This is a genomic window from Rhizobium sp. 11_C7_N12_5, from assembly GCF_051811145.1.
Taxonomy (GTDB): domain Bacteria; phylum Pseudomonadota; class Alphaproteobacteria; order Rhizobiales; family Rhizobiaceae; genus Rhizobium; species Rhizobium lusitanum.
In genome coordinates this window covers 920,911-1,036,253 of record NZ_JBPWPY010000002.1, presented here as the reverse complement: position 1 = coordinate 1,036,253, position 115,343 = coordinate 920,911, and the positions used below count along the sequence as shown (strand labels likewise).

The 115,343-nt window shown below is 60.4% G+C and carries 104 protein-coding genes and 2 pseudogenes (2 of these 106 only partly in view); 46 read left to right on the top strand and 60 right to left on the bottom strand.

Annotated elements, in window-relative coordinates; genetic code table 11:
• The 4 genes from AB8B29_RS23830 to AB8B29_RS23815 all read left to right on the top strand — a co-directional run.
• Positions 1–562, top strand: the 3' portion of a protein-coding gene (locus tag AB8B29_RS23830) for an SDR family oxidoreductase (protein ID WP_173412292.1). Its footprint begins 185 nt before the window's first position; 562 of the gene's 747 nt are visible here — the last part of the coding sequence; its start codon lies off the left edge, out of view; the stop codon is at positions 560–562.
• A 102-nt stretch (positions 563–664) separates the two neighbouring features.
• The gene (locus AB8B29_RS23825; RefSeq protein ID WP_439006729.1) at positions 665–6,154 is read left to right on the top strand and encodes an AAA family ATPase; all 5,490 of its coding nucleotides are present in this window, start codon (positions 665–667) and stop codon (positions 6,152–6,154) included.
• 141 nt (positions 6,155–6,295) lie between these two features.
• On the top strand, positions 6,296–7,174 hold the full coding sequence (locus AB8B29_RS23820) for an MBL fold metallo-hydrolase (protein WP_047561935.1): 879 nt from the start codon (positions 6,296–6,298) through the stop codon (positions 7,172–7,174).
• A 624-nt stretch (positions 7,175–7,798) separates the two neighbouring features.
• A complete protein-coding gene (locus AB8B29_RS23815) occupies positions 7,799–8,941 on the top strand; it encodes a GSU2403 family nucleotidyltransferase fold protein (RefSeq protein WP_047561932.1) in 1,143 nt (380 codons plus the stop codon).
• Positions 8,942–9,303: 362 nt separating this feature from the next.
• Here AB8B29_RS23815 and AB8B29_RS23810 read toward each other — a convergent pair whose 3' ends face one another.
• Positions 9,304–9,942 (bottom strand): alpha/beta family hydrolase, encoded by a 639-nt coding sequence (locus tag AB8B29_RS23810; protein WP_173412295.1) that lies wholly within the window; start codon positions 9,940–9,942, stop codon positions 9,304–9,306.
• Between the two features lie 253 nt (positions 9,943–10,195).
• Here AB8B29_RS23810 and AB8B29_RS23805 point away from each other — a divergent pair, with 253 nt between their 5' ends.
• The gene (locus tag AB8B29_RS23805) at positions 10,196–10,510 is read left to right on the top strand and encodes a hypothetical protein (protein ID WP_156143711.1); all 315 of its coding nucleotides are present in this window, start codon (positions 10,196–10,198) and stop codon (positions 10,508–10,510) included.
• Positions 10,511–10,530: 20 nt separating this feature from the next.
• On the opposite strand, the pseudogene AB8B29_RS23800 reads toward AB8B29_RS23805, so the two are convergent.
• Positions 10,531–11,543, bottom strand: a pseudogene (locus tag AB8B29_RS23800) (IS30 family transposase).
• A 323-nt stretch (positions 11,544–11,866) separates the two neighbouring features.
• Between AB8B29_RS23800 and AB8B29_RS23795 the strand changes: the two are divergent.
• Positions 11,867–12,019, top strand: coding sequence for a DUF1127 domain-containing protein (locus AB8B29_RS23795; RefSeq protein WP_376774287.1), 153 nt, complete (start codon positions 11,867–11,869; stop codon positions 12,017–12,019).
• Positions 12,020–12,144: 125 nt separating this feature from the next.
• Here the strand turns inward: AB8B29_RS23795 and AB8B29_RS23790 are convergent, their stop codons facing one another.
• Positions 12,145–13,146, bottom strand: a complete 1,002-nt coding sequence (locus AB8B29_RS23790; RefSeq protein WP_113102418.1) for a sensor domain-containing diguanylate cyclase — start codon at positions 13,144–13,146, stop codon at positions 12,145–12,147.
• Positions 13,147–13,667: 521 nt separating this feature from the next.
• Positions 13,668–14,501, bottom strand: a complete 834-nt coding sequence (locus AB8B29_RS23785; RefSeq protein ID WP_047640492.1) for a TIM barrel protein — start codon at positions 14,499–14,501, stop codon at positions 13,668–13,670.
• Between the two features lie 290 nt (positions 14,502–14,791).
• Here AB8B29_RS23785 and AB8B29_RS23780 point away from each other — a divergent pair, with 290 nt between their 5' ends.
• The 3 genes from AB8B29_RS23780 to AB8B29_RS23770 all read left to right on the top strand — a co-directional run bounded on the left by AB8B29_RS23780 (position 14,792) and on the right by AB8B29_RS23770 (position 17,886).
• On the top strand, positions 14,792–15,826 hold the full coding sequence (locus AB8B29_RS23780) for a sterol desaturase family protein (RefSeq protein ID WP_047640493.1): 1,035 nt from the start codon (positions 14,792–14,794) through the stop codon (positions 15,824–15,826).
• 504 nt (positions 15,827–16,330) lie between these two features.
• Complete coding sequence (locus tag AB8B29_RS23775) at positions 16,331–16,648, top strand: MocE family 2Fe-2S type ferredoxin (RefSeq protein ID WP_037200259.1); 318 nt, start codon at positions 16,331–16,333, stop codon at positions 16,646–16,648.
• Positions 16,645–17,886, top strand: coding sequence for an FAD-dependent oxidoreductase (locus tag AB8B29_RS23770; RefSeq protein ID WP_047640494.1), 1,242 nt, complete (start codon positions 16,645–16,647; stop codon positions 17,884–17,886). The genes AB8B29_RS23775 and AB8B29_RS23770 overlap by 4 nt, the downstream gene beginning before the upstream one ends.
• 23 nt (positions 17,887–17,909) lie before the next feature.
• On the opposite strand, the gene AB8B29_RS23765 is transcribed toward AB8B29_RS23770, so the two are convergent.
• The 21 genes from AB8B29_RS23765 to AB8B29_RS23665 all read right to left on the bottom strand — a co-directional run bounded on the left by AB8B29_RS23765 (position 17,910) and on the right by AB8B29_RS23665 (position 37,926).
• Entirely contained in the window at positions 17,910–18,989 is a 1,080-nt protein-coding gene (locus tag AB8B29_RS23765; protein ID WP_047640495.1) for an ABC transporter ATP-binding protein, read from the bottom strand.
• Entirely contained in the window at positions 18,986–19,786 is an 801-nt protein-coding gene (locus tag AB8B29_RS23760; RefSeq protein WP_037200255.1) for an ABC transporter permease, read from the bottom strand. Before AB8B29_RS23760 ends, AB8B29_RS23765 begins: the two co-directional genes overlap by 4 nt.
• A 1-nt stretch (position 19,787) precedes the next feature.
• Positions 19,788–20,660, bottom strand: coding sequence for an ABC transporter permease (locus tag AB8B29_RS23755; RefSeq protein WP_113102419.1), 873 nt, complete (start codon positions 20,658–20,660; stop codon positions 19,788–19,790).
• 117 nt (positions 20,661–20,777) lie between these two features.
• A complete protein-coding gene (locus AB8B29_RS23750) occupies positions 20,778–21,788 on the bottom strand; it encodes a polyamine ABC transporter substrate-binding protein (protein WP_113102420.1) in 1,011 nt (336 codons plus the stop codon).
• 56 nt (positions 21,789–21,844) lie between these two features.
• Positions 21,845–22,159, bottom strand: coding sequence for an NIPSNAP family protein (locus AB8B29_RS23745; RefSeq protein ID WP_037200251.1), 315 nt, complete (start codon positions 22,157–22,159; stop codon positions 21,845–21,847).
• Between the two features lie 5 nt (positions 22,160–22,164).
• A complete protein-coding gene (locus AB8B29_RS23740; protein ID WP_047640496.1) occupies positions 22,165–23,628 on the bottom strand; it encodes an aldehyde dehydrogenase in 1,464 nt (487 codons plus the stop codon).
• A gap of 5 nt (positions 23,629–23,633) precedes the next feature.
• Positions 23,634–24,674, bottom strand: coding sequence for an LLM class flavin-dependent oxidoreductase (locus AB8B29_RS23735; RefSeq protein ID WP_037200249.1), 1,041 nt, complete (start codon positions 24,672–24,674; stop codon positions 23,634–23,636).
• Positions 24,671–25,606, bottom strand: coding sequence for a flavin reductase family protein (locus tag AB8B29_RS23730; protein WP_037200248.1), 936 nt, complete (start codon positions 25,604–25,606; stop codon positions 24,671–24,673). The genes AB8B29_RS23735 and AB8B29_RS23730 overlap by 4 nt, the downstream gene beginning before the upstream one ends.
• A complete protein-coding gene (locus AB8B29_RS23725; protein ID WP_439006728.1) occupies positions 25,603–26,439 on the bottom strand; it encodes an alpha/beta fold hydrolase in 837 nt (278 codons plus the stop codon). Before AB8B29_RS23725 ends, AB8B29_RS23730 begins: the two co-directional genes overlap by 4 nt.
• 25 nt (positions 26,440–26,464) lie before the next feature.
• Entirely contained in the window at positions 26,465–27,067 is a 603-nt protein-coding gene (locus AB8B29_RS23720) for an amino acid synthesis family protein (RefSeq protein WP_439006727.1), read from the bottom strand.
• 384 nt (positions 27,068–27,451) lie between these two features.
• On the bottom strand, positions 27,452–28,147 hold the full coding sequence (locus AB8B29_RS23715; RefSeq protein ID WP_168597709.1) for a GntR family transcriptional regulator: 696 nt from the start codon (positions 28,145–28,147) through the stop codon (positions 27,452–27,454).
• Between the two features lie 331 nt (positions 28,148–28,478).
• Positions 28,479–29,558: a sn-glycerol-3-phosphate ABC transporter ATP-binding protein UgpC gene (locus tag AB8B29_RS23710; protein ID WP_113102421.1), complete on the bottom strand. Its 1,080-nt coding sequence runs from the start codon at positions 29,556–29,558 to the stop codon at positions 28,479–28,481.
• On the bottom strand, positions 29,551–30,549 hold the full coding sequence (locus AB8B29_RS23705; RefSeq protein WP_113102422.1) for an ROK family protein: 999 nt from the start codon (positions 30,547–30,549) through the stop codon (positions 29,551–29,553). The genes AB8B29_RS23710 and AB8B29_RS23705 overlap by 8 nt, the downstream gene beginning before the upstream one ends.
• A complete protein-coding gene (locus AB8B29_RS23700) occupies positions 30,546–31,271 on the bottom strand; it encodes a ribulose-phosphate 3-epimerase (RefSeq protein WP_047640497.1) in 726 nt (241 codons plus the stop codon). The genes AB8B29_RS23705 and AB8B29_RS23700 overlap by 4 nt, the downstream gene beginning before the upstream one ends.
• Positions 31,268–32,095 (bottom strand): alpha/beta fold hydrolase, encoded by an 828-nt coding sequence (locus AB8B29_RS23695; protein WP_113102423.1) that lies wholly within the window; start codon positions 32,093–32,095, stop codon positions 31,268–31,270. Before AB8B29_RS23695 ends, AB8B29_RS23700 begins: the two co-directional genes overlap by 4 nt.
• A complete protein-coding gene (locus tag AB8B29_RS23690) occupies positions 32,095–32,913 on the bottom strand; it encodes a sugar phosphate isomerase/epimerase family protein (RefSeq protein ID WP_113102424.1) in 819 nt (272 codons plus the stop codon). The genes AB8B29_RS23695 and AB8B29_RS23690 overlap by 1 nt, the downstream gene beginning before the upstream one ends.
• The gene (locus AB8B29_RS23685) at positions 32,913–33,989 is read right to left on the bottom strand and encodes a Gfo/Idh/MocA family protein (RefSeq protein WP_113102425.1); all 1,077 of its coding nucleotides are present in this window, start codon (positions 33,987–33,989) and stop codon (positions 32,913–32,915) included. Before AB8B29_RS23685 ends, AB8B29_RS23690 begins: the two co-directional genes overlap by 1 nt.
• Positions 33,990–34,000: 11 nt before the next feature.
• Positions 34,001–34,819 carry a sugar phosphate isomerase/epimerase family protein gene (locus tag AB8B29_RS23680; protein WP_047561599.1) on the bottom strand — a complete coding sequence of 273 codons (819 nt, stop codon included), beginning with the start codon at positions 34,817–34,819 and terminating at the stop codon, positions 34,001–34,003.
• A gap of 5 nt (positions 34,820–34,824) precedes the next feature.
• Complete coding sequence (locus AB8B29_RS23675) at positions 34,825–35,661, bottom strand: carbohydrate ABC transporter permease (RefSeq protein ID WP_047561597.1); 837 nt, start codon at positions 35,659–35,661, stop codon at positions 34,825–34,827.
• On the bottom strand, positions 35,658–36,578 hold the full coding sequence (locus AB8B29_RS23670; protein ID WP_234903949.1) for a carbohydrate ABC transporter permease: 921 nt from the start codon (positions 36,576–36,578) through the stop codon (positions 35,658–35,660). Before AB8B29_RS23670 ends, AB8B29_RS23675 begins: the two co-directional genes overlap by 4 nt.
• Positions 36,579–36,591: 13 nt before the next feature.
• A complete protein-coding gene (locus tag AB8B29_RS23665) occupies positions 36,592–37,926 on the bottom strand; it encodes an ABC transporter substrate-binding protein (RefSeq protein ID WP_037200229.1) in 1,335 nt (444 codons plus the stop codon).
• 175 nt (positions 37,927–38,101) lie between these two features.
• Between AB8B29_RS23665 and AB8B29_RS23660 the strand changes: the two genes are divergently transcribed.
• Positions 38,102–39,250, top strand: coding sequence for a Gfo/Idh/MocA family protein (locus AB8B29_RS23660; RefSeq protein WP_037200228.1), 1,149 nt, complete (start codon positions 38,102–38,104; stop codon positions 39,248–39,250).
• Between the two features lie 21 nt (positions 39,251–39,271).
• A complete protein-coding gene (locus AB8B29_RS23655) occupies positions 39,272–40,237 on the top strand; it encodes an alpha/beta hydrolase (RefSeq protein ID WP_113102426.1) in 966 nt (321 codons plus the stop codon).
• 7 nt (positions 40,238–40,244) lie between these two features.
• Here the strand turns inward: AB8B29_RS23655 and AB8B29_RS23650 are convergent, their stop codons facing one another.
• Complete coding sequence (locus tag AB8B29_RS23650) at positions 40,245–41,279, bottom strand: LacI family DNA-binding transcriptional regulator (protein ID WP_113119530.1); 1,035 nt, start codon at positions 41,277–41,279, stop codon at positions 40,245–40,247.
• Between the two features lie 240 nt (positions 41,280–41,519).
• Between AB8B29_RS23650 and AB8B29_RS23645 the strand changes: the two genes are divergently transcribed.
• Both AB8B29_RS23645 and AB8B29_RS23640 read left to right on the top strand, forming a co-directional pair.
• Positions 41,520–42,473: a sugar kinase gene (locus AB8B29_RS23645; protein WP_113102428.1), complete on the top strand. Its 954-nt coding sequence runs from the start codon at positions 41,520–41,522 to the stop codon at positions 42,471–42,473.
• A complete protein-coding gene (locus tag AB8B29_RS23640; protein ID WP_113119529.1) occupies positions 42,470–43,765 on the top strand; it encodes a D-tagatose-bisphosphate aldolase, class II, non-catalytic subunit in 1,296 nt (431 codons plus the stop codon). The genes AB8B29_RS23645 and AB8B29_RS23640 overlap by 4 nt, the downstream gene beginning before the upstream one ends.
• 16 nt (positions 43,766–43,781) lie before the next feature.
• On the opposite strand, the gene AB8B29_RS23635 is transcribed toward AB8B29_RS23640, so the two are convergent.
• Positions 43,782–44,447, bottom strand: coding sequence for an HAD-IA family hydrolase (locus AB8B29_RS23635; protein WP_047640508.1), 666 nt, complete (start codon positions 44,445–44,447; stop codon positions 43,782–43,784).
• Positions 44,444–45,370 (bottom strand): sugar-binding domain-containing protein, encoded by a 927-nt coding sequence (locus tag AB8B29_RS23630; RefSeq protein WP_047640509.1) that lies wholly within the window; start codon positions 45,368–45,370, stop codon positions 44,444–44,446. The genes AB8B29_RS23635 and AB8B29_RS23630 overlap by 4 nt, the downstream gene beginning before the upstream one ends.
• A gap of 229 nt (positions 45,371–45,599) precedes the next feature.
• Here AB8B29_RS23630 and AB8B29_RS23625 point away from each other — a divergent pair, with 229 nt between their 5' ends.
• The 17 genes from AB8B29_RS23625 to AB8B29_RS23545 all read left to right on the top strand — a co-directional run bounded on the left by AB8B29_RS23625 (position 45,600) and on the right by AB8B29_RS23545 (position 62,514).
• A complete protein-coding gene (locus AB8B29_RS23625) occupies positions 45,600–46,541 on the top strand; it encodes a tagatose-bisphosphate aldolase (RefSeq protein WP_047640510.1) in 942 nt (313 codons plus the stop codon).
• Positions 46,534–47,946 (top strand): ROK family protein, encoded by a 1,413-nt coding sequence (locus AB8B29_RS23620; protein ID WP_047640511.1) that lies wholly within the window; start codon positions 46,534–46,536, stop codon positions 47,944–47,946. Before AB8B29_RS23625 ends, AB8B29_RS23620 begins: the two co-directional genes overlap by 8 nt.
• Before the next feature lie 225 nt (positions 47,947–48,171).
• The gene (locus AB8B29_RS23615; RefSeq protein WP_037200218.1) at positions 48,172–49,161 is read left to right on the top strand and encodes a substrate-binding domain-containing protein; all 990 of its coding nucleotides are present in this window, start codon (positions 48,172–48,174) and stop codon (positions 49,159–49,161) included.
• Positions 49,162–49,268: 107 nt separating this feature from the next.
• Positions 49,269–50,333 carry an ABC transporter permease subunit gene (locus AB8B29_RS23610; protein WP_037200216.1) on the top strand — a complete coding sequence of 355 codons (1,065 nt, stop codon included), beginning with the start codon at positions 49,269–49,271 and terminating at the stop codon, positions 50,331–50,333.
• A complete protein-coding gene (locus AB8B29_RS23605; protein ID WP_037200215.1) occupies positions 50,326–51,072 on the top strand; it encodes an ATP-binding cassette domain-containing protein in 747 nt (248 codons plus the stop codon). The genes AB8B29_RS23610 and AB8B29_RS23605 overlap by 8 nt, the downstream gene beginning before the upstream one ends.
• Positions 51,073–51,364: 292 nt before the next feature.
• Positions 51,365–52,921: a CoA-transferase gene (locus AB8B29_RS23600; protein ID WP_113102430.1), complete on the top strand. Its 1,557-nt coding sequence runs from the start codon at positions 51,365–51,367 to the stop codon at positions 52,919–52,921.
• On the top strand, positions 52,911–53,711 hold the full coding sequence (locus AB8B29_RS23595; RefSeq protein WP_113102431.1) for an SDR family oxidoreductase: 801 nt from the start codon (positions 52,911–52,913) through the stop codon (positions 53,709–53,711). Before AB8B29_RS23600 ends, AB8B29_RS23595 begins: the two co-directional genes overlap by 11 nt.
• Positions 53,712–53,713: 2 nt before the next feature.
• Positions 53,714–54,565: a MaoC/PaaZ C-terminal domain-containing protein gene (locus AB8B29_RS23590; RefSeq protein WP_113102432.1), complete on the top strand. Its 852-nt coding sequence runs from the start codon at positions 53,714–53,716 to the stop codon at positions 54,563–54,565.
• The gene (gene hutC, locus AB8B29_RS23585) at positions 54,562–55,332 is read left to right on the top strand and encodes a histidine utilization repressor (RefSeq protein WP_037200205.1); all 771 of its coding nucleotides are present in this window, start codon (positions 54,562–54,564) and stop codon (positions 55,330–55,332) included. Before AB8B29_RS23590 ends, hutC begins: the two co-directional genes overlap by 4 nt.
• The gene (locus AB8B29_RS23580; protein WP_037200203.1) at positions 55,329–56,855 is read left to right on the top strand and encodes an HAL/PAL/TAL family ammonia-lyase; all 1,527 of its coding nucleotides are present in this window, start codon (positions 55,329–55,331) and stop codon (positions 56,853–56,855) included. Before hutC ends, AB8B29_RS23580 begins: the two co-directional genes overlap by 4 nt.
• Before the next feature lie 97 nt (positions 56,856–56,952).
• A complete protein-coding gene (locus AB8B29_RS23575) occupies positions 56,953–57,798 on the top strand; it encodes a glycine betaine ABC transporter substrate-binding protein (protein WP_376774289.1) in 846 nt (281 codons plus the stop codon).
• Between the two features lie 113 nt (positions 57,799–57,911).
• Positions 57,912–58,916, top strand: a complete 1,005-nt coding sequence (locus AB8B29_RS23570; RefSeq protein WP_037200266.1) for an ornithine cyclodeaminase family protein — start codon at positions 57,912–57,914, stop codon at positions 58,914–58,916.
• Positions 58,917–58,957: 41 nt separating this feature from the next.
• Positions 58,958–59,737, top strand: coding sequence for a phosphate/phosphite/phosphonate ABC transporter substrate-binding protein (locus AB8B29_RS23565; protein WP_037200199.1), 780 nt, complete (start codon positions 58,958–58,960; stop codon positions 59,735–59,737).
• A 40-nt stretch (positions 59,738–59,777) separates the two neighbouring features.
• Positions 59,778–60,410, top strand: coding sequence for an ABC transporter permease (locus AB8B29_RS23560; protein WP_439006726.1), 633 nt, complete (start codon positions 59,778–59,780; stop codon positions 60,408–60,410).
• Entirely contained in the window at positions 60,407–61,042 is a 636-nt protein-coding gene (locus AB8B29_RS23555; RefSeq protein WP_037200195.1) for an ABC transporter permease, read from the top strand. Before AB8B29_RS23560 ends, AB8B29_RS23555 begins: the two co-directional genes overlap by 4 nt.
• A gap of 18 nt (positions 61,043–61,060) precedes the next feature.
• Positions 61,061–61,999, top strand: coding sequence for an ABC transporter ATP-binding protein (locus AB8B29_RS23550; protein ID WP_037200193.1), 939 nt, complete (start codon positions 61,061–61,063; stop codon positions 61,997–61,999).
• A gap of 104 nt (positions 62,000–62,103) precedes the next feature.
• The gene (locus AB8B29_RS23545) at positions 62,104–62,514 is read left to right on the top strand and encodes a type II toxin-antitoxin system VapB family antitoxin (protein ID WP_439006725.1); all 411 of its coding nucleotides are present in this window, start codon (positions 62,104–62,106) and stop codon (positions 62,512–62,514) included.
• A gap of 77 nt (positions 62,515–62,591) precedes the next feature.
• Here AB8B29_RS23545 and AB8B29_RS23540 read toward each other — a convergent pair whose 3' ends face one another.
• Positions 62,592–64,376, bottom strand: a complete 1,785-nt coding sequence (locus tag AB8B29_RS23540; RefSeq protein ID WP_037200191.1) for an APC family permease — start codon at positions 64,374–64,376, stop codon at positions 62,592–62,594.
• Between the two features lie 244 nt (positions 64,377–64,620).
• Between AB8B29_RS23540 and AB8B29_RS23535 the strand changes: the two genes are divergently transcribed.
• Entirely contained in the window at positions 64,621–66,990 is a 2,370-nt protein-coding gene (locus tag AB8B29_RS23535; protein WP_113102434.1) for a DUF1989 domain-containing protein, read from the top strand.
• 7 nt (positions 66,991–66,997) lie between these two features.
• Here the strand turns inward: AB8B29_RS23535 and AB8B29_RS23530 are convergent, their stop codons facing one another.
• The 14 genes from AB8B29_RS23530 to AB8B29_RS23465 all read right to left on the bottom strand — a co-directional run bounded on the left by AB8B29_RS23530 (position 66,998) and on the right by AB8B29_RS23465 (position 81,072).
• Entirely contained in the window at positions 66,998–67,597 is a 600-nt protein-coding gene (locus AB8B29_RS23530; protein WP_037200188.1) for a methyl-accepting chemotaxis protein, read from the bottom strand.
• A gap of 116 nt (positions 67,598–67,713) precedes the next feature.
• Positions 67,714–69,051 carry an NAD(P)-binding domain-containing protein gene (locus tag AB8B29_RS23525; RefSeq protein ID WP_037200186.1) on the bottom strand — a complete coding sequence of 446 codons (1,338 nt, stop codon included), beginning with the start codon at positions 69,049–69,051 and terminating at the stop codon, positions 67,714–67,716.
• A 67-nt stretch (positions 69,052–69,118) separates the two neighbouring features.
• Entirely contained in the window at positions 69,119–70,159 is a 1,041-nt protein-coding gene (locus tag AB8B29_RS23520; protein ID WP_037200185.1) for a heme-dependent oxidative N-demethylase family protein, read from the bottom strand.
• A 29-nt stretch (positions 70,160–70,188) separates the two neighbouring features.
• Entirely contained in the window at positions 70,189–71,154 is a 966-nt protein-coding gene (locus AB8B29_RS23515) for a PDR/VanB family oxidoreductase (RefSeq protein WP_047561553.1), read from the bottom strand.
• Complete coding sequence (locus AB8B29_RS23510; RefSeq protein WP_439006724.1) at positions 71,151–71,756, bottom strand: dimethylamine monooxygenase subunit DmmA family protein; 606 nt, start codon at positions 71,754–71,756, stop codon at positions 71,151–71,153. Before AB8B29_RS23510 ends, AB8B29_RS23515 begins: the two co-directional genes overlap by 4 nt.
• 9 nt (positions 71,757–71,765) lie before the next feature.
• Positions 71,766–72,899: an aminomethyltransferase family protein gene (locus AB8B29_RS23505; RefSeq protein WP_113102436.1), complete on the bottom strand. Its 1,134-nt coding sequence runs from the start codon at positions 72,897–72,899 to the stop codon at positions 71,766–71,768.
• A gap of 112 nt (positions 72,900–73,011) precedes the next feature.
• Entirely contained in the window at positions 73,012–73,911 is a 900-nt protein-coding gene (folD, locus tag AB8B29_RS23500; RefSeq protein ID WP_113119532.1) for a bifunctional methylenetetrahydrofolate dehydrogenase/methenyltetrahydrofolate cyclohydrolase FolD, read from the bottom strand.
• A gap of 9 nt (positions 73,912–73,920) precedes the next feature.
• Entirely contained in the window at positions 73,921–74,805 is an 885-nt protein-coding gene (gene purU, locus AB8B29_RS23495) for a formyltetrahydrofolate deformylase (RefSeq protein WP_092575736.1), read from the bottom strand.
• A gap of 98 nt (positions 74,806–74,903) precedes the next feature.
• On the bottom strand, positions 74,904–76,211 hold the full coding sequence (glnT, locus tag AB8B29_RS23490; protein WP_113102291.1) for a type III glutamate--ammonia ligase: 1,308 nt from the start codon (positions 76,209–76,211) through the stop codon (positions 74,904–74,906).
• Between the two features lie 78 nt (positions 76,212–76,289).
• Positions 76,290–77,618, bottom strand: a complete 1,329-nt coding sequence (locus AB8B29_RS23485) for an FMN-binding glutamate synthase family protein (RefSeq protein WP_037197545.1) — start codon at positions 77,616–77,618, stop codon at positions 76,290–76,292.
• Between the two features lie 15 nt (positions 77,619–77,633).
• Positions 77,634–78,320 carry a GXGXG domain-containing protein gene (locus tag AB8B29_RS23480; protein ID WP_037197544.1) on the bottom strand — a complete coding sequence of 229 codons (687 nt, stop codon included), beginning with the start codon at positions 78,318–78,320 and terminating at the stop codon, positions 77,634–77,636.
• Between the two features lie 32 nt (positions 78,321–78,352).
• On the bottom strand, positions 78,353–79,261 hold the full coding sequence (locus AB8B29_RS23475; protein WP_047560266.1) for a class II glutamine amidotransferase: 909 nt from the start codon (positions 79,259–79,261) through the stop codon (positions 78,353–78,355).
• Positions 79,262–79,352: 91 nt separating this feature from the next.
• On the bottom strand, positions 79,353–80,036 hold the full coding sequence (locus tag AB8B29_RS23470; protein WP_037197542.1) for a helix-turn-helix domain-containing protein: 684 nt from the start codon (positions 80,034–80,036) through the stop codon (positions 79,353–79,355).
• Positions 80,037–80,112: 76 nt separating this feature from the next.
• Entirely contained in the window at positions 80,113–81,072 is a 960-nt protein-coding gene (locus AB8B29_RS23465) for a GlxA family transcriptional regulator (RefSeq protein WP_047640664.1), read from the bottom strand.
• A gap of 88 nt (positions 81,073–81,160) precedes the next feature.
• Between AB8B29_RS23465 and AB8B29_RS23460 the strand changes: the two genes are divergently transcribed.
• From AB8B29_RS23460 to AB8B29_RS23445, 4 genes are read left to right on the top strand one after another with little or no spacing between them, the layout of a single operon-like run.
• Positions 81,161–82,411: a sarcosine oxidase subunit beta family protein gene (locus AB8B29_RS23460; protein WP_047640665.1), complete on the top strand. Its 1,251-nt coding sequence runs from the start codon at positions 81,161–81,163 to the stop codon at positions 82,409–82,411.
• Positions 82,412–82,423: 12 nt separating this feature from the next.
• Positions 82,424–82,702 carry a sarcosine oxidase subunit delta gene (locus tag AB8B29_RS23455; protein ID WP_047640666.1) on the top strand — a complete coding sequence of 93 codons (279 nt, stop codon included), beginning with the start codon at positions 82,424–82,426 and terminating at the stop codon, positions 82,700–82,702.
• The gene (locus AB8B29_RS23450) at positions 82,699–85,632 is read left to right on the top strand and encodes a sarcosine oxidase subunit alpha family protein (RefSeq protein WP_047640667.1); all 2,934 of its coding nucleotides are present in this window, start codon (positions 82,699–82,701) and stop codon (positions 85,630–85,632) included. Before AB8B29_RS23455 ends, AB8B29_RS23450 begins: the two co-directional genes overlap by 4 nt.
• Complete coding sequence (locus AB8B29_RS23445) at positions 85,625–86,170, top strand: sarcosine oxidase subunit gamma family protein (protein WP_037197532.1); 546 nt, start codon at positions 85,625–85,627, stop codon at positions 86,168–86,170. The genes AB8B29_RS23450 and AB8B29_RS23445 overlap by 8 nt, the downstream gene beginning before the upstream one ends.
• Positions 86,171–86,213: 43 nt before the next feature.
• Here AB8B29_RS23445 and AB8B29_RS23440 read toward each other — a convergent pair whose 3' ends face one another.
• A complete protein-coding gene (locus AB8B29_RS23440; protein WP_113102289.1) occupies positions 86,214–86,795 on the bottom strand; it encodes a nucleoside 2-deoxyribosyltransferase in 582 nt (193 codons plus the stop codon).
• Between the two features lie 224 nt (positions 86,796–87,019).
• On the opposite strand from AB8B29_RS23440, the gene AB8B29_RS23435 reads away from it, so the two are divergent.
• The 3 genes from AB8B29_RS23435 to pepT all read left to right on the top strand — a co-directional run bounded on the left by AB8B29_RS23435 (position 87,020) and on the right by pepT (position 90,559).
• Positions 87,020–88,267, top strand: coding sequence for an adenylate/guanylate cyclase domain-containing protein (locus AB8B29_RS23435; RefSeq protein WP_037197529.1), 1,248 nt, complete (start codon positions 87,020–87,022; stop codon positions 88,265–88,267).
• Positions 88,268–88,519: 252 nt separating this feature from the next.
• A complete protein-coding gene (locus tag AB8B29_RS23430) occupies positions 88,520–89,044 on the top strand; it encodes a DUF992 domain-containing protein (RefSeq protein ID WP_037197528.1) in 525 nt (174 codons plus the stop codon).
• 282 nt (positions 89,045–89,326) lie between these two features.
• Entirely contained in the window at positions 89,327–90,559 is a 1,233-nt protein-coding gene (gene pepT / locus AB8B29_RS23425; protein WP_113102288.1) for a peptidase T, read from the top strand.
• Between the two features lie 95 nt (positions 90,560–90,654).
• Here pepT and AB8B29_RS23420 read toward each other — a convergent pair whose 3' ends face one another.
• On the bottom strand, positions 90,655–91,272 hold the full coding sequence (locus AB8B29_RS23420) for a hypothetical protein (RefSeq protein ID WP_113102287.1): 618 nt from the start codon (positions 91,270–91,272) through the stop codon (positions 90,655–90,657).
• Positions 91,273–91,585: 313 nt separating this feature from the next.
• Here AB8B29_RS23420 and AB8B29_RS23415 point away from each other — a divergent pair, with 313 nt between their 5' ends.
• Together AB8B29_RS23415 and AB8B29_RS23410 are read left to right on the top strand one after the other, a co-directional pair.
• On the top strand, positions 91,586–92,485 hold the full coding sequence (locus tag AB8B29_RS23415) for a hypothetical protein (RefSeq protein ID WP_113102286.1): 900 nt from the start codon (positions 91,586–91,588) through the stop codon (positions 92,483–92,485).
• A gap of 93 nt (positions 92,486–92,578) precedes the next feature.
• Positions 92,579–92,677, top strand: a pseudogene (locus AB8B29_RS23410) (spore coat protein U domain-containing protein); the annotation flags it as partial.
• Positions 92,678–92,715: 38 nt separating this feature from the next.
• Here the strand turns inward: AB8B29_RS23410 and AB8B29_RS23405 are convergent.
• The 3 genes from AB8B29_RS23405 to AB8B29_RS23395 all read right to left on the bottom strand — a co-directional run bounded on the left by AB8B29_RS23405 (position 92,716) and on the right by AB8B29_RS23395 (position 95,625).
• Complete coding sequence (locus tag AB8B29_RS23405; RefSeq protein WP_162740658.1) at positions 92,716–94,515, bottom strand: GGDEF domain-containing protein; 1,800 nt, start codon at positions 94,513–94,515, stop codon at positions 92,716–92,718.
• Between the two features lie 361 nt (positions 94,516–94,876).
• Positions 94,877–95,176 (bottom strand): putative quinol monooxygenase, encoded by a 300-nt coding sequence (locus AB8B29_RS23400; protein WP_037197522.1) that lies wholly within the window; start codon positions 95,174–95,176, stop codon positions 94,877–94,879.
• A gap of 143 nt (positions 95,177–95,319) precedes the next feature.
• Entirely contained in the window at positions 95,320–95,625 is a 306-nt protein-coding gene (locus tag AB8B29_RS23395) for a hypothetical protein (RefSeq protein WP_113102284.1), read from the bottom strand.
• A 230-nt stretch (positions 95,626–95,855) separates the two neighbouring features.
• On the opposite strand from AB8B29_RS23395, the gene AB8B29_RS23390 reads away from it, so the two are divergent.
• Positions 95,856–95,981, top strand: a complete 126-nt coding sequence (locus AB8B29_RS23390; RefSeq protein ID WP_280518154.1) for a hypothetical protein — start codon at positions 95,856–95,858, stop codon at positions 95,979–95,981.
• A 40-nt stretch (positions 95,982–96,021) separates the two neighbouring features.
• Here AB8B29_RS23390 and AB8B29_RS23385 read toward each other — a convergent pair whose 3' ends face one another.
• From AB8B29_RS23385 to AB8B29_RS23365, 5 genes are all read right to left on the bottom strand, one after another.
• Positions 96,022–98,163, bottom strand: coding sequence for a beta-galactosidase (locus AB8B29_RS23385; protein ID WP_037197520.1), 2,142 nt, complete (start codon positions 98,161–98,163; stop codon positions 96,022–96,024).
• Positions 98,164–98,183: 20 nt separating this feature from the next.
• The gene (locus AB8B29_RS23380) at positions 98,184–99,329 is read right to left on the bottom strand and encodes an ABC transporter ATP-binding protein (RefSeq protein ID WP_047640669.1); all 1,146 of its coding nucleotides are present in this window, start codon (positions 99,327–99,329) and stop codon (positions 98,184–98,186) included.
• 64 nt (positions 99,330–99,393) lie between these two features.
• Positions 99,394–100,245, bottom strand: coding sequence for a carbohydrate ABC transporter permease (locus tag AB8B29_RS23375; protein ID WP_037197517.1), 852 nt, complete (start codon positions 100,243–100,245; stop codon positions 99,394–99,396).
• Entirely contained in the window at positions 100,245–101,129 is an 885-nt protein-coding gene (locus AB8B29_RS23370) for a carbohydrate ABC transporter permease (RefSeq protein ID WP_037197516.1), read from the bottom strand. Before AB8B29_RS23370 ends, AB8B29_RS23375 begins: the two co-directional genes overlap by 1 nt.
• A 64-nt stretch (positions 101,130–101,193) precedes the next feature.
• Positions 101,194–102,465, bottom strand: a complete 1,272-nt coding sequence (locus tag AB8B29_RS23365; protein ID WP_113102283.1) for an ABC transporter substrate-binding protein — start codon at positions 102,463–102,465, stop codon at positions 101,194–101,196.
• 275 nt (positions 102,466–102,740) lie between these two features.
• On the opposite strand from AB8B29_RS23365, the gene AB8B29_RS23360 reads away from it, so the two are divergent.
• The 3 genes from AB8B29_RS23360 to AB8B29_RS23350 all read left to right on the top strand — a co-directional run bounded on the left by AB8B29_RS23360 (position 102,741) and on the right by AB8B29_RS23350 (position 105,732).
• The gene (locus AB8B29_RS23360; protein WP_037197513.1) at positions 102,741–103,946 is read left to right on the top strand and encodes an ROK family transcriptional regulator; all 1,206 of its coding nucleotides are present in this window, start codon (positions 102,741–102,743) and stop codon (positions 103,944–103,946) included.
• Positions 103,947–104,047: 101 nt separating this feature from the next.
• The gene (locus tag AB8B29_RS23355; RefSeq protein WP_037197512.1) at positions 104,048–105,007 is read left to right on the top strand and encodes an acetylxylan esterase; all 960 of its coding nucleotides are present in this window, start codon (positions 104,048–104,050) and stop codon (positions 105,005–105,007) included.
• Positions 105,004–105,732: an esterase family protein gene (locus AB8B29_RS23350; protein ID WP_037197511.1), complete on the top strand. Its 729-nt coding sequence runs from the start codon at positions 105,004–105,006 to the stop codon at positions 105,730–105,732. The genes AB8B29_RS23355 and AB8B29_RS23350 overlap by 4 nt, the downstream gene beginning before the upstream one ends.
• A gap of 43 nt (positions 105,733–105,775) precedes the next feature.
• Here AB8B29_RS23350 and AB8B29_RS23345 read toward each other — a convergent pair whose 3' ends face one another.
• Positions 105,776–105,964 carry a hypothetical protein gene (locus AB8B29_RS23345; protein ID WP_037197510.1) on the bottom strand — a complete coding sequence of 63 codons (189 nt, stop codon included), beginning with the start codon at positions 105,962–105,964 and terminating at the stop codon, positions 105,776–105,778.
• 357 nt (positions 105,965–106,321) lie between these two features.
• Here AB8B29_RS23345 and AB8B29_RS23340 point away from each other — a divergent pair, with 357 nt between their 5' ends.
• Positions 106,322–108,658: a glucose/quinate/shikimate family membrane-bound PQQ-dependent dehydrogenase gene (locus AB8B29_RS23340; protein WP_037197509.1), complete on the top strand. Its 2,337-nt coding sequence runs from the start codon at positions 106,322–106,324 to the stop codon at positions 108,656–108,658.
• 53 nt (positions 108,659–108,711) lie between these two features.
• On the opposite strand, the gene AB8B29_RS23335 is transcribed toward AB8B29_RS23340, so the two are convergent.
• Both AB8B29_RS23335 and AB8B29_RS23330 read right to left on the bottom strand, forming a co-directional pair.
• Positions 108,712–110,007 (bottom strand): DUF763 domain-containing protein, encoded by a 1,296-nt coding sequence (locus tag AB8B29_RS23335; protein ID WP_376774280.1) that lies wholly within the window; start codon positions 110,005–110,007, stop codon positions 108,712–108,714.
• Positions 110,008–110,164: 157 nt separating this feature from the next.
• Positions 110,165–111,301 carry an aminotransferase class I/II-fold pyridoxal phosphate-dependent enzyme gene (locus AB8B29_RS23330; RefSeq protein ID WP_113102281.1) on the bottom strand — a complete coding sequence of 379 codons (1,137 nt, stop codon included), beginning with the start codon at positions 111,299–111,301 and terminating at the stop codon, positions 110,165–110,167.
• A gap of 131 nt (positions 111,302–111,432) precedes the next feature.
• On the opposite strand from AB8B29_RS23330, the gene AB8B29_RS23325 reads away from it, so the two are divergent.
• Complete coding sequence (locus AB8B29_RS23325; protein WP_081938739.1) at positions 111,433–112,107, top strand: helix-turn-helix transcriptional regulator; 675 nt, start codon at positions 111,433–111,435, stop codon at positions 112,105–112,107.
• 40 nt (positions 112,108–112,147) lie between these two features.
• Here AB8B29_RS23325 and AB8B29_RS23320 read toward each other — a convergent pair whose 3' ends face one another.
• From AB8B29_RS23320 to AB8B29_RS23305, 4 genes are all read right to left on the bottom strand, one after another.
• Complete coding sequence (locus AB8B29_RS23320; RefSeq protein WP_037197506.1) at positions 112,148–112,891, bottom strand: aspartate/glutamate racemase family protein; 744 nt, start codon at positions 112,889–112,891, stop codon at positions 112,148–112,150.
• A gap of 4 nt (positions 112,892–112,895) precedes the next feature.
• Complete coding sequence (locus AB8B29_RS23315) at positions 112,896–113,717, bottom strand: ABC transporter permease (RefSeq protein ID WP_113102280.1); 822 nt, start codon at positions 113,715–113,717, stop codon at positions 112,896–112,898.
• A gap of 1 nt (position 113,718) precedes the next feature.
• Complete coding sequence (locus AB8B29_RS23310) at positions 113,719–114,630, bottom strand: ABC transporter permease (RefSeq protein ID WP_037197502.1); 912 nt, start codon at positions 114,628–114,630, stop codon at positions 113,719–113,721.
• Positions 114,631–114,707: 77 nt separating this feature from the next.
• On the bottom strand, positions 114,708–115,343 hold the 3' end of the coding sequence (locus tag AB8B29_RS23305; protein WP_037197500.1) for an ABC transporter substrate-binding protein. 663 nt of this gene lie beyond the right edge of the window; the window shows 636 of its 1,299 coding nt (coding positions 664–1,299); its start codon lies beyond the right edge, outside the window — the gene reads right to left on this strand; the stop codon is at positions 114,708–114,710.

The window sequence follows — 115,343 nt, the reverse complement described above, 5'->3', positions numbered from 1 at the left end:
CCTCGGCGATCTCGATCGTCTCTATGAAATCGTGAAGGCTGAGGCCGGCCATCTGGACATCTTGTTCGCAAACGCCGGAGGAGGAGAGTTCGCACCGCTCGGCGCAATAACCGAGGAGCACTACGACCGGACCTTCGACATCAACGTCAAAGGCACGCTCTTCACCGTTCAGAAGGCCCTGCCGCTGCTGAAAGATGGCGGGTCCATCATCCTGACCGGTTCGACGGCTGCGTCGACGGGCATTCCGGCGTTCAGCGTCTACGGCGCGACGAAGGCCGCCATCCGCAGCTTCGCCCGGAACTGGATACTCGATCTCGCGCCGCGCGGCATCCGGGTGAACGTGCTTGCGCCCGGCGCGACGTCGACGCCCGGCTGGCACGATTTGGTGACGTCGGAGGAAATGAAGAAGGAGATGATGCGGCTGACCTTGGCCGGCATTCCGCTTGGACGAATGGGCGACCCTCGGGAAATCGCCAATGCCGCGCTGTTCCTCGCTTCGGACGAAAGCAGCTTCGTCAACGGATGCGAGCTTTTTGCAGACGGTGGATCGGCGCAAATATAGGCGCGTCCTCTTCGTCGTCGACGCCGGATTTTTTTGCATCGGCACCGTCGAATGTTCTAGTATCGCGCGCCGGCTCGAAGCAAGGCCGATCGGAGCATCGTGATGGACATGTCTCGATACCAGCGCCAGCTTCTCCTGGAGGACGACAGCTTCGTTCTTTACCGCGGCATCTCCGAGGATGGAAACACCTCCGTCCTTATGAAGGCTTCGGTTTCGGCCGATTCCTCACATGGGGGACTACAGCGCTTCGAAGCCGAAATGTCTCTTGCAGATCGGCTCGATCTCGGCTGGGCGGCGAAACCGCTCGCACTCGAAAGTCACGACGGACAGGCGTTCCTCCTGCTAACGGATGGCGGCGGCATGCCGTTGAGCAACTCCAAGGGAGAGGCCTTCGACACCGGTTTTTTCCTTTCCTTCGCGATCAATGTCACCACCGCCCTGAGGAAAGTCCACGCTCGAGGGCTCGTCCACGGGGATCTCAGACCTGCCAACGTGCTCACCGACGCCTCTGGTAAGGTATGGCTCACCGGCTTCGGCAAGGCGGTACCAGTTGGGACCGTGAGCGAAGCATCGGGAGGTTTCCAAAGCGGCCATCTGAATTCGCTGCCCTACATCGCCCCTGAGCAGACAGGCCGGATAAAGCGGTCGGTGGACCCCCGTAGCGATCTGTACGCCCTTGGCGCGGTGTTCTACGAGACGCTCACGGGGGAGCTGCCGTTCGTAGCCGTCGATGCAATGGAATGGGTTCATTCGCACGTCGCGCGGCGGCCGATCCCTCTGCGCCAGCGAAACGAGGTCATCCCACCCGTCCTCGAGCGCATCGTCCTGAAGCTCCTCGCCAAAAGGCCGGAGGACCGATATCAGAGCGCGGCGGGTCTCGAAGCCGATCTCCAGCGATGCCTCGGCAGCTGGAACTCGACCGGTCGCATCGAAGAGTTTGAAGTGGCCTCCGGTGACGCTGCAGACCGTCTTCGAGTCCCTGAAGGACTATATGGTCGGGCACGTCAGACGGGCGCCATCCGGGCGGCTTTCGATCGTGTAAGATCGCAAGGCGCGACCGTGGTCGTGCTGGTTTCCGGTCCGGCAGGGGTCGGAAAATCGTCCGTCGTGCATGAGCTGCGAAATTCGCTGGCGCAGACGGGCAGCCTGTTCGCATCCGGCCAATTCGACCAGTACACGCGCGACATTCCATATGCGACGGTCGCGCAGGCGTTCCGAGGTCTTGTCCGTCAGATCCTCAGTTTCGGCGACGCCGACCTGGAGCGCTGGCGGAAGGAGCTCTCCGAAGCCTTGGGGCCGAATGGTCGGCTGATGATCAACCTTGTTCCGGAACTCGTCCTGATCATCGGCGAGCAGTCGCCGGCCCCCGATCTTCAGCCTCACGAGGCCAAAGCCAGGTTCCACCTCGTCTTCCGGCGGTTCCTTGCGGTCTTCGCACGTCCGGAACGACCGTTGGCGTTGTTCATCGACGATGTCCAGTGGCTCGACTCTGCCACTATCGAGCTCGTCGAAACGATCACTCTCGATCCAGAGGTGAGAAATCTGCTTCTCATCTGCGCCTATCGCGACGACGAGGTTCCGCTGCAACATCCGTTCAGTGCGACGCGGAACGCAATGCGGGAGAGCCTGGGCAAACTTGAAGAATTGAGGCTCGGTCCGTTGACGCCCCTGGACCTCCAGCATCTACTGTCCGACATGCTGCGATCGGACGCCCGCTCCGTCGGGCCTTTGGCAAGACTTGTGGTCGACAAGACGGAAGGCAATCCTTTCTTCGTGCTGCAGTTCTTGTCCTCCATGGAGGAGGAAGGGCTGGTCGTGTTCAATGCCGGCGAGGGCAGGTGGCGATGGGACGTCGACCGTATTCAAAACACGCGCATCACCGGCAACGTGGCCGAGCTTGTGGCGTCTAAACTAATCCGCCTCCCTCATCTGACGCTGGAGGCCGTCAAGCTCCTCGCCTGTCTCGGAAGCGGGGCTTCGCTGGCGACTTTGAACATCGTATCCGGCAAGGCCAAAAGACAGATCGTCGCGATCCTCTGGGAGGCAGTTCAAGCCAGGTTCCTGCTGCGTGTCGACGACGGTTTCGTCTTCGCTCACGACAGGGTGCAGGAAGCAGCCTACCTGTTGGTGACGGCAACCGACAGGCCGGTCGCCCATGTCCAGATCGGGCGGGCGTTGATGTCGAACCTGACCCCAGCGGGTGTCCGAGAGCACATATTTGAGGTGATCGATCAATTCGGCCGAGGACTTGGACAGGTCACCTCGGACGGCGAACGCGAGCAGGTGGCCGAACTCTTCCTGGAAGCCGGGATCTGCGCAAAAACGTCCGTCGCCTACCCGTCGGCGCTGAGGTATTTCCGGACAGGTCTGGGACTTCTGAAACCGTCGCACTGGGAAACGCGCTATGACCTCATATTCGCACTCGAACTCCAACGAGCGGAATGCGAGTACCTAACCGGCGATCACGCAGTCGCCGAAGACCATCTTCTCGAATTGTCTCTGCGTGCCAGAAACCTCGTTGACGGCGCGGCGGTGGTGCGCCTCCGGTCGTCGCTTTATGTTACGCTCGGAGATCAGGCGAAGGCGGTCGACGTCGCTCTCGTCTATCTTCGCGACTTTGGCATTGAGTGGTCTCCCCATCCGACCGAACAAGAGCTGCAGGCGGCGATCGAGGCGTTGCGCGGGCTGCTTGCGGACCGTCCGATCGAAGATCTCGCAGACCTCCCAAGAATGACCGACCCCGACTGGCTCGCCGCGATGGATGTCCTCGCATACACGATCCTTCCGGCCATCTTGACCGACGGCAATCTCGAAGACCTCATATATACACAGATGGTCTCGCTAAGCCTGCAGCACGGCAATTGCGACGCCTCCTGTTATGCCTACGTGTCTATCATGGTGGCGCTGGGGCTTCGTTTCGGCGATTACGATTCCGGCGGCCGCTTCGGCGATGTGGGCCTAGCTCTGGTCGACAAGCACGGGATGGACCGCTTCAAGACGCGGACCTACACCTGCTACGCCTGCTTCGTCGTTCCCTGGACAAAATCTCTTCGCATATCGGAAAAATTCAGCAGGAAAGCCATCCAGGTGGGTGTCGCGGCGGGCGATCTAGTCTTTGTCGTTACGACCGCCCAAATGCTGGTTTCGCATCTATTGGTCGCAGGCGCCGACTTGGCACTGGTGGAGGAGGAGGCCGAACGGTTCCTGGCGTCAGCACAAAGGACGGGGTTCAGCCTTGCCGCGGACTCAGCGATCGGCCAGCTACTTCTTATTCGCGAGCTGCGCGGTCGAGGCGGTCCGGAGACGCCGGGTGGCTCGGTGCTTCCTGAGAAGGCGTGCTACCAGCAACATCTGCAGGACGCTGGCGCGCAACTCGTCCTTCCGCTCGCATGGTTTTGGATCCAACAGATGCAGGCGCGATATGTTGCGGGCGACTACCCTTCGTCGATCGAGGCGGAGAGCGAAGCTCGTGCCGTCGCTCTGGCCACCAGGTCTTTCATCGACATTGCCGAATACCATTTCTACGCCGCGCTTATCCATGCGGCCGTCTGCGAGGCCGCAGCAGGCGAGGATCAGCGAGAGCACTTCGAGGCGATAAGGCGGCACCAGAAACAGATCGAGACATGGGCCGATAGCGGGCCGGAGAACCATGGCAACCGCCGCGCGCTTGTCGCTGCAGAAGTCGCACGTCTCGAAAACCGCGAGATCGAAGCCCTCGGGCTTTATGAAGAAGCCGTTCGCTCGGCGAGGCAGTACGGCTTCATTCAAAACGAAGCCATGGCGAACGAACTGGCGTCGCGGTTCTGCGAGGAACGTGGCCTGAAGACGAGCGCGATCGCATTCCTGCGGAACGCGCGGTCCTGCTATCTGGCATGGGGCGCTCATGGAAAGGTCCAGCAGCTCGATCAGGCAAATCCAGGTCTCAACCCGGACGTCAACGGGAAAAGGATGACGCCTGGCTTCGAGGTGCAGCACCTTGATATGGCCGCCGTACTGACGATGTCTCAGGCCGTATCCGGCGAGATCGTTCTCGACCGCCTCGTCGAACGTCTGATGATCAATGTCGTTGAACACTCCGGTGCGGTCCGCGGACTGCTGTTCCTTCCGAAAGGAGCCGAGATGAGTATCGTCGCCGAAGCGCTCACCGATGACGAGGGCGTTTCGGTCAGGTTCGAGGGGTTCGAGAGGAAGCTACCGGAAACGATCCTCAGCTACGTGACCAGAACACAGGAAGTCGTACTTCTCGACGACGCCCGGAGCGCCGAGCTGTTTTCAGCGGATCCCTACGTCGAAGAGACAGGTTCAAGTTCGATCCTCTGCCTTCCGCTGGTGAAGCAGAAGCAACTGGTCGGAGTGCTCTATCTCGAAAACGACCTGTCGTCCCATCTGTTCACCCAGGGCCAGGTGGCCGTCCTTCAGCTCCTTGCCTCCCAGGCGGCAATTTCGCTCGAAAACGCCGCGTTGTATCGCGAGGCGCAACAAACCCAGGAGCAGGCCCGACTCGTGGCCGAGGAACTTCGCCTTTCGTACGATATGATCCCGGCATTGGCATGGCACATCAGTCCCGAAGGCCTCAATCCAGTGTTCAATAAGCAATGGCACGACTATACCGGAATGACTCCGGCGTGGGCCCGAGAAGCGTGGATAGAGTCATTCCATCCAGAAGACCGAGAAAAGGCGTTCCAGAAATGGACCGAGTGTCTCGAGACAGGAAATGCTGGCGAGGCAGAGCTACGACTTATTCGACACGACGGTGTTTCTCGCTCTTTTCTCGTGCGGGTAAGGCCTGTGCGGGACGAAGGTGGGACAATCCTAAAGTGGGTCGGCACGAGCACGGATATCGACGATCTCAAGAGGATCGAGGAGGCTCAGGAACTGTTGGCCCGTGCGGGACGACTGACGGCGTTGGGCGAGCTCACCGCGTCGATCGCGCATGAGGTCAACCAGCCTTTGATGGCGATCGTGATGAACGCAGCGACCTGTCTGCGCTGGCTAACCGACGACCAGATCGATGTCGAGGAGGCCCGGCTGGCAGTCGAGCGTATCATCCGGGACGGGCATCGCGCCGGAGACGTGATTACGAGCATCCGCGCGCTGGCGAGGAAGTCGCCGTTGACCATGGAGGAGGTCGATATCAACTCGTTGATCGAAGATGTCCTCCTTCTAACCCGCGGCGAACTACAGCGGCACGGGATCACCCTCGACAAGGAGCTGGATGCAGGTTCCGGATCGGCGGTTGGAGACCGAATCCAATTGCAACAGGTCGTCCTGAATTTGATCCTCAATGCGGTCGAAGCGGTCGCTTCGACAAAAGGGAAGCCTCGTCGACTTCGGGTGCGTTCGGAAAATTCGGGCGGCGGGAAGATCATGGTGACGATCGCCGACAGCGGACCCGGCGTCGACGCTTCAAAAGTGGATCAAGTTTTCGACGCGTTCTTCACCACGAAGCCGGAAGGTCTCGGTATGGGACTTTCCATCTGCCGCTCGATCATCGAGGCACATGGAGGTCGGCTGTGGACTACTCCCAACGAGCCCGATGGGAGCGCGTTTTCGTTTACGCTGGTGGCAGCGGGCCTCTTGCATCCCCGTTGAGAATGACTGCGGCCCGATTGGCAGCGACGTTTCCTAACCAGAACTCACAGGAAAACACTCGCGCCTCGATGAGAGAGAGGCGGCAAACCCCCAAAACCATTTGCCGCATCCTGCATCCGATACTCGACCAAGGAGACCGAGATGACCAGAGATAACGAGAAACTTCCACCCGGTGTCCTCGCTGGTGGCTTCCACAAACTAAAGCACGGTCTCTTCGACGTCACTATTCTCAGCGACGGATTCATCACCCTGCCATCTAGTATCCTGGCGCCTGACGGCACTCCAGAAGAGACGAGCAGCATTCTCGGCCGGCTTGGTGGAGACACAGACAGCGCCCCCCTTCAAACGAACATTCCACTCATCCGCCGGGGAAGCGATTTGATCCTAATTGACACCGGAGCAGGCGCAAACTTCCAATCCAGCGACGGCCGGCTCGCGGATAATCTGTCGTTGATCGGAGTCGATCCAGCATCGATCACAAAGGTCGTCTTCACTCACGTTCATCCCGACCACTCCGGCGGGACCACGAAGGACGACGGGTTTCTCCTATTTCCAAACGCGCAGTATTACGTCAACGACGCCGAGTGGTCGTTCTGGACGGATCCCGACTACGAAAGGAAGATGCCGGATGTGCTCCATGACTTCGCGCGCGGCGCCCAGCGCGACTTATTTGCGGTCAAGGATAAACTGACGATGGTAAGACCGGGGGATGAGATCGTTTCGGGAATGAAGGTGGTCAGTACGCGAGGGCATACGCCGGGGCACATATCGTTGGAGTTGTCTGGGGACGGGAACCTGTTGATCGCGGGTGACGTCATTCCGAACAACATCATTTCCTTTGAGAACCCCCGGTGGCACTTTGGATTCGATACCGAGCCAGAAGTCGCGCTGACCAATAGAGCCGCGTTGTTGGACAAGGCCGCAACAGAGAAGCTGCGGATACTCGGATACCATTGGACATATCCGGGCGTCGGTTATGTCGAGCGGAACGGTTCGGCCTATCGGTTCGTCAGGGGTTAGAACATCAAAGGATGGCTAAGGGCTCGCTGGGTCGCGCGCGATGACACTCATGTCGTCCTTGTCAAAAACGCGCTCGCAATGCGTAAGGAGGTCCAGATCGCCTCGCGCCGAGCCTATTGACTCCCTACGACTTGTTCTCTATTTGTTCCAATGTGAGACAGCACCTGCGAATATCCACGATACGGTAACCACCTCGCGCCTCTCCGCCAGCGGCAACGGTTTTCTCGTATCGTGAATTTCTCAGATGTTCGACAAGACTCTCGCCAATAAGGCATACCTCGACGCAGTCTTTCGGCAAGCCTCGAAAAAGAAGTTCCTCCCAAAAGCGACTGTTCGGTGCCCGGCCGATCCTGTGTTCCGAACACAGCTTGCACGCGATCTCGCTTGCCTGCTCGACGTGGACGACAACGTCGCCGCTCTGCTTCGGCGTCGTTGTCAACCTCTTCGCCAAACTCAAGGACTGGCTGTGCCACAAACAGTGAGGCGGAAGAGAGTTGACCGCTGTATAGGACAGATATTTGAAAAAGTTTTCAAACGACCAATATAATTCCGCTTGCTAGTCATTTGGCAAATGACTAGCAATAGGTTTGCTAAACATTTGCCAAATGACTAGCAAGGAATGACATGCGACCTCTTGCACCTTCGTTGAACATCGCATTTGCGGATCTCGTTGAAAACGCACATGAGAAAGCATTCAACGCCCACTTTCCCGCAAATGGGACATTTCATAAACTGAAGCGCGTGGGGAAGGAGTATTGGTATCACATCATGCGCGACCCGACTGCACCTAGCGGCAGACGAACGAGCTACGCCGGGTTGGTCGGCGATCCTGATGTAGACGCGCTTGTCGAACGACATGGCCACGAACATGCACGTCACAAACTGCAGAAGGAGGCAGCCTCTATGCTGCGCCGATCGGGCCTTCCGGTACCCGATCCCATGGAAGGAAAACTGGCGCAGGCATTCCAGAAAGCCGGCCTGTTTCAAGCCGGCGCGATTCTCGTTGGATCAGTGGCATACCAGGCCTACGGCGGGATTCTTGGTGTCAAATTGAGTGGTGACCTCCACCGCACGCAGGACATCGACCTTGCCCAAGACCGCGAAATCGCGCTTCACGTGAGCCACACGGGCCAAATGCTGGAGGATTTTCAGGATATTCTCAAATCGGTCGATGCGTCGTTCGCGCCAAAGCTCAATCCTAGCTATCCGACCACTGAGCCGACGCGCTACGAGAACGCCAGCAACTACAAGGTTGACCTCCTGACGGCTCACAAGAACTCAGACCGCGACCGTAGAGCGCCAGTATCGATTTCGATTATGCCGGGCGCAGCTCTTCAGCCACTCGATCTGATGGAGTTCCTTATCAAAAAACCGATCCGTTCTGCACTCCTATATGAAGACGGTGTGGCTGTCGTAGTGCCCGATCCAGTTAGGTATGCCCTCCACAAGGTGACCATCAGCCAGATGCGAGGTCTATCGGGTGAGTCGGGAAAGGATAGCAAGGACCGCATGCAGGCCGCAGAACTGGTAAGGGCCATCGAACATGCCGGCCGCACCAGCGAACTCGCAGAGGCTTGGTCAGAATTATGGCGCGACAAGCCGAAGCAACAGAACTTCGTGCTGCGCGGAATCCTATCGCTGCCCGACGACGCTGTTGACATCATCGCGCGCAGCGCCATTCGATACGGAGAGGAACCGTTTCGCGACGGTGAACCACCCACGGCCACACTTCAGCGTCTCATTCGCAAGAAAACCAAGGACGGTTAGGACGGCCATGGCGCATATTTCAGTCGTTAACGTCCTCCCCATTTAGGAATGGTAGCCGGTTTTGTCGACTGGCAAGTGCGCTCGAACAGATGTTCCTTCGGTCAGGCCCAGTTGATGGCGTAAGAGGTTACCGATCTTGTGGCACTTGCTCCATAATGCCGGATATTTGCGACAGGAAGTATTCCACATCTAGGTCAGGGTCGGGCTGAGGGCCTAATCTCCCGGCTTTCATTGCCCGGATTAGCCGAGCAAGTCGCGCCGCCTTCGTCAAAGTTGCACGGACATAGTCTTGTCGCTGATCGTTTGCCGCAACGGTTATGGCTGCCTGCGAATTGGGTGAAATGCGAATACGGTGGCGTTGACTAATGCAACGCCGCCGCCCAGCGAACCACGTGAGTGGCAACGGTTGCGACTTGATCGACAACCGTGATCCCGGACACAGCCTTTCGTGGACGGAAGTCATGGTCTCCGTCTTCAAGCCAGAGAATTTCGATCTTGTCGGAGAGCTTGTAGCTGGAAACTTCCTCCCGCGATCCGAAGAGGTCCCGAGTTCCCTGACAGATTAAGGAAGGCGTCTTCATCTCCTCGAGATGAGCGGTCCGCAGGCTTTCAGGCTTCCCAATCGGATGGAACGGATATCCAAGGCAGAGCAGCCCGGAGATCTTTCTCGCATCGCGAATGTCGTCCGCGATCATGCTCGCCACGCGGCCACCCATCGATTTACCCGCGATGACGATCGTTTCCTCCAAACCGAGTTCGTCGATCACGGCTTCGAATTCATGCTTGAGGACTTCTGCGCGGGGCGGTGGCGCCCGCTTTCCTGAAAATCGTCGCGCCGCCATGTAATCGAACTCGAACCGGACGATCCGCAGGCCTTTATCGGACAGCGCTGCAGACATGGTTTCCATCCACGTCGTGTCCATCGCACCACCCGCCCCATGCGCGAGGACGATATTGATCTTGGCGTCTTCGGGGCCGGTGACGAGGAAATCATGAGGCATTCGGGGTTCTCCTGGTTGGTGACATCACAATTTGCAGGATAAAGGCCGCCGCCGACCGTACCGCTGCCGACCGATCGAATTCGACCTGTCGAGCATACTCTGGCTTCGCCGTCGAGCACCAACAGTCCACGTAGTTGAAGGCCTTCTCCTCGTCGGCCTCGAAAAATCCGATATCCCAGCGGGAAGCTCAATTGAAATCAAGATCGATGGAAAGGCATCGATCGTCTGAGGCGCTAGATTGCTCGACACTAGCATGTCTGAACCCGATGGTCTGGATCGCCGTGGAGGCCCCGGCACAGTCGGTCACGCTCTGGACGGACGCCGTTCACGTCATCGGCGGATTCTTGCCGTTCTTATTCCGGCGCAGCGAAAACTCAAATTTGTGATGGTCAAGACTATACGCGGTGGCTGTTCTGCGGTGACCGAGGGGAGGGAGTCCAGTCAAGATTCTCAGTTATCTCATTCTTGCTTCGCTATCGGCTCGAACTCGCTCAGTTTGGCCCGTTCTACCTTCATTTTTTCAGCAGAAACAGGACACTTTAACTTTGCGGTGCTGGTTCCAGATTGAATGCAACGCCGTTCGGAAATCTACATGCTTTGGCGTTCCATAGCCAATAAATGCCGACTGAAGATCTCCTTCGGTGTCTGGAACCCCAGGCACTTGCGTGGCGTGTCGTTGAGCCGGTTGCACAGAGAGCGGATCTCCTGATTGCTCACATCCAACACGACGGTCTCCGGCGGAAGGTAGCGCCTGACGCGCTTATTGGTGTTCTCGACTGTCCCTTTCTGCCATGCGCTTGCGGGTCACAGAACCAGGCTGTCGTTCCCATTCCAATCTCCAGTTCGCGCCAGGAGACGAATTCCAATCCTCTGTCGAATGTCAGGCTTTGCCGCGCTTGCGCGGGCAGGGGTGCCAGCTGACGGATCAACTGGCTCATGATCGGCTTCGAGCGTCGGTCATTGTTGCGGAACAGAACCGTGTAACGGCTCTTGCGCTCAACGACGGTGGCGATATTAGCGGCGCCATGCTCTTTCCTGAAGATCATCAGATCCGCTTCCCAGTGGCCGAATTCGCTGCGGGAATTGATGACATCGGGTCTGTTTCGAATGGCGCATTCGATTGGAAAAACGAGACTTCTCGGCTTGCGCGCATATCTTGGCCGTCGTTTCCTGCGCCGCTCCGGCAAGTGCCGCGCGAGTTGCTGATCACGACCTTCCGGAGAATAGACATACTGATAGATCGTCTCATGGCTCAGTTTGGCAGACGAACCGCTGACAAGCCTCAGACGCCCGGAAATCTGTTCCGGCGACCAGCCGTCCTTCAGCCGATCGATGACCGCAGTGCACAGTTGTGGATCGCGCACCAGCTTTCGATAACGACGCCGGCGGCTCTCAGCCATCTGATGCGCCGTCACATGCCAGTAGCCTTGCGCGATTGGAACGTCGCGATCATGCCAGAAATTCCGTCGCAGCTCGCGGCAGATTGTCGAGCGATCACGACGAAGGGTGCGGGCGATCTCCGCCTGGCTGATCTTCTTCTCATGCATCCGCGCAATGACGCGACGTTCGTCCATACTCAACTGCACAAAAGAGCGGGCCATTCCATCCTCCTCAAATCATGGCCATTATTGTCTTCGTTGCATTTGAAATTGGAATCTGCCCCGGCTACAGTCAAAGATCAGATAATCTATCTTATGGAACTAAATTCGATACCGGCTTTGTGCCGCTTTTGCGGCTCTTCGTCATGCCAGTACGTTCATAGAGGCGCGGATGGCCAACACAACTCCATTCTGCCGCCCTAGCGTTTCTTTATAGCGAAAGCGGGCAACGATGCGAGTCTTGCAAAGACGGCATGCCTCATGTGCAGGCGTATGCATTTTATTTGGGCTAAGAACTGACTATCTGGCAGGCATAGTCAGAGGAGATGACGATGAGAGTGTTTGATAGAATTAAGCGGTTCGCTGAAAATCGCCGAGCCATCCGCGAGCTCGGAACGTTGGACGATCATGTTCTCAATGATCTCGGCTTATCGCGTTCGCATATCCGTTCGGCCGTCTTGGGCAACTCCCGTTCCTAAGTTTGCACGGCGCTGTTACGTTGTTTCGAAATGATGTGTTGGGAAAGCTGATGGTCCCCTCAAAACCAAAACTGCTGCATCGGCAGAAGCAGAGAGTCTAGCTGCCTATAAAGTAGCTGGAAGCATCAACTTCCGCCCGCCGTCACTTCAGAACAGATCTTACTGTCCAAGGTTGCTTCAGCGCTCTCCAACGCCGGTCGCGAAGGTGACATGATCCGGAAACCGTTCCTGCCTGCCGATTTTACCTCGTATAAGACACGGTCCGCTTTCGCAAATATGTCTTTGGGCGATTGACCAGGTAGGATTATGGCAGCTCCAACGGACGCAGCGATCCGAATGTTCTGCGTTGGAGTTGAGATCGTCCAATTCATGCCTTTTACAACCCGGGCCGCGATCTTTGCGAGATCTTCGACCGATGAACATGGATGGATGACAGCAAATTCATCCCCGCCTATGCGAGCGATCATGTCAGCCTGAGGTGCCGCCCGCGAGAGCCTGCGGCTTGCAACTTTGAGGCACTCGTCCCCGGCCTGATGCCCGAAAGTATCATTTACCGACTTAAAACCGTCGAGATCCGCCAAGAGCAAGGCTCGCGCCCCTTGGCCCTCGGCTCCGCATATCTCACTAAGGAAGGTTTCAAACCTGGTCCGGGAACTCAATCCGGTGAGCGCATCGCGTTCCGCCAAGTGACGAAGCTGCTCGACCACAGCCTTCTCGGCAGTGATGTCCTGTTTCACCCCGAATATTCTTGCGGCAGTGCCGTTCGCAAACTCGACACAAGCGGTTATTCTTATCCATCGGTTGTTACCTTTTGCGGTAACTATCTGAGCGTCCAGGGTAAAGCCTTCACCTGTGCGAATTGCCCTATCGCGGGCCTCGTTAAGCAGCTTGCGGGTTTCTGGCGTGTAGAGTTTGACGATTTCGTCCCGCGCCAATGGCGCTTGCGGAACAAGATCAAAGAATTCATAGACCGTATCCGTCCAACTTAGCGTTTGATCCGGCAAGCTGCATTCCCATACACCTATCCGAGCCGCCTTGAACGAGCGATCAAACAGCTCCCGCAAACGTATGAACTCCTCGGAGCCGATCGCGTGAGGCTGCGGTATTTCATATACATTGCAAGACATTTGGCTCCCTCGCCAGCTGAACGAAGATTGTTGCCAGTTTCATCAATATGCCCCAGACCACCATCCCAAACAGAGGATTACACATATTGCTTGCGTTCGGGTTTCTAAAATACGGACCGCACGAATTTCGTTCAATCAAGAATCGCATTCAAGCCCCCGTTCCGAAACTAATCTACAACCCGGCAGATCGCGACGCCCGCGCTCAAAGCGCGGCCAGGCTTTCGCCTGACACAATCAACCAAGACATTCGTTTGGAAATTTCGGAGCACTGGACATCGGTATTCGAACCGAAGAACAAACTCCCGCGCGGATTCATGACAATCCAGTTTCGCTTGACGCACAGACGAAGCAACTGGGCCGGTACTCAATGTGTGAAAATCGAACGCCTTGAGAGGGCTCTAACCGGCAATACTTCCTCTCCAGTGCATGCTTGCGACGAAAACCGGTGTCGTTTGCAGCAGAATTCTAGCGGGTGATCTGATCTGGAATGCAGAATATCGCAGGTATTCCGCCCGAAATTATCAGCCGGCCGTTCTGGTCCAGAGGTCGCGTGCCTCCTGCATGAGCATCAGGGATTCCGCCCACCGATCGGTCGTGTCCTCCCCGTCCCTCCCCGTGATCGCATAGGGTTTTGGCCCCAGCTCGCAAGTAAAGGCGAGAGTGTCGTTGCTGCCGGCGCGCTTTCGCCAGCTTCTGAAGCCGTATTCCCACCAGCCGAGGAAGAGATCGACCCAGGGCCGATGATGCGCAAAGGAGATTTCGATCTGGACCTGCTCGCGCGAGGCGACCCGGCCGTGAAAGGCCCATGAATTGTCGAGTATCTGATGGATGAGCGCATGATTTTCATCCGATACCGGCCAGGCGAATTCCCGGCCGACGAGGAAATGCGAGATATCGCCCAGCAGCCGCAAATCCGGCAGGCGATCGAGCAGATCGAGCATGAAGAACAGATCGGTGGTCATCCGGTCGCGATGCGTCTCGATGAGGACGTCGATGCCGGCCTCCTCCCCAAGACGTTGCCAACCCTCGAGCAGGGGGACGCAATCCTCCAGGCGGCGCAATCGCACATCGGGTTGCAGACAGATGTGATGCACATTGTATTCGGCGGCGATCTCGAGCGCTGGCTTAAGATCGTCGATGGTCTTGGGAAAGCATTGTCCTTCCGCCTGCAAACCGTGCTGCTTGAGCAGCCCTGCGACCCGGCGAACATAACTGCGGTCGTACCAATGGGTGCTGATGCCGTCGAAGCCGGCGACGGCGATCCTCTCCAGGTTCTCTTCGAGAGTCTGCTCCGGATAAACAGCGCTGCGTCGTTCCATGGCCCAGAGCGACTGAAAGATGAGCATGTTCTGCATGATGCCTCCCGTACCAGTGGACTGCACAGATCATGAATTCGCTGTCTTTGCGAGACCGTTCGGTGATGGGTTTTGATCATCGCTGCGTTTCATTGCAAAGCGGATGCATTTACGCGCCGGCAGTCACCGGCATGATGGTTTTTCATCAAAATACTCTCGGAAGCCAACCGGCTCCATTAGCCCGCCCGGAGCTGCCGGCCGTGATCAATTCTCATCAAATCTCTGCTGTCGTTCCGCACCTGTGTCGGAGACATTGAATGCATGATTTCGGGCAATTGGGAGGCAACACCATGGACGACACACTTTACGGCACGCGCGACAAGCGAGGAGACTGGAAACCCAACAAGCTCCTCAAATATCCGCCGGTTTTCGTTTGGCCGGCTCAGCCCATGGCCTTCCTGAAATGGTTCTTCGGCTATCCTGGCTATCTGATGCCCTGGAATACCGTCTATGCGATCGTCGGCACGCTGCTATGGCTCTATGCCACGCCCTCGATGGAAACGATGAAGACCTTCGCGCCGGGTTGGATTGCCTATCTTCTCCTTCGCAACGCCGCCCTCGTCTTCCTGTTCTTCGGCGCCTTTCATCTGCGCCTGTACATGCAAAAGAAGCAGGGAACGACCTTCAAATATAACGCCAAGTGGCCGTCGACGGGCAATTCCGCATTTCTCTTCGGCAATCAGACCGTCGACAACGTGATCTGGACATTCGCAAGTGCCGTGCCGATCTGGACAGCCTTCGAAGTCCTGACCCTTTGGGCTTTCGCCAACGGCATCATTCCCTATGTCGATTTTGCCGAACATCCGGTCTATTGCGTAGCGATCATGCTGCTGATCCCGGCATTCCGCGATCTGCATTTCTACCTCGTTCACCGCCTGATCCACTGGCCGCCACTCTATCATGCCGTTCACAAGCTGCATCACAACAACGTCAATCCCGGGCCATGGTCGGGTCTGGCGATGCATCCCATCGAGCATCTCCTCTATTTCTCCGGCGTGCTCATCCATTGGATCGTGCCCTCCAGTCCGATCCATGTCCTCTTCCATCTGACGCATACAGCTCTTGCGCCAGCGCCGGGCCATGCAGGGTTCGACAAGATCGTGATCGCGGACGACACCGCCATCGACACGCATGCTTACGACCACTACCTGCATCATAAGTTCTTCGAGTGCAATTACGCCGACGGCGTCATCCCGCTCGACAAATGGTTCGGCACCTTCCACGACGGCTCGAAGGAGGCAGAGGACCGCATGAACAAGCGTTTCATGGAGCGGGCGAAGAAATATGCCGACAAGCAGGCGCGTCGTTCAGGGTCGGCGAACTAGGCCGAGCCCGGCCGGAATAGTCAGGCCGGGCAACGACCTCAAGGACTTGCCAAGAGCGTGGTGTGCTCCATATGCGACATTAGGTTCTCCCCCCGCCGCCGATCCTCAGGTCGTCGATGGCGGGAAATGCCGGAGCCTGCTGGCCCTCCTTTCGCAGGCTCCGGCATGACCAATCATGTCAGCCAAGATAAGGCTCTGGACCAGCCGCTTGGCCGCCGGCACTACCTTCTCAACCGCCTGCGGTTTGACGCTTCCCCTTTCGTTGAAAACGCGCGACGGCCACAAGGCCGACCAAGCGAGGTTTCTTCATTCTGCTTCTCCTTGATGAAAAATGATCATGATCGGCGTGGAATGTGAAGGATTATATCCCGCATGATCGAAATTGCTTGGGGGAGGAGAAAGCTGAGCGCGATCAAGGTTCAAGGCCGGAATGTTCCTCCAGCGAGACGATATCTTTTGTGCATGGCGGCAAGCCGCCGACGGACAGCAACGAGGAGGCAGAAAATGACGACATGGATCGATGCGTGTGCAGCCGAGGAGATCGATCAGGAGGACGTCGTCCGCTTCGATCACGCCGGGCGAACCTTTGCGATCTATCGAAGCCCGGATGACGAATATTTCGCGACCGATGGGCTTTGCACCCATGAAAAGATCCACCTGGCCGAGGGGCTTGTCATGGACGACACCATCGAATGTCCAAAGCACAACGGCCGTTTCAGCTATAAGACCGGCGAGGCTCGCGGCGCGCCGGTCTGCGTCGGCCTGAAAACCTATCCAGTGAAGCTGGAGGGCGATCGCGTCATGATCGGGATCGGAGCATGAGCAACGATGCGGGCATCATCATCGTCGGCGCGGGCGAATGCGGCGCGCGCGCCGCTCTGAGCTTGCGAGAAACCGGCTACCCGCATGCCATTACCCTCATTGGCGACGAGGCTCACCTCCCCTATGAGCGGCCGCCGCTTTCCAAGCAGATGCTGCTCGCCGAGGCAACACCGCAGGCGCCGACCGTTCTCAACGATATCATGTTGGGCGAACGGGCGATCCGGCATATCGGCAGCGCGTCGGCAAGCGCTATCGACGCCACCGGCAAGCAGGTGATCCTGTCGGACGGCCGTGAGTTGGCCTATGACAGATTGTTGTTGACGACGGGCGCGGCGCCCAGGCGATTGCCGAATGTGCGAGCCAATGCGCGCATACTCTATCTCAGGACGATCAACGACGCGCTTGCGCTTCGCCCCTGGATCAGCGCCGACATGCATGTGGCGGTGCTCGGAGGAGGCTTCATTGGTCTGGAGGTCGCCGCATCGGCGCGCAACCGTGGCGCAAGGGTCACGGTAATCGAATCCCAAGAGCGCATTCTCAAGCGCGGCGTACCCGAACAGATCGCGGAGACGATCAGTTCGCTGCATCGTCGCAACGGGGTCGTGGTGAAATGCGGCCTAACGGTCAGCGAGATCGACGCAGACGACCGGCGCGTGAGTATCAGTCTGGCCGATGGGACCGAGGTGACCGCGGATGTGCTCGTGGTCGGCATCGGCGCGCAGCCGCGCACCGAGCTCGCCGCACAGGCGGGCATAGCCGTCGACAACGGGATCTCGGTCAACGAGCGCCTCGAGACTTCGGTGGCGGATATCTATGCTGCGGGCGACTGCTGCTCGTTTCCGCACCCGCTGTATGGGGGACGCCGGCTTCGTCTGGAGGCGTGGCGCAATGCGCAGGATCAGGGCATTCTTGCCGCGGCGAACTTGGCGGGCGCTGCGCGTGGCTATGATGCCGTTCCCTATTTCTGGTCCGATCAGTTCGATCATACCCTGCAGATCGCTGGACTTGTCGATGAAGGACGCACCGTAGTCCGAAGAGACCTGGGCGATGGCGCCTTCATCCTGTTCCATCTCGATGACGGGCAGAGACTGGTCGCCGCAAGCGGCGTGGGTTACGGCAATAGGGTCGCCAGGGACATGAAGTTGAGCGAGATGCTGATTGCAAGGCAGGTCGTGCCGCCGCTCGATGCGCTGGCGGCCGACGCTAACCTGAAATCTTTGTTGCCAAGAGCGGCGTAAAAGGCCGCTGCTGTTTACCAACTCTAGCAAAAGACGTGAGCAGCGCCCGGGTCGAATTCCAGATTGACATGATCACCACGGCTGAGGCCCGAGATGGCCTCATGCCCGAAAGGCAAGCGAACGGACAAGGTCTCGTTGGCTGAAATCTGTGTCGTCACGTGCACGTTGTTGCCAAGAAAGGTTATGTCGTTGACGGTGGCGTTGAGGCCCTTGCCCGCCCCGTTGCTGCGCCCGAGCCGGATGCGCTCGGGCCTCAGCATCAGCGCGGCCTTGCGGCCGGTGGCCGCCTGGCCATGGACCGGGATGCGCTCGAAGATCGCCTTGTCGCCGAGTGAAATGGTCGCCTGTCCATTGTCCGATGACAACAGATGACAGGAGATGAAATCGCTGTCACCGATGAATTCGGCGACGAAGCGGGTGCGCGGATTGGCGTAGAGTTCCGGCCCGGTGCCGATCTGGTCGATCACGCCCTTGGAGAACACGGCGATGCGATCGGAGAGCCGCAGCGCCTCTTCCTGATCGTGGGTCACGTAGAGGATCGTCACTTCGGTCTGCTGGTGGATCCGTCTTATCTCGTGCTGGATTTCCTCGCGAAGCTTCTTGTCGAGCGCCGACAGCGGTTCGTCCATCAGAAGCACCGGCGGATCATAGGCGAGCGCCCTGGCAAGCGCGACACGCTGCTGCTGACCGCCGGACATCTGTGCCGGCTTGCGATCCTCGAAGCCCTCGAGCCTGACGAGGCGCAGCATTTCCCTCACCCGGCTATCGACTTCGGCCTTCGACTTGCGGCGAACCTTCAGCGGAAAAGCGATATTTTCGCCCACGGTCAGATGCGGAAACAGTGTATAGCGCTGAAACACCATGCCGATATTGCGCTTGTGCGAAGGCGTCGACAGCAGCGTCCGTCCGTTCAGCAGGATGTCGCCCTTGGTGGGGTTCTCGAAGCCGGCCAATATGTAGAGCGTCGTGCTCTTGCCCGAGCCGGAAGGTCCGAGAAAGGTCAGGAATTCGCCGCGCCGGACGTCGAGATTGACATCGTGCACGGCGACGACCGGGCCGTACTCCTTGCGGATGCCTTTGATTTTCAGGAAGGATTCGCTCATGATTTCAAAACCTTGCGTACGATCGCGGCCAGCGCCATCAAAGTGACCGTCAACAGAATGAGAAGCGTGGAGGCGGCAGCCACGACCGGGGTGAGGTCCTGCCGCAGCGTCGTCCAGACCTTGACCGGCAATGTCTGCAACGTCGGGCTCGCCATGAAGATTGCCACGACCACCTCATCCCAGGATGTCAGGAACGAGAAGACTGCCGCGGAGAAGAGCCCGTGGCTTATGGCGGGCAGCGTTACCCTGATCTTTGCCTCGAGCGGCGAAGCACCGCAGAGCACCGCCGCATCCTCGATGGACTTGTCGAAGCCTTCGAGCGCGCTTGAGATGGACAGGATGGAAAAAGGCAAGGCCAGGACGAGGTGGGAAAGGACGAAGCCGATCAGGGTTCCCCCGAGCCCGATCCGTAGGAAGAAGGCATAGAGCGCAACGGCGAAGACGACGACCGGAAGGATCATCGGCGTCAGGAACAGCGCCTTCAGCGCATCGCGAAACAGGAACTTGCCGCGCACGAGGCCGAACGACGTCACGAGCCCGAGCACGACCGAAAGCACCGTGACGATCGCCGCGATCCTGAAGCTCGTCCAGGCGGACTCCAGCCATTGCGGATCGGAAAACAGCTCGCCGTACCAGCGCAGGGTCCAGCCCGGCGGCGGAAAGATCAACCATTGCGACGAGCCGAATGACAGTGCCGCGATGAACAGGATCGGTAGCAGCAGGAAGGCAGCTGTCAGAACAGTGATGGTGAGAAGCACATACTTCCACCAGCCGAGCTGGCCGAAATTCAGGAGCATCTCAGCGCCCTCCCGTATTCTGTACGCCGAACAGCCGCAGTTGGACGGCGTAGAGCGACAGCGTGACGACAAGCAGGACAAAGGCCGCCGCTCCGCCCATGCCCCAATTAACGAGGGATTGCACGAACTGGGCGATGAGTTCCGCCAGCATCATGTTCGCCGTGCCGCCGAGCAGCGACGGGGTGACGTAGTAGCCGAGCGACATGACGAAAACCATCAGCGCACCCGCCATCATGCCGGGAGCGGCTAAGGGGAGCAGAACACGGGTGAGGCATTGCCAGCGGCTCGCACCGCAGAGAGCAGCTGCCTGCAGCACCGCCGGGTCGATCTTCTTAATGACGCCGTAGAGCGGCAGGACGATGAAGGGCAGCATGATATAGGTCATGCCAATCGTGACGCCGGTCAGGTTGTTGACGAGCGCCAGGGGCTTGTCGATAAGCCCCATACCAACAAGCATCTTGTTGATCAGCCCCGTCCGCTGCAGCAGCACCATCCAGGCATAGGTACGGGCAAGCAGATTGGTCCACATCGACAGCAGCAGGATCGCAAATACCAGCGAGGCCAGTCTCGCAGGCATGATCGCCAGCGTCCAGGCGACGGGAAAGCCGATCAGCAACGATATGATGGTGACCAGACCGGAGACGATGAAGGTATTGGCGAAGATCTTCAGATAGGTCGCGGATCCGAGCAACTCGGCATAATTGCCAAGCCCGAGCGTCGGCTCCATCACGCTGCGCAGAAGAAGCGCTACGACCGGAAAGGCGAAAAAGATCGCGATGAAGATCAGTGCCGGCGCCACCTGTCCAAAGCCGGTAGGCCTCGCCGCCTTGCGCGTCGGTGCGGTCTCGTCCGCAACGTCCATATATGTCGACATGGCAATCCTTTCCCACCGTGGGCACCGCCAGGCAGCCATAGCCGCCATGCAGGCCCGCACCTCGTATTGCCGCACCGCGGACATCGGTCCGCGGTGCTGTTGACAGCTCCCTGGAGCTTACTGTGCCTGCCAGGCGTACCACTTCTTGCCGATGGCATCCCGGTTTTCGGCCCAGTAATTCATATCGGCATTGACCTGGCTGGCGGTCTGCTGGTCCGGCAAGGTCTTGGCCGTTTCCGGATCCATCAGCTTCGCCGAACCGACATTGATCGGGGCATATCCCGTCGCCTTCGCCATATCGGCCTGCGCTTGTGCGGACGTCGCAAGCGCGATGAACTTCATCGCCGCTTCCAGGTTCGGAGCGCCCTTGGGAATGACGAGGGAATCGGCTGCCGTGATGTTCTGGCTCCACGACGTCTCGGTCTTGACACCACTGGCGGCAAGCGCGGTCATGCGGCCGTTCCAAAGGCTACCGAACGGCGCTTCCGCCGATGCGACCAGCTGCTGCGACTGCGCGCCGCTCGACCACCAGACGATATCAGACTTGATCGTATCGAGCTTCTTGAAGGCGCGATCGAGATCGAGCGGATAGAGCTTGTCGGCGGGAACGCCGTCGGCCAGCAAGGCGGCTTCGATCACGCCGGGCGCCGACCACTTGTAGAAAGTGCGCTTGCCCGGAAACTTCTTCGTGTCGAAGAGATCGGCCCAGGTCTTCGGGCAGGCACTGACGGCATCCGCATTGCAGCCGATCACGAAGGAATAGTAAAAGCTGCCGACCGAATAGTCGCTGACGAAGCGCGGATCGAGCTTGGATTTGTCGATGACGGAGAAGTCCAGTTTCTCCAGCAGACCATTCTTGCCGGCCTGTGCGGCGTAATCGCCCTCGACGTCGACCACGTCCCAGGTCACGCGAGCCGCCTCGACCATGGCTTTCAGCTTGCCGTAATCCGTCGGGCCGTCCTGCATGACGCCGGTGCCGGTCTTTTCGGTGAATTGGTTCGCCCAGGCGACCTTCTGCGCATCCTGGGTCGTCCCTCCCCAGCTCGTGAAGACCATGGTATCGGCCTTGGCGGGCAGGCATGCGGCCATCATTGCGGCAAAGGCCGCGAGTGCAATTTTTGCTTTCATGTTCCCTTGTCCTTGTTTTTGCAGTCTTTCAGGTCATGCCTTATGCGGCTGCCCGCTCATCCCGCGGGAGAAAAGCTGGCCGGCTTCATAATCTTGTTTTCCGCCACCTCGATCAGATCGCGAATCCTGGGCAGGAAGGCTTGCCACTCGGGGTCGGCAGCCAGTCGCTGGCGCCGCGCCTCGCGGTCGTCGAGGCTCGCATAGGCCCAGATGTGGACGATCTCGTTGATCGTGCCGATCTCCGAATAGAAATAACCGACCAGATTGCCAAGATGGGCTTTCTGGATGGCAATCCCCTCCTCCCCGACGACCTTGAGATATTGCGGGATCGTGCCGTTCTTCAGCCTGTAGGTGCGGATCTCGTAGAACATCGGCGTCACCTCATGACGAAAGGATCGGGGATCGGATCATCTGACGTGCGCAGCCAGATGGTCTTGGTGCGCGTGTAGTCGAGCGCCGCCGCCAGCCCGCCTTCCCTGCCCTGCCCGGAAAGACCGAAGCCGCCGAAAGGCGCGATCGGCGATACCGCGCGATAGGTGTTGACCCAGACAACGCCGGCGCGAATGCCTTTCATCAGGCGATGGGCGCGGGTGAGATTCTGGGTGAAGACGCCGGAGGCCAGTCCATAGCGGGTGTCGTTGGCAAGCTTCAGCGCCTCGGCCTCGGTGTCGAAGGAGACGACGGAGAGAACCGGGCCGAAGAATTCCTCGGCGAGCGACGGCGAAGCGACGGCGTCGCAATCGAGGATCGTCGGCGGGAAATAATAGCCCTCGCCGTCTGGCCTCTGCCCGCCGGTGACGAGACGCGCGCCGCTCTGGACGGATTTTTCGACAAGGGCTGCCACATGATCCTGCTGCCGCTTCGTGGCGAGCGGGCCGGCTTCGGTCGCCATTTCGAGCGGCGAGCCGATGCGGATCGCTTCCGCCTTGCGCTTGAGAATGGACAGGAAAGCATCCTTGACGCTGCGCTCGACGATCAGGCGGGAACCGGCAACGCAGCTTTGTCCTGTTGCTGCGAAAATACCGGCAACCTGGGCATTGGCGGCGCTTTCAAGATCGGCATCGGCGAAGACGATGAAGGGCGATTTTCCGCCGAGCTCCAGGGATGTCGAGGCAAGGTTCTCGGCAGAGTTGCGCACGACATGGCGCGCCGTCTCCGGGCCGCCGGTAAAGGCAACGTGCGCGACTTTCGGATGCCTCCCGAGAGCCGCGCCGCAGGACGGGCCGAAACCGGTGATGATGTTGACGACGCCGGCCGGAAAGCCTGCTTCATGAACGAGACGGGCGAATTCCAGAAGCGGCGCCGGCCCATCCTCCGATGCCTTGACGACCATGGTGCAGCCGGCAGCCAATGCCGGGCCGATTTTGACGGCGGAAAGAAAGAGCTGGCTGTTCCACGGCACCATCATGGCGACGACGCCAATCGGCTCGCGGCGGAGCCAGACATCCATGTCGGGCTTGTCGATCGGCAGGTAGGATCCCTCGATCTTGTCGGCGAGCCCGGCATAGTAGCGATAGTAATCGGCGACATAGGCGATCTGCGCCGAAGTCTCGCGAATGATCTTGCCGGTATCACGGGTTTCCAGTTCGGCGAGCTTTTGGGCATTGGCCGCGACGAGATCGGCGAGCTTATAGAGCAGCTTGCCGCGCTGTGTCGCCGTGGTCTTGGCCCAGGGTCCGTCATAAAGCGCCGTTTCGGCGGCATCGACGGCGCGATCGACATCGCTTTCGCGCGCCTCCGGCATCTCGGCCCAGATCAGGCCGGTGGCCGGATCGACGCTTGGATAGCGGGCCTCCCCGTCCAGAAATTCGCCGTCGATATAATACTGGAAGCGCTGCATGGGGTTCACTCCGCAAATGCCGGCATGACCTCGGCGATGAAACGTTCGAGCGAGGCTTTCTTGCGCTCGAACGGCATGCCGGTGTCGATCCAGAAGGAATATTCGTCATAGCCCATCGCCTGGTAGGCCTTCAGCCGCGCAATCACCGTCGCGGCGTCGCCGACGACATTGTTGCTGCGCATGACCGCATCCGACAGCATGGCATTCGCGCGAATGTCCTCATCGGGAATGCGCTCGATCAGGCCCTGATGGACCGGCTTCTCGTTCTTGAACCAGGCGAAGAAGTAATTGTAGTAAACGCTGAGCTCGTGGGCGGCCTCAGCGATATCGGCTTCCGACGAGCCGACATAGGTGTGGCGTAGCAGCATGATCTTCGGCCTGTCGATATCAGGGTTCTTAGCGCAGGCGTCGTTGAAACGGCCCATCAGCGCCTCGACTTCGTCATCTCCTTGCCAGAGCGGCGTCACCTGAACGTTGCAGCCGTTGGCGACGGCAAATTCATGCGAGTTCGGATCGCGTGCGGCGACCCAGATCGGAGGATTGGGCTCCTGTAGCGGCTTCGGCGCCGAGGTGGTCGCGGGGAATTTGAAGAATTCGCCGTCGTGGGTATAGTCGCCCTTCCAGATGCCTTTGATCGCAGGGATCAGCTCGCGCATGCGCTGGCCGGCGCCCCAGGCGTCGAGACCCGGCAAAAGACGCTCATATTCGAAGGAATAGGCGCCGCGGGCGATGCCGATATCGAGCCTGCCGTCGCAGATGATGTCGGCCATGGCCGCTTCGCCGGCAAGCTTGATCGGATGCCAGAAAGGCGCGATCACCGTTCCCGTGCCTAGTCTCGCCCTCGACGTGCGGCGGGCCAGATCGGCGATCGTCACGAAAGGATTGGGAGCGATGGTGAAATCCATCCCGTGATGCTCGCCCGTCCAGATGGCGTGCATGCCGCCCTTGTCGGCAATTTCGCAGAGCGCGACGAACTCGTCGTAGAGGCTCTTATGGCTCTGGCTCGCATCGAGGCGCTCCATGTGAACGAAGAGAGAGAATTTCATGCTCGTGCCACCTTCGTCGAGACCGGGCGGACCGTACCGGAGGTCTCGTCTCCAAAATAAACGCCGAAATTGCCGATCTGGCTTTCCAGTGCGAAACGAGCGACGATATCGGCTGTCGCACTCGTCTTGAAGCGGGTTTTGGTCAAAGCGTCCGGCTTGAAGAACCTGCCCTCGCGCGGCTCGCCTTGCGACGTGAAGGCGCGGTAGACGATGTGATGCTTGCCATCGCTTTTGCCTTCATAGACCGAATAGAGAAAGCCGATCGTCACCGAAAGCCCGGTCAGCTCTTGCAGGTAGTCGCATAGAATTTCGGTCGGGCTCCCTTCCCTTCCCTCGCAGCTCGGCAGTGCGAAGATGTCTTCTCCGAGCAGCAGGATCTCGCCATCGCGCTCCAGAACGGCACCGAGCTCGATATTGCCCTCGGTTGCGGCCGAAACCGCCTTGCTCGCGAGGATCGGCGTGAAATAACCGCCGCGGGCATAGCCCAAACCGTTGCGGCCGCTGTTGTGGAAGGAGGCGATGCGTCCCATGAGGATGACATGGTCGCCGGCATCGATGACCTGCTCCATACCGCATTCGAACCAGGCGGCAACATCGGCAAGGATCGGACAGCCGTCGGCGGCGGCATTCCATTCGACAGTTGCGAACCTGTCTTCAACCGGACGCGCGAAGGTGTTGGAGATATCTTTCTGCGCTTCCGACAAAACATTGATAGCGAAATGCTTCGCGCTCGTCATGGTCGCGAAGTTGCGGGAGGTCTTTGCCAGGCAGACCAGAAGCAGCGGCGGATCGAGCGAGACCGAGGTGAAGGAGTTGGCCGTGAAGCCGATCGGCAGACCGGCGTGATCTTGCGCAGTCACGACCGTGACGCCGGTCGGAAATGCGCCGAAGGCGTCGCGCAGCGCCCTTGCATCGATATGTTGCGCCGTCATCTTGCGTCCTCCCCGCATGAAAGCCACTCGGCAAGCAATTCGTTGACGATCTCAGGTGCCGTCAGGTTCACCATATGGCGATGCCCTTCGACGATCCGGACCCAGCCTCTCGGGGCGGCAGCCGCCATCTGCTCGGCCATCTGCGGCGTCGAGTTGGGATCGTCCGAACCAGTCAGGAATAGTGCCGGCACCAGCACCTGCGGCCACCGATCGGCGTAGGTTTCGTCGCCGCCGGCAAATGCCGCATAGGCTGTCGCATATCCTTGCGGATCGACGAGGCCCAACCAGTTGCGGGTCAACTCCCGGGCGGTAGCACTTTGCGCATCGTCGCCGAACCAGCGCAGAAGCGGCCCTTCCTTGTCGACGCCGGTCACCGGGATTGCCGCTGCGCGTGCCAGGACCGCCGCCTTTGCTTCCGAATCACGGCGATAGACGCCGTTGAGATAGGCGACGCGCCTGATCCTCTCACCGAAGGTTGCCGCGGCACCACCGGCGACAAGCGCACCCATCGAATGCCCGGCAACATTGGCAGCGTCGAGCGCCATCTCATCAAGGAAGCCGCCGAACCAGTCGACGAAGGCTTCCAGGCGGCTGCCGGCAGGCAGCGATCTGCTTTCGCCATGGCCAGGCATGTCGACGGCGATGACGCGATGGCTCCCGGAAAAGGCAGCGATCTGCGGCAGCCAGGCTTCGAGGCGCATGCCGACGCCGTGAATGAGAACAAGGGGCTCGCCTATGCCCACCTCGTGGTAGGCCGTCCCGCCTGCCGTGATCTTACGCGGCAATCCTTCTGCCTCGGGGACATTGGCTTTGCTCTGCGCTATGGTGTCCATCGTCGACATCTCCGCGTCCAATCCGTCAGACGCCGGCAGGATTTGAGACGTCCTGCCCCAGGTCCTTGAGGTCCTGATAGCGGTCGCCGATACGATGATGCGGCCGGCCGCCGACGGAAGCGCCGAGTGCGACGACAATCTCGTCGGCAGCGGGAGCATCGGCGATCGACGTCTGGATCGTCAGATAATGCGAGCGGCGCCCTTCGTCGTTCTTGTCCATCAGCGGGATCATGATCGGCGCGTTGGCCGGGCCACGCGTATTGCAGAAGGCGAGATAGGACTTGGCGCCGACGGCATGGCGATAATGGTTGCCGAAACGCAGCGTATGGATCAGTGCAGACGCATGTTCGATCTCGCCGTCTAGGCCGACCACTGCCGATTTTCCATAGGCTTCGACGGCCTCGCCCGATCCGACCGCCTCGATGATCATGCTGGTGAGCAATTCACCGAGAACCGGCGCTGCGGCATGGATCTCGGGCTTCAGATCCTCGACAAAGCCGCGACCGGCCCAGGGGTTCTTCACGATCGCACAGGCCGAAAAGAGCTTCAGAGGCGCTGGCGCTGCTTTGCCCCCTTCAACCAAGGTGGTTTCGATCTGCAGGACGGTTTTACGGATTTGAAAGGTCATGGCTCCGCTCGTTTTTCTAGGTTATGTATGATGGTATGCCATAATACAAAACTGTCAAGCGGCTTCGCGCAAACGAGCGGAAAACTTAAGTGAACAGAGAGAAAATGTAATTATAACAGATGCTTATTCATCAAAGCGAAAGTGATTGATCATGGCATGCTAGCCATCATCTTCATGCCAATATTCTGGGTGAGCCTGCAGGCTGCGACTGCATTCCCAGTTTTTTTGATGTTCCAATTTTGTATTATTGATTATGGCATACCGTCACATCGAATGCCGCGGAGAGTCAAGCCCGCATCGTGAGGGTGCCTTTAATTTGGTGAGGTCGCCGAGATGGCATTAGGTGCGATGCCGCCGTACATCGGCAAGGAGCGGCGTACCGGATCAATCGATCGGTTGGCGTCCTGAGAGAACCGCCTGTGCGATTGCGCTGGCGCTGGCGACATGCTCCATGGCTGCCTGGTAGGCGCCCTCGCCGTCTCCGCGCCGGATGGCATCGACGATCCGCGCCATCTGCACTGGCCCCTGAACATCGCGATTTTGCGTCTTGATCGTCATCGAGCGCAGATGATTGATGCGCACGGTCAGAAGATTGACGACGCCCCACGCGATGTGGCGGTCGACCATGCTGAAAAGCGTCTGATAGAAGGATGAGGTATGGGCGAGTACACCAGCCATATCCTTGTCCCGGTAGCTGTTTCTGATGTCCTCAAGGGATTTGTCCAGAGCATCGGCAATGGCGGGATTGCGCTGCTCGGCGCAAAGACGCGCGGCCATGCCTTCCAATGCGCCGCGGATCTCATAGATCTGCTTCGCCTCGTCATGGTTGAGCTGGGCGACGATCGGCCCCTTGTTCGGCAGATTGGCGACGAGGCCTTCGGATTCGAGGTGGCGCAGAACCTCGCGTACGATCGTGCGGCTTACACCAAGCTGGGCGCAGAGATCACGCTCCACCAGACGATCCCCCGGGCGGAAATAGCCATTGAGGATCGCCTCCCGCACTTTGTCGAGCGCCAGTTCGCGCAACGTCTTGGCCGGACGCTCCACGCGAATTGCCGTGCCGTGCGCATCATCATTCATTCCAACACCTCTGTTTCAGACGTCAACTTCCGTCCCTTGCCGCAGGGACGGTCAAGTTTCGGATACCATATTATGGCCTACCAAGATTATGCAATGGCGAGATGGAGTCAATGCAACTGGATAAACCGTTGCGAACAACCCCTACTCCAATGTCACCGACAAGGATATCAGGAACTTTTTTGCGACGGGCGGGGCGCGGAAGTCTGATTGAGAATATGGGCGGGGAGCTGATCCAGGCACGACAAATTCCACTCCGCAGTCTTCCGACCACGGAGTTCTGCCCTTTTCTGCCAGGCATCAGTACGCAGCAACGGCGCCTCGGAACTGCAGGTCAGTTCAATCTGGCGAGCGGCCTGCCATCGGTATCGAAGAGGTGGCAAGCGGCAGGTTCCATGTCGAGAGACAGAGCTGTGTGGAGCGGAGTCGTATCCGTACCTTCCGTCTGCACGACAAGCGACTGGTTCGATCCGATATCCACATGCAGGATCGTGAGGCCGCCCAGCCGCTCCGCCAGCATTGCTTGGCCGGGGAAGCGTCCATTCGGGTCGATGCGGATATGTTCAGGGCGGATGCCAAGTGTCAGGTTGGCTCCTACCGTTCCGCCGAAGGCCGGCACAGTGATCCTGTGTCCGCCCGGCAGCGCGACGGATATGCCTTGAGGTCCGGTCGATTCGACCACGGCCGGAAGAAGGTTCATCTTCGGCGAGCCGATGAAGCCGGCCACGAAGATATTTGCCGGTCGGTTGTAAAGCTCAAGCGGCGAACCGACCTGCTCGATGCGGCCGGAGTTCAGGACCACGATCTTATCGGCCATGGTCATCGCCTCGATCTGATCGTGGGTAACGTAGATCATCGTTGCCGCCAGCCGCTCATGCAGCCGCATCAGCTCCAGCCGCATGTTGACGCGCAAAGCGGCATCGAGATTGGACAAGGGTTCGTCGAAGAGGAAGATCTTCGGATTGCGTACGATCGCCCGGCCGATGGCCACACGTTGCCGCTGACCGCCCGACAGGTCCTTCGGCCGACGGTCGAGCAGATGCGCGAGCTCAAGAACCTCGGCAGCTTCCCTGACCTTGCGATCACGGTCGGCGGAGGAAACGCCTGCGATCTTCAGCGCAAAACCCATGTTCTCGGCGACCGTCATGTGCGGATAGAGCGCATAGGACTGGAAGACCATCGCCAGGCCGCGTTGCGACGGATCCACATCGTTGGCGCGGGCGCCATCGATCATCAGATCACCGCCGGTGATCTTCTCCAGGCCGGCGATCATGCGCAACAACGTAGACTTGCCGCAGCCGGACGGGCCGACAAAGACCACGAATTCACGGTCGTCCACATCCAGATCGATGCCCTTGATGACTTCGAGCGCGCCATAGGTCTTGCGGGCGTCGCGCAGCTTGAGATTAGCCATTGCTGGCCTCCTTTCTTTCGATGGATGGACTGGCGCCAATGTCTGCCTCCTGCCCGAGGATGAGGCTGGCCGCGCCGATCAGGCCGGCATGACGCCCGAGCTGGGCGGCAACAATGGGGACCCCGCGATAAGCCGGCATGGCGCGTTCGCGAACGGTCGCCACCACAACTTCCTGCAGAAGATCGAAGCCATGCGAGATACCGCCACCCATTACCAATATGTCTGGCGAATAGAGATGCAGCAGATTGGTAAAGCCGATGCCGAGCCAGCGCGCTTCCGCATCCAGCAATTCCATCGCCAGCGCATCGCCCTTTCGTGCAGCCTCAACCACATGCCGCCCGCTGACGTCGCCATCGCTGGCAATCGCACGCATCAGCGAGCCGTCGAATTTCCGGGTCCGTGCCGTTGCATGACGCCCCAAAGCCGTTCCCGAGGCAACGGCCTCGAAACAACCGATCGCGCCACAAAAGCACCGCTCCCCTTCGTTCGTGATGGTCATATGCCCGATCTCGGCCGCCAGGCCGCGCCGGCCGTGCAAAGTCCGGCCGTTGGCGATCACGCCGCCGCCGATACCCGTGGAGACCGTCACGAAAACCATCGAATCCGCGCCGCGACCCGCTCCGTAGTGCCATTCGCCGAGGGCTGCCGCATTCGCGTCGTTCTCCAGCCGGACCGGCAGTTCGAAGCGATCGGAGAGAATGGTCGCCAGCGGCACCTCATGCCAGCCGATAAGCGTCGGCGGCCCGATGACGATACCGGCCTTGGGGTCGAGCGGTCCCGGTGCGCCGACACCTATGCCGATGGGAGAAAGGTCGGGCGTTTGCGCCAGCACCTCGGCTGCGAGCTGTTCCATCTGCCGCGTCACCGCCGCAGGTCCATCGGCGGCCGCCGTCGGCATGGCCGAGAAGGCCAGAAGGCTTCCTGCCTCGTCGACGAGTGCGGCGCGAAGCTCCGTTCCGCCGAGATCAAAGGCAAGGGCAACCTTGTTCACGCAACCCCGCTTTCCAAGCCATGGAGCCAGGCGATGCGGCCGGCTAGATCCTTGTCGCCGAAGGCGAGCGAGCCGAGAACAACCGTCTGCGCGCCGGCCTTGCGCAGGAGCGGCACGGTCTGCTCGCGGATGCCGCCATCGGCCGCAAGGATGATCTGGTCCTCACGACCGGATTGCTTGAGCAAGTCACGCGCTTCCAAAAGCCGGTCGCATGCCCTATCGGAAAGGCTCTGCCCCTTGACGCCGATGGACGTGCCAAGCAGCGTCACGAAGGCAACATGATCGATGAACGGCTTGATCGCCGAAACCGGCGTTTCCAGCCGCAGCACCACCCCTGCTTCGGCGCCAAGCTTTCTTGCGAGCCCTACAGCACGCAACCCCGCCTCGCCATTCTCGGCGTGGACGCTGATCAGATCGGCTCCCGCCTCGATGAATTGGCGCGTCTGTTCCTCGACGATTTCACCTTCGACCATCAGATGCACATGGATGGGCTTGGCGGTCGCTTTGGCGATGCGGGCGACGAAATCCGGAAAGAACAGGAATCCCGGGGTAAAGCGGGCGTCGGCGACATCGATATGGTGCAGGTCGACAAAGGGCTCGATCCGCTTCAGATCGGTTTCCATATTGGCAAGATCCGCCGACCAGAGCGAGAACTCGCCGAGCAATCGGTTACGGGGCAGTGCGGCGATGGCAGCCGGGCCGGAAAGAGGTTTGGATGTCATGATCGAAAGAGGCTCCGGATTGAACTGGATGCAAGGAAATCGGTGATGGCGCCTTGGATTTCGGCGAAATGCCGCGCCTTGTCGGCGGTCTTGGCAGTGACTTCGATGTAGCGTGCGCCGGGAACGGTTTCGGCGAGCGTGAGGGCGCAGGAGAGCGGATGGATCGCATCCTGTTCGTTTCCGATGACCAGCGTCCGAACTTTGATGGCTGCCGTGTCGGCCTTCGATACGCCAGGCCCATCGGCGGCGATGTCTCCAAGGACGGATGCGAAATCGAAGGCGTCCGGCCGCTCGAAATAGCCGAGCAGCGAAGAGAAATTGTCGGGCGCCTCGGACGCGATCCGACGCCCGATTTCCGAGGCGATAAAGCGTTCCCTGGCTTCCGCAACCGGATGTGAACGGATCAGGGCCGCAACGGCGCGACCAGGCTCGAGATTGTCCGGTGATGCCTCGAATATCCAGGCAGGACGCACGAGAACGAGTCCCGCGACACGGCCGGGGTGATGATGGGCAAGATGCAGCGCAATGGCCGCTCCCATCGAAATGCCGCCGACAACAAAACGGTCGAAACCATGTTCGGTGGCCGCTGCCAACACGTCCTCGGCGAACATATGGATCGAAAAGGGTCGCGCGCTGCCAAGCGACGAGGCGCCATGCCCGCGGCACTCCAGCGTCAGTCGATGGATATCCGCGGAGGTTGGAACATTCTGTGCTACCTGTGCCTCGTCAGCGCCAAGACCGTGCTGAAAGACGACCGGAAGCCCCTGCCCTTCGCGATAGACGGCAAGACTTGCATCGGCACGCATGAATGACGTCTTTCCCATCAGATCAGCCCCTTAAGGAACGCTGCTACGCCGAGGGCCTCGGGCGCCGAGAGGCCATGTGTGACGAGTGGGCCGTCGAAGCCCACGGCCCGCAGCTGTGCAATGAAATCCGGAAAATCGACGATGCCCTGCCCCGCGGTAGCGAAGCGACCATCGGCATGACGATCCTTGGCATGCGCGAGAGCTATACGGCCCGCCGCGGTTTCGACCGCCTTCTCGACGGTCACCCGCGCCTGCTCCGGCGTCGCCTGCTCGAACAGATTGGCGGGATCGAGCACGATGCGCAGCCGTCGCGATCCCATTTCCTCGATCAGCCGCCTGGCGTCCTTAGCCGACGTGACGATATTGGCTTGCTCCGGCTCGATGCCGAGATCCACACCATGCCGCTCCGCCAGTTCCAGAGCTTTCGACATTTCAGCCGCCATGTCGGCCCAGGCGGCGGGATCGCCGTTGTCGGGATGATGGGCCCATTGGTCGTTCGGGTCGCGCGTACCGGTGCAAAGCGTCACGAGCGGAATGGAGAGTGCCGCCGCCGTCTCGATGACGACGGCGAGTTGGGCCATGCCCGTTCGACGCACGGATATGTCCGGATGGGCCATGTTGTAGGTGCCGGAGAGAGCTGCAAGCGAGATCCCGGTGGCGCGCACTGCCGTCCGGATTTCCGCAAGCGTCGTCTCAGCGACGGCATCGGGCATCGAGGGCAGTCCGCAGCAGGCGAGATTGAACTGCACACATGCGTAGCCGCTGTCGCGCACGGCCGAGAGAACACCGAGCGGCTCGGTCCCCGGAAAGGTCTTGGCGAAGATCCCGATCTGCATCAGACCGCTCCCGTGACCAATGCAAGTTCGACGCGCTCGCCCCGTTCCACCGATCGGGCGATCGCCACCATCGCGCGGATCGAAGCCAGGCCGTCCTCGACGTCGGCCCCGCGCATCGGCGCACCATTCAACGCCGTATCAGCGAGGCCTTCGAGCTGCCGGCGGAAGAAATGGCCGTCGGCACCGAGCGGCTTCCTAGTGGTCGCATCCTTCTCATGGAAAATCTCGACCTCGCTCGAGCGGAAGTACCAAGGATTGAAGGTCTTGGCGAGGATCGAGCCGTTTTCACCATAGAGCTGGAAGCCCTCATGCCAATCCATGCGCACGGCAACGGTCAGATCCAGATGGCCGAGCGCGCCACTGGCGAATTCGGTTTCCACGAACCAGCAGTAAGCACCGGCTCGCTCTAGAAGCCGAGCGCGCACTGCAACGATATCGCCGCAGAAGAAACGCGCGGTGTCGACCAGATGCGAGCCATGCGCCAGCATGAAATATTGCCGCAGGTCGGCCTTCGGATTACCGGCCGGCTTGCGCGCAAGCTTGCTGGTGACAGGCAAGGGCTGCACCGCATCCGTATTGGTATAGCGGTGGGTGGAATCGCAATACCAAGCCTTCATCGCAAAGATCTGGCCGATATCGTCGCGGACGAAATCGCGCGCCGCCTCCAGCGCCGGATCGAAGCGCTTCATGTGCCCGACCTGCAGAATCCTGCCGGAGCGGCGCACGGCCTCGGCGAGCTGCAGTCCCTCCTCGATCGACACGCCAATGGGTTTCTCGCACAGCACATGCTTTCCGGCTTCCAGCGCCTTGATGGACATCGGCACGTGATAGGCGTCGGATGTCGCGACGATCACGGCCTCGAGATCGGGATCGGCGAGCATTTCATCATAGTTGTCGTATATCTTCTGCGGCTCGTAGGTCGCGCCCATGCGTGCCAGGAGATCGGGCGCCGCATCGCAGATCGCATAGAGATCGGCATTCCTGGCCTTCACGCAGGATTCCAGGTGCGCGAACTGGGCGATCGGCCCGCAGCCGAGCACTCCGACGCGAAGACGGCGATTTTCCTTTTCGATCATGGTTCTCTTCCTTATGCGCCGTAGCCGCGCATGGTTCCGCGGTTGGCTCTGACCGCGGCGGCAGGGTCGGCGGCTGCGGTTTCGGATTCTTCCTCCAACACCAGCCAGCCATTGAAGCGCGGCGCTGTGGAGACGAGATCGATCACGGCAGGCGTGTCGAGAATACCCTTGCCGAGCATCGCCCATCGGTCATTGGCGTCGACGTCCTTGAGGTGCAGGTAGCGGATGCGATCCTGGTAGGCGCGCATCGTATCGAGCATGTCAGCATGTCCGCGCAGGATATGGCCGGTATCCGGCACCCAGCCAACCAGGCTCGGGTCGAGCAAGGCGAAGATGCGGTCATAATCGGCGCGGTCGAACAGCAGAGTATTGTGATGCGAACTCGGATGCACGGCGACATCGACGCCGCTGGCTTTGCCCAGTTCTCCGGCGCGATTGTAGAAGTCGCCGGCGATGGCGAACTTGTCATCGCGCGGGCCGTCTGAGACGACGGTGGCCGAGCCGATGGAGACGAGTGCGCCCGGAAAATGGGCGGCGTAGTCGATCCAGCGCCGCGCCGTCGCAAGATCGTCATTAGTCGCATCGGCGACCGTGAAGCCGCTCTTCGAGCCGAAGGCGAAGGAAACGAGCGTCAAGCCGTGGCTTTTCAGCGCGCTCGCGAAAGCATGCGGGTCTGCCGCGTAGCGGCCGATCATCGTATCGGTGATTTCGATGCCGAGATAACCGCCGGCGGATATGGCCGACAACAGATCGTCGGCCGTTCCTCTCCAGGCATCGCCGAGCATTTCCCACGTAAATGTCTGACAGCCGACTTTTATGTCCTTGCTCATTCCCGCTATTCCTTGATTCCGCCTTGGGTCAGGCCTTCGATGATGTGTCGTTGGAAGAAGAGCACCAAGACAATGAGCGGCACGGTGACGACAGCCGATGCGGCGGCGATGTCTCCCCAGGGCACGTAATATTGGTTGGTGAAATTGGCGATGCCGACCGGGATCGTCTGGCTGTCGCTATCCGAGGTGAAGGCCAGCGCGAACAGGAACTCGTTCCAGGCGGTGATGAAGGCAAGCAGGCCTGTCGTGACCAGGCTCGGCAGCGACATCGGCAGGATGATATGCCAAAGCAGGCCGACCGGACCGACGCCGTCCATGCGGGCCGCCTCGTCGATCTCGCGCGGCAATGTCTCGAAGTAGCCGAATAGGACCCAGGTCACCAACGGCAGTCCGAGTGCGAGATAGGTGATGATCAACGCCGTATAGGTATCGAGCAACCCGAGATCCGACGCAATGAGATAGAGCGGCCCGACGAGTGCGATCTGCGGAAACATCGAGACCGAAAGGATGACCGTCAGGATGCCGAAGCGCCCTTTCACATCGAGGCGCGACAGCGAAAAGGCGGCGAGCGAGCCGACGATCAGGCAGAGAGCCGTGGTCGACAACGCGACGATGAGCGAGTTCAGCACATAGTGATGCAGGCCTTTTTCGATGAAGGCGTTATAGTAATGCTCCAGCGTGAACGGGTTCGGAATGAGCGAGGGCGTTCCCTCGGTCAGCGCCTTGTCGAGCTGGAACGATGTCGAGAATTGCCAGAGGAACGGGCCGGCGGACCAGATGAGAATGAGCAGTGCGCCGAAGTAGATGACGAGGCTTTGAAAGACGGAGCGGCTTTCGTTCATGTCGTCTTCCTTATCTGCCGCACGAGGAAGATGCAGAAGACAACGGCGATCAGCCCCTCCGTGATGAACATGGCGGTCGAGACGGCCGAGCCATAGCCGAACTGAAGCGTCGAAAAGAGCACCTTGTAGGACAGCGTCGAAAGCGTCTCGGTGGAATCGGCCGGGCCGCCGCCCGTCAGCACATAGACCAGATCGAAGACACGGAACGCATCGAGCGCGCGAAAGAGGCCGGCAATCAGCAGCGTCGGCATCAAGAGCGGCAGCCGGATATGCCAGAAGATCGTCCAGGCTCTCGCGCCGTCCATGCGGGCGGCCTCGACCAGGGATTTCGGAACGGTCTGCAGCCCTGTCAGCAGCAGAAGCGCCATGAACGGCGTGGTTTTCCAGACGTCGGCAAGGATGATCGTCGTCAGGGCCGTATCGGGCGAGCCGTACCAGTTGACGTTCTGATCGATCAGCCCCGCATGCAGCAGGATGAAATTGATGATGCCGTGCTGACCATCGAAGAGCCAGCCGAACATCTTCGATGTCACGACGGTCGGCATGGCCCAGGGCACGAGCATGGCGGCGCGGATCATGCCGCGGCCGGCGAAGGTCTCGCAAAGGATGAGCGCCATCGCAAGGCCGATGAACGTCTCCAGCCCGGTCGAGATCACGGTGAACCAGATGGTGTGCCACCAGGCATTCCAGAAAGGCGGATCGGCCAGCAATTGCACATAGTTGGCGATGCCGATGAAATCATTGTCCTGAGTGATCAGCGAGCGATTGGTGAAGGACAGATAGAGGCCGTTGAAGATCGGATAGAAGGATACCGATGCGAGCGAGATGAAAGCCGGTAACAACAGCAGCCAGGGCCAGAGGGCGCTTGGCAGCGCCCTCGATTTGCCTGGGGTTCGCTCGGACGCGGGAACCGTCATCGTTACGGCCATTTCAGCCAACGATCTTGTTGATCTGGGTAGCCGCCGCCTGCAGTTCCGCCTTGACGTTGCCGCTGACCAGCGCCTTCGAAATGCTGGACTGCAATGCCAGCGTCACCTTGGCATATTGCGGCGTGATCGGCCGCGGTGTGGCGCCGGTGAAGACGCTCTGGAGGCTCGCCATGAACGGCTGCTCGGCCTTCAGCTTTGCATCCTGGAATATCGCCGGGCGCGAGGGTGCCAGACCGAAATTAAGGGCCAGCCGGGTTTGGGTTTCCGGCGACGACATCCAGGTCAGGAATTCGATCGCCGCTTCCCGCTTCTTGGAATTGGCATTGATGCCCAGTTGGTAGCCGCCGAGGCACGCAGCACTCTTGCCGCCGGCAAAATGCGGCAGCGGAGCGACGGCAACCTTGTCGACGACATGCGAGGCCTTTGGATCCTGCGCGATCGGATAGACATAGGACCAGTTGCGCATGAACATCGCCTCGCCCGACGTAAACGGCTGGCGAGAAGGCTCCTCATCCCAGGACAGGACGTTCTGAGGGCTGATCTTCGTCTTGTTGATGGTGTCATAGAGGAACTGGATCGCTTCGACGGCAGCATCATCGCCGATGACCGAGGATTTACCGTCGGCGGAAAGGATGGAACCTCCGTTGGACGCGATGATTTCGACGGCGTCGCAGATCAGGACTTCCGCCTGTTTGCCCTGCCAGAGATAGCCGAACTTGGCGTCGCCTGCCTTCTGTGCCTCAGCCGCGATCGTTGCCATGTCGGCCCAGGTTTCCGGCACCTTGCCGCCATGCTTCTCCACCAGATCCTTGCGATAGTAGAACATGCCGGAATCGACGAACCACGGCAGCGCGGTGAGTTTGCCGCCATAGGTGCAGGCGGCGACCGTACCGGGGAAATATTCGGCGCGCTTGTCCTTCGGGAAATATTCGTCGAGCGGCAAGGCCCAGCCCGCGGCCGCAAAGCCTGCGATCCAGATGACATCCTGGCTGAAGACATCAGGCGTCCCATTGCGGCGTGCCAGCTGCTGGACGAGCCCCTGATAGACTTCTGTCGACGAGCTTGGCGGCGGCAGCTCGATGAACTTGACGGTCACCCGGCTTTGCGACTCGTTGAAAGCCTTGACGAGATCGCCAAGCCCTTCCTTGCCGAAGAAGCTCGCGCTGGCGAAGCTGATTTCCGTCCGGTCGGCCGCGCGCGCCGGGCGTATGCCGAAGCCGGACGCAACGCTAAGTGTCGCCGCGCCCGCCGCACCGAGCAGCAGCTGGCGGCGGTCGAGCATTATCGATTGGCTGATCATCTTGGAGTCAGCCGGCGTCTTCTTGAAACCTGTCATGTTTCCCTCCCAGGAAGACTGGCGACCTCCGTATCTCCGCGCCAGTATTCGCACATGTTTCATAAAAAATTGTCGCGCGTCAAGAAATAAGATGCTTTAAATCACATCTGGAATCGTCGTTCGGGTGCGTCGACGCGCCGCGAACGAATGAAGTGCATCAGGGAGGATTGAAAATATGACAGGCAATTCAAAGGGAAAGCTCGGTGTCGGAGTCATTGGCTGCGGTAATATCTCCATGACTTATCTGCGCAATGCGGCGCTGTTTGCCGGCGTCGAATTGCGCGCCTGCGCCGATATATCGGCCGATGCGGCCGCACTGCGCGCTCGTGAATATCGCATTCGCGCCTTGAGCGTCGACCAGCTGCTCGCCGATCCAGAGGTCGATCTGGTCCTGAACCTCACGGTTCCCGCCGTGCATTTCGACGTGACCATGTCGGCCCTGTCTGCCGGCAAGCATGTCTTCACCGAGAAGCCGCTCGCGACATCGGCGGCCGATGGCCGCCTCCTTGTGAAGGAAGCCAGGCGCCGCGGCTTGCGGCTGGGCTCGGCCCCCGACACATTCCTCGGCGCGGCGGGCCGTCGGGCACGGCGCTTGATGGAGGAAGGCGCGATCGGTCGTCCGGTCAGCGGTACGGCCTTCATGATGGGGCGCGGCATGGAGCACTGGCACCCCAATCCGCACTTCTACTACCAGCCGGGCGGCGGTCCTGTCTTCGACATGGGCCCCTATTATCTGACTATGATGGCGAACCTGCTCGGGCCGGTCGTGCGCGTCATGGCGATGGCGACGAAGGGCCAGGAAGAACGCCTCATCACCGCCGATGGCCCGTTCAAGAACACGAGCTTCAAGGTCGGCACACCGACCAATGTTCTCTCGCTGCTGGAATTCGCATCCGGCGCCACGGTCAATTTCGGCGCCTCGTGGGACGTCTTCCGCCACTCCAATCATCCGATCGAACTGCATGGCACCGAGGGGTCGCTGCGCCTGCCAGACCCCGACACGTTCGGCGGAACGGTATCCCTGTCCGAGCGGGGCGCCGATTGGCGTGATTTCGACAGCGACGGCGAACTCTATGGGAAGAGGAATTGGCCATATGCGGCGCCGGATCGGGCAAATTACCGCATGCTTGGCGTTGCCGACCTCGCGCGCTCGCTTGAGGAGAACCGGCCGCCACGGGCATCCGGCGATCTTGCGCTGCATGTACTCGAAATCATGGAGGCCATTCTGGCTTCAGGAGAAAGTGGACAATCCGTCAGGATTGCGGGCGATCTTACGCAGCCGCCATTGCTCGGCGAGGACGAAGCGCGCAGTCTTCTCGCCTGACGCCAGCCGGGGGACGCTGATATGACTAAACAGCCCGATGAAAACGCCCGACAGCTTCTCGATCTTGGCAAGAGATCGAAGCCTCGCGTATTCGAAGATGGTACGCCCGAACAAGCCCGCCTCGATTACAATGCCGGCTTCCTCTCGGTTCAAGGCGCCAAGGAGACCGTAACCTCGTTAGAGGACAGGCAGATCGACGGTCCGAACGGCCGGATCAATCTGCGCCTCTATCGTGGCATCGATACGCCATCGCGGGATGCCGCCGCCCTGCTCTATCTCCACGGCGGCGGCTGGATGCTTGGCAATCTCGATTCGCATGATGAGATTTGCCGATGGTTCGCCAATATCGCGCGGTGCGTCGTCATCTGCCCGGACTACCGTCTGGCGCCCGAACACAGGTTTCCGGTCGGCTTGGCGGACTGCGCGGCGACATTGATCTACATGGCTCGGAATGCGGCCGAACTCGGCATCGATCCCCTGCGCATAGCGGTCGCCGGAGATAGCGCCGGCGGCAATCTTGCGGCGGTTCTGGCGCTGATGGCGCGCTCTGGCGAAGTGCCGACGCTTGTGGCGCAGCTACTGATCTATCCCAATACCGATGCCGCACAGACGGCGGACAGCTATCGTCGCCATGGCGAAGGTTTTGGCCTGACATCATCAACGATGCGATGGTTTCGCGATCACTATGTCCGCAGCAGTGCGGATATCCTCGATTGGCGAGTTTCGCCGCTGCGCGCGGAAAGTCTGGCGGACGTCGCCCCCGCCTTCGTCCTCCTTGCGGAGTACGACATCCTTGCCGACGAGGGCCTCGCCTATGCCGAGCGTCTGCGAGAAGACGGTGTCCCCGTGTTACTTCGCCAATGGCCCGGGCAGATCCACGGCTTCGTCTCGATGGGCAAGTACATTCCCGTCGCACGCCAGGCGGTCGAGGAAGCGGTTGCGGCATGGCGCGGCTTCGAAGAGGTTTCCGATCAAACGATGCCTTGAGGCAGCGTCAGGCCGATTGCCGCATGACCAGCGTGCCGTTCAGGCGGACCATGGGCGCGACCGCCTGAGCCGGCGCATCCGTATCGCCGAGAAGCGCCAGCAGCGAATCGACGCTGTTTGCCGTCATGGCGGCGAAATCCTGTGCCATCGTGGTCAGCGGCGGGCAGGTATAGCGGCTCAGCGGATGATCGTCATGCGCGGCTATCCGCAGATCATCGCCCTTCTTACGTCCGACTTTCAGCCCATGGGCGAAAGCGGCGGCCATGACGCCGAAGGCGAGACGATCGTTGGCGCACAGAATGGTCCGGCGCGGCAGGGTGTTCGCATTCAGGATGTCGTCCATCTGCTGGTAACCGACATGCTCGAACTCCCAGGTGTAGGAGGCCGTCGTCTTGATCACCAACGGCTCGTGGCCGGAGGCCTCCATCGTGGCGATGTAGCTCGCCAGTCTCTCCGGCGAGTTGTGATTGACATGAGGAATATCAAGATAGGCCGGCGCTTCGCCGGACCGGCAGAGATATTCGACGATCGTCGCGACGCTCTGCCTGTTGTCATTGCCGATGAAAGGCGTATTCCCCTCGATGTAGGTGTCGAAATAGACGATCGGCACATTTTGCGCCAGCCTCTCGAACGCCCGCGGATGGGACGTCTGTCCGAGCGGCGCGGCCACGGCACCTGCGACCTTCAAGGAGAGCATCGTGTTGACGGCTTCCCTCTCCAGTTCCGGCAGACCATGCGAGGAAAACACGATCGGCCAATAGCCTTCGACGCGCAGCCTCAACTCGAGACGATTGACCATCTCCGCATAGAATGGATCGGTCAACGCCGGAACGAGAATGCCGATATTGCGGGTTCTCTTCCGGTTGAGATTTCGTGCATAGATGTTCGGCTGATAGTTGGACGAACGGAGAGCAGCTTCGATCAGAGCACGCGTTACCGGCTTCACACTGGTCGGATCGTCGAAATATTTGGAAAGCGTGGGACGGGAGACGCCGCAGGACTTTGCGAAATCCTCCATTGTCTTATGCGTCATTTTTTCCATCGAATGCCGACCATCCTGCCTGAGCCGAACCGCTCGCTTTTCCCGTTATGCGTCCACTCGAAAGCAAGCGCAATCGACGACACAAATTCCGGTAAAGTTTTCCGGAACTTACGTCATGCAAAAATATTACGTGCGCAAATTTATTAATTGACGCACAAAAGTTCAAGTCTTAGAAACTTGACCGGTTCAAAGGCTTCGCGCCGCCAAAATTGAAACCACCACGAAGTGAGTTCAGCCTGCATGAAAAAGCTCGTCAGTGCCGGAGAGATCGTCGTCGAAATCATGGCGGATCGGGTCGATCAAAGCCTTGCCGAGCCCGGGCTGCTGCACGGTCCCTTTCCTTCCGGTGCGCCTGCGATCTTTATCGCCCAGGCTGCACGCCTTGGCCAGCCGGCTGGCCTGATCAGCGCGGTGGGCGATGACGATTTCGGCCATCTCAATATCGATCGATTGCGGGACTGGGGCGCGGATGTTTCGGCCATTGCCATCCACAAGGGACAGGCGACGGGCACGGCCTTCGTTTCCTATCGGGCCGACGGCAGCCGCCACTTCGTCTTCAACATCAAGAACAGCGCGGCCGGATCGATCGAGATCGACGAAGGGGCCGTGGCACTTCTGGCCGGTGCCGATCATTTCCACGTCATGGGCTCCTCGTTATTTTCCGAGAGGGCGACGTCAGTCATTCTCGCGAGTATCGAAATGGTCAAGCGCAAGGGCGGCACGGTCTCCTTCGATCCAAACATCCGCAAGGAGATGATCGAGCTGCCCGGCATGCGCGAGGCGCTGACCAAGGTTCTGATGTTGACCGATATTTTCCTGCCGAGCGGCGAGGAACTGTTCATCTTCACCGATGCCGCCGACGAGGCTTCGGCGGTAACCGAAATGCTGGCGCGCGGCATTTCGGCGGTGATCGTCAAAAAAGGCTCTGCGGGTGCCGTCTATTACGACCGGCATCGTCAGGTCACGGCCCAGGGCTTTCCTGTCACAGAGGTTGATCCAACTGGTGCAGGTGATTGTTTTGGCGCGGGATTCGTCTCGCTCTGGCTCCGTGGCGCTCATCCCGAAGACGCTTTGCGCATAGCCTGCGCGTGTGGGGCGCTGGCCGTCACGCGCAAGGGGCCGATGGAAGGAATCGCAACGCTCGCCGAGGTGCAGGCATTCCTTGATGACGCAATCGGGAGGCCTTCGCCATGAATGCGACGCAACGGCTGGCAAGAATGCCGCAACGCCGCGCCGAGGGATTGCCAACCGGTATCACCTCCGTCTGCTCTGCACACCCGCTTGTCATCGAGGCGGCGTTGACGCATGGCAAAGCCAGAAATGCCGATGTGCTCATCGAGGCGACCTGCAATCAGGTCAATCAGGATGGCGGCTACACCGGCATGACGCCTGCCGATTTCCGGACCTTCGTAGAGGCGATTGCCGCAAAGGTCGGGTTCGCTCCGGACAGGCTCATTCTGGGCGGCGATCATCTCGGTCCCAATCCATGGAAGCATTTGCGCGCCGATGAGGCGATGTCGAAGGCGAAGACAATGATCGACGCCTTTGCTGCTGCCGGCTTTACCAAGCTCCATCTCGATACCAGCATGGCCTGCGCCGACGATCCGCAGGCGCTGCCCGATGCGACGATCGCGGCCAGGGCCGCGCAATTGGCCGAGGTATCGGAAGCCCGGGTCCGTCAATCCGGAACGCAGGCTCCAAGCTACATCGTCGGCACGGAAGTCCCTGTTCCCGGCGGCGCGGTCGAGGCGCTGGACCATATGCACATAACCACGCCGGACGATGCGCTCGCGACGGTGGAGCTGCATCGCCACGCCTTTGCTCAATTGGGTCTCGACGAGGCCTTTGCGCGGGCGATCGGCGTTGTCGTCCAGCCCGGTGTTGAATTCGGCAATGCCGAGGTGATTGGCTATCAGCGCCGGCCAGCCGCCAGCCTGGCCGCCACCTTGAGCGACATGCCGCAATTCGTGTTCGAGGCGCATTCGACCGACTACCAGAGCGCCGAGGCGCTTCGCGATCTTGTCAGCGACGGCTTTGCGATCCTCAAAGTCGGCCCCTGGCTGACCTTCGCCCTTCGCGAAGCCCTGTATGGCTTGAACTCGATCGCCGAAGTGCTTGCTCCGCGCGCGATTGGCCAAACGCTGCCGGCAGCGATGGAACAGATCATGTTATCCTCGCCCGAACACTGGCAAAAATACTATCCGGGCGATGCGCGCGAGCAGTTTATCCAGCGGCATTACTCTTTCAGCGACCGCATTCGTTATTACTGGGCTATGCCTGCTGCACAGGGGGCGGTGGATGAGCTGATGTCGGCCCTCGAAGGGCGCATCATCCCGCGCCCCTTGATAAGCCAATATCTCGGCCATCTGGAGCCCATGATTGCCGATGGATCGGTCATGCCGGAGGCGCGGGCTCTCGTGCTCGCCAACGTCGTCCGTGTGCTCGACATCTATGCCGGTGCGATCGACGGCGCGACCCGGCAATAGCGCAGCGTTGAACGGCTCACGCAAGCTTTCTCGAGATGAGAAGAGGCCCAGACGAGGCAATCTCCAGCGCCAGATGGTCATAGTTTTCGATGCTTGGATGCCGCGTGATGAGCGGTGCGCGGTGGGTCGCGCTGATCACGAGTACGGAAGCGCCGGCGGTTTCGGCTGCTTCGACGCCGGCGGGAGCGTCCTCGAAAACGAGACATTCCTCAATGGGTTGCGCCAATGTCCTCGCAGCCAACAGAAAGCAATCAGGCGCCGGTTTGCCGTTCTGTACGTCCTCGCCGGCGATCAGCACCGGCGGCCAGGGAAGGCCGGCTGCCTCGAGGCGGACCCTGGCCAGTTCCCGTGGAGCGGAGGTGACGATCGCCCAGCGATCCCGAGGCAGGCTTTCCAGGAAATCGAGTGCACCCGTAATCGGCTCAACGCCGACCACATCGTCGATCTCAGCCTGGGTCAGAAGCCTGACCTCCTCGGCCGGATCAATCCCCGACAGGCCGAGCCGGTTGATCGTTTCAATCGCCTTTCTGCCGTGAACGGTGGCCAACAGGCTTTCTGCATCGACACCTCGCCGCTCCGCCCACGCTGTCCAGACCCGCTCGGCAACCGCAATGGAGTTCAGGATGGTTCCATCCATATCGAACAGGAAGGCGCCGAAGGAGCGGCCGGAAAAAAGCGTCACGGCTGATCCTCGGTTTTCTGATTGGACGACAGTCGGTCAAGGATCGCCTGCGCGGTATTGGCATCGGTGACCAGCGCGTTGATCATCCCGGATCGCGCCGCTCCGATAATGCCGGGTGCCTTGCCCGGAGTGGCGGCAACGGCAATGCACAGAGGCACCCTTCGCAACTGTTCCGGCGAGGCCGCGATCATCCGTTCCTCGCCGTCCCAATGCAGGATCTCGCCGGCTTCGGTGACATAGTGGCGCAATACGTCGCCTGCGGCATGGCTCAGCGCCCTTTCTCCCGGCAGCGCTGCCGTCGCCTCGGATGGGTTCGACGCGTGCGTCAAACCGACGCCGACGATCGCCGCATCCAGCCTGTCCCAGAGCGACGTCACCTGCTGCACCGTTGGATCGGCGAGGAAAGCGTCCCTGAGTTCGGTGGAGGAAACATAGGGAGCATGCAGGAAATGCGGCATGCCGCCCATCTGGGCGGCCGCCTGACGCACGAATTCATTGATCTGGAAGTGTGCCGCTGCCTGCTGCATGCCGCCATTGAGGGCGACGGTAATAATTCCGGGCAATTGCGGCAGGCCGGCAAGCGTCACCTCCCGCACCGCCCTTCCCCAGCCGATGCCGAGCGTCGAGCCCGAGCGCAGCCCCGCCTGCTGCATGAGCGAGCCGACCGGAGCAGCAAGCGCGCTCAAGACGTTGGATGACGGCGTGTCGATCACCGCGGCCCTGCGCAATTTCAGACCATCGATCAGTGCGGTGCTCAGATCTTCCGACGGCGAATGATCGATCACCTCGATCCTGACGATCCCGACCGAGCGAGCCCGCTGCAGCAGTCGCGAGACCGTGGCCGTCGATAGGCCAAGCTTCTTGGCGATATCCACCTGCGACATGTCGGACTGGTAATGCAGCTTGGCGACGGTATGCAGCAAAGCACGATTTGCTGCAGCCTCCTGCGACTGAGATGAATTCAGGTTGAAATTCCTTTCTGCAATGTGTTACACATTTCCTGCTTGAGGAGTTATCGCTCAAAACAGCCGATTTCGCAACGCTTATGCGGCGGCACATGCGCACCCTCAATATCAGAGGTTTGGCCTCTCCTGGGAGTGGAGAAGTCAAACCGGCATCATTGCCGTTTCGCACGGCCGGAGGAAGGATCAGATGACGAGATTGACCACAGCGGAAATGCGCGGCTATCAGCAGATTTGCGGTAGCGATGGCGCCATGATGGTGATTGCCTGCGATCAGCGCGGCGGCATGCGCAGCCTGTTGGCCAAGGACCCGGCGGAACAGGCCGCCATCTCCGACAAGGTATTGGGCGACACCAAGGCCGATATCGCCCGTTTCCTGGCAAGCAAGGCGTCCTGCGTTCTGGTCGACCCGATCTGCGCGGTGCCTGCACTGGTCGATGATCGGATCATCCAGCGCGATACCGCGCTCCTGATCGGCCTCGATGCCTCTGGTTGGGATACTTCGCCCGAAGGCTATCGTTTGTCGAAGCTGGTTCCCGGCATTTCCGCCCGCCGCGTGCGCCAGCTGGGCGCCACTGGCGGCAAGATCATGGTCTATCTCCGCTCGGATCGCGATGAGGCGAATGTCCGCAACATCGAAATTCTGCGCCAATGCATCGAGGATTTCGCGCGCGAGGATCTGCTGCTCGTCGTCGAGTTCCTCACTTACAAATTCGAAGATGAGGACGAAGCAGACTACAAGGCCAAGCTGCCCTCGCTGATCGTCGGCGGCAGCCGGATCTGCCTGAATTGCGGCGCGAAGGTCTTGAAGATCCCCTATCCGGGCTCGACGGAAGCCTGCGCCGAGGTCACGCGCCTCGCGGGCGATGTCCCTTGGGCTGTCCTGTCCGCGGGCGTCGATCACGCAACTTTCCTCTCGCAGGTCGAGGATGCCATGCGCAACGGCGCCTCCGGCGTCATCGCCGGCCGCTCGCTCTGGAAGGACTGCATTTCCCTGGACCGCACGGTGACGAAGGATCGGCTTGAAACGGTTGCCGTACCGCGGCTTCGCGAAATTCAGGCTCTTATCGCCACACACTTCAAAGGCGCTGGCTCGAAGAGCGCCAACCAGGGGCAGCGCGCCAATGCCTGATATCGCCATCGGCGTGGACATTGGCGGCACGAATATTCGCGCCGCTCTCGTCTCCGATCGCGGCGAGATCCTCACGAAACTGTCGGAGCGGACACCGACCGATCCCCTTCAAGTCCTCGAACGCGTGATCGCCATGGCTCGCCAGCTCGACCGACCGGACGTTGCTGGCATCGGTCTCGGCATCCCCGGCCGCGTCGATGTCGCCAACCGCGAGATCCTGTCGGGCGGCATCCTCAATCTTGCCGGTCTCGACTTTGCGGAGCGGATCGAGGCGGCTATCGGGAAGAGAGTGGTCGTTGAGAATGATTGCAGCATGGCGCTGATCGCCGAGATGCGCATTGGCGGCGCGAAAGGTTACAGAAACGTCGCCATGCTGACGATCGGAACGGGCATCGGCGGCGCTGTCGCCCATGCCGGCAGCATCTATCACGGCCACAGGGCGGCCGGACAGCTTGGCCATATCTGCGTCTCGCAGGATGGCCCGCCTTGCCCGTGCGGCAGACGCGGCTGCGTGGAGACGTTCAGTTCGGGAACCGCACTGCGCCGTCACATAGCCGAAGCCGGCCTGTCGGCCGCCGCCGTCGGCGAGGTTTTCGATTTGGCCGCCGCAGGAAACGACGATGCCAGGCGTGTCTTGCGCCAGTGGGCTGCACCTTTGCGCGCGGCCCTCGACAACATCGCAGCGACGATGGATCCGGAAGTCATCCTGCTCGGTGGTGGTCTCGGCTGCGACGCCGCGCGTGCGCTTGCCGACCTCCCGGCGGTCGCTCCATGGTTTTGCCCGGCAATATTGCCGGCCAAGCTCGCCGATGATGCAGGCGTCATCGGCGCCGGCCTGTCGATCTTCGGCAATGCCGGCGGGACGGCCGAAAAGCATGTCGTGCTGGTCAACGGCGTGCCGGCCTCGGGAAAGAGCCGGCTCGCCAAGGCGCTGTCCGAGCGCACCGGCTGGCCGATTCTCTCCCTCGACGGCATCAAGAATCCGTTCCTGCAGCATATCGGCCCCGTCGACCGCGACTTCAATCGCACCTTGGGAAAAGCGAGCTACCAGGCGATCTGGTCCCTCATTGCCGATGCGCCGGCCGGTTCGACATTTATCGTCGATGCCTGGTTCGGCTTTCAGCCGAAAGCACTGCTCGATGCCTATATAGCGGATGCAAAGATCGCGCGGGTAGCCGAACTCTGGTGCAAGGTTCCCGGGACTGTTGCCGGCGAGCGCTATGCCACCCGCCTGAAAGATCGATTGCCGGGCCATCCGGGCGCCGAATATGTACAGGAACTGGTTGCGCTTGCCGATCGTGCCGAGCCCATGGGTTGCGGGGCCGTGATGACGATCGACCAGACGAAGGAGCTGGATATGGACGCTGTCGTGGCGTGGGTTTCGCAGGTGTTCGGCGGCAGCTAATGCGGCCGCCGTCCAGGCGGCCGGTACAGGGTTGGAACAATGTTTGACTGCCGCTCGACGCGATGTCTGCGGCAGATCGTAACGTTGCGGATAGCTTTAAATTGCCTAAACATATCAACCAGATGAACGAAATTCCTTGCAGAAAAAAATTACTTGACGAGCCGCAGTAAGCCACTGATTATCGCTTTGCCGGACGGGGAGGTTCGGCTTCAAGAGGAGGAAGTTATGGAGCGCCGCTCATTTCTAAAGGCTTCGGCCGTGGCATCGCTTGCCACCGGTGTTGCCGCAATCGCCGGCAGTGCCAAAGCCCAGGATAAGAAGTTTACGATTGCCCTCATTCCGGGCCTGACGACCGATGCCTTCTACATCACCATGCGCAAGGGCGCCGAAGCCGCCGCCAAGGCTGTTGGTGCAACCCTCGTGTTCCAGGGCGCACCCGACTTCAACCCGGTGACCCAGGTGCCGGTTCTTGACGCCGTAATCGCCAAGAAGCCCGACGCGATCCTGATCGCGCCGACCGACAAGGACCAGCTGATCCAGCCGCTGAAAAAGGCTGCTGACGCCGGCATTCCGGTCATCACCGTCGATACCTTCATCGGCACCGGCGTCTATCAGACCGGAAAGGGAGACGCGGATTTTCCGCTGGCCTACATCGCCTCCGACAACCTGCTCGGCGGCGCGATCGCCGCGCGTGCGCTGGCAAAGGCAGTGGGCGAGAAGGGCAAGGTCTACGTTTCCAACGTCAAACCCGGCATCTCGACCACGGACCAGCGCGAGCAGGGCTTCAAGGACGAGATGAAGAAATATCCGAACATCACCGTTCTGGATACGCAGTATAATGACGACGACGCCAACAAGGCGGCCTCGCAACTCCAGGCCGTCTATGCCCGCAACTCCGATCTCGACGGAGTCTTCGGTGCCAATCTGTTCTCGGCCCTTGGCGCAGCCAACGGCGTGCAGCAGGCAGGCCAGACGGGCAAGATCCGCGTGGTCGCCTTCGATGCGCCGACGACGATCGTCGACAACATCAACTCCGGCCTCGTCGATCTGGCGATTGCACAACATCCGGCTGAAATCGGCTATTTCGGCGTCATGGCGGCCTATGCGCATCTGACCGGCAACTCGATCCCGACAGCGATCGGCACTGGCTTCACGGTCATCGACAAATCGAACGTCGCCGACAAGAACGTCGCGAAGTTCATCTACTCCGACTAATCGGTTGAACTCTGTGCCTCGTCCATGGGGCGGGGCACGTCTCTGATCATAATGGAGGGAATGGCGTGACGACTTCTGTACGTCCTCGTTCGAGTTTGGATTCATCCATGAGTATCGAAGATACCGAGGCCCGCAAGGCGGACCAGCATGTGGCGCCGCAGGCGGACCACGGCGACCAAGCAAAAACCGTCATCAATTATATCGCGCAGTTGCGCGCGTGGCTCTTTCTTGCCGCGCTGATCGTGACTTTCGAGATCTGGGCCCGTATCGATTTCGGCGGCACCTTCATCGGCTCGAGTTTCAACTGGCAGTCCGTGGCGGTCTTCGCCGTGGCGCCGCTGCTTCTGGCGATAGGGCAGACCTTCGTCATCATATCGGGCGGCATCGACCTTTCGACCGGCTTCATCATGGGGCTCGCGGCCGTCGTTGCTGCCCATATCACCAATGTCGCCGGCCTTTACATGCCCCTGCCCGTGGCAATGGTATTTGGTGTCCTCGTCGCCATGCTGGCCGCGACCGTGCCCGGCTACATCAACGGACTGCTGATCTCGCGTCTTAAGGTCCCGCCCTTCATCGGTACGCTCGGCATGTTCGGCGTTGCCCGCGGCACGGCCTTCCTGCTTGCGGGCGGCACCACCGTGCCGGTCAAGAACTCCTATTTCGCCGAGCTCGGCAACGGCCGCTTCTACGGCGTGCCCTATCTTGTCATCGTCACGCTCGTCTTCGTCCTCATCATGCATTACCTGCTGAGCCAGACGCGCTTCGGCCAACATAATTATGCCATCGGCGCCAATGCGCAGGCCGCGCGCCGCGCGGGCATCGATATCAAATCGCACCTGCTGCGGCTCTATGTGCTCTCCGCTGCTTGCGCCGGCCTCGGCGGCGCGCTCTACGCGGCCCGCTTTACCGCAGGTGCCGCGCAGGCGGGCGAACCGCTGCTGCTCGATAGCGTCGCTGCCGTCGTCATCGGCGGAGCCAGCCTCTTCGGCGGCTCGGGCACCATCATCGGAACCGTCGCCGGAGCGCTCGTCATCGCCGTCATCCAGTATGGCCTCGTCTTCATGAACGTCGAGCCGTTCTGGCAGTTCATCGCCGTCGGCGTCGTCATCATCATTTCGGTGCTCATCGATCAGGCGCAGCGCCGGTTCAGCGGAGCAAAACAGGATGAATAGCGCAACACCCCTTCTCGAAGTCCGCAACCTCTCGCGCTATTTCGGCGCCGTCCACGCGCTCGATAATTGCTCCATGGTCGTCCGTCCCGGCGAAGTCGTCGCCCTTGCCGGCGACAACGGTGCCGGGAAGACGACGATGATCAAGGCGATCTCGGGCGTCTATCCGCCGACGTCGGGCGAGATCCTGATCGAGGGTAAGCCTGTCACCTTCTCTTCGCCGCAGGACGCACGCGAGAAAGGCATAGAGACGATCTATCAGGATCTGGCACTTGCCGACAATCTGACGATCGGAGCCAACATCTTTCTCGGCCGCGAACCGATGAAGAAGCTCTTCGGCTTTCTGCCTGTCCTCGACCGGAAGGCCATGGCGGAGGCGGCGCGCACCACTATGGCGCAGCTCGATTTCCATGTGAAAAGGCTCGACGCGCCGGTCAGCAACTTTTCCGGCGGCCAACGTCAGGCTGTCGCGATCGGCCGTGCGGTCTACTGGAACGCCCGCATCCTGATCATGGACGAGCCGACCGCAGCGCTCGGGGTGCCGGAACAGCGCAAGGTCGTCGCCCTGATCAAATCATTGAAGGCGCAAGGGCGCGGCGTCATCTTCATCTCGCATAATCTGCAGGATATTTTCGCGGTCTCCGACCGGATCGTCGTCCTGCGGCGCGGCATCGTCGCCGGCGAGCGCAATATTGCCGACACCAATCATGAGGAAGTCGTCAAGCTTATGATCGGCGGTTAGTGTAGCAGCCGCACAATCTCGGATCGCGAATGGGAGCGGCGACGGTGGCATGCTGTCGCCGCTCTGACTATTTGGGCACTTTCGGTGCTTGGTCGCCGTCCCATGAAATTGCATTCATAGGCTGGCCAGAGGGCCGGAAAGTCGATGATCGGCGGATAAACGATGCGGCCGGGAGCTGTCGAATTGCCGCCCGACACCACGAACTGCATCCGTTTTAAGCAGCACTGATTATTGCCTTGCAAACACGCATTGGCTGTGCCTGTATATACAGCCAACGGCGGCTGGGTTGACTATGCAGATTATCACTTCCAATGATGCGGCAGCGCTTTTGAAGGATGGGATGACCGTCGCCGCCTCGGCTTTTGGCGGGTGCTGCCATCCTGAAGCCATCTCGGCCGCGGTGGAGCAACGCTTTCTGGCGGAAGGCGGTCCCCGCGGTCTCACGCTGCTGTTTGCGGCGAGCGCCGGTGATCGCAAGACGCGCGGCATGGGCCACTTCGGGCATGAGGGCCTCGCGAAGCGCGTCATTGCCGGTGGATGGCGCGGCACGCCACGGCTCGGGGAACTGGCGCTTGCGGAAAAGATCGATGCTTATTGCTGGCCGCAGGGCGTGATCGCACAGCTCTATCGCGCCATTGCTGCCGGCCAGCCCGGCGTCGTGACCCATATCGGCCTTGGCTCCTTCATGGACCCGCGCAATGGCGGCGGTCGCATGAATGAGAGCACCACCGAAGAGCTGGTGGAGCGCATCAGCCTGCGCGGCCGCGACTGGCTGCTCTATCCTTCCATGCCCCTCGATTGCGTACTTTTGCGCGGCACGACGGCCGATGAAGACGGCAATATCACGCTGGAGGACGAGGCCTTTCCGGTCGATGTCCTCGCCATGGCCCAGGCCGGCCGCAACTCCGGCGGCATCGTCATCGTCCAGGTCAAGCGCATAGCCGAGCGCGGCTCGCTGCCGGCCGCCGATGTCCGCATTCCGAGCATGCTTGTCGACTATGTCGTCGTTTGCGACGATCCAACCCAGCACGGCATAAGTTTCGGTGAAGCCGATAACATAGCCTATACCGGCCGGCTGCGCTCCGCCGTCAGCCAGTTGCCGCCCCTGCCCTTGACTGTCGACAAAGTCATCCAGCGCCGCGCCTTTCATGAGCTGCTCGGCCGGAAGGGCGCCACGATCAATCTCGGTATCGGCATTGCCGCCGGCATCGGCCGCATCGCCAGCGAAGAGGCCTTCGACGACTATACGGTCACGATCGAATCCGGTGTTATCGGTGGCATCCCGGCCGAGGAGCTTTCGTTCGGGGCGGCCGTCAATCCGAGCGCCATTATCGCGCAAGCGTCTCAGTTCGATTTCTATGATGGCGGCGGCCTCGATCTCGCCTTTCTCGGCATGGCCGAGGTCGATATCCGGGGCGCGGTCAATGTCAGCCGCTTCGGCAAGACGATCGTTGGCGTCGGCGGCTTTACGAATATCGCGCAGACCGCCGGTTCGGTCGTCTATATGGGCTCCTTCTCCCATGGCGGCGCCGATATTCGTGTTGCCGACGGAAAGCTTTCTATCGTTGCGGACGGGCACAGCTGCAAGATCGTCGACGAGGTGGCGCAAGTGAGCTCCGATCCTCATGCGGCACCTGTTGGGCAGCGGCAGATTGTCGTGACCGAGCGCGCCGTCTTCCATGTCATCGACGGCAGGCTGACGCTGACGGAAGTCGCGCCGGGCATCGATGCGAGAACGGATGTCATCGAGCGTCTGCCCGCGGGCGTCGCCATCGCCGACAGGCTGGTGCTGATGGATACACATCTTTTCCATCCGTCCCCGATGAAGGATTTCGCCCATGAAGATTGACGGTGCCGTCGTCATCGTCACGGGGTCGGCGACCGGCGTCGGCGCATCCTGCGCCCGGGTATTTGCCGAGAAGGGTGCAAGGGTCGTCGTCAACTACAGCCGCAGCCGCGACGAGGCGGAGGAAACAGCGTCTGTCTGCAGGGCAGCCGGGGCAGAGGTCGAACTTGTCCAGGCCGACGTGTCGGATGATGCCGCCTGCCGAATGATGGTCGCAAGGGCCGTTGACCGCTGGGGGCGGCTCGATGCGCTCGTCAACAATGCCGCCGTGACAGTCAAATCCGATCCCTTCGATCTCGAGACCCTTTCGGCCGACGATTTCCAAACGGTCTTCGGCGTCAACGTGGTCGGCGCCTACCAGATGTGCCGAGCCGCCCTCCCCGCCATGCGGGCAAACGGAGCCGGCGCGATCGTCAACGTGTCTTCGAACGTTGCGTTTACCGGTGGCGGCTCCTCGCTTGCCTATACCGCCTCCAAAGGCGCGCTCAACGCGCTTACGCTGGCGCTTGCCCGCACCTGCGGACCGGAGATTCGCGTCAATGCCGTCTGCCCCGGTGTTATCGATACGCGGTGGATGCGCCAGACGCTCGGCCCGGATGCCTATGAAGCGCTCACGGCGCGGTTTTCCGGCACGGCGCCGCTCGGGCGGGTTGCGACACCGGAAGATGTCGCCGGAGCGGTGGTCTGGTTGGTAGAGGGTGCCGACTTCATCACAGGCGAATTGCTGCCGGTCGATGGCGGCATCCGGCTCGCCGGCGGCACCCGCAAGCCGGCCACCAAGGCTGAGGATTGATCATGGCGATATCCGCTCGATCGTTGATGGAGTTTCCGATCCCCGAGGCGCGGCAGACGGTGAGCGCGCGTGATGCCATCCTCTATGCTCTCTCAGTCGGATACGGAACAGAACCGCTCGACACGGCGCATTTGCGCCGGGTGCTGGAACGGGATCTCTTGGTAGTGCCGACCTTGGCAAATGTGGTCGCCCATGCCGGTCCGTGGATGCAGGATGCGGGTGTCAACTGGCAGCGGCTGGTCCATGCCGAGCAGCGGCTGACGATCCATCGCCCCCTGCCCCTCGATAGGCCCCTGCTCTCGCGATCGCGCATGCTCTCGATCGTTGATCGCGGTGTTGATAAGGGCATGTTCGCGACCTTCGAGCGGTCGATCGTGACATTGCCCGAGGAGACACCCATCGCAAGCATCGTTCAGACGAATGCTTGCCGGGGCGATGGCGGATGCGGATCGGCAGGAGTGCCGCTTGACCCGCTAATGCCTGTTCCGGAGCGCGTCGCCGATGCGATGTTTGCGATCAGGGTCCCGCGGGACGCGGCCCTTCTCTATCGTCTGAACGGCGATCTCAACGCTCTCCACGTCGATCCAGCCTATGCCGCCCAAGCCGGGTTCCCGCGTCCGATCCTTCATGGCCTCTGCACCTTCGGTTATGCGGGCTACGCCATTGGCCGCACGCTGGGGGCCGAGGGTATCGCGGATGTGGGCTTCATCGCCGCTCGCTTTACATCAGTGGTATTTCCCGGCGACAGGCTGGAGGTCGATATCTGGCACGAAGATCGCGAGGTTTATTTCCGGGCACGTGTGCCGGAGCGCGGGGTGACGGCGCTCGACTATGGAAATGCGAGGCTGTCATGACGGGACCCAAGCCAAAACCGCCTGGCGACGCGCCGCATTATCTGCGGATCAAGGAACGGATCATGGGTTTGATTGCCGAAGGCAAGTTCAAGCCCGGCGACCGCGTCTTTTCCGAAAGCGAACTGGTATCCTCTTTCGGCGTCAGCCGCATGACCGCCAATCGCGCTTTGCGCGAGCTGATGTTCGAAGGCGTGCTGACACGCTCCGCCGGTCTTGGAACCTTTGTGTCCTCGCAGCGTCACGATATCGACCTGCTGCAGATCAAGAACATCGCTGACGAAATCTCCGGCCGGGGCCACCGCCACGCCACCAATGTACTGATCGCCGACCGCATCAAGGCGGATGCGAATGTGGCGCAGTCGCTCGATCTTAAGCCCGGCATCGAAGTCATGCACACCCTCATCGTGCATCTGGAAGACAACCAGCCGATTCAGGTCGAGGAACGCTATGTCAATCCGATCGTCGCGCCGGATTATCTTGCCAATGATTTCCGCTCGATTACCCCGAACGAATATCTGACGCGCGTCGCACCGATCACCGAATTCGAGCATTTCGTCGAAGCTATCAAGCCCGACGCCGCGGTCAGAAAGCTGCTGGGCGTCAAGCCTGACCAGCCCTGCCTGCGCGTCTTCCGCCGGACCTGGTCCGGCGACGCCGTCGTGACCTGTGCGCTGCTCACCTATCCCGGCGACAAGTATCGGCTGGAGGCCCGCTCCGGCAAAGATCGCAGGAAACCCATCGCACTTCTTGGAGGCAAGCAGGAATGAGCAAGACCGGCAGCATCGTATCCTTCGCCGGCACTCCCCCGGCGGTGAGCGACATTGTCGCCATCGCGCGCCGTAATGCCAGGATCGCGATCTCACCTGATGTCGAAGAGAAGATTCGCGCCGCGCGCACTGTCGTCGACCGCTATGTGGCGGCCGATCTGCCGGTCTACGGCCTGACGACCGGGCTCGGCGCCGGTGTCGATACCAAACTTGCCACGGATGATCTCATCGCCTTCCAGATGCGCGTACCGCTGGCGCGTGCGGTCGGTGTTGGGGCGGCACTGCCACGCGAGGCCGTGCGGGCAATGATGGCGGTGCGGGTCGCCGGCATGGCAGCCGGCGGCTCGGGTGTCTCGCTGCCGGTGTTCTGCGGTCTTGTCGCTGCGCTGAATGCAGGCTTCCATCCGGTCGTCCCCTCTCTCGGCTCGATCGGCGCCGCCGATCTTGCACCGTTGGCGCATATGGGCCGGGCGCTGTTGGGGGACGGCGAAGCTGAAGTCGGTGGCGTCGTGATGGCGGCCGGAGAAGCGCTTAAAAAGGCCGGGCTGGAACCGCTGCTCATCGCGCCGAAGGACGGCCACGCCCTCGTCGTCGCCAACAGCCTGTCGGTCGGCAAGGCCTGCCTCTGCCTGGAGGATGTCGAGCGGCTGTTCGACTGGTCGCTTGCGGCCGTGGCGCTGAATTTCGAAGCATTCCGCGCCAATGTCACTGCCTTCGACGACCGGGCAATGGCGGCAAGGCCGGCTTTCGGCCAACGCGCGGCCGCAGCCAGGCTGCGCGACCTGCTTTCCGGAAGCTCGCTGCTTGTCGAAGGCGCGGCGCGACGCCTGCAGGATCCCCTAAGCTATCGTTGCGCCCCTCAGGTCTGGGGCGCGCTTCTTCATGCAATCGGCGAAGCCCGTGAGGTGACCGAGATCGAAATTGCCAGTTCGGGTGACAATCCGGTCGTGCTCACCGACGAAGGTCTCATCCTGTCGCACGGCAATTTCGACATGACCGCCTTCGTGTTGGCCTGGGAGCGCCTCGGCCAGGCGCTGGCGCATTGCGCGGCCGCGACGGCCTACCGAACCATGAAGATCATGTCGGCTGCCATGTCCGAGCTGCCACGGTTCCTCACGCCGTTCGGCCAGAGCCGCACCGGTTTCGCCACGGTGCAGAAAACCGTCTCGGCGCTCGAAGCCGAGATACGCCATCTCGCCGCGCCGATCTCGCTCACGCCGATCCCGGTGGCCGATGGCGTCGAAGATCAGGCATCGATGGCACCGAGCGTTCTGACGAAGACGGAAGCCATCATCGAGCGGCTGCGCTATCTCGTTGCCATCGAGCTCATCGCGTCGGCGCAGGCCATCGAGCTGCGTGGCGTGCAGGGGGAACTGGGCGCGGGTACGCAGCAGGCCTATCGGCAGGTCCGCGAGCTTGTGCCGCCGCTCGACGAGGACCGCGCCCAGGGGCCGGATTTCCTGAGACTATCGGAATTCATAGGAAGCACCCCTCAGAAGGAGGGCATCGCCCTTCATCAATGACAAAGAGCCAAAAGGCCGCAACCGATTTGAATATAGACCAACGAATCCAGAGGGAAAAATGAGACTATCGATCCTGTCCACCATAGCCGCCGCCGTGATGGTTGCCTCCGCAGTCAGACCCGCCGCAGCCGAGCCGATCAAGGTCGGCAGCAAGAACTTCACCGAGCAATATATTCTTGCCGAAATGTATGCGGCACTGCTTGAGAAAGCGGGCTTCCAGGTCGAGCGAAAGATCAATCTCGGCGGCACGCTGATCGCCCATCAGGCCCTGACCACGGGCCAGATCGATCTTTATCCGGAGTATACGGGCACAGCGCTCTCCTCCGTCGTCAAGGGAACCATGTCCACCGATCCGGACAAGGTCTATAACGAGGTCAAGGACTTCTACGCCAAGAACTATAATCTCACCTGGCTGAAGCCCACCGGCATCAACAACGGCTATGTGATCGTCGTCCGCAACGAAACTGCGGATGCCAATAATCTCAAGAGCTTGTCCGATCTTGCTAAAGTGGCAAATACGCTCGTCTTCGGCGGCGGCGCTGAATTTCCCGATCGTGCCGACGGCCTGCCCGGCCTGAAGCGCGTCTACAATGCGGAATTCAAGGAGTTCAAGCAATTCGCCAAGCTTGGCCTGCGCTATGACGCGCTTTCGCAAAAGGATATCGACGTCGCCAATGGTGCCGCCACCGACTGGCAGATCGGCGCCCAGGGCCTCACGGCACTTGACGACGACAAGGGCCTCTTTCCGCCCTACTATGTCGCCCCGGTCGTTCGCCAACAAGTTCTGGACGCAAATCCCAAGCTGAAGGACGTGCTGGAACCGCTCGGATCCCATCTCGACAACGCAACCATGCGCGTCCTCAACGCCAAGGTCGAGACCGATCACGAAGAGCCCAAGGATGTCGCAGAGGCATTCCTGAAGGAAAAGGGCTTGCTGCCCTGATGATCATCGAAGCGGCAGGCTGGTTCGTACCTGCCGCTTCGCTTTCCGCAGACCCGCGCGGCCTGCACCCCTCGATAACCCGGCGCAGCCGGCAACTGGCCTGGAGAACGGCAATGCAGGAAATCTGGATCGACTATCTGAACGCCATCGATACGAAAGCCCTGGCGCTTTCCAACGATGAAATTCTTGACGCCGTGACCAAGGCGCTCGATGCGCAGGGACGCGGTGAGACGGTGATCAAGCCTCGTGTCCACCTCGTTCCCGAGAGCTCCGACAAGGGCCACTTCAATGTGTTGCGCGGCTATGTGAAGCCGCTCGATTACGCGGGCGTCAAAGTCGTCGGCGATTTCGTCGACAATTACAAGCAGGGCCTGCCCTCGGAACTGGCCGTGCTCAACCTGTTCGATCCGCGCACCGGGGTGCCGAAGGCGATTATCGACGCGACTGCAATCACCGATATGCGCACGGGTGCCGTCACGGCCATCGGCGCTCGCCATCTCGCCCGCAAGGACAGCAAGATACTCGGCCATATCGGCGCGCGCGGCACCTCCTATTGGAATGTCCGCCTGCTCGATCACCTCTTCGATTTCGACGAGATCCGCGTGCATTCGCGCCGCCCGGAAAGCCGCGATGCCTTCGCCGCACGACTGGAGAAGGACCTCGGTAAGAAGATCATCGTCACGGACAACTGGGAAGACTGCCTCAAGGGTGCCGACATCATGATCGAGGCAAGTCGCCTGCCCGAGCCGACGCCGCTCTTCAAGACTGCCTGGGTGAAGAAGGGCGCCTTCGTCGTCCCCTACGGCACGATGAGCGCACTCGAATTCGACTTGACCGACATCATGGACAAGGTCGTGGTCGACGATTGGGGCCAGTGCGGCCCCGGCCGTCCGTTCGGCGCGCTGCGCCGCCATGTCGATGAAGGCAAGGTGACGGCCGAGACGCTGCATGCCGAGATTGGCCAGATCGTCTGCGGCGCCAAGTCCGGTCGCGAAAGCGACGACGAAACCATTCTCTTCTGGCATCGTGGCCTCAGCACCACCGATGTCGCGCTGGGTGCCGCGATGGTCGACAAAGCCAAGCGGATGAACATCGGCCAGCGCCTTCGTTTTGCGTGACTGCCATGACACGCCCTTCTTCAGCCATTGCCTGCTCGCGAATGTACAATCTCAGTCCGAAAATATCCGGGCTGTGGGATCGCCTGTTTGGCTGGCTTTCCAGCCACTCCGGCGTCGATCTTGAGGTCATCGCCCATGCGGCGCCTGCGCCGTTGTCGGCGCTATGGGCACGGCCGGACATGGGCGCCGTCTTCATGTGCGGCTTTCCGTTTTCAAGGCTCGCAGCCGCTGAGCGTCCCATGCCGCTGGCAGCACCTGTTTCCCTGGCGGATTGGGGAGAAGAGCGGCCGGTCTATGCAAGCCATATCGTCGCCGCTCACGACAAACCGCTCACGGAATCTGACCTTTCGGCCGTGCGCTGGGGCTGGACCGTGCGGGACTCGCAGTCCGGCTATAACGCACCACGAGAGTTCGTCGCCGCGCTTGGGAACGGACGTTCGGTGCGCGAGACCGTCGGCCCGCTCCTCAATCCGCGCGGCGTGGTCGAGGCGATCGGCGCGGGTACGATCGATGTCGGAGCGATCGACGCCTATGCCTATCAGCTGCTTGAGATGCACGAACCCGACATGATCGCGCCGCTGCGGGTCGTTGCAACGACAAGGCCTGCGCCCTTCCCGCTTCTCGTCGCCGCCAGGCAACAGTCTCCCGAGACGATCGCCGCGCTTCAAGGCGCACTTCTTGGTGCGCATCGAAACCCGGAAGGGCGGGATATTCTCCGCTCGCTCGGCCTTGCCGCCTTCGCCGAGCCGGATATCGCGGCCTATGAGCAGCTTCCGGCAAGAGCCCGCGCTATCGACGTAGCTCTCGGAGGGGCATGGTGAAGCTCCGATACACTTGTTGCCGCCGCGAGGGAGCTCGCCCATGAAGTGGGTTCCAAAGAATTTCGGCCGTTTGGCCGAGGCCCTGCTGGAACATCTCTACCTCGTCTTGTCCTCAGTCGGGATTGCTCTGGTGATCTCCCTGATCGTCGGCATATGGGCCGCGCGCAGGCCGCGAACCTTCGGTGCCATCGTCATCGTGACCGGTGTTCTGTTCGCCGTCCCGAGCCTCGCGCTTTTTGCTCTCCTCATCCCCGTGCTCGGCATCGGCGCCGCGCCCGCCATCACCGGCCTTGCCGCCTATTCGTTGATGATCCTCATTCGCAATATCGGGCTCGGCTTTCAGGCCATTCCGCGCGACGTGCTCGATGCGGCCAACGGCATGGGATATGGCACGCCAAGGCGCATCTGGGAGATAGAGTTGCCGCTCGCCGTGCCCTTCGTCGTTGGCGGCATTCGCATTGCGATCGTAACAGTCATCGGTATCGCCACTGTGGCCGCCTACATCAATGCCGGCGGTCTCGGCGTCATCATCTTCGAGGGTATCGACCAGCGCTTTCCGGAAAAGATTCTTGCAGGCGGCCTGCTCACTTCGGCATTGGCGCTTTTTGCCGATTACCTTTTCGCGTCACTCGAAAAATACCTGCGCCGCCGCAACGGAAGGCAGGCGGCATGATGCTGATCGATGCCATCAACTGGATTTCCCAGAACCAGAACACCTTCTTCAGCGCCTTTAACCGCCATGTGCTGATGTGCGCCATATCGCTCGGCATTGCCCTCGTCATTGCGATACCGCTCGGCTTTCTCGTCGCGCGGGCGCCGCGCGCCGCCTTCGTCGCCGTCAATATCGCCGGCTCGCTGCGTTCCATTCCGAGTCTTGCCATTCTGTCGGCGGCGATGCCCTTTCTCGGCATCGGGCTTTTGCCCTCGGTCATCGCGCTGATCGTGCTGGCGATACCGCCGCTGCTGCTCAACACCATCATCGGCATAAGGGAAATCGACCCGGCGCTTCTCGATGCCGCCAACGGCATGGGCATGGGGCGACGCAATATTCTCTGGCAGATCGAGTTTCCGCTGTCGGTGCCTTCGATCCTTACCGGCGTGCGCACCAGCGCCATTCAGGTGATCGGCGGTGCGGCACTCGCCTCCTTCATCGGCGGTGGCGGGCTCGGTGATTTCATCAATGCCGGCATCGCCATCATGAACATGCCGCGCCTTCTGGTCGGCGCCCTTCCGATCGCGCTTCTCGCCATCGCGGCCGAACTCGTCTTTGTACGGCTCGAGCGATTTTTCACTCAAAGACGATGACTGCAAAGGGCGCTTGATATGATCAGACTGGACAAGGTCACGAAGAACTACGAGGGAAGCGGGCGCCACGCCGTCGACGGTCTCGATCTCATCATCGAAACGGGCACGACCGTCGCGTTGATCGGCCCTTCCGGCTGCGGCAAGACCACCACCATGCGCATGATCAACAGGTTGGAAACACCGACCGCCGGCCGCGTGCTGGTCAATGATCGCGACGTGGCCGCGACCGATCCGAAGGAGCTTCGCCGCAGCATCGGCTATGTCATCCAGCAGGTCGGCCTGTTCCCGCATATGACGATCGAGCGCAACGTCGCGACCGTCCCGCGCCTGCTCGGCTGGGACAAGGCAAGGACGGACCGCCGCATCGACGAACTTCTCGAACTGGTCGGCCTCGATCCCTCGATTATGCGCAGGCGCCTGCCGCATGAGCTTTCCGGCGGCCAGCGCCAGCGCGTCGGCTTTGCCCGGGCACTGGCTGCCGATCCCGCCATCATGCTGATGGACGAGCCCTTCGGCGCGATCGATCCGATTACCCGCGTGCGTCTGCAGGACGAGTTCCGGCAGATCCTGAAAAAGGTCAGCAAGACGGTCGTCATCGTCACCCACGATATCGACGAGGCGATCAAGATGGGCGACCGCATCGCCATCATGCGCGATGGACGCCTGCTGCAATATGATACGCCGGAAGCGATCCTGGCGCGGCCGGCCAACGAGTTCGTCGAGAGTTTCCTCGGTCCGGACAGGGCGATCAAGCGCCTGCGCCTGATTGCGGTCGCGAGCGTCATGGCACCGCCCGCGCCTCAGGCTTCCGCCGTATCCATCAAGCCCGACGCCAGTCTTCATGATGCGCTGGCGCTGATCCTGGCAGGGGATCTGCCCGGTCTTGATGTCAGGGCAGAGAGTGGCGAAACGATGGGGTATCTCTCCCGCGGGGCGGTGCTTTCCGCGCATAGGTAGGGCAGTCAAGTCCGCTTTGAGGGCCGTGATTGGCATGGACTCTTGGAAACGAGTGCGCGCATAATCTACATTGAAATCAAAGTCCATCTGCATGGATGGTGGCCGTGGCCACTAACGTCAATGATCCGGAGGCGGATGCGCTAACGCGCAAGTTTGCGCACATGGCTGGCGTCGCCATTTCCGAAGCGATCGTTATCGCTACGAAGGAGGCGATCGCATCGGCTAAAAACCCTATGACCTCGCCGATCGCCGTGCTGGAAGCAGCGCTTGGCCTTGCCCGTCCGGATAAATTCGATCTCTCGGTGGAAGCAGTAGAGTCCCTGCTTCTGGAATTCATGGACGAGCGCGGTATTGAAATCTGTGATCTGCCGCCGGCGCGGGAAACAACCCGTCTAGCGCTTGCGGCGGCGCACCGCTATCGCTCTGAACGTCATGGGCTCAATCTCGGCGATTGCTTGCATTACGCCTGCGCCAAATATTATGGCGCACCGATCCTCGCGACGGCAGAGGAATAACGCCAACGGGAAATAGTAAAAGCAAATCCCCGCCGTGGCTCACACAGCGGGGACCGTCGATATCATCAGGCTCTTTATTATGCCGGCAGCTGGAATACCCAGTTGGCTATCAGTACGATAGCGAGACCGCCGATCAACGCTAGGTAAGGCAGAATACCCGCTTTTTTCACGCCGAGATCCTGACCGACAAGACCCAGATCATCCATGGCGCCGGCCGGGAACTTGCCGCCATCGCGCACATAGTGCCTGTAGGCGAAAACCGGCAGGATCAACGCGGCGAACGCAAAGCCGATCCAGAGTGCGTTCGCATAGCCCCAGACCTTGGCGCCGGCACCGAGGAAGAGCGCATTGACGAAGGCAAGAACGGTGTTGAGGCCGATGAGCCAGGCCGGTGCCTTCCAGGGACGCTCGATATGGCCGGAATCCATGCGATGGATCCAACCGGAGTTGAGATTGAGGAAGTTGAAGATGATGTATCCGACGTTGGAGACGGCGAGCACGAAGAAATAGCCGCTGGTATCCGACGCTATGGCGAGAAGGGCGAGGTTGAAGGCGAAGTCCGTCCACATCGCTCTGGTCGGCGCGCCATTCTCGTTCACGTGGTCGAGATATTTCGGTAGCCAGCCATCCTTCGAGCCCTGATAGAGCGTGCGCGACGAACCGGCCATGGCGGTCATGATGGCAAGGAAGAGCGCCATGATCATCAGGATGACGAGCAGCTGTGTGACGATACGGCCCGCGCCGATCAGGCCACCGAGCGCTTCGCCGACACCCGTGCCATCGACGATGCCGGGCGCCAGCATGCCGGAATGGCCGAGCACACCCTGAAAGGCGAAGGGCACGAGGAAGAAGAAGACGCAGCAGGCAAGACCGGAATAGAAGATCGCCTTGAATGTATCCGTCTTCGGGTTCTTGAGCTCACGCGTATAGCAGACGGCCGTTTCGAAGCCGTAGGTCGACCAGGCCGCGATATAGAGGCCGCCGAGGAAGAGCGTCCAGCCGCCATTGCTCCAGGTGCCATCGGTCGCGGCATAGGCCGCCGTCGGCGGCACGAGGCCGGTGACGTTGGTGGAGAGAATCTGGCCGCTGACGATCGGATAGACACCGATGATCAGCAACGGCACGAGAACGATGATCGCCAGCCACTTCTGCACGCTTGCCGTCTCGGAGATGCCTCGATGCTGGATCGCGAAAATGATCAGCATCAGGATACCGCCGATGAAGAAAGTAGCATTGATGTTGGCCGTTGCGAGGAAGGGAATGTTGAAGCTGACGAGAGACCAGTTGCGAACGGCAGGCGTCAGCGCGGCAACGCCATCGGCGCTTAGCAGCGCTGTTACGGCATCCTGCGGCGACGTGCCGGCGTGAGCCGCAATATATTCGGCAATCCGCGGGCTATCGGCCGTAATGGATGTTGCATGGGCGCTGATCCAGCTGAGCACGGCCTGCGAATCTGCCGCCGGGATCGGGTAGAAGGCATTGAGAATATAGCCCGCGGCGATGGCGCAGCCGAGCGATAGCACCGGCGACCAGGCGAACCAGTTGCACCAGACGGAAAGCGGCGCGATGAACTTCGAATAACGCAGCCAGGCGGTTGCGCCGTAGACCGAAGCACCACCGGACTTGTTGCCGAACATGCCGGCGATTTCCGCATAGGTGAAGGATTGCAGGAACCCCATGATCATCGAGATGATCCAGACGACGAAGGCAAGCTTGCCCGTCGTGCCGGCGATACCGCCGATGGAGAAGAGAACGAGCGGCGGCACGCCCGCAGCCACCCAGAACGCGCCCTTCCAATCGAGCGCGCGTATAAGCTTACCTTCGGTGCCGACAGAAGCGCCGGCGTCCACAATATCCGTCATTGGTGATGTTCCCCATCTTTGTTCCGGACGTATCTCTCCTACGTCTCCCCGAACGTGCCTCCCATGGCATTTTTGGCTTGCTGGAGGTTTTCGCGAGCCGCGTCTGTGCGCGGATTTCCAATTACCAAGCCTTTATACATAGTGAAGATATTTTCTTTCTAGTCAATATCCCTTTACTTTCCGATGGCATTTTGTCAGCATGATTCCGGTGCCGTAACGCACCTCGTTTTCCCGAGAGGGCCACATGCGAGAACTCCATCCGCCGATCGCCGGGATACGGCCCGTTTCGGCGAGCATTGTCCGTTATCCGGGCATTCCGGCGCTGCCGTCTGACACCGAACGCTATCGCTGTAAGGGCGGCGGCACACTCGTCGTGCGTGTCGAGGCGGGCGATCGAATCACGCTGACCGACTGCGAAGGCGGCCAGACCTGCGAGCTGTCATTCCTCGATGAGAAGGGCCGCTTCCAGTCCGCCGGATTGGGTGCCGCCTTCACCGGTGCCGCCGAAGGATTGAAGTCTATCCTGTCCTCCAAAGACGCAAGCGCTTCGCGCGTGCGCGCGGCGCTCGAGCGCCGCGGTGCCGATCTCGCGTCGGCCGGCGCTCTCAGCATCTTCGGAGAAACCTCACCGCCCGGCAGCACGGCTGAATTCACCATCGCTCTGAAAGGTCTGCTCATCGCCTGCGCCCCGGGCGCGGCCATGTCGCCGGAGGCACAGGATACGGCAACGCCGGTGGAGATCAGGATCCGGCGCGCGACGATCCTCCGCGACTATGCCTCCGCCCTGCCCGAACCCCTGGCCGATCCGATCGAGGATATCCGCATCAAGGCGGCCACAGCCTCCGCCTATTTCGTTCGCGCCGGCGAATTCATCCAGATCATCGACGTCTATGGGCGGCAGTGCACCGACTTTCAGGCGTTTGCTGCCCGCAAGGTGGATAAGGGGCTGGATCTCGCGCTCGATTCCACCGTCACGCGCACCCTGCTCGGCCGCAGCTATCCGACGCCCGGCCTGCCCTCCAAGGCCTTCGACCGGGATTTCGAGCCGCTTATAGAAATCGTCCAGGATACGGTCGGTCGCCACGATGCCTTCGCCACCGCCTGCAATTCACGTTACTACGACGATATGGGCTATCCCGGCCACGTGAACTGCACCGACAATTTCAACGCAGTGCTCGCGTCTTACGGCATCGCCGGCCGCAAGGGCTGGGAGGCGCTCAACTACTTCTACAACACCAATATCGACCACAATAATCAGCTCTATCTCGACGAACCCTGGTCGCGACCGGGCGACTATGTACTGATGCGGGCGCTGACCGATCTCGTCTGCGTCTCCTCCTCCTGTCCGGACGATATCGACGCGGCCAATGGCTGGGACCCGACCGATATCCATGTCCGCACCTTTTCCGGCAAAGAAAAATTCACACGAGCGGTAGCCTATCGCATGACCCCTGACGCTGACGCCGAACTCACGCGGGAAACCGCGTTTCACCCCCGCCTCTCCGCACTGACGCGGGATTACACCGAGTATCGCGGCTTCTGGCTGCCGAACCGCTTCTCTTCGGAGGGACCTGTCGAGGAATATTGGGCTTGCCGCGAGAGAGCCGTTGTCATTGACCTCTCGCCGCTGCGCAAGTTCGAGGTGACCGGACCGGATGCGGAAGAGTTGCTGCAATATTGCCTGACCCGCGACGTCCGCAAGCTATCGACCGGCCAGGTCGTCTACTCCGCCATGTGCTACGAAAATGGCGGCATGATCGACGACGGCACGCTTTTCCGTCTCGGCGATAAGAATTTCCGCTGGATCGGCGGCGATGACTATAGCGGCATCTGGTTGCGCGAGCAGGCTGAGAAAAAAGGGTTCAAGGCCTGGGTCCGCTCGTCGACCGACCAGATGCACAATATCGCGCTGCAAGGCCCGAAGAGCCGCGATATCCTGAAGGAGATCATCTGGACGGCGCCACGCCAACCCGCGATCGGCGAACTTGAATGGTTCCGTTTCACTGTGGGCCGCATCGGTCACTTCGAAGGCGCGCCGGTCGTCGTCTCGCGCACCGGCTATACCGGTGAACTTGGCTATGAGATTTTCTGCCATCCGAAGGATGCGGCCACCGTTTTCGACGCCGTCTGGAAGGCCGGCGAGCCATACGGCTTGAAGCCCATGGGGCTGGAGGCGCTGGATATGGTCCGCATCGAGGCCGGCCTGATCTTCGCCCATCATGAATTCACCGACCAGACCGATCCTTTCGAAGCCGGCATAGGCTTCACCGTGCCGCTGAAGTCCAAGCAGGATGATTTCATTGGCCGTGAGGCGCTGATACGGCGAAAGGAAAATCCGCGTCATCTGATGGTCGGTCTCGACATCGAGGCCAACGAAGCGGTCGGACATGGAGACTGCATCCATATCGGCCGTGCCCAGGTCGGCGTGATCACCAGCGCGACCCGCTCGCCGATCCTCGGCAAGACGATCGCGCTTGCTCGCGTCGATGTCCTGCATGCGGGCGTCGGCACCAAGGTCGAGATCGGTAAGCTCGACGGCCACCAGAAGCGCCTGCCGGCTGTGATCGTGCCGCTGTCGCATTACGACCCGCAGAAGACGCGACCGCGTTCATAAAGCGTTTTTACTCCGCTTTCCTCTGCGCATTCGAGATCGCCCGCGCCGCCTCCTCGGAGGAATTGGCGAGCGTGCGCATCTCTGCCGCCAGCACCGCAAACCCCGACCCCGCCGTTCCGGCTCTCGCTGCCTCGATGCCGGCATTGACCGCAAGCAGCTTCAGGTAGCGCAACGACTGCAGGATTTCGTTGGTCTTGGAGGCCGTAACCCGCATGCCCGATGTCTGTTCGTCGATACGCTGATACAGCGACTCGATGTTGATGATGCTGCCCTCCAAGTAGAGCAATTCCCCGGCCTCGTCCCATACGCCGCCGCCGGTCTCCGTCACCCAGATGAGATGACCGTCGCGATGGCGTATCCGGTACTCCATCGTCCAGTCGGCGCGGCTTTCCAGCGCCTTGCCGACAACCTCGTCCATGAGTGGAACATCCTCCTCGTACATGATGGAGGTGAAGGTTCGCGTGCGGTTGCCGATAATCTCGTCGACGGGATAACCGAAGATGCGTTCGACGCCGTCGGTCATTTCCAGCATCGTATAGTTCTCGTCAGCGCGGCAGCGATAAAGGAAGCCGCTCATGCGGCCAAGAACGCTAGTTTGGAAATCCATGGAGGCCGTACCCGAAGAAAAAGTTGCTGATCAAATCGCTTCGTCTCAACTCAAATACGCCGGCAAGGGCGGCGCTGAGCCTCCCTTGCCGGTCACGCGGGAATATGGCGGGCGCGTCAGTTGCGCAGATATTCTTCCATCGAGTCGTCAAGAGCTTCGACCCAGGGTGTATGATGCTTGGGCGACATATTGCCGGTCATCAGCGAACGATAAGCATGGTCGCGGAAGCCCATGATGTTCTCAGCCTTGTGATGCTCCCATTCCATGAAAGTCTTGTTCGTGCCTTCGATATCGAAACTCGGATAATCGGTCTCGGCGAGCAACTCCTTCACATAGTCGCCCTGGTACCAGATCATCTGCTCGGCATCCTCGAGCGTTTCCTCGCGGGCGCGCCACATGTCGAAATTCGCCTGCAGTTCTTCTTCCGGCGGCAGCTTGATGCGGCCCATCATGACGTCGCGCGCCCACCAGGCCTGCACGTCGAACATGTTGAAGGTGTAGAACTGGTCCTGCATGCCGATGTAGAATAGCTGCGGATTCTTGTCGAAGATCACGCCCTTGTAGAGATGATCGGCCCAGAGACGGTTGGCCGTCTTCAGGCGCAGATCGTCCGGCAGGAAGGGGAAGTGGTGCTGGTATCCAGTGCAGAGGATCAGCGCATCGACCTCCTTGGAGGAGCCGTCGAGGAAATGGGCAGTTTTGTTCTCGAGCCGCGTCAGCAGCGGCCGCTCCTCGAAATTATCAGGCCATTTGAAGCCCATCGGCTTAGAGCGGTAGCTCGTCGTCACCGATTTCGCGCCGTATTTCCAGCATTGCGAGCCGATATCCTCGGCCGAATAGCTGCGGCCGACGATCAACACGTCCTTGCCCTTGAATTCCAGCGCATCGCGGAAGTCGTGGGCATGCAGCACGCGGCCGTTGAAGGTCTTCACCCCTTCGAAATAGGGGACGTTCGGCGTCGAGAAGTGGCCGCTCGCGACCACGACGTAATCGAACTCCTCGTCATACATGCGGTCCTGGGCACGGTCATGCGCCGTCACCGTGAACTTCTTCGTCTCCTCATCGAAACGCACCATGCGCACGGGCGTGCTGAAACGCACCCATTTGCGCACATCGGCCTTCTCGACGCGACCCTTGATATAGTCCCAGAGCACGGCGCGCGGCGGATAGGAGGCAATGGGCTTGCCGAAATGCTCTTCGAACGAATAGTCGGCGAATTCCAGGCATTCCTTGGGGCCGTTCGACCATAGGTATCGATACATGCTGCCGTGGACGGGTTCACCATATTCGTCCAGGCCGGTGCGCCAGGTGTAATTCCAAAGCCCGCCCCAGTCGGACTGTTTTTCGTAGCAGACGACTTCCGGGATCTCGGCGCCTTTCTGCGCTGCCGATTGGAAGGCCCGCAACTGGGCCAGTCCCGAAGGACCGGCGCCGATAACGGCAACTCTTGTCATGAAGCATTCCCCTTCTCGATTGTATCGAAATTCTTATCGTATGCAGTCGTTTGGCACTGGGACGGGATCAATCCGGGAAGATGCCGGGGCTGGTCGGCGCCCCGTCGTCATAGGTCGAAAGCCAGTCGATGGTGGTCTCGCGGAAGCGTGTCAGGCCCTTGTAGTCGATGAGTTCCGGCGGCAAGGTTCGCAGCACGCGCGGGAAGCGGCGTGCCCATTTTGGCACCGTCACGAGTTCGTCCATGTTCATCAGATAGCAGCGGATCACGAAGAGGATGGCATTCGAACGCGGCAGGCGCCAGAGGCTCTGCAATTCCACGCGCAGATGCACTTTCTCGCCGACATTCTCCGGTGTCACCGTTGTGCGGTCCGGTCCCCATTTCGGATAGTTCTCGGGACTGGTGTCGAGGCGGGGATTGATCGTCATCGTCCAGTTGAACCGGCGCGTCGGCTTGCCCTGCTGCAGGTTCAGGAGGAACTTCAAAGCGCGGTCGAAGACGCCGATCTGGTGGGCGAGCGGCACCGGTCCGTGCCATTCCATGAAATTCATGCCGATGTCGAAGTCGAGCGACCAGTCGGCCTGGGTCGTGACCATGCCGGCATCCATCCAGAGATTGCCGTCCCGCTGGTCGACGATGCAGAAATCGCCCTGTGCCTGGCGGGTGATGTATTCGAAGGGCTCGTAGGGCAGCGTGGATGTATCGCCGAAGGTGAAGGTGTCGTCGATGCCGAGCGGCCGGTTGATCCAGCGCCACTGGTCGCCATTCTTGGTGAGCGTAAAGTGCTCGGGATAGCCGGCAGCCTGCTCTTCCATCAGCAGTTCCAGCGTATCCCACTGCGCCGACATCATGTGCGGCAGCGCCTGATAGCGCAGCGGATCTTCCTTCAGAACCAGCGCCCGGTCGCGCATTTCGGCGACGTAGTGCTCGTCGACGTCGATCAGGCTTTCGTAGATCGTGTTCTTCTGACCCTTCACATGCGGTTCCATGTTGACGGAATACATGTACTCGTCACGGTCGAAAGGAAACGGAAAGCGCCGGATGTTTTCCGGACTGTTGCGATAGCTGAAATCGTCCCGGAAGGTTTCCTGCTTGAAGGCGATTGCCATGTCCGTTCTCCTGAGTATCGGTCCGGTGCCTAAAGGTCGAGATGCAGCGCGCTTCCCTCGAAACGGGAAACGCAGATCATCACCTTCCGGCCGGACGCCTTTTCTTCGTCGGTCAGATAGACGTCGTGGTGCAGAAGCTTGCCATCGCAGACGGCAACACCAGTCTCGCATTGTCCGCAGGCACCACCGCGACAGAGGAAAGGCGCGTCGACGCCGGCAGCCTCTATCGCCTCCAGCATGCTCTCGTGATGGCCGACATGAACCGTCTTGCCGGAGCGCGTCAGCTCGATCGAGAAGGGCTTGCCGGGTTGCGAGGACAGGAAGCGTTCGGAATGCAGGTTCTGCTCGGGCCAGCCGGCCTCCAGACCCGTTTTCAGCACGCCGTCGATCATGCCCGAGGGACCACAGACATAGAGATGCGTGCCGAGCGGCTGGCTTTCGAGGAGACGGGCGACGGGGATGAAATTGCCGTCGGCGTCACAATAGATCTTCACCCGCTGCGAGCCATATTGTTCGACAAGTTCTCGGCAATAGGCACCGCGATCCACCGAGCGCACGGCATAGTGCAGTTCGAAATTGGCGCCCTCGCGCGAAAACTGCTGCATCATCGCAATGAAGGGCGTGATGCCGATACCACCGGCAATCAGCAGATGCTTGCGGCCACGCCAATCCGGCTGGAAGAGATTGACCGGATAGCTGACCTTGAGCTCGTCGCCTTCGCTCACCTTCTCATGCATAAAGGCGGAACCACCGCGCGAATCCTCGACGCGCAGCACACTGATCTCATAGGCCGAACAATCATGCGGCGGCGACATCAGCGAATAGGCATTGCGCCGCATATGTCCTTCGTCGTTCATCGAAACGATCACATGGGCGCCGCCGGAAAAGTAAGGCATCGGCTTGCCGTCGAGACGCTCGAAGCGGAAACGCTTGATGCGATCGGCGACCGGTGTGACCTTCGCAACGCGGACCGGAATTTCTGTACCACCGCTCACAGGAACAACTCCTCCGGATCGGGCGCACTGCCGGGCTCTTCCGCATCGATATTGACGCCCTGGAAGGCGCCGAGACGGCGCGAATAATGATCACGCACCAGAAGCGGAAGCCCGCAATGGCTGCAGGTGAAGGGACTATGCGTGACATCCTCGGTGATGCCCTTGCAATGGACGCATTGCACGCGACGCGCCAGCGAGCCGCGATGTTCCGTGATGATCGAGGCATGGTCCATGCCGTAGTCGAGCGCTACCATCATCGCCTGGCCGATGAAGCCCTCGGTGCCGGCAATATAAAGCCGCGTGCCCATATGGGCGGTCGAAAGCGACCCTTTCAGGCGAAAGAGCAGCGTTGCGATCGTCGGCGCCCTGAAGAACATGTCGGCGCCTAGCTTGCGCAAGGCTTCGTCATGGCCCTTGCCCTGCGAGCCGCGCGCGACATAGAGGATTTCGCTGCGCGACAGGATCGTGTCGTCAAGCGCGGCCATCTGGTCGAGGAGAGCATTTGCCCCCTCGCCTTCCAGCGCGAAGATGTGCCGCCGGGCGTGCGGCTGGATGGTGAGGCCTTTATAGACCGGTCGGCTCTTGATGCCTTCGACAAGCATGAGCGCCTCCTAACCGATGGCCGTCCTCTTCTTCTTTTCCGGATCGTCGAAGGGCAGCGTGTGAGCGATGGCACTTGCCTTCAGGCTCTTGCCGCGCACCTCGAGCTTCGTGCCCTGAACCGCCTTGTCGACGTCGAGACGGGCGATCGCCATGGATTTCTTCGTCAGCGCGGAATAGCACGGGCAGGTAATGACGCCGACCTTCTTGCCATCGGCAAAGACCTCGTCGCCGAGATCGGCCGGGCCATCGGCATCGATGAGCATGCCGAAGATCTTGAAGCGCTCCTTGCCCTTGAGGCGGGCATGTTCCTCGGCACCCCTGAAGCCGGTCTTGCCGGGGCTGACGGTGAACTCGAGGCCGAGTTCCCAGAGACTGTCGCCGGGCGCCTGATCGGCGAAGGGATACATCTGCGAGTTATCATAGGGATAGAAAAGCAGATAGCTTTCGACGCGCAGCATGTCGAGAACGCTGAAGCAGCAGGGAATGATCCCCATCTCCTCGCCTTCCGCGACGATGCGGTCCCAGACCATGGGAGCGTCCTGTCCGCGCACGAAGATTTCATAGCCGCGCTCGCCGGTATAGCCGGTGCGCGAGATCATCACGGGAGCGCCGAACAGCGTCGTCTGCATGTGATGGAAATATTTGAGGTCGCGGATGCCGGGGACGTATTTTGCAAGATAATCGACGGCAACCGGACCCTGCAGCGAGAGGTCGTGCAGATCGTCGTCGAAGAGGAGGGCGCAGTTGCGGCCCGCTGCCTGCTTGACGAGTTCCTCGTGGCCGGAGCCCGAACCATGCACCAGCATCCAGGAATTCGGTCCGGTGCGATAGACGATGCAGTCGTCGGTGAAATAGCCGCGATCGTTCAGCATCGCGGCATAGACCGAGCGGCCGGGGTAGATCTTCGACATGTCGCGTGTGGTGATATAGTCGAGCACGGCGATGGCGTGCGGGCCGACCAGGTGCACCTTCTTGAGGCCGGAAACATCCATAATGCCGGCCTTGGTGCGGATCGCGACATGCTCGACCGACATGTCCTTCTCATAGGTCCAGGCGGTTCCCATGCCGCTCCAGTCTTCGAGTTTCGATCCGAGAGCACGGTGCCGGTCCGCCAAGGCGGAGAAACGCCATGATAATGCCATTTCGTTCCCTCATTTTCTTCTATGGAATATTTATTTCCTGACTATAATCGTCTTTCGTGTCTTGGCAAGCCGATCCGAGTGGTTTTTTGTCGCCATCCGGAAGGCATTTTCCTCAAAACTTCGGCGGCTGCTTTCCGGCTGCCCGATGGCCGGCAATGACGGTGTTGGCCATCAGCATGGCGATCGTCATCGGCCCGACACCACCCGGAACCGGCGTGATCGCAGCGGCGACATCCGAGGCTTCCGTATAGGCGACATCGCCGACCAGCCGGCTCTTGCCCTCGCCGCGCTCCGGTGCGGCAATGCGGTTGATGCCGACATCGATGACCGTCGCGCCCGGCTTGATCCAATCGGCCTTGACCATCTCAGGCCGGCCGACCGCGGCCACCAGGATATCAGCGCCGCGAGCCACAGATGCCAGATCCCTGGTGCGCGAATGCGCCGTCGTGACAGTCGCATTGGCATTGAGCAGCAATTGCGCCATCGGCTTGCCGAACAGGTTGGAGCGGCCGATGACGACGGCGTTCAGCCCCGACAGGTCCTCGCCATGAATGCGCCGCACCAACAGCATGGCGCCGGCCGGCGTGCAGGAGATCAGCCCGGTTGAGAGATCGCCGGTCGCAAGCTTGCCGGCATTGACCACATGCAACCCATCGACATCCTTGTCCGGCCGGATCGCCTGGATGATCGCATCGGAATCCAGATGCTTCGGCAGCGGCAGCTGCACCAGAATGCCGTGAATGGACGGATCCTCGTTCAGGGACTGTACCAAACCAGCGAGTTCTTTCTGCGTCGTTTCCGCCGGCAGCGTGTGCTGGATGGACTTGAAGCCACATTCCTTGGCCATCTTGCTCTTAGAGTTCACATAGGCGTGGCTGGCCGGATCGTCGCCGACGATGACGACGGCAAGCCCGGTCCGAACACCGGTCTCCGTCTCAAGCCCGCCGGCGGCAACCTTCACCGCCTCGATCACCGAAGCCGCCGCAATCTTTCCGTCGATCACTGAAGCCAGCGCCATCCCTCACCCCATCCGTTCGGATGCATAGCTTCCCGGGCTTGCCGGGAAGACGATGGTGCGGTTGCCGTTGAGGAAGGTGCGGTAGTGGATATGCGCATGGATGGCGCGGGCCAGCACCTGGCTCTCGACGTCGCGGCCGATCGAGACGTAATCGTCGGCCGACTGCGCATGCGTGATGCGGGCCGTGTCCTGCTCGATGATCGGGCCTTCGTCGAGATCGGCGGTGACATAATGCGCCGTCGCCCCGATCAGCTTCACGCCGCGCTCATAGGCCTGCTTATAGGGGTTCGCCCCCTTGAAGGACGGCAGGAAGGAATGATGGATGTTGATGATGCGGCCAGACATCTTCTGGCACATGGAATCCGACAGGATCTGCATGTAGCGGGCCAGCACGATCAGTTCGGTGCCGGTCTGCTCGACCACCTCCATGATCCGTGCTTCCGCCTGCGGCTTGTTGGCCTTCGTCACCGGAATATGATGGAAGGGGATGTCGTGGTTGACCACCACCTTCTGGTAGTCGAAATGGTTGGAGACGACGCCGACGATGTCGATCGGCAGCGCGCCGATCTTCCAGCGGTAGAGCAGGTCGTTGAGACAATGGCCGAAGCGCGAGACCATCAAGAGCACCTTCATGCGCTTCTTGCCATCATGGATCTCGGCCTCCATCTCGAACTTGGCAGCGACCGGCTTGAAGCCCTCGACCAGCGCCTCCAGGCCGACCCCTTGCTCGGAGATGAAGGAGACGCGCATGAAGAACTTGCCGGTGTCGAGATCGTCGAACTGGCTGGAATCGACGATGTTACAGCCCTGGTCGGCCAGATAATTGGCTATCGCCGCAACGATCCCGCGCGTCGACTGGCACGATACAGTCAGTACATAGTTCTTCATGGTGATCTTCCTCCGCCGTCCCGGCCAAAAATCCGCGCCCGCGCCGGAGCTTGATACTCCAGCGCATGCGCTTATTCGGGCAATCGTCCGCTCCGCGCTCAGATATCGAGCGTGCTGTCACGCTCCCACTGCGTGAAATGCGAGCAGTAGGCGTTCCATTCCTGATGCTTGAGCTTCAGATAGGCGGCTGAGAATTCGGAGCCGATCGCCTCCTTCAGGCCCTCGTCCTCATCATAGGCCCGCAGCGCATCGAGCAGATTGAGCGGCAGGCGCGGCGCATCCTTCACCAGGTGACCCTCCGCATACATGTCGATATTGTGATGCGGGCCGGGATCGGCCTTGTTGCGCAAACCGTCGAGGCCGGCCGCGATGATGATCGCCTGGAGCAGATAGGGATTGACCGCCCCATCGGGCAGGCGCAGTTCGAAACGGCCAGGACCGGGCACACGCACCATGTGAGTGCGGTTGTTGCCGGTCCAGGTCACCGTATTCGGCGACCATGTAGCGCCCGATGTCGTGCGCGGCGCGTTGATGCGCTTGTAGGAATTGACTGTCGGATTGGTGATGGCCGCCAGCGACGAGGCATGCTTCATGATGCCGCCGAGGAAGTGCCTGCCTTCGGTCGAAAGACCGAATTCCGCTTCCCTGTCGGCGAAGACGTTGGTCTTGCCGTCATTGCTCCACACGGAAACATGGCAGTGGCAGCCATTGCCTGTGAGACCCCTGAAGGGCTTCGGCATGAAGGTGGCGCGCAGTCCGTGCTTCTCGGCGACCGACTTGACCATGAACTTGAAGAAGGAGTGCTTGTCGGCGGTCTTCAAGGCATCGTCGAACTCCCAGTTCATCTCGAACTGGCCGTTGGCGTCCTCGTGGTCGTTTTGATAAGCACCCCAGCCGAGTTCCAGCATGTAGTCGCAGATCTCGGCGATGACGTCGTAACGGCGCATGACGGCCTGCTGGTCGTAGCAGGGCTTTTCGGCGGTGTCGTATTCATCCGAAATCTTCGAGCCATCGGCGGTGATCAGGAAGAATTCGGCTTCGACACCGGTCTTGACCCGCTTGCCTTCGGCTTCAGCCTGCTTGACGAGCTTCTTCAGCACGTTGCGCGGCGCCTGGGCGACCAACTCGCCTTCCATCATGCAATCGGCCGCGACCCAGGCAACATCCTTCTTCCATGGGAGCTGGATAACGGAGGACGCGTCCGGCACGGCGAAAAGATCGGGATGGGCAGGCGTCATATCGAGCCAGGTGGCGAAGCCGGCAAAACCAGCGCCCTCTTCCTGCATGCCGGCAATCGCCTGCGCCGGCACCAGCTTGGCGCGTTGGCCGGAAAAAAGATCGGTATAGCTGATCATGAAATATTTGATGCCTTTGTCTTTCGCAAAAGCAGCAAGGTCCAGTGTCATTCTCGTTCCCCTTTGGATTTCTCAGAGACACTTCGGTTTATGCGTGAAGCCGCCGGGCTCTTCGGCCCGGTCGGAAATTCAATAGCCTCCCTTGCCCGGATACCAATTCGTGCCGGCAAGTGGAATCTGCGCCATGGCGGCCGCTTCCATCGTCAACGCGCACAGATCTTCCGGTTCCAGATTATGCAGATGGTTCTTGCCGCAGGCGCGCGCGATCGTCTGCGCTTCGAGCGTCATGACCTTGAGATAATTGGCAAGACGACGGCCCGCCGCGACCGGGTCGAGCCGCGCGGCGAGCTCCGGATCCTGCGTAGTAATGCCGGCCGGATCCTTGCCTTCATGCCAGTCGTCATAGGCACCGGCAGTCGTGCCGAGCTTCTGATATTCTTCCTCCCAGCGCGGATCGTTATCGCCGAGCGCAACCAGCGCTGCCGTACCGATGGCAACCGCATCGGCGCCAAGCGCCAGTGCTTTCGCGACGTCAGCGCCGGAGCGAATGCCGCCGGAGATGATCAGTTGCACCTTGCGGTGCATGCCAAGATCCTGCAGCGCCTGGACGGCCGGGCGAATGCAGGCAAGTGTGGGCATGCCGACATTTTCGATGAAGACGTCCTGGGTCGCGGCCGTGCCGCCCTGCATGCCGTCAAGGACGACGACGTCGGCGCCGGCCTTCACGGCCAAAGCCGTATCGTAATAGGGACGCGCACCACCAACCTTCACATAGATCGGCTTTTCCCAGTCGGTGATCTCGCGCAGCTCCATGAGCTTGATTTCAAGATCGTCAGGACCGGTCCAGTCCGGATGACGGCAGGCCGAGCGCTGGTCGATGCCTTTCGGCAGATTGCGCATGTGAGCGACGCGGTCCGAAATCTTCTGGCCGAGCAGCATGCCGCCGCCGCCGGGCTTTGCGCCCTGGCCAACCACCACTTCGATCGCATCGGCGCGGCGCAAATCCTTCGGATTCATGCCGTAGCGCGAAGGGAGATATTGATAGACGAGGGTTTGCGAATGGCCGCGTTCCTCATCAGTCATGCCGCCATCGCCGGTCGTGGTCGACGTGCCCGCGAGCGTGGCGCCGCGGCCGAGCGCTTCCTTGGCGTTGCCGGACAAGGCGCCGAAGCTCATGCCTGCAATGGTGATCGGGGTCTTGAGAGTGATGGGCTTCTTGGCAAAGCGGCTGCCGAGAACGACTGTCGTATCGCATTTCTCGCGATAGCCTTCGAGCGGATAGCGGGAGATCGACGCACCGAGGAAGAGAAGATCGTCGAAATGCGGCACCTTGCGCTTCGTGCCGGCGCCGCGAATGTCGTAGATGCCGGTCGCCGCCGCACGGCGGATTTCGGCCAGGGTATGGTCGTCGAAGGTTGCTGATTTGCGTGGCGGCGTAAAAGGATTGTGATAGCTCATGATGTCTCTTTCGCCTCAATACGCGTCGGCATTGTCGATGTTGAAATTATAGAGTTTGCGCGCCGATCCGTAACGCTTGAACTCTTCCGGCCTGACACCGCTGACGCCTGCCTTGTCGAGAAGCTCGGCAAGCTTCTCGAGATGCTCCTGGCGCATTTCCTTTTCGATGCAGTCCGAGCCGAGGCTCTTGACCGAGCCGCGAACGAAAAGTTTTGCCTCATAGAGGCTGTCGCCCAACGCATCGCCCGCATCGCCAAGCACGACCAGATGGCCTGATTGACCCATGAAGGCGGACATATGGCCGATATTGCCGTGCACGACGATATCGATGCCCTTCATCGAGATGCCGCAACGCGACGCCGCGTTGCCCTTGATGACCAGGAGGCCTCCCTGGCCGGTCGCCCCTGCATATTGGCTCGCATCGCCTTCGATGACAACGGTGCCCGACATCATGTTCTCAGCGACACCCGGTCCGGCGGAGCCATGCACCGTGACGTTGCCGCCATCGTTCATGCCGGCGCAATAATAGCCGACGGAGCCCTTGATATCGACGGTGACGGGAGCATCGATGCCGACGGCCACCGCGTGATGGCCACGCGGATTGACGACTTCGAAGGCAGTATCATTGGCACCGGCTGCAAGGCTGTGAAGCATGCTGTTAAATTCGCGCAGCGAGGTAACGGATAGATCGAAAACTGGCATGAAAGAACTCTCTCGATTGCGCCAAGACTGGATTAGGCGGCCTTTTCGTGATCCCAGAAATAGACGGTGGCCGGTTCGGGTTCCCAGATGCGGGCATCCTCGATGCCAGGCAGGTTTACGAGCGCACGATATTCGGAGCCGAAAGCAACATACCGATCGGTTTCGGCCATGACTGCCGGCTTGCAGGCGATGGGATCGCGAACGACGCCGAAGCCGGACTTTGTGCCGACGACGAAGGTGAAGAAACCGTCGAGATCGCTGAGCGCGCCGGTCAGCGCCTCGCCGAGATCCTTGCCCTTGGCCATCTCGGCCGTCAGATAAGCGGCGGCGACTTCGGTGTCGTTCTGCGTCTCGAAGGTCATGCCCTCACGCACGAGTTCGCGGCGCAGGTTGTTGTGGTTCGACAGCGACCCGTTGTGGACCAGGCATTGATCGGAGCCGGTCGAGAACGGATGGGCGCCCAGCGTCGTAACCGCCGATTCCGTCGCCATACGGGTATGGCCGATGCCATGCGTTCCGGACATGGAGGAGACGCCGAAACGGGAGATGACGTCCTTCGGCAGGCCCGTCTCCTTGTAGATCTCGATGGCATCGCCACTGCTCATCACCCGGACATCCGGCCGCAGCGTCGCGAGCGCCGCCCGGCCCTCGTCGAGCTTATCCTTCGCGAGCGTGATGACAGCATGAGTGCTTTTGACCTCGACCGACACCGGCGCATCCAGCGCGCGCCTCAGATCATGCTCGAGGCCGTCGAAGTCCTTTGCCGGGCTGGCCGATTGGATCGTAATCTTCGCCTTGTTGCCGTTGGCGCCGCCGTAAATCGCGATGCCGGCGCTATCCGGCCCGCGATCGGTCATCGTGACAAGCATGGACGAAAGAAGCGAGCCGAGCTCCGGCTCGAGGCTTTTGTCTTTCAGGAAGAGACCCACAATTCCGCACATGATCAGACCCTCCATTTCGCGTCTGCAAAATGGCTATCAGGTCTGTTTTCAGATTTCAACCCAAAAGAATATTTTTTTCTTTTAAGGCAAGTTATTCGGTCTTGCCGCGCTGTGGATAGCTGATGATCGACAGGTATTTGCTCGGCAGTTTCACCAGGACTTCCGGGCCGTGCGGCGCGTCGGCGTCAAAGAACAGGCTATCGCCGGGCTGCATCGGGAAGAGTTGGTCGCCATGGCGATAGATCACCTCGCCTTCGAGCATATAGAGGAACTCCATGCCCTCGTGCTGGAAGGTCGGGAAGACATCGGAATCGGCCGTCAGCGTGATGAGATAGGGCTCGACGATGACGCCGCTGGAATTGTTGTCGATATGGCCGAGCAGATTATATTGATGGCCGGCGCGCGTGCCGCGTCGTTCAAGCTCTATGCCCTGCCCCGCCTTGACGAAGACCGCATTGCGCGGCTCCTCGTAGCGGCGGAAGAAGGCCGTCAGCGGCACGCCAAGCGCTCGGGAGAGCGATTGCAGTGTCGTCAGCGATGGCGAGATGTTGCCGTTTTCGATCTTCGAGAGCATGCCGAGCGAAATACCGGTGGCCGCGGCCAGGTCCGTCACCGTGATGCCGAGCTTCTTACGATAGGCGCGCACCTCGTGGCCGATCGCCATTTCGAGATTGTTGACCTTCGGCTCGCGAACCGCATGCGGATCCTGCACGAACGCTGGTCGCGTGCCATGCGGATGGTCCTCGCTCGACGTCTTGTTCGGCTTGGTCTTCATTCACGATCCTTTTCCGGTCTTGCCCTGCTGCATCAACTCTATCTTCCCAGTGAAATTTTCTCAACTACGACGAAAACTACGACCGGCGCGTTTCGCTTGGGGCCATATCGTAAAGGTTGCGATAGGCTCGGGAGAAATGAGCGCCGCTGGAAAAGCCGGTGGCAACAGCGATTTCGGAAATGGACAAGGGGCTTTGCTCGAGCAGCCGCCGGGCATGCTGGAGCCTGATACGGCGATATTGATCGAGGAATGTCGAGGCGAGATGCGCGGCAAAAAGCCGATCGAGATGGCGCGGCGTCACGCCGGCGATCCGCGCCATGGCTGCGCGATCCAACGGCATCTCGATCGTCTCCTCCATCTTCTCCAGCACGCTTAGAAGACCGGGATGGTGGACACTGTAACGCTCGGCGAGTGAACCGCGTTGCGGCGCTGTTGGTTCGCCGACTTCCGTGTGGAGATACCAGTCGCTCACACGGCGGGCGAAGTCCGGTCCCATGCGCTCGGAGATCAGCACATGCATCATATCGAGCGGCGCGACGCCACCGCCGCAGGTAATGCGGTTGCCGTCGACGACGAAGCGGGCCTGGCGCGGCGACAGCGTCGGAAAAGACTCGAGCAGCGCCGGCGCATGCTCCCAATGGATGGTGAAGTCGCGGTCCGCCAAAAGCCCGGCTGCGGCGAGCAAATAGGGACCGCCGGATATGCCGCCGATACGCACTCCTTCGCGCGCCAATTGCCTTAGACAGGCCAAAACCGTTGGATAATGCCAATCTCGCGGCGATCCACCCGCGCAGACAAAGACTGTCCCAAGCCCGGAGCCACGGCCCGGAAGCGGTGCGGCTGGGACGGGCACACCGGCCGACGACAACGCAGGTGCGCCATCGGGTGAGAATGCCGACAGCCGATAGATCTCGCGTCCGGCCAGCAGATTGGCGGCGCGCAGCGGCTCGCTCGCCGAGGCATAGGACATCAGCGCGAATCCCGGGATCAGGATGAAGCCGATATGCTGGACGTTTTTTGCGTCGATCGAAGACATGTCCTATTCCTATCGAAATATGTCCCGAATGGGCAAGTCACCATTTCCCGCTCTGTCATCATGAGCGCAATTCCACTTGGATCCATCCATGCGCTATTCCGCTCTCTCCATTTTCCTCAACGGTCTTCGCGGCAATGCCGGCTGGACTCCAGCCTGGCGTCAGCCCGAACCCAAGCCGCATTATGACGTCATCATCGTCGGTGGTGGCGGCCATGGGCTGGCGACGGCCTATTACCTTGCCAAGACCTTTGGCATCACCAATGTCGCCGTGCTGGAAAAGGGCTATCTCGGCTCCGGCAATATCGGCCGCAACACGACGATCATCCGGTCCAACTACCTGCTGCCCGGCAACAACCCCTTCTACGAGCTGTCGATGAAGCTCTGGGAAGGGCTGGAGCAGGATTTCAATTTCAACGCGATGGTTTCGCAGCGCGGTGTGCTCAATCTCTTTCATTCCGACGCGCAGCGGGATGCCTATACGCGGCGCGGCAACGCCATGCGCCTGCATGGCGTCGATGCCGAATTCCTCGATCGGGAGGCCGTGCGCAAGAAGTTGCCGTTCCTCGATTTCGACAATGCCCGCTTTCCGATCATGGGCGGCCTGCTGCAACCACGCGGCGGTACGGTGCGCCACGATGCGGTTGCCTGGGGTTATGCTCGCGGCGCCGATAGCCGCGGAGTCGACGTCATCACCGGCTGCGAGGTAACCGGCATCCGCAGCGAGAATGGCCGCGTCACCGGCGTCGAAACCACCAAGGGCTTCATCGGCTGCGGCAAGCTGGCGCTGGCGGCGGCCGGCAACTCCACTGTCGTCGCCGACATGGCCGGCCTGCGCCTGCCCATCGAAAGCCATGTGCTTCAGGCTTTCGTCTCCGAAGGCTTGAAGCCGTTCATCGACGCGGTCGTCACCTTCGGTGCCGGGCATTTCTACGTATCGCAGTCGGACAAGGGCGGCCTCGTCTTCGGCGGCGATATCGACGGTTACAATTCCTATGCGCAGCGCGGCAATCTCGCGACTGTCGAGCATGTCGCGGAGGCCGGCGTCGCTTTGATACCGTCGCTGACGCGCGTGCGCTACCTGCGCACATGGGGCGGCGTCATGGACATGAGCATGGACGGCTCGCCGATCATCGACCGCACTCATATCGACAATCTCTATCTGAACGCCGGCTGGTGCTATGGCGGCTTCAAGGCCACACCGGCCTCCGGCTACTGCTACGCCCATCTGATCGCCCGCAACGAGCCGCATGAAACGGCGCGGGAACTGCGGCTCGACCGCTTCCGGCGCGGCTATCAGCTCGATGAAAAGGGCGTTGGCGCCCAGCCCAACTTGCATTGAGGACATGACGAGATGGCAAGCCTGATTTCCTGCCCTCACTGCGGCATTCGCCCCAAAGAGGAATTTACCATCAAGGGTGATGCGAACCTCGGTCGTCCCGCGCCGGATGCCGGTTCCGACGCCTGGTACGACTACGTCTATCTGCGTAACAACCCGAAAGGACGACACAAGGAATATTGGCACCATTCCTCCGGCTGCCGCCGCTGGTTGATCGTCGAGCGCGACACGGTCACGCACAAGGTCCACGGCGTGAGCGACGCAGCGCTCGCCAAGCTCGGAGATCCGGCATGACCAGCTTCCGCCTTTCTTCCGGCGGCCGGATCGACCGCTCCAAGAGCATCCGTTTCAGCTTCGACGGCACGGAGCTGACGGGCCACCCCGGCGATACGCTTGCCTCCGCCCTGCTCGCCAACGGCATTCAACTCGTGGGCCGCAGCTTTAAATATCATCGGCCGCGCGGCATCCTGACGGCGGGCGCGGCCGAGCCTAACGCCCTTGTGACAACTGGCACAGGCGGGCGCACGGAAGCCAATAGCCGTGCCACGATGGTCGAGCTCCATGATGGGCTGATTGCGCGCAGCCAGAACCGCTGGCCCTCGCTCGGCTTCGATATCGGCGCCGTCAACGGGCTGCTGTCGCCCTTCCTCAGCGCCGGCTTCTATTACAAGACATTCATGTGGCCCGCCGCCTTCTGGGAGAAGGTCTACGAACCATTGATCCGCAAGGCCGCCGGCCTCGGCAAGGCTTCCTACGAAACCGACCCTGATTCCTATGAGAAATGCTGGGCGCATTGCGACCTGCTGGTTATCGGCGCAGGTCCGGCGGGGCTTGCCGCCGCATTGACGGCGGGACGTGCCGGCGCACGCGTGTTGGTAGCCGACGAAGGCTTTGCCCTTGGCGGCAGCCTGCTTGCCGATCAAGAGTCGCCACTAGGTGACTTTCTGACGGAACTCGAAAGCCTGCCGAATGTCCAATGCCTGCCGCGCACGACCGTCATCGGCTGGTACGACGACAACGTCTTCGGCGCCGTGGAGCGCGTGCAGAAGCACGTCGCAGCGCCCGATGCGCGCCGGCCGGTCGAACGCTTTTGGCGCATCATCGCCAAACAGGCCATTCTTGCTACCGGCGCGGAAGAGCGGCCGCTCGTCTTCGGCGGCAACGACATTCCGGGTGTCATGATGGCAGGCGCCATGCGCAGCTATCTGAACCGTCAGGCGGTCGCGCCGGGCAACAGGACCGTTGTCTTCACCACGAACCGGTCAGGCTACCAGACGGCGGCCGATCTTGAGGCCGCCGGCGTCGAGGTTACCGCCATCGTCGACAGTCGCTCCAAAGCCAGCGAAACTTGGAAGGGTAAAGCTCCGATAGTCTCCGGCGCCCGCATCATCGATGCGCATGGCGGCAAGCAGCTGCGTCGCGTGACCGTAGCCACTGCCTCGGGTGCACAACATATCGAGGCCGATGCGCTTGCCATGTCGGGCGGCTGGAGCCCGATCATTCATCTCGCCTGCCATCGCGGCGGAAGACCGGTATGGTCCGACAGGCATGCAGCCTTCCTTGCCCCGGAAAGGCAGGAAGGACTGCTCATTGCGGGCTCGGCTGCCGGTCTTGCCTCGACCGAGGCTTGCCTTGGTGATGGTGCGCGCAAGGCAGCTGAGGCGCTCGAGGCGATCGGCTTTGCCAAGGCGGAGCCGGCCCTCAAGCTTGGGGAAGATGTACAGGCAGCCGCCTCGCCGCTGTGGTCCGTCAAAGGTGCCAAGGGCAAGGCCTTCGTCGATTACCAGAACGACGTACACCTTAAAGATCTCGGCCTTGCGGTGCGCGAGGGTTATGGGCATGTCGAGCTTGCCAAACGCTATACGACCAACGGCATGGCGACCGACCAGGGCAAGCTTTCCAATATCAATGCCATCGGCATCCTTGCCGAGGCCCGCGGGGTTTCACCCGCCGAGGTCGGCACCACGACATTCCGGCCCTTCTACACGCCGGTTTCCTTCGGCGCGCTCACCGGCGCATCGCGCGGCAAGCACTTCCAGCCCGCGCGCAAGTCGCCGCTGCATGGCTGGGCAAAGAAGAATGGTGCCGTCTTTGTCGAGACCGGGCTCTGGTATCGCTCCTCCTGGTTCCCCCGCGAGGGTGAAAAGACCTGGCGCGAGAGCGTCGACCGCGAGGTGCTGAATATCCGGAAGAATGCCGGCATCTGCGATGTCTCGACGCTCGGCAAGATCGAGATCTTCGGCAAGGACGCGGCGGCCTTCCTCGACCGCATCTATTGCAACGGTTTTGCCAAGCTGCCCGTCGGCAAGGCGCGCTATGGCATCATGCTGCGCGAAGACGGCATGATCTATGACGATGGCACCACCAGCCGCCTCGGCGACGAGCATTTCTTCATGACGACGACGACGGCACTTGCCGCCGGCGTGCTGACCCACCTCGAATTCTGCGCTCAGACGCTCTGGCCCGAACTGGACGTCTACTTTGCCTCCTCCACCGATCAATGGGCGCAGATGGCGGTCGCAGGCCCGAAATCCCGTGCGATCCTCGCCGAGATCGTTGATGAAGACATCTCGGATGCAGCCTTCGCTTTCATGAGTGCGCGCGCAGTCACGCTGTTCGGCGGCAAGCTCGAAGGCCGGCTTTTTCGCATCTCGTTTTCGGGCGAGCTCGCCTATGAGCTCGCTGTGCCTGCGGCTTACGGCGAGTTTGTCGCCGATGCCGTCATGCAGGCCGGGCAGCAATACGATATCTGCCCCTATGGTGCCGAGGCGCTCGGCGTCATGCGCATCGAAAAGGGTCATGTCACCCATGCCGAGATCAACGGCACGGTTACGCCGGGGGATCTCGGTTTTGCCCGCATGGTTTCGCCGACGAAGGCCGATTTCATCGGCAAGGCCATGCTCGCACGCGAGGGCCTGCAGGCGGCCGATCGGCCCCGCCTCGTCGGCGTCAAGCCGCTCAATCCGGCGACAAGCTTCCGCACCGGCGCCCATATTTTGGCGGAGGGCGCGGCCGCAACGCTGGAAAACGATCAGGGCTATGTCACGTCGAGCGCCTTTTCGCCGAGCCTCGGCCATACGATCGGCCTCGCGCTGGTCAAGAACGGGCCGGAGCGGATCGGCGAAAAGGTCTTGGTCTGGAACGGCCTTCGAAACGAATTTACCGAGGGGCAGCTCTGCAGCCCGGTCTTCATCGATCCTGAAAACGAGAAGCTCCATGCTTGACCTTCCCCAAAAAAAGCCGGTTCTTGCCGGCAAGGCCGCCTTGCAAGGTCCGGACATCCGGCTCGAAGCCCTGCCTGAGGGTCATCTGCTGCATGTGATGGGAGCAACGACGACCGAAGATCTCGAGGCACATCTTTCTGCGGCAGGCATCAAGGACAGCGCTGTGCGTCCGGCCGGATATCGACAATGGTTCATTGCCGGCAACAACGTGCTTCCCAACGCCCTTGTACGGGATTTTTCCAATGCCCTTGCCGGTAGCGCCTTCGTCTCGGACCAGAGCCATGGCCGCGTCTGCATCGGCGTCTCCGGTCTGCGTGCCGCCGAATTGCTGAGCAAGGGCACGGCTGTCGACTTTCATCCGGCCACCTTCCCGCAAGGGCGGACGGCCATGACGCTCTTCGGCCATATATCGCTGCAGGTCGCACGTACCGGTGCCGACGAGTTCGAGCTGACGGTGCTGCGCAGCTTTGCGGAGTCTCTCTACGAAGAGCTTGAGGCGCTTGCACTATCGCTGGGTGCCGCGCGCGTTTCATCCTGAACCATCGGGTATCGAAAACGCACCGGCTTATACGCCAGAGACATCAGGCGCTGGCGGCCGTTTTCAGCAATCTTTCGGCGGCCAGGTTAAGGCATTCTTCAAACGCAGTTAGATCGAGAAAGAGCCGATCCGGCGCCACCTTCCGCGTAATGACCGCACCGTTGCGCGCCGCGATGCCACCATCAAGCATCAGATTGTCGGCCATATCGAAATTTTCCAGCGCGAAGCCATCAGGCCCGCGATGGCGGCCGTCGGGACCGAGGCGGACTTCCCCGCCATAGAGGCCGCTGACCCGCTCGAAATGATTCTCGGTGCAGTTGGAAAAGGCAAATGCCGGGCAGCCGCGGGCGCACATGAAGCCCAACTCGAACGCGGTGCCGATGTCAGCCGCAACGCCGCGAAACGGCGTCAGATTGGCAATGATCAGATCGGCGCTCGACATCAGGCTCTCGTTGATGGCGCTGATGGCGAGACCGCGTTGATGCCTCGTTTCGGTTTCCGGGACGGCCAGATCGCCGGGCGAGACAGGGGTGAAGCCATAGCTGCGCGCCAAGACAATCTTGTGGTCGAGGACTTCCCGCGCATTGGGGAGGAACACCTCAGGACCTGCCAAATATGCTCTCAATGCTTTGCCTTTCCGACAAAATGTTGCACCACGGAAGCTGCGGAACCATATGAGGCATATGACCGATTCAACGCTCTTGCGCCATAGCGAAACGCGCGGCTTGCAAAATCGCGAAATGCGGGCGAGTGCCGTTCCCGACCAACGGCAAGGCGCGTATATTCGCACTTCGAAGCGGGGCGTTGAGACAGCCGATGACAGGCGACAGAATTTGTGGGGTAAAAGAAATGCAATCTTCCATTGCGGCAATTGCCGGCTCGGAAAATGACGACCGTGGCAGCTGGCCGACGAAACAAAGCAAAATCCTCGATTGGTTGATGAATGACGTTCGTGAGCAGCGCTTCATCGACAATATTCTCGTTGAGCTGTGCGAGAAGATGCGGGCAATCGGGATTCCGGTTGCGCGATCGACGATGCATTTCAGAACGATGCATCCGCAATGGCTCGGCGCGCGGATCCTCTGGCGCACCGGTATGAAAGAAGGTGATATCGCCACGTTCAGCTACGGTGTCGAGAATACGCCGCAGTTTCTGGCAAGCCCCATCAACGAAATCTTCAACGGCGCAATCGAGGTCCGGCAAAATCTCGAGGTTTCCGACAAGGATCAGTTCGTCTACCCGCTGTATAAGGAGCTATATGCGGAAAGGTTGACCGACTATATTGCCTGGCCGATCTATCACACGCTCGGCAAGCGCCATATCGTTACTTTCGCCTCGGATGCACCGGGCGGCTTCACCGATGAGCACATCACCTTCCTGAAGGATTTGCTCCCTGCGCTGACGATGGTGACCGAGATCCGGCTGAAGAACATCATGGCGCGCACGCTTTTGCGCACCTATGTCGGCCCGCATGCCAGCGAGCAAATCCTAGCCGGCGCGACGACGCGCGGCAGCGGCGCCACGGTCGGAGCGGCCATTCTGATCTGCGATCTTCGCGACTTCACGACCATTTCGGACATGTGGCCGCGAGACGACGTCATCGAGCTGCTCAACGGCTATTTCGACGCTATGGTCGAGCCGATCGAAAAACACGGCGGCGAGATCCTCAAATTCATGGGCGACGGGCTGCTGGCCATATTCCCGCTGAGCGACCCCAACGCCTGCCACAATCTCCTCCTGTCAATCCGCGAGGCGCAGGAAGCGGTGACAACCCTCAACGAGGAAAACCGCAAGCAGGGCCGCGAGGTGCTCCGCTACGGCGTCGGCGTGCATGTCGGCGACGTGATGTATGGCAATATCGGCTCGCGCACCCGCCTCGATTTCACGGTCATCGGCCCGGCCGTGAACATCGCTTCGCGGCTGGAAACGCTGACCAAGGAAGTAAAGCGGCCGGTGCTTCTGTCCAAGGCATTCGTCGAGATGGCCGGCTGCCAGCGCGATATGGAAAGCCTCGGCGCCTTCCCGCTCAAAGGCCTCGGCGAACCGGTCGATGTCTTCGCCTTCACCGCAAAAGAGAAGTTGCTGCAGGATGCATGATCGACGGAGAGCCGGGGTTCTTCCCTCTCACGCGGCCGATTTGACGCGGCGCGATTCAGTCGGTTGCAAAACGTGAAAGGTCAAAGGGCTGCCGCTGCCGATACAGTTCCCTATATTGTGAAACGGATCATGACGATAGCCGCCTTATTTTTGGGATCGTTCTGCGATTACAAACGTTAAGTAAGGGTTGATTCTATCGGCTCGACCGGAGGGTGCCTGTCACCCATAAATACTCTGACAAGGAGAAAACAGATGAGGAAAATTCTGACACTGGCGTTTTCAGCCGCATCGTTGATCGTCGCCGGCGCGGCGGTAGCGCGCGCGGCAGACCTGCCGACGAGCTATCGCGAGGAGGAACCCGATCAGCGCAATGGCGTCAAGATCGGCTATCTCGATTGCGAAATCGGCGGCGGCGTCGGTTATGTGCTCGGCTCGGCCAAGGAGGTGGATTGCACCTTCCACTCGACCGTCGGAAGTAAGCGCGTGGAGCATTACAGCGGTGCGATCAGGAAGATGGGGGTCGACCTTGGTTTCACGACTCGCAGCCGGCTCGTCTGGCTCGTCTTCGCTCCGACAGCCGGCTATCATCACGGCTCTCTGAGCGGCCTTTATCAGGGTGCTACCGTAGAAGCGACCCTCGGCGCGGGCGTCGGCACGAACATCCTTGTTGGTGGTACTTCCGGCTCGATCCATCTTCAGACGGTGAGCGTGACTGGCCAGCTCGGCCTGAACGTCGCCGCTACCGGGACTTCGGTAACGCTGACCTCGACCGAGTGAGGTTTTAGGCCGCTGCGAAGCGGCACGAGTTCTATGGCCGCCCTTCCATAATGTCAGGGCGGCCTCTTTTTGTTGATGACCTTGCCGCCAAAGAAATTGCTCGTTGGCTCGTCTGTCGACAACCATCGTCAACGCTCAATCAACAAAGCCCGTTTCTTTTCAAGGGCCTCTGCCCTTATCCTCCTGTTATCTGTCGTCACCGTTCCGCCCCGAAATGGATTAACGGCGATCCGGTATATGGCTATAGCTATTCAATGCAGAAGAACAATTGGAGCCAAGCTCATGACCGATACTGTCACCGATCGCTTCCTTCGCTACGTCGTCATCGACACGCAATCGGACCCGACTTCGGGCACCCAGCCCTCGACTGAGAAGCAGAAAAACCTCGGGCGTATCCTTGTCGAGGAATTGCTGGCGATCGGCCTCGGTGACGCGCATCTGGACGAGCACGGCTATGTCTATGCGACCATTCCGTCCAATGTCGACAAGCCGGTTCCGGTGATCTGCTTCTGCTCCCACATGGATACCGCGCCCGATTTCACCGGCACCAACGTCAAGCCTCAGATCCTGCGGAATTATAGCGGCGGCGATATTCGGCTCGCGGGCGATCCGCAACAAATCATCCGTGTCGACGACCACCCTGCCGTGCGCGATCAGGTCGGCAACGACATCATAACCTCGGATGGCACGACCCTGCTTGGCGCCGACGACAAGGCCGGCCTCGCCGAGATCGTGGCGGCAGCTCAATATCTCGTCGACAACCCTGATGTGCGCCACGGCACCATCAAGCTCCTGTTCACGACCGACGAGGAGATCGGCCGCGGCGTCGACAAGGTGGATCTCAAGAAGCTCGGGGCACAGTTTGCCTATACGGTCGATGGCGAAACCGCTGGGCATATAGAGGACGAAACCTTTTCGGCGGATGGCGTCGAAGTCACCATCCAGGGTGTTGCCATCCATCCGGGCTTTGCCAAGGGAAAGATGGAGAATGCCATCAAGATTGCCGGCGCGATCATCGACAGGCTGCCGAAGGACGTAGCGCCTGAAACGACGGCGGGCCGAGAGGGCTTCATTCACCCGACAGGCGTGACCGGCTCGATGGAGAAAGCGTCACTCGGTTTCATCATCCGTGATTTCGATGATGCCGGTCTGGCCGTGAAAGAGGCGATGCTGGAACAGATCGTCAAGGACGTGATGACAGCCTTTCCCGGCTCCTCCCACACATTCACGGTCAAGCATCAATACCGCAACATGAAGACGATTCTCGATCGGCACCCGCAGATCGTCGACAATGCCGTGGAAGCGATCCGCCGGGCCGGGATGACCCCGGTGCGCGGCAGTATTCGCGGCGGCACGGACGGTTCAAGGCTCTCGTTCATGGGGTTGCCTTGCGCCAATATCTTCGCCGGCGGCCATGCCTTTCATTCCCCGCTTGAATGGGTCAGCCGGCAGGACATGGAAAAAGGCGCAAAGACGCTTGTCGAACTGGCTAAAGTCTGGGCAGAGCGTAGCTAAGCCGGTTCAGGCAGGTAAAGTCAGCTCAGAAGAGCGCCCGTTGCCTCAGAAACAAGGCCCCGGGCGCTGGCATTTGTCGCAGACGACCGTGAGATTCACCAGCCGATGCTGGCGACATCATCGATTGCCCGCCTGCCTTGGCGAAGCACGGCGCCAGGCGCGTCGGCGGCCTGGCTCAGCAGGTAGCGCGCGCCAGCCAGCGGACGAAACCCGACCCTCTCCTCCACAACAGGAGGCCGCTCATCGTTCACCAGCGGCTGTTCGGCCTGGGCGTATTCCGGCTCTCCTGCGATCAACGGATCTCGCGTTTCGCATTGCGGCAAGCAACGGTCGAAACGCTCGACGCCGCCCGACGATGCGACCTTGGTCTTCGCGATACCGGCGTGGGATGCGACCCGCTTTGGCGTAACGGCAGCTTTTTCCGTCGAGGCAAGCGGCGACGGCGATGGGATCGGTACCGACATCGTTTGTCGTGCCGGGCTCGCATCGACCACGACCTGCGGCCCGCTCATCGCGACGTGTTCCAGGGGTTTGGCGCTGCTGATCGCGATCACGCCGCTATCGTCGACGAACCGCATGGCTCGATCGGCCGGAGCGGTTTGAACGATGAGGTAGAGGGCACCGACCACCGTGCCGCATACAGCAAGCCCGGAGCCTAGTCTCCGCGTCATCTCGCTTTGGCCATTCCACCAACTTGCAGGCTGCGTACCCATCGACAGCTCCTTTGGACAGAGATTCCGGAGGCCAATTCACACGAGAACTGTGGCGCAGCTTTTGTCGAAACATGGCTAATTGCGGACCTTTTGCAAAGAAATGTTGACGGACCAGGACCTTCGTTCATCAGGAGACGCGGTTTGTCGGTGGGCCGAAAGAAGATGATGATGCAAGGCTGCATCATTAAGCTTTATCTTTAAAGTTAACCGGGAATGTCGCAAGACAAGCAAATGGTCTTGTGATTTTAATAATTCGTGGCTGGGCTGAGCCACGATTCCATCTCGAATTCGAAGATAAGATATTATTGTGCGCATGGTATTTACCGCAAAAGAACTTGGTCGCGATGAGCATTTCCTGTCGGCCATATTGCAGAGCGCACACGAGCTCATGGCCATTTACAGCGAGAATCCTCGGATAGCGTCGATTATGGCTGCGCAACAGCGATGGCTCATGGCTCATTCGGGCTTTTCGCTTTCTCTCGGCTATCCGGATGAACCGACGCCTGGGCTATATGGCAGCCGGTTCGTCGACTTTGCCGTGAAGCACGGCATTGCCAGCCGCAATACTGCCGCGGCCTTCCTCAAGGAGATGCTGGCCTATAAATTCATCCAGCCGGTGCCGCAGAGCTCGGACCGCCGCATCACGCTGCTGGAGCCGACGGAGCTGACGCGCGAATATATGATGCGATGGATCCATACCCATCTCGTCGTGCTGGATACGCTCGACGGCGGGGACCGGATGGCCCAGGTCGCTATCAATCCGGAGGCCATATGGCGCATGCATCCGATCATCGCCAAGCGGATCATGGATAGTGACATTCTCCGCAATCCCGGCGTTACGTTCAGCCTGTTCAACTGGGCGACATCGGGCGGCGTCGTGATGGACTATCTCATCTCGCGCATCACCTCGGTCGATTTTGCGGCCGACAAGATCCTCATCGGTCCCCTTTCCATGAAGGTGATGCAGAGCCAGTTCATGATTTCCAGAACGCATCTGAAGCGCCTGTTCAAACGGGCGGCGGAATTCGGCAGCGTTGGATGGGCCGGCGCGCCGGGAAAGAGCAGCTTCTGGCTGTCCCACACCTTCGTGTCGGAATATTGGAACTATCAGGCAGAGAAATATGCGATGATCGATGCGGTGAGCGCGGCGGTGCTCAATATACCCGACCGTCTCGACGAAAGATCGCATGCAACCTCGACGCTGACCGCCTGACGCAGGCCTCCAGGGTGCACGTTGCCGGCCGCAGCGGTAACCGCCGACCTGCCCGCCGGGACACGTGACGTCTACTTTGAGGTATTCATCAACACAGCTCAAGCTCTGACTGTCTATGGTCGCGTGCCGCCCCAGACAACGCCGTTACCGGGAACCTATACCGACACAGTGGTCGTCACACTCACCTACTGATACGAAATGCGATATGTCGACGGACCCTCGCGGCTCCCTCATGCAGCATCTGCGCCGCCTGCGCTGCGCCGGCTGGTTCCAACCGTCGATACGGCCGCCGCCGTCTCAGGCATATCGGAGGAATAAACCATATTGCGGCCGCTTCGCTTGGCTTGATAGAGTCGCCTGTCCGCCACGCCCGCCAGTTCCTCCCAAGCCCCTAAAGCGCATTCTGCTCGCCAGCCGACGCCAAAGCTGGCGGTGGCGCGCAACCCATGCTCTTCGCTGATGACAGCGTGGGCCAAGGTCGCGCGCAGCCGCTCCGCGGTTGCCTGAGCGACTGCCTCGGTCGCGTCGCCCAATATAATGATGAATTCCTCGCCGCCATAGCGCGCAAACAGATCCCCGGGGCGCAGACATGGGCTCAATATCTGAGCCGTCCTTTGAAGCACGACGTCGCCGACGGCATGGCCGTACCGATCATTGATCGACTTGAAATGGTCGATGTCGAACATGACGATGCCGAAACCACGGAATCCGGATCGCGGAGCAGCGAGCAATTCCTCGACTGCTTCACTGAGCGCTCTGCGATTAAGCAGACCGGTCAGCGCATCCGTCTGAGAGAGACGCTTCAATTCCTCCGTCATCGATTTGCGCTCCATCTCCAGATGTCGCTTGAAACGCTGCTGCTCCCGCAGAATGTTCAGTCGCAGGAACATCTCGCGCACTTCCCGACCGGCGTGCGGCATCGCTTCGGGCTCCGATAGGTCGCCGGCAGCGATATCGTCAATCTGCCGTATGGCGGCAAGCATCGGCTGGAACAGGGATCGCCTGAGCGCATAGGCCAATCCGGCAACCACCGATATCGCCGTTACGGCCAGGAGCGCCGATATCAGCATGGCTCTCAAGGCCTTCTGCTGTGATTCCTCCAACGACGTCAGCGCGGTCTCTTCGATGAGTTCACGCAACGTCTCCGTCGATTTCATCCCCGGAACATATTTTTGAGTGAACTCCCCCGCCGTTGGCGGGTTGCCTCCATTCAGCTCAAAAGCAACCTGCTGCGCATAGGGCAAGGATCCGGCAAAATAATTCACCGTCACTTGATCCAGCAGTTGCGCGATAGCCTGGGAATGCAGCGTTGATGGAGCATAGGTCTTCAACAGCGCATTCACTTCGAAAAGGCGGTTCAACTCATTGTCGAACTCCGCCCGGTAGTGCGAGCGGGCCTGCCCTTGCGAGGCGAGCATCATGACCACATAGGATCCTAATCTTCCGGCGCGTTCTCTGAGCGTTCCGGCCATCGAAGTCAGCATGACTTCGGCCCCGGTCTGCGGCGCCTGAGCGATAATCAAACGTCCCGCTACGTCACGGTAATCCTGCGCCCGGTCCGCCGCCCGGAACATCGTCTGTATCGCCTCGGCTATTTGTGTCCCACTCCGCTCGTCGCGCGGAATGGCCGCGACCGCATCGACGGCTTTTCGGCCTGCTTCCAATTGCGCCTTGACGGCCATGAATGCGCTGCTCATTTCCGGCGAAGCATCTATCTCCGTCCGGAAGATCGTCTCGATCTTGGCGATATCAACGTCGGTGTCGCCACGGCTCGCTTTCAACGCGGCGGCAAATTGCGGCTGCTGTTCCTCGGAGGCGCCCATAAGGCTGTTCGCCGGCCCCCGCTCCTTCGATATCGTGGCAGCCGCACGCAAGGCGGCATCGAAGCGCTTGAACTCCGTCACCCCGCGCTTGTAGTGGATGTAATCCGACAAGCTAAAGGCAATCGTCGAGCCGGCCATCATCAAGCAAACCATGATAACGGCTATGGCGCCGTTCCACTGTAGCTGTTGAATTCTAAGCCGCGACAATAAGTGCACTCCACCGAGAACCGTTTGATCGAGAATAAACTGCAACTGGTAGAATCTTCGTTTAAGGCACAGAAATAAAATATTTCTCACGAGCTGATGACGAGGTTACGCAAATTGTCAGCCAGTCACGATAGCCTTCTGTTTATGCACAACAAAGAGAGGTTTTCGGCGTCATTGGCGCGGCGAAGAACGGCCAAAAAAGTAGTCGACACCGACAAGGCGATGCGGGCAATCGCAAAGCGCGAGCGATCGCCGCTGCTTTGTACGACGTGAGTTTTGCCGGGGTCTCTCCCATAGAAGGGAGTTCGCCCGCCTATGGACCTCCCTTATCGCCCCAGAACTGGGTCGGTGGCTCGAATGCTTATTTGCTGGCGAGCAGGTTCAGCTTGTAGATCTGCGGCGGCTCGGCAAAGAGATCTCCCGCCTGTACTTTTTCCATCAAAGCGGCCGCTACTTTGCCGTCGAGATGGGCCTGCCGGCCCGCTTCATTGTCGAACGTGTCGAAAATGGCGAACTTTCCGGGGCCTTCTTCGATCGCATACCAGCTTGCCGTACCGGGTTCCGCGAGGACCAAAGGCAATGCCGATCGCAGAAAATCGGCAACCTCGGCCTCCTTGCCGGGCTTGGCCTTCAGCGGAACATACAGTGCAAGTTTGCTCATGACCCACCACCTTTCATGTGCGGATGATGTCTCGGATAACGTCAACCAACGTCGGGCGATAGGAACTGTTCCCGATCAGGCAGACCAGAAAGCGATCATCTCTTCAAAGGAAGGTGACCGAAACCGATATCGCGGAGATAAAACTAGTTCTGCACGAATGCCGCCGGCATAAGATTTGCGCGGGCCGAGTAATGTGGTTGTCCGACGACATGCGATATCACCAGCGCGTAGACCAGAATAGAACCGATGACGATGGCAATGCCGTTCACGGGCAGGTTCTTCTTCGACGCCGCGCAGGGCGGGATATCCGGGACATTCGCGCGAGAAGGTCGTCTCCCAGATGTTTCCGCCGTCGTGAAGGGAAGCATCAACTCCTTTTCTATGCGGGCCTGCGCATCGATTTGCTTGCCATATCTCGTCGTGGGCCTGAACTGGATGACTTCGCCCATTTTTCACGCGGTCCCTTTTGCCGCTTGCGGCTATTGGCCATTATTCTCCTGGTTATCGTCAGTATCGCATAGTCGACGCGCACGATGACCTTTTCAGGCCGTTGCTACGATCCTGATCATGGGTAAGGTATACTCCAACAGGACCATGGAAGCGATATCGTTGCGCAAGAAAGCCAGCTGTTTGCGCCATCCTTTCGCAATGTGTGATTAAATCGCCTTGCCGCCTGACGATGGAAAAGATCGGCATATTGCGCGTGGAAGATGGGGATTTTGACGACATCACCGTGCCGGAAGGACATATCCTGCGGCCGTATGTGCTCTACCGCATCGATCATCCTGTCAGCCTGAGCCCCTGATCGGCACCCGCTGCACAAAGCGGGCGCCGAAAGACTGGGCTTAGCGAAGCTCGATGATGGCGCAGCCATAGGCATCGAGCGACAGAGCGCCGGATACCGACTTGCCGTCATCGAGAAGATTGATCCCGGCCGGGACTTCACTCAGCTCAGCGCGCTGATCGAGGTAATTCTGCAGGAAGAGCAGCCGCCGGTCATCGTTCTGGCGCATCGTCACCTCGACTCCCTCGGGCAGATCGCCGACGAGCGGTCCGATGCCGGCTTCCGCAAAGGTCCTGTCGGCCAGGGCATCGGTCAGCTCCGGCGTCAGATAGGTGCCGAGATAGAGCACCCTGCCCTTGCCGACCCGACGCAAGCTCGCCATCGGCTGGCCTTCGGCATAACGGTTCGACCATGTCGCAACCACTTCGGCATCATCCACAATCGTCAGGTTCTCATAAAAGTGCGCAGCTTCGATCTCACGATTGCCGAAGGTGAAGCGACGAACGCGCCGATGGGATTCCGCCGGGCGATTGGGTGGGATGACCAGGCCGCCCGACCGGGACATGACGTCGAAAAGACCCTTGGCACCGGGCGCTGCCAGCCGGCCGAAATCCTCCACCTTGACGCCCGTCAGCCGTGTCAGCGACGAACCCGGTGCTGTCTCACGGATGACATGGTTGTTTTCGTCGCGCGTGCCGGTGCGCGCGCCGATGACGACCGTGCTGCCATCTCGGGCAAAGGCTTCGAGCCGCGCGGTCCAGCCGTCCTTCCACATTACCCAATGCGGCACATAGAGCAGCTTCAGCCGCGAAAGGTCGTCCTCGGGATGGATGAAGCCGCAGGCGATACCGCGGTCATAGCAATATTGATGCAACTGAATTGCATCGTCCTGCGGGCTCGGCAGGCCGATCGAATAGGTCTTGTGCGCCTCCTGATTGTCGAAATCCGAGCCGGCGATGCCGACATCCATGCGCACATGGGTTCCGAGGATCTTGTCCTTGAGAGCGGTCATCTCGGTCGCGAAGCGTTTTGCCTCGTCGTAACGGTGGCGCGGCACATCATCGTGATCGATGAGGCCCATCCAGTAGATTTCCGCGCCGAAATGCGCAGGCCGCCAGCGGAAGAACAGCAAGCCATCGGCGCCGCGCGCGACCGAGGACATGGCCATGCGCCGCATTTCGCCAGGCTCCGGCGTCAGCGTGCAGAAACCGGGCTGGCTTCCGAAGCCGGATTGCTGTTCGGGAACGATGTAATTGCCGGAGAATCCGCGGCAGATATCGAGGTGGAGCGCCTGCACCTTGGCGTGGTTGCCGATGCGCTGAAACTCATCGTAGAGCATCGGATAGATGTCATAGCCGACGAAATCGAGATCGGTGGAGAACTGGCCTCGGAAGTCGATATCGCGAAGGCCGCCGAGATTGTGGAAGATGAACCATTCCGCCTTGGTGGCGCGCAGGATTTCCACCTGATCGTGCTGGAAACGTGCCGTCGCGAAGGCGAGGAAGCGGTGATAGTCCTGCACATGTCCTGGGCTCGGGAAGGTCGGGCCGAACTCGATGGGAAGCACGACCTGACCGAAATCGTCATAGGCCGTCGCCCAGAAATCGCCGCCCCAGGCGAAATTGAGCTTGTCGATCGTCCCGTATTTATCGGCGAGAAAGGCCTGGAACTCCGAAAGTGTCGCCGGGGAGAAGGATTCCGGCATGCTGGTATTCAGCTCATTGTCGGTCTGCCAGCCGATGACATGCGGATTGTCCCGATAGTGCTCGGCCATCGCCTTGGTAATGCGCTTGCTGTACTCGCGGAACACCGGGCTTGCGGTATCGGCATGCTGGCGCGAGCCATGGCTCATCGTCCGGCCGTTGCCGTCGACGCGAAGGATTTCGGGATGGGCGACCGTCAGCCAGCGCGGCGGCGTCGCCGTCGGGGTGCACATGATGGTGTCGATGCCATGACGCGCCAGCACGGCGATTGCACGGTCGAAAAGATCGAAATCGAAGGTGCCGAGCTTTGGCTCGAAGAGATGCCATGCGAACTCACCGAGACGCGCGACATTGAAGCCGGCCTCGGCCATGCGCTTGGCATCGCGCTCCCAATAGCTCTCGTCGACATGTTCCGGATAATGCGGCGCGCCCACAAGAAACCTGTCGGTCTTGATGGTCCGCCATACGGAAAGGTCGTTCTTACTGCTGCTTGCTGACACGGTATCAGGCTCCTGAACTGTTATTTGTCGAGTATTGGCTTGCGGACTGTCATGGTCCGCTCGTCCTGGGTGGAAAACAGGTAGATCTCGCGCGGGTCGATGCTGAGGCTGACCGGCGCATCGGCATTGATGCCGGCGACATGGCCGATCTGCACGGTGATGTTGCCGGTGCCGCTTTCGGAGCTGACACATTGCAGCTCGCCGGCGTCGACATAAAGGATGGTCTCGCGACCGAGATGCTCGACAAGACCGACACGACCGGCAACCACAGCACCGGGCGACGGACCATCCGCGACCGCGATATTCTCCGGCCGGATACCGAGCGTCAGCTTTGCACCCTTCTCGACCGACGAACCGGCCGCCAATTCGACGGCTACGGGCGCCAGACCCGGGGCGGAAACCGTAGCCGAATTTCCTGTGACCTGATCGACCGTGACGGGAAAGAAGTTCATCCGCGGCGCGCCAAGGAAGCCGGCAACGAAGAGGTTGGTCGGGTTGCGATAGAGCTCCAGCGGCGAGCCCACCTGCTCGATGAGGCCGCGATTGAGAACGACGATCCGGCTTGCCATCGTCATCGCTTCGACCTGGTCATGCGTCACATAGACCATGGTCGCTCCGAGTTCGGCATGCAAGCCGCTCAACTCGACACGCATCTGCGTGCGAAGTGCCGCATCCAGATTGGACAGCGGCTCGTCGAACAGGAAGACGTCGGGCGAGCGAGTGATGGCGCGGCCGATCGCGACGCGCTGGCGCTGGCCGCCGGAAAGCTGTTTCGGTCGCTTGTCGAGCTGATCGGTTATCCTGAGGATCTTCGCGGCGCGTGCCACGGCCGCATCGATCTCCGCCTTCGGCCTTTTTGCCATGCGCAGACCGAAACCCATGTTCTCGGCGACCGTCATATGCGGGTAGAGCGCGTAGGACTGAAAGACCATGGCGATGCCGCGATCGCCGGGCTCGGCCGTGCTGACATCGCGGCCGTTGATCATGATCTGGCCGGAAGAGATCGTTTCCAGCCCGGCGATCGACTTCAGCAGCGTGGACTTGCCGCAGCCTGATGGCCCGACCATGACGATGAATTCACCCTGCTCGACCGAGAGATCGATGCCGCGCAGCGCATGATAAGCGCCGTAATTCTTGTTGACGTGACGAAGTTCGAGACTGGTCATGCTTCAGGGCTCTCAAAGAATGGATTGGCATGAGGAACGGCGGCGGGGATGGCGGACAGATCGCTCATCCCTTCACCGCGCCCATGGTGAGACCGGCGATGAAATGCCGCTGCATGAGGAAGAACATCACGACCGGAGGCACGGCAACGACGATCGTGCCCGCCGAAATCAGGTTCCAGGCCGAAACCCATTCGCCGCGCAGATTGGCAAGCCCAGCCGTCACCGGCTTCACCGTATCGCTGACCGTCAGCACCACGGCCCAGAAATAGTCGTTCCAGACGAAGGTGAAGATCAGGATGGCGAGGGCGGCCAGTGCCGGCCGCACCAGGGGTACCACCACGTGAACAAGCGTCTGGAACGGCGTCGCGCCCTCCGCCCTCGCCGCCTGGAACAACTCGTCCGGCAGAGCGGCGATGAAGTTGCGCATGAACAGCGTCGCAAAGCCCGTCTGGAAGGCGATGTGGAAAATGACCAGCGCTGCCGTGGTGTCGTAGAGGCCGATGCGTACCATCAAGTCGCGCACGGGGATCATCATGATCTGATAGGGCAGGAAATTGCCGCCGACGAACAGGGCAAAGACCAGCATGTTGCCGCGAAAGCGATAGCGCGCCAGGACGAAGCCGGCGAGCGTGCTCAGGATCAGCACGCCGATGACGGCGGGTATGGTGATTGTCAGGCTATTGAGGAAATAGCGCGCCATCGGTGTCTGGGTGAAGACGGAGGTGTAGTTATCCACCAGGCCGAATTGCGTCGGCCAGCCCCAGAGATTGCCGCCCATCACATCCTGCGTCGAGCGGAACGACGTCAGGATGATGGCAAAGAGCGGGCACAGCCAGAGGATCAGGATGGCGAGCACGGCGATGAAATAGAAGCGGCGACGCCAGATGGCATCTTCAGGGATCGGGCGCGGATACATCAGGCCCCTCTTTCTTCGATGCGAATGATGCGCGTGAGATACCAGACGATGAACACCGCCATGATCACGAACAGGACCGAGGCGATCGCCGCGCCATAGCCGAAGCGATAGGAGAAGATCGACTGTTCGAACATCTGGTAGGCCAGCACTTCGGAGGAGCCGAAGGGACCGCCCTGCGTCATGACCGAGACCATGTCGAAGGATCGAAGCGCGCCGACGACGGTGACCGCAATGGCGATGAAGGTGACCTGTGTCAGCTGCGGCAGGACGATATGGCGCAACATGTTCCAGCCTCTTGCACCGTCGACCCGTCCGGCTCCGATCAACTCCTCGCTGAGGCTGTTGAGACCGGCGAGATAGAGCACCATGCAGAAGGCGATCTGCGGCCAGAGCGCTGCGATGACGATCGCAAAGGTGACGAAGTGCTCGTCGGAGAGAACCGCCGGCGCGGCCGCGCCGAAAAAGCCGAAGATCAGGGCGAGCAATCCGAGTTGCGGCGTATAGACCCAGGTAAAGACGACGCCGACGGCGACCGAGGCGAGCACCAGCGGAATGAAGAAGAGCGACTTCATCAGCCGCATGCCGCGGATCTTCTGATTGACGAGCAGTGCGATCGCCAGCCCGATGGGCGGCGCCGCCATGAACATGACCAGCCAGATCACATTGTTCTTCAGCGAGACGTAGAATTGCGGGTCGTTGAACAGCTCGACATAATTGCCGAAGCCGATCCAGACCATCGGGCTGAAGCCGTCCCAATCATGCAGGCTGATCCAGAGGCTTTCCACAGCCGACCACAGGATCACGACGGAGAAGAGAACGGCCGCGGGCAAAATCAGCAAAGTCGGGGTGAGCCACCAGCGATGGCGGCGCCAGAACGTCATCATTTTGTCCTCTTTCGGTATGGAGAGGCGGAGCAACGGCCCCGCCTCCCGGTCGCTGGGAGGAAGGCTAGATCTTGTAGATACGCTTACGCGTACCCTCGAGCCGCTGCAGAATGGCGTTGCGTCGTTCGGGCTTTGCCATGAATTCCTGGAAGCCGACGAGGCCGGCCTGGGCCATGTCGGGATCGCTGTCGCGGTCGTAATATTGCGATGTGCCCTGCACCGTCTTCAGCGCCTCGACTGCGGCATTGACCAGCGGGTCCTTGCTTGGCGGCAGGTCGTTGCGCGGCGGCACGTTGCCGCCGGGTACCAGATAAGGGCCGAGATTTTCGGGGCGATAGAAATAGGCGAGGAACTCGCGCGCGCCCTGCTTGTTCTTGGCATTGGTCGGGATATGCACCGAATTCAGCGAAAATTCCTCGAAACGGCCGACCTTCGGATCGATCGTCGGGAAGGGCGCGAATGCGAGCTGATCGAGATCCTCCTTCGGAAAGGTGGAGCGCACGAAAGCGCCGAGATTCATCATGCCCGCCTTCTTCTGCGACAGCAGAGCACCCGCCTCCTGCCAGCCGAACGAGGTGTTGTTCGGCGTGAAGAAATCCTGCTTGATCAGGGTCTCCCAATTGTCGAATACCGGCTTCAGCGCCGGGTCGAGATAGCTCATCTCGCCATTCATCAGCGCCATGTGCTTGTCGAGACCGTTGATGCGCAGGTTCATCTGGTCGAACCAACCGGCCGCCGGCCACAATTCCTTTGTGCCCATGGCGATCGGCGTTAGGTTGGCGCTCTTGCACTTGGCGCCGAAAGCCAGGAAATCATCCCAACTCGCCGGAACCGTCGCTCCAAGCTGACTAAAGACATCCTTGCGGTAGAACATGCCCCAAAGCGTTCCGCCGGTCGGCAGCCCATACTGCTTGCCGTCGACGGTAACTGAGCCCGCGGCGGGGCCGAGCACGTCCTTGTATTTCTCCTTTTCGAACAGATCGGAGATATCATCGAACAGGCCGCGCTTGACGAAGGCGCGCATGCGGTTTCCCGAAAACCAGAAGCAGATATCGGGCGCGCCGGCGACCAGATAGTTGCGGATCGCCGTTTTGTGCGCCTCGTGATCCATGTTGTTGACCACGACCTTGACGCCGGCCTGCTTGCCGAAATCGTCGGCGATCTTGCGCAGGATCGCCAATGCATCGGCGTTGTTTTCGTCCGAAATGATGTTGACGTCCTGGGCCTGCGCGATGGCGGGCATCGGAAAACCGGTGAGCGCTGCGACGGACGCCGCCCCTGCACCCTTCAAAAAGACACGCCGGCTCGCCGGCCTTCCAAGCAAATTGAAAGTCATTTGAAACTCCTCCCGTTGTGACGTCCACCCTCACCCCTGCTCAGCCAGCCGTACGAACACGCGGCGGGCGCCCCTCCTGCCCTCCCACGCACGGTCGCAACAAACCTGCCGCGGCAATGCATTTGCATCGCCCGGAACTTTCGGTTCGAGAAACCTTGTCCTATTGCTGACTTCTTCGTGCTTGCGCACGAGCCGGATGTTGATCGACGGGTGAAGTTATGCATAAGTCTGAAACGGACGCAATAATTAATTTACAAAATTAAGAAAGAGAAATCGTGAAACTGAAAGGCGACCAGAGCACGTCGCGAGCCCTGAACCGGCGGCTCATCCTGAACCTTTTGAGGCAGGAGGGGCCGAAAAGCCGCGCCGAAATAGCGACGATCACCGGTCTTAGCCCGGCCGCCGTCACCTTCGTCATTGCCGATCTGATCGAGGAAGGACACGTCACCGAAGGCAAGGCGGTGGCCGGGCTTTCGGGCCGGCGGCCCATACCCGTCGAGATCAACTACACCAACGGGTTGGCGATCGGCTTCAAGCTGATGGTCGGCTCCGTGGAATGCGTCGTGACCGATCTGGCAACCAACCCGCTTGCCTCCTGTCGACTGACCCTTATCGATAACGAGCCGGAGAATGTAGCGAAGACGCTGGCCGAAGCCGTGCCCATGCTCGTTGAAGCCGCAGGGCGCCCGCAAGCGCGACTGGCAGGAGTCGGTATTTCCGTGCCCGGTGTCATCGACAACGGTCAGGCCATCTGCGTGCGCAGCTTTCGTTTCAAATGGAACAACGTGCCCCTCGCATCGATGGTGGCGCAAAGGGTCAAGGTGCCCGTCTGGCTCGAGGACGATACGAACGCCTATGCCATCGCCCAACAGCTTTTCGGCCTCGGGCGGCAATATCGCGATATGGCCGTCCTCGCCATCGGTGTCGGCATCAGCTGCGCGCTGATCGTCGATGGAAAGCTCTACCGGGGTGCCCATGGCGCGGCCGGTAAATTCGGCCACACCTTGCATGAGGAGAACGGGCGGCTTTGCGAGTGCGGCAAGCGCGGTTGCCTGATGGCCTATTATTCGGAGCCTGCCATGCTGCGCACCTGGCGCGAGGCGACCAGGCGTGACGACAACCAAAACCTCTCCGATATGCTGGAGGCAGCCAGAGCCGGCGATGCAGAGGTCAGCAGGATCCTTGGCGAGGCAGGTGCCGGGATCGGCAAGGCGCTTGCCAACCTCGTCAACATCACCGACCCTGAGGTGATCGTTGTTGGAGGCGAGGCGGTTTCATTCGGCGATGCTCTTTTCGACCCTCTGAAATCAAGCATGGCTGCCCGCACCTTTTTTGCCTCACCGCCGCTGCTGCCCGATTGGGAAGACAATTCCTGGGCACGTGGTGCAGCCGCCCTCGTCACCCAGAAATTCTTCGACTTCGAGACATCCGGCGGGACGATGGGGAGCAGTGACGCTGACACGACCACGTCGGCGGCATAGAAAACGGTGATCGCCGCCATGCTTGCTGGCAACAGAAAGCGAGCACGCACCCCCAACGGTTCGGTCTTGCATCGCCAGCCCTTTCACGCGACAAACGCCAGATGAGCGCCCCTACAGTCCATCCCTTCGCCTTCGACCCCACCTACGGCATGCAGCTAAAGCAGTTGCTGGCCATCATGCCGCCGGAGGCGCCTGTTGGTTTCGACGATTTCTGGCGGAAGCGCTACAGCGCGGCAATTGCCGTCGATCCGCAACCGAAGCTTCGCCGCAGTAAATTGCGCCATGACAACTGGCACGTCTTCAACGTCAGCTACACATCGACAGGCTCGTTTCAAATCAACGGCTGGCTTCTCATTCCCCGCCAAGGCCAGGTGCGGCGCGGCCTTGTCGTCGGACATGGCTATGGCGGGAGAGACCAGCCCGATCTTGATCTGCCGCTGGAGGAGACAGCGGTGCTGTTCCCCTGTTTCCGCGGCCTGTCCCTCAGTGCCTGCCCGCAACTTCCACCGGATGCGGCCGAACACGTCCTCAGCGGTATCGAAAATCGCGATACCTATGTCATCGGCGGCTGCGTCGAAGATCTCTGGCTCGCCGTATCGACACTTGAGACACTCTATCCCTGGATTGCCGGTCAAATCGGCTACAGCGGCATCAGCTTCGGCGGCGGCATCGGGGCTCTGGCAATTCCCTTCGATGCGCGCATCGACAGCGGCCATCTGGTCGTCCCGACCTTCGGGCATCGGCAGCTTTGGCTGACGCTGCCAACGGTCGGCAGCGCCCAGTCCGTCCAGGCCTATCAGGAGAAGCATGGAAGCGTGTTCGAGACTTTGCGTTTCTTCGATGCAGCAATCGCTGCAAGCCGCATCAACGTGCCGATGCTCGTAGCCCCTGCCCTTTTCGATCCCGCCGTGGCGCCGCCCTGCCAGTTCGCCGTCGCAAATGCGCTACAGAAATTTAACGAAATATTCATTCTGGATGCCGGCCATTTCGACTATGCTGGCATGGACGAGCAGAATGCACGTCTGCGTGACAAGGTGGGGCGACTTTTCAAGGTGTCATGAACCGGGAATATCTGCGCTGGTACAGCCCACGGCTGGATCGAGACATGGAGCTGCTGGTCTTCGGCCATGCCGGCGCCAAAGTGCTGATGTTTCCCACGAGGGATGGACGTTTCTGGCAATATGAGCAGATCGGGATCGTTGCCAGCCTTGCGGAAAAATTGAACGCCGGACATCTGCAGCTCTACTGCATCGAAGGGCTCGCCATGGAAACCTTCTATGGTTCCCATCGGCATCCGGCCGAGCGCATCCGCCGGCATGGGGCATACGAGGACTATATACTCAACGAAGTTCTGCCGCTTATGGCGCAAAAGAACCCGCATGAATGCACCATCGTCCATGGCTGCAGCCTCGGCGCCTTCCAGGCTGCCAGCCTGGTCTTCCGCTACCCTCACCTCTTCCGCAAGCTCGTCGCTTTTTCCGGTCGTTATGACCTGACGATGCAAATCGAATCCTTCGGCGATCTGTTCGACGGCTATTATGACGACGACATCTACTTTCATACGCCGACGCATTTCCTGCCGGGGCTGAATTGTGATTGGCAGCTGGAAAAGCTGCGACAGGTCGATATCGTCTTGACGATCGGCGATGCCGATCCTTTCCTGGACAACAATCGCCATTTGAGCCGGCTTCTGGCTGACAAGCAGGTCAGCCATCGATTGCATGTTTGGGACGGACGCGCGCACCGTGCCGGCGCGTGGCGCCGGATGGCACCGCTCTACATTTGAGCACGGCCCCCCAAGGCTTGATCAGCAATTGCTGTGAATGAACCTAGATCAGACCAACGGGGATGGGTCTGATCACCTTGCGCGCGCCATAGTCACGCTCATGCGATTTGCGGTGCTGTTGCTCGTGGCTTGTGGAGAAGTCGATAAGAATGCGCTCCACCATGCCATCCGGATAGGTTCCGGTGTCGTCGGTCTCTACCTCCGACTGTGCAGTGACGATCTTCAAATTCATCTCGATTCCTCCGGCTTGGCACGGAAACCCTTGATTCCATGGTTTGTTCCACTAGTATCCGCACAATTGTTAAAAAATTAACTACGTCCGTTAATCAAATCGGGCGCTGCGGTATCGAACTTGAACGGCTCGCCGGATTGGAACATTGTTGCAATCTTGGCGTTCAATCTCCAACTGGATTGGAGGGCTTGATGTATCGATCCAAATCGCCCAGCACACGGCGCCGGTTGCAGCCGCCAATGCAATTCTCATCGACTTCGACCTCTTTCGGTTCCAGATCCTGTTAGGGATTCCGGCCGCGCCTTTGCATGCCTTCGATCAATCACTGTCAAATCGGCGGATAGACTGGAGCAGATCATGGCCATTCTCATAACATCGATCATTCTGGCGCTTATCGGGCTCGCGCTCGGCGGCGGCGGGCTTTGGCTTGTGCTGCTCGGCGGCAGCTTCTTCTACCTTCTCGCCGGCATCGCCTTTCTCGCGACGGCGATTTTGCTCTCCATGCGCAAGGTGGCCGCGCTCTGGCTCTATGCGATTTTCGTAATCGCCGCGCTTGGCTGGGCCATATGGGAGGTGGGGTTCGACTGGTGGCAGCTCGGTCCGCGCGGCGGACTGATCATCCTGATCGGACTATGGCTGCTGACACCATGGATCCGGCGCCCACTGGGGTTTCGCAGCCTTGATGGTGTCCACTATGGGGCCAATCCCTGGCCGCTCGCGATACCCCTGATCATCGCCGTTCTCATTGCAGTTTATTCCATGACGACCGACCCTCACGACCTCTCAGGCGATCTGCCGACGACGGTTGTGGCGAACGCTCCCGTGGGAGGCAATGTGCCGAATGGCGAATGGCATCAATATGGCCGCACATCTTTCGGCCAGCGCTATTCGCCGCTCGACCAGATCAATGCGCGGAATGTCGCCACCCTCAAGGAAGTGTGGCGTTACCAGACCGGCGACGTGAAACGCCCGGACGATATTGGCGAGACAACCTATCAGGTCACGCCGCTCAAGGTCGGCGACACGCTGTTCCTGTGCACGCCGCACAGCCTGGCGATTGCGATCGATGCCAAGGACGGCAAGGAAAAATGGCGTTACGATGCGAATGCCGGGATGAACCCCAATCGTCAGCATCAGACCTGCCGCGGCGTCTCCTACTATCACGACAAGACCGTCACCGCCGGAGCGCCTTGCGCCGACCGCGTCTACCTGCCGACCTCCGACGCCCGGCTGATCGCCCTTGACGCAGCCAATGGCAAGGTCTGCCCGAGCTTCGCCGATCAGGGCACGCTCCATCTCGAAACCGGCATGAAATACAATCCGGCCGGTTACTACTATTCCACATCGCCGCCCGTCATCGTCGCAGACAAGATCATCATCGGCGGCGCGGTCAACGACAACTATTCGACGCAGGAGCAATCCGGCGTCATCCGCGCCTTCGACGCCAGGACCGGCGCACTGCTCTGGAACTGGGATTCGGGCAACCCCGACCAAACGGCACCCCTGCCCGCCGGGCAGACCTATACCACCAATTCGCCGAACAGCTGGTCGATCTCCAGTGCCGATGAAGCGCTCGGCATGGTCTATATCCCGCTTGGCAACCAAACGCCCGATCAGCTGGGCATGGGACGCAGCGCCAATGTCGAGCGCTTCTCCTCATCGATGGTCGCGCTGGACATCAACACGGGCCAGCTCAAATGGGTGCAACAATTCGTCCATCACGATCTCTGGGACATGGACGTACCGGCGCAGCCCGTGCTCTTCGACCTGACAAAGGCCGATGGCTCCGTGATCCCCGCGCTCGTCGCCTCGACCAAACAGGGCGATCTATACGTCCTCGATCGTCGCACTGGCGCTGCGATCATTCCCTTTAAGGAAATCCCCGCGCCTGGCGGCACCATTCCGGAGGATCACGCCTCTCCAACGCAGCCGATCTCGGATCTGACCTTTTCGCCGCCTCCATTGCAGGAAAAGGATATGTGGGGCGTCTCGCTGTTCGATCAGCTTGCCTGCCGCATTTCCTTCCATCGACATCAGTATGAAGGTCGATACACGCCCCCGTCGCTGCGTGGCTCCATCATCTATCCCGGCAATTTCGGCACTTTCAACTGGGGCAGCGTCGCCGTCGACCCGGAACGCCAAATCATGTTCGGCATGCCGACGTACCTGGCCTTCACGTCGCGGCTCGTGCCGCGCGCCGAGATCCCGCCGAAGGGAGCGGGGGACAAGGGCAGCGAGCAGGGCTTGAACCGCAACGAAGGCTCTCCTTACGGCGTCTATATGGGGCCGTTTCTCGGGCCACTCGGCATTCCCTGCCAGGCGCCGCCCTGGGGCTACGTCGCCGGCGTCGACCTGAAGACCGGCAAGATCGCCTACAAGCACAAGAACGGCACCATCTACGACATGACGCCGCTGCCGCTGCCCATCAAGGTCGGCGTTCCCGGTATCGGCGGACCGATCGTCACCAAGGGCGGCGTTGCTTTCCTGGCTGCGGCCGTGGACGATTATCTGCGGGCCTACGACGTGACAAGCGGCAAGCAGCTCTGGCAGGCGCGCCTGCCGGCGGGCGGCCAGGCAACGCCGATGACCTACACCGCCAGCGACAATAAACAATATGTCGTCATGGTGGCCGGTGGTCATGGCTCCGTCGGCACCAAGCCGGGCGACTACGTCATCGGCTACACCCTGCCATGAGTTGACCTTGAAACGGGCGGGCCTGCTCGCCCCCTTTCACCTGAAGCTTGCAGTCAGTTCTTCGAAGAGCGGACGCGGCTCGACGTGCCATTGCCTTCGGAACTCGCAGGGGGCTCCTCCCATCCGAAGACGCTACGGCCGCCATAGGACGAAGATCTGTCGAATTCGCCGGCGATGATCTCCTTGAGATCGGGTCCGGTGACATATCGCTCCAGAACTCGGGACTGATCGTCCAGGCGCTTCAGCGCAGCCAGTTCTTCGTCGCGCCCAAGACGCCCCTTCTTCACCGCGGATTTCATCACGCTGATCGTCTCGTCATAGACCTTCAACGGAACTGGAAAAGGATGCCGATCCTTGCCGCCATGGGCGAGCGAAAAGCGTGCCGGATCGGAGAAGCGGCACGGTGCGCCATGAACGACTTCGGCGACCATCGCCAATGCCTTCACCGTCCGTGCGCCAACGCCAGGCGTCAACAGCAGCTCCTCGAAATCCACTGGACCGCGATCGGCAGCCGCCGCGAGATTTCCATGCAAACGCCGCATGTTCACATCCTCCTGGCGCACGTCGTGATGTGCGGGCATGATGAGATGCGGCAACATCGGTTGCGCATCGTGTTTTCTACTTGCTGGAGCTTGTCCTTCCAGCGCATTGAATTCACGGATAATTTTATCTGGACCCAGTGAAGTGAGGAGATCCAGTTGCCCATTGCGGGAGCGCTCGGCGCGACGATCGGCAAGATTGATGATCTCACCCTGCTCCCTTCCCTCGATTGCCGCATGGGGAGAATCGAGAAAGCTCGTTAGCCCTTCGGACAGCCAGTGATACCGGCGCGCCTGGCGCCGATCGCCGTTCATTCCCTGCTGGACAACAACCCATTTGCCGTCGTCCGCCACGATGAACCCGTGCAGATAGAGATCAAAGCCATCCTGCAAGGCCGCACTATCGACTTTTGCAATCAATCGGCTGGTGGTGGCAAGCGATGTGCCGTCGATGCCCACGCGATCGCCGATATCAACCAATTCACCCGGCGTCTTCCGTGAATGCGAGCCGCGGCCGCCGCAGACATGGATCCCAAGCTCGCCGGAAAGCGGTGTCAGGCCGCGTTTCAACGCGCCGAGGACGCTGGTCGTGATGCCGGAGGAATGCCAGTCCATGCCCATGACAGCGCCGAAGGACTGGAACCAGAAGGGATTGGCGAGCCGGCGGAACAGCTCATCGCGTCCGTAATGCTGCACGATCGCCTCGGTGATCACGGCGCCCAGGCGCGTCATCCGGTCTCCCAGCCAGCGCGGCACGCGGCCGCCATGCAAGGGAAGATCAGCCTTTCCAGTTCTGTGTGCCAAGTTCATCACCCACGATCTTCGGAAAGCTGAATGTAGTGCGAACGGCCGATTTGCGCCATCCGCACCGTCTTTTATCGAGCCCCACCGGATCCGGGACCGCCTTGCCCGACGAGCGTCAATCGTGGGCGGGATCTTCCCCTGATTATTGACAGTCAGATGGCACTCAAGAGCGATTGCGCAGCAGATAGGAGCGCATTGCCGTAATGCCTTCATCGATATTGGCGCGGCCGAAACCTATGCGGAATCGATCGTTCGGCGTCGAGTTGAGATCCGAGCGGTAAAGGCTGGCGGGCAACAGCAGCACGCCGGATCGTTCCACCAGATCATGCGCAAAATTCTCCACGCCGTCCCTCCCCTTGTAGCGCGGATAGCAGACGCAGCCGCCATCGGGCGTGTACCAATCGAACAGATGCTCGAACTCGGCAAACAGCGCCTTCAACTTTACCAGATTGGAGGCGATCAGCCGGTTGTTGCGGTCGAGGATCCTGTCGGCATTGAGCAAGGCGATTTTCGCCAGGCTTTCGCTCGGGCCGGCATTGCAGATGGAGAGATAGTGTTTCATCCGCTCCATCTTCGAAATCACCCCGTGATCGCGGCAGGCGATCCAGCCGATGCGCAGGCCCGGCAGTCCATAGGCTTTCGACATCACGCCCAGCGACAGGCCCCGCTCATAGGCGTCGGCCGCCGCCGGCAATACCGGTTTGCCTTCGACGGTCAGGCCGCGATAGACTTCGTCGCTGAAGAGCCAGATGCCATGCCGGCGGCAGAGATCCACCAGCGCATCGAACCGCTCCCTTTCAAGGACCTTGCCTGTGGGATTGTGCGGGAAATTGATCGAAATCAGCTTGGTATTCGGCCGGATTGCCGCGCTGACCGCGTCGATATCGAGCGACCAGCCGTCATGCGGATCAAGCGCCACGGCAGAGACGTCGCAGATGCTCAACGGTATCGTTTCGGACGATTGGTAATTGGGTGTCACGACGATCGCATGGTCGCCCTTTTCGAGAAGCGCATGCATGGCGATGTAGATGCCCTCCTCCGCTCCGGCGAAGCAAAGGATATCCGCTCGCTGCATCTGCAGATGCAGGCCGGCGATGATGTCGCGCAGTGCCGGATCACCGAAGGTCTCCGTATAGCCAAGCCATAGGTTCTCATGAGTTTGTCGCTGCTCCGGCGTCGCCATATCAAGCAGCTCCGCCATCGTCATACTCTGCGCGTCGGAGGCGGTCATGTGATAGCGCGCGCTGAACTCCCACCTCGAAAAATAGGTCTCGAGCTTGAAATCTGGCAGCAGCGGCATGGTGCATTTCTCCGACATCTATGGTGACCGGTACCGGTTGGCACCAACTCCCTACGGCCGCAAAACTAGAAGCGAGTTGACAAATTGTCAAATACAGAGTTTTTGTCTATTCCCTTAGCTGGAGTGCAGCGATGCCAGGAAAGACAGCCTCGAACATGCATGGATCGACTGCAAGCGAGGACATTATGGTCTTCGCGCCCATTGCCGAGGCGGTGGCGACCTTGCTCAAGCCACATGCAGAAGTCGTCATCCACGATCTGAGAACGCAGACGATCGCCTATATCGCCAACAACCTGTCGCGGCGCGAAGTCGGCGGCTCGTCGCTTGCAGAGTTGAAAGATATTGGGTCTTTGGGCGCAGATGTCATCGGTCCTTATCGGAAGACGAATTTCGACGGGCGCCAACTCAAGTCCATCACCTCAGTGCTGCGGAACACGGCCGGCGAGCCGTTCGGACTGCTATGCATCAATTTCGATATAGCACCGATCGAAGCGGCACGGGACGCGCTGAACCTCCTGGCGGCATTTCAGGGTGCCGGGGCGCAGCCATCCGCGCTTTTCCGCGCCGATTGGCAGGAGACGGTCAATGCCGCGATCGCGGATTTTCTCGGTGAACGGGGGCTGGCCGCCTCCGCACTCGCCAGGGAAGACCACGCCGCCCTCGTCGAGATGCTGGAACAGGAGGGCTACTTTTCCATCCGCAATCTGGTCCCCTATCTCGCCCGGTTGCTCGGCATTTCACGGGCAACCGTCTACAAGCATCTGCGCGAGGCTCGACAAAAGAAGCTGCAGACGACGAACGCCTGAGGCGCCTGTGGCGCTCGGTGGCCGAACGGTGATGGCGAACTCAGGCCGATGCGGAGATTGGAGCAAAATCGCTCATCGCGCCGGAAAAGGACTTCGGTAGGGGCGAGGCATAGGAGCTGCGTTTGCTGGTTGAGAGGCCGAGTGAAACGAGCGCTTCGGCCTGTTTGACCGCCGCGGCCACGCCGTCCACCACCGGGACGCCGTAGATCTCCTGCAATTCCCGCGCAAGATCCGTCATGCCGGCACAGCCGAGCACGATCGCCTCCGCACCGTCATCGGTGAGCGCGCGTTCGATTTCCGCCCGTAATTTTCCGATCGCGCCGGAAGACGCATTCTCAAGTTCCAGAACCGGGATATCGGAAGCGCGCACCCTGGCGCGACCACCCATGCCATAACGCTGGACGAGGTTATCGATCAGGATCCGCGACCGCTCCAGCGTGGTCACCACGCTGAATCGTTGCGCCAGGAAAGCAGCCGTTGCGACGGCCGATTCGCAGAGCCCGACAACCGGAACATCGCAAAACATGCGTGCCGCCTCGAGGCCGGTATCATCGAAACAGCAGATGATCGCGGCATCGTAGCCTGCGGCCTGCCGTTCCTTCAGTTCGCGCAGCAGGCCGGGCACGGCAAGGGCTCCATCATAATAGCCTTCGATGGAGGCCGGTCCCATCTGCGAGGTGGCGGCGATGATTTCGGTGCCGGCAGCCGCAACCGCGCGTGCTGCTATCGCCGCCTTTTCGGTCATGGAGGCGGTCGTATTCGGATTGATAAGCAATAGGCGCATGATCTCAGCTCTTCTTGGCCTGACGGCGGCCAAGCATGGTCATAATTGCGAGCGCCAGGAGAATGATGGTGAAGGAGAAGAGCGTCGTCACCGTTCCGAGCGCATAGAGCACCGGCGTCGTGACATTCGTCGTCATCCCGTAGATTTCGAGGGGTAGGGTGTTGTAGGTGCCCGACGTCATCAAAGTACGGGCGAATTCGTCATAGGACAGAGTGAAGCCGAACAGGCCGACGCCGATCAGGCTCGGCGCGATCATCGGCAGCAGGACATGGCGGAAGGTCTGCCACGACGTGGCGCCCAGGTCCCGCGCAGCTTCTTCATATGCTGGCGAGAAGCGGTTGAAGACGGCGAACATGATCAGCACGCCGAAGGGCAAGGTCCAGGTCAGATGCGCGCCGAAGGCCGAGGAATACCAGGCGGGGGCAAGACCGCCCTGCTGGAAGACCACGCCGATGCCGAGCGAGATGATGATCGACGGCACCACGAGGCTCGCGACCGTGGCATAGAACAGAAATGTCGATCCGCGGAACCGGCGGCGAAAAGCAAGGCCTGCCAACAGCGAGACGACGACGGTCACGATCATCACCATGATGCCGAGGATCAGGGATCGCTGGAACGAGGCGCCGAAATCGCCGACCGCCTGCTTCTCGAAGAGATTGGCGAACCAATGCAGCGACATCCCGTTCAACGGAAAGGTCAGGCCGCCATCTGGACCCTGGAAGGACAGGATGACGATCGCCGACAGCGGGCCGTAAAGGAACAGCACGAAAATGGTGAAGAAGATCGCCAGGACATAAAATTCCAGGCTGCGCTTTTCGTGGTTCATCTCAAAGCTCCTTGCGGATATCGACGATGCGCAGGATGGCGGCGACCATCAGCAGCACGACGACGAGCAGCACCACGGCATTGGCGGCCGCAGCCGGATATTGCAGCAGCGACATCTGGTTCTTCATCATCAGGGCGATGGACGCGCTCTGGCCGCCGGACATCACCTGCACGGTCGAAAAATCCGCCATGACGAGGGTGACGACGAAGATGCTGCCGATCGCCATGCCGGGCTTGGCAAGCGGGATCACCACGTTCCAGAGCACCTGCCATCCGCTGGCGCCGGCGTCGCGAGCGGCCTCGAACAGCGAGCGATCGATGCGCATCAGCGTGTTGAAGATCGGCGTCACCATGAACAGCGTATAGAGGTGCACCATGGCCAGCACGACGGCGAAATCCGAATAGAGCAGCCATTCGATCGGCTTCGGTATGAGGCCCAGCTCGATCAACGTCGAATTGACCAGCCCGTTGCGCCCGAGCACCGGGATCCACGAGATCATGCGGATGATGTTCGATGTCATGAACGGCACGGTGCAGACGAGAAAGAGGATCATCTGGGTCGATGTGCGGCGGATGTGGAAAGCGAGGAAATACGCGACCCAGAAGCCGATGAATAGTGTCAGACCCCAGACAATGACAGTGAATTTCAATGTGTTGAGGTAGGTTTTCCAAGTAACCCATGAACCTAGCGTGTCGGTGTAGTTCGTGGTCAGGAAGGCGGGATAGAGGCCGGCGAAATCATAGTCCCAGAAACTGACCACGCCGATCATCGCGATCGGCAACAGGAAGAAGAAGCCGAGGATCAGAAAGAGCGGCGTTGCCTGGAGATAGGAAACGAGCCCCAGGGGCACGCGAAAGCTGCGCCCTGATTTTGCTGTTGCTTGGTCCGTTTCTGATGAAGCGATCGTCGCCATAGCCCGGTTTCTCCGTTAGCGGCTTCCTCCCCCCAACGTGGGCGGGGAGAGGATTTAATGGGTAGAGGCGGTACCGATTAGGCCGCGATGAATTCGTTCCAGCGGCGGACCATGTAGCGGTCTTCGTCCATGACCGAGTTCCAGCAAGCAACCGCGCCCATGCGGGCCTCGAAGGAACCGCCGTCGCGAACGGCGCCGGCCTTCTCCATGACCTTGCCTTCCGGAGACAGGATATCGCCCTGCGCCGGCTTGCCTTCGATCCAGTAGCCCCATTCGTCGGCCGACATGAAGCCCTTGGCGGTTTCCATGCAGGCGGAATAGTAGCCTTGGCGGTTGAGGTAGCCGCCGACCCAGCCGGACGTGTACCAGTTGATGTATTCATAGGCGGCGTCGAGCTGGGCGCCCTTCAGATGCGAGGCGAGGCCGAGACCGCCGCCCCAGGCGCGATAGCCTTCCTTGAGCGGCTGGAAGGTGCAGGCGATGCCCTTCGAGCGAACGGCAGCGACAGCCGGCGACCACATCGACTGGATGACGACTTCGCCTGAGGCCATCAGGTTGACGCTTTCGTCGAAGGACTTCCAGAAGGCGCGGAACTGGCCTTCACCCTTGGTCTTGATCAGGAAATCGATCGTCTTGTCGATTTCCGCCTTCGTCATGTTGCCCTTGTTGGCATATTTGATCTTGCCGGCGGCTTCCATGATCATTGCGGCATC

Bases quoted from the DNA above. Each gene is read 5' to 3' on its own strand.
- AB8B29_RS23825 (WP_439006729.1), top strand. From the start codon at position 665: ATGGACATGTCTCGATACCAGCGCCAGCTTCTCCTGGAGGACGACAGC.
- AB8B29_RS23820 (WP_047561935.1), top strand. From the start codon at position 6,296: ATGACCAGAGATAACGAGAAACTTCCACCCGGTGTCCTCGCTGGTGGC.
- AB8B29_RS23815 (WP_047561932.1), top strand. From the start codon at position 7,799: ATGCGACCTCTTGCACCTTCGTTGAACATCGCATTTGCGGATCTCGTT.
- AB8B29_RS23810 (WP_173412295.1), bottom strand. From the start codon at position 9,942: ATGCCTCATGATTTCCTCGTCACCGGCCCCGAAGACGCCAAGATCAAT.
- AB8B29_RS23805 (WP_156143711.1), top strand. From the start codon at position 10,196: ATGTCTGAACCCGATGGTCTGGATCGCCGTGGAGGCCCCGGCACAGTC.
- AB8B29_RS23795 (WP_376774287.1), top strand. From the start codon at position 11,867: ATGACGATGAGAGTGTTTGATAGAATTAAGCGGTTCGCTGAAAATCGC.
- AB8B29_RS23790 (WP_113102418.1), bottom strand. From the start codon at position 13,146: ATGTCTTGCAATGTATATGAAATACCGCAGCCTCACGCGATCGGCTCC.
- AB8B29_RS23785 (WP_047640492.1), bottom strand. From the start codon at position 14,501: ATGCAGAACATGCTCATCTTTCAGTCGCTCTGGGCCATGGAACGACGC.
- AB8B29_RS23780 (WP_047640493.1), top strand. From the start codon at position 14,792: ATGGACGACACACTTTACGGCACGCGCGACAAGCGAGGAGACTGGAAA.
- AB8B29_RS23775 (WP_037200259.1), top strand. From the start codon at position 16,331: ATGACGACATGGATCGATGCGTGTGCAGCCGAGGAGATCGATCAGGAG.
- AB8B29_RS23770 (WP_047640494.1), top strand. From the start codon at position 16,645: ATGAGCAACGATGCGGGCATCATCATCGTCGGCGCGGGCGAATGCGGC.
- AB8B29_RS23765 (WP_047640495.1), bottom strand. From the start codon at position 18,989: ATGAGCGAATCCTTCCTGAAAATCAAAGGCATCCGCAAGGAGTACGGC.
- AB8B29_RS23760 (WP_037200255.1), bottom strand. From the start codon at position 19,786: ATGCTCCTGAATTTCGGCCAGCTCGGCTGGTGGAAGTATGTGCTTCTC.
- AB8B29_RS23755 (WP_113102419.1), bottom strand. From the start codon at position 20,660: ATGTCGACATATATGGACGTTGCGGACGAGACCGCACCGACGCGCAAG.
- AB8B29_RS23750 (WP_113102420.1), bottom strand. From the start codon at position 21,788: ATGAAAGCAAAAATTGCACTCGCGGCCTTTGCCGCAATGATGGCCGCA.
- AB8B29_RS23745 (WP_037200251.1), bottom strand. From the start codon at position 22,159: ATGTTCTACGAGATCCGCACCTACAGGCTGAAGAACGGCACGATCCCG.
- AB8B29_RS23740 (WP_047640496.1), bottom strand. From the start codon at position 23,628: ATGCAGCGCTTCCAGTATTATATCGACGGCGAATTTCTGGACGGGGAG.
- AB8B29_RS23735 (WP_037200249.1), bottom strand. From the start codon at position 24,674: ATGAAATTCTCTCTCTTCGTTCACATGGAGCGCCTCGATGCGAGCCAG.
- AB8B29_RS23730 (WP_037200248.1), bottom strand. From the start codon at position 25,606: ATGACGGCGCAACATATCGATGCAAGGGCGCTGCGCGACGCCTTCGGC.
- AB8B29_RS23725 (WP_439006728.1), bottom strand. From the start codon at position 26,439: ATGGACACCATAGCGCAGAGCAAAGCCAATGTCCCCGAGGCAGAAGGA.
- AB8B29_RS23720 (WP_439006727.1), bottom strand. From the start codon at position 27,067: ATGACCTTTCAAATCCGTAAAACCGTCCTGCAGATCGAAACCACCTTG.
- AB8B29_RS23715 (WP_168597709.1), bottom strand. From the start codon at position 28,147: ATGAATGATGATGCGCACGGCACGGCAATTCGCGTGGAGCGTCCGGCC.
- AB8B29_RS23710 (WP_113102421.1), bottom strand. From the start codon at position 29,558: ATGGCTAATCTCAAGCTGCGCGACGCCCGCAAGACCTATGGCGCGCTC.
- AB8B29_RS23700 (WP_047640497.1), bottom strand. From the start codon at position 31,271: ATGACATCCAAACCTCTTTCCGGCCCGGCTGCCATCGCCGCACTGCCC.
- AB8B29_RS23695 (WP_113102423.1), bottom strand. From the start codon at position 32,095: ATGGGAAAGACGTCATTCATGCGTGCCGATGCAAGTCTTGCCGTCTAT.
- AB8B29_RS23690 (WP_113102424.1), bottom strand. From the start codon at position 32,913: ATGCAGATCGGGATCTTCGCCAAGACCTTTCCGGGGACCGAGCCGCTC.
- AB8B29_RS23685 (WP_113102425.1), bottom strand. From the start codon at position 33,989: ATGATCGAAAAGGAAAATCGCCGTCTTCGCGTCGGAGTGCTCGGCTGC.
- AB8B29_RS23680 (WP_047561599.1), bottom strand. From the start codon at position 34,819: ATGAGCAAGGACATAAAAGTCGGCTGTCAGACATTTACGTGGGAAATG.
- AB8B29_RS23675 (WP_047561597.1), bottom strand. From the start codon at position 35,661: ATGAACGAAAGCCGCTCCGTCTTTCAAAGCCTCGTCATCTACTTCGGC.
- AB8B29_RS23670 (WP_234903949.1), bottom strand. From the start codon at position 36,578: ATGACGGTTCCCGCGTCCGAGCGAACCCCAGGCAAATCGAGGGCGCTG.
- AB8B29_RS23665 (WP_037200229.1), bottom strand. From the start codon at position 37,926: ATGACAGGTTTCAAGAAGACGCCGGCTGACTCCAAGATGATCAGCCAA.
- AB8B29_RS23660 (WP_037200228.1), top strand. From the start codon at position 38,102: ATGACAGGCAATTCAAAGGGAAAGCTCGGTGTCGGAGTCATTGGCTGC.
- AB8B29_RS23655 (WP_113102426.1), top strand. From the start codon at position 39,272: ATGACTAAACAGCCCGATGAAAACGCCCGACAGCTTCTCGATCTTGGC.
- AB8B29_RS23650 (WP_113119530.1), bottom strand. From the start codon at position 41,279: ATGGAAAAAATGACGCATAAGACAATGGAGGATTTCGCAAAGTCCTGC.
- AB8B29_RS23645 (WP_113102428.1), top strand. From the start codon at position 41,520: ATGAAAAAGCTCGTCAGTGCCGGAGAGATCGTCGTCGAAATCATGGCG.
- AB8B29_RS23640 (WP_113119529.1), top strand. From the start codon at position 42,470: ATGAATGCGACGCAACGGCTGGCAAGAATGCCGCAACGCCGCGCCGAG.
- AB8B29_RS23625 (WP_047640510.1), top strand. From the start codon at position 45,600: ATGACGAGATTGACCACAGCGGAAATGCGCGGCTATCAGCAGATTTGC.
- AB8B29_RS23620 (WP_047640511.1), top strand. From the start codon at position 46,534: ATGCCTGATATCGCCATCGGCGTGGACATTGGCGGCACGAATATTCGC.
- AB8B29_RS23615 (WP_037200218.1), top strand. From the start codon at position 48,172: ATGGAGCGCCGCTCATTTCTAAAGGCTTCGGCCGTGGCATCGCTTGCC.
- AB8B29_RS23610 (WP_037200216.1), top strand. From the start codon at position 49,269: ATGAGTATCGAAGATACCGAGGCCCGCAAGGCGGACCAGCATGTGGCG.
- AB8B29_RS23605 (WP_037200215.1), top strand. From the start codon at position 50,326: ATGAATAGCGCAACACCCCTTCTCGAAGTCCGCAACCTCTCGCGCTAT.
- AB8B29_RS23600 (WP_113102430.1), top strand. From the start codon at position 51,365: ATGCAGATTATCACTTCCAATGATGCGGCAGCGCTTTTGAAGGATGGG.
- AB8B29_RS23595 (WP_113102431.1), top strand. From the start codon at position 52,911: ATGAAGATTGACGGTGCCGTCGTCATCGTCACGGGGTCGGCGACCGGC.
- AB8B29_RS23590 (WP_113102432.1), top strand. From the start codon at position 53,714: ATGGCGATATCCGCTCGATCGTTGATGGAGTTTCCGATCCCCGAGGCG.
- hutC (WP_037200205.1), top strand. From the start codon at position 54,562: ATGACGGGACCCAAGCCAAAACCGCCTGGCGACGCGCCGCATTATCTG.
- AB8B29_RS23580 (WP_037200203.1), top strand. From the start codon at position 55,329: ATGAGCAAGACCGGCAGCATCGTATCCTTCGCCGGCACTCCCCCGGCG.
- AB8B29_RS23575 (WP_376774289.1), top strand. From the start codon at position 56,953: ATGGTTGCCTCCGCAGTCAGACCCGCCGCAGCCGAGCCGATCAAGGTC.
- AB8B29_RS23570 (WP_037200266.1), top strand. From the start codon at position 57,912: ATGCAGGAAATCTGGATCGACTATCTGAACGCCATCGATACGAAAGCC.
- AB8B29_RS23565 (WP_037200199.1), top strand. From the start codon at position 58,958: ATGTACAATCTCAGTCCGAAAATATCCGGGCTGTGGGATCGCCTGTTT.
- AB8B29_RS23560 (WP_439006726.1), top strand. From the start codon at position 59,778: ATGAAGTGGGTTCCAAAGAATTTCGGCCGTTTGGCCGAGGCCCTGCTG.
- AB8B29_RS23555 (WP_037200195.1), top strand. From the start codon at position 60,407: ATGATGCTGATCGATGCCATCAACTGGATTTCCCAGAACCAGAACACC.
- AB8B29_RS23550 (WP_037200193.1), top strand. From the start codon at position 61,061: ATGATCAGACTGGACAAGGTCACGAAGAACTACGAGGGAAGCGGGCGC.
- AB8B29_RS23540 (WP_037200191.1), bottom strand. From the start codon at position 64,376: ATGACGGATATTGTGGACGCCGGCGCTTCTGTCGGCACCGAAGGTAAG.
- AB8B29_RS23535 (WP_113102434.1), top strand. From the start codon at position 64,621: ATGCGAGAACTCCATCCGCCGATCGCCGGGATACGGCCCGTTTCGGCG.
- AB8B29_RS23530 (WP_037200188.1), bottom strand. From the start codon at position 67,597: ATGGATTTCCAAACTAGCGTTCTTGGCCGCATGAGCGGCTTCCTTTAT.
- AB8B29_RS23525 (WP_037200186.1), bottom strand. From the start codon at position 69,051: ATGACAAGAGTTGCCGTTATCGGCGCCGGTCCTTCGGGACTGGCCCAG.
- AB8B29_RS23520 (WP_037200185.1), bottom strand. From the start codon at position 70,159: ATGGCAATCGCCTTCAAGCAGGAAACCTTCCGGGACGATTTCAGCTAT.
- AB8B29_RS23510 (WP_439006724.1), bottom strand. From the start codon at position 71,756: ATGCTTGTCGAAGGCATCAAGAGCCGACCGGTCTATAAAGGCCTCACC.
- AB8B29_RS23505 (WP_113102436.1), bottom strand. From the start codon at position 72,899: ATGGCATTATCATGGCGTTTCTCCGCCTTGGCGGACCGGCACCGTGCT.
- purU (WP_092575736.1), bottom strand. From the start codon at position 74,805: ATGAAGAACTATGTACTGACTGTATCGTGCCAGTCGACGCGCGGGATC.
- glnT (WP_113102291.1), bottom strand. From the start codon at position 76,211: ATGACACTGGACCTTGCTGCTTTTGCGAAAGACAAAGGCATCAAATAT.
- AB8B29_RS23485 (WP_037197545.1), bottom strand. From the start codon at position 77,618: ATGAGCTATCACAATCCTTTTACGCCGCCACGCAAATCAGCAACCTTC.
- AB8B29_RS23480 (WP_037197544.1), bottom strand. From the start codon at position 78,320: ATGCCAGTTTTCGATCTATCCGTTACCTCGCTGCGCGAATTTAACAGC.
- AB8B29_RS23475 (WP_047560266.1), bottom strand. From the start codon at position 79,261: ATGTGCGGAATTGTGGGTCTCTTCCTGAAAGACAAAAGCCTCGAGCCG.
- AB8B29_RS23470 (WP_037197542.1), bottom strand. From the start codon at position 80,036: ATGAAGACCAAGCCGAACAAGACGTCGAGCGAGGACCATCCGCATGGC.
- AB8B29_RS23465 (WP_047640664.1), bottom strand. From the start codon at position 81,072: ATGTCTTCGATCGACGCAAAAAACGTCCAGCATATCGGCTTCATCCTG.
- AB8B29_RS23460 (WP_047640665.1), top strand. From the start codon at position 81,161: ATGCGCTATTCCGCTCTCTCCATTTTCCTCAACGGTCTTCGCGGCAAT.
- AB8B29_RS23455 (WP_047640666.1), top strand. From the start codon at position 82,424: ATGGCAAGCCTGATTTCCTGCCCTCACTGCGGCATTCGCCCCAAAGAG.
- AB8B29_RS23450 (WP_047640667.1), top strand. From the start codon at position 82,699: ATGACCAGCTTCCGCCTTTCTTCCGGCGGCCGGATCGACCGCTCCAAG.
- AB8B29_RS23445 (WP_037197532.1), top strand. From the start codon at position 85,625: ATGCTTGACCTTCCCCAAAAAAAGCCGGTTCTTGCCGGCAAGGCCGCC.
- AB8B29_RS23435 (WP_037197529.1), top strand. From the start codon at position 87,020: ATGCAATCTTCCATTGCGGCAATTGCCGGCTCGGAAAATGACGACCGT.
- AB8B29_RS23430 (WP_037197528.1), top strand. From the start codon at position 88,520: ATGAGGAAAATTCTGACACTGGCGTTTTCAGCCGCATCGTTGATCGTC.
- pepT (WP_113102288.1), top strand. From the start codon at position 89,327: ATGACCGATACTGTCACCGATCGCTTCCTTCGCTACGTCGTCATCGAC.
- AB8B29_RS23420 (WP_113102287.1), bottom strand. From the start codon at position 91,272: ATGGGTACGCAGCCTGCAAGTTGGTGGAATGGCCAAAGCGAGATGACG.
- AB8B29_RS23415 (WP_113102286.1), top strand. From the start codon at position 91,586: ATGGTATTTACCGCAAAAGAACTTGGTCGCGATGAGCATTTCCTGTCG.
- AB8B29_RS23400 (WP_037197522.1), bottom strand. From the start codon at position 95,176: ATGAGCAAACTTGCACTGTATGTTCCGCTGAAGGCCAAGCCCGGCAAG.
- AB8B29_RS23395 (WP_113102284.1), bottom strand. From the start codon at position 95,625: ATGGGCGAAGTCATCCAGTTCAGGCCCACGACGAGATATGGCAAGCAA.
- AB8B29_RS23390 (WP_280518154.1), top strand. From the start codon at position 95,856: ATGGAAAAGATCGGCATATTGCGCGTGGAAGATGGGGATTTTGACGAC.
- AB8B29_RS23380 (WP_047640669.1), bottom strand. From the start codon at position 99,329: ATGACCAGTCTCGAACTTCGTCACGTCAACAAGAATTACGGCGCTTAT.
- AB8B29_RS23375 (WP_037197517.1), bottom strand. From the start codon at position 100,245: ATGTATCCGCGCCCGATCCCTGAAGATGCCATCTGGCGTCGCCGCTTC.
- AB8B29_RS23370 (WP_037197516.1), bottom strand. From the start codon at position 101,129: ATGATGACGTTCTGGCGCCGCCATCGCTGGTGGCTCACCCCGACTTTG.
- AB8B29_RS23365 (WP_113102283.1), bottom strand. From the start codon at position 102,465: ATGACTTTCAATTTGCTTGGAAGGCCGGCGAGCCGGCGTGTCTTTTTG.
- AB8B29_RS23355 (WP_037197512.1), top strand. From the start codon at position 104,048: ATGAGCGCCCCTACAGTCCATCCCTTCGCCTTCGACCCCACCTACGGC.
- AB8B29_RS23350 (WP_037197511.1), top strand. From the start codon at position 105,004: ATGAACCGGGAATATCTGCGCTGGTACAGCCCACGGCTGGATCGAGAC.
- AB8B29_RS23345 (WP_037197510.1), bottom strand. From the start codon at position 105,964: ATGAATTTGAAGATCGTCACTGCACAGTCGGAGGTAGAGACCGACGAC.
- AB8B29_RS23340 (WP_037197509.1), top strand. From the start codon at position 106,322: ATGGCCATTCTCATAACATCGATCATTCTGGCGCTTATCGGGCTCGCG.
- AB8B29_RS23335 (WP_376774280.1), bottom strand. From the start codon at position 110,007: ATGAACTTGGCACACAGAACTGGAAAGGCTGATCTTCCCTTGCATGGC.
- AB8B29_RS23330 (WP_113102281.1), bottom strand. From the start codon at position 111,301: ATGCCGCTGCTGCCAGATTTCAAGCTCGAGACCTATTTTTCGAGGTGG.
- AB8B29_RS23325 (WP_081938739.1), top strand. From the start codon at position 111,433: ATGCCAGGAAAGACAGCCTCGAACATGCATGGATCGACTGCAAGCGAG.
- AB8B29_RS23320 (WP_037197506.1), bottom strand. From the start codon at position 112,891: ATGCGCCTATTGCTTATCAATCCGAATACGACCGCCTCCATGACCGAA.
- AB8B29_RS23315 (WP_113102280.1), bottom strand. From the start codon at position 113,717: ATGAACCACGAAAAGCGCAGCCTGGAATTTTATGTCCTGGCGATCTTC.
- AB8B29_RS23310 (WP_037197502.1), bottom strand. From the start codon at position 114,630: ATGGCGACGATCGCTTCATCAGAAACGGACCAAGCAACAGCAAAATCA.